Consider the following 115,343-nt stretch of genomic DNA (forward strand, 5'->3'; position numbering starts at 1 on the left):
ACATTTAGAGCAACAAGCTAACGAGCATAAGCCTAAATTAATTATTGCAGGTGCTTCTGCGTATTCTCGTGATATAGACTTTAAGAAATTTAGAGAAATTGCTGATAGCGTTGGTGCTATTTTAATGGCTGATATTTCTCACCCAGCAGGATTAATTGCAAAAGGAATTTTATCAGATCCGTTACCACACTGTCATATAGTTACTACTACAACTCATAAAACGTTACGTGGACCTCGTGGTGGTATGATTATGATTGGAAAAGATTTTGAGAATCCATTCGGAGAAAAATTAAAATCAGGAAAATTAAAGAAAATGTCAACTTTGATTAATTCTGCAGTTTTCCCAGGAAATCAAGGGGGACCATTAGAGCACGTTATTGCTGCTAAAGCAGTTGCTTTTGGTGAAGCGTTAACAGATGAGTTCTTAGATTATCAAATCCAAGTAAAAGAAAATGCACAAGCAATGGCGAAAGCATTTGTAGCAAAAGGATATGAGATTATCTCAGGAGGTACAGATAACCACTGTATGTTAATTGATTTACGAAATAAAAACATTACAGGAAAAGCTGCTGAAGAAGCATTAGGTAAAGCTGAAATTACGGTAAACAAAAACATGGTTCCGTTTGATACTGAATCACCATTTGTTACTTCAGGTATTCGTGTAGGTACTGCTGCAGTTACCACTCGTGGTTTAAAAGAAGCAGATATGGAAGTAGTTGTTGACTTGATTGATGAAGCTTTAATGAATGCTGATAACGAAGAGGTATTAGAAGCAGTAGGTGAGAAGGTATACGACTTAATGCACCACAGACGTTTGTTTATTATGTAGAAGGCAATGCCTTCTAATAAGGTATAAATAAAAAGGTCGCTCTAAAATATTTAGAGCGACCTTTTTTTATTCGTCATTGTCTTGAGCTCGTTCAAGAATTTTTTCAGGAAGTGCTTTTTTAGCTTTGGCCCCCATTTTTTTCAGTTTTTCAACACTCGTAATTAAGTTCCCACGACCTTCAACTAATTTATTCATGGCAGCTGAATAATCGGCTTTGGTACCATCTATTTTCTTACCAATATTTACCAAGTCGGTTAGTAAGCCTTGAAACTTATCATATAAAGCACCAGCTTGTCTTGCAATTTCTAACGCGTTACGTTGTTGTTTTTCATTATTCCACATGGTATCAATAGTACGTAATGTAGCTAATAAAGTAGTAGGGGTAACGATAACTATATTTCTTTCAAATGCTTTATTATAAAGGGTGTTGTCTTCGTTTAAAGCTACTGCAAAAGCAGGTTCAATTGGTACAAAAAGCAGTACAAAATCAGGAGATTCTATTTTGTAGATATCTTCATATTTCTTTTCTGATAGTTGCTCTACATGACGTTTTAATGAGTTTACATGTTCCTTTAAAAAACGTTCTTTTTCTAGATCATCTTCAGTATTTATAAATTGCTCATATGCAGTTAGTGATACTTTTGAATCGACAATCATTTTTTTGTTGTCGGGTAAGTGAATGACCACATCGGGCATAATACGTTTACCTTCTTCATTCGTAAAAGATTGTTGTACAAAATACTCACGATCTTTTTCTAAGCCTGACTTTTCTAACACACGCTCTAAAACCAATTCTCCCCAGTTTCCTTGAGTTTTACTATCACCTTTTAGGGCTTTAGTTAAGTTGATGGTTTCTTTACTCATCTGAGCATTTAGTTCTTTTAAACCTAACAATTGCTCTTTTAAAGCAGAGTGCATTGAAATACTCTCTTTTTGAGTATCCTCAACCTTCTTTTCAAAAGTTTGTATTTTTTCTTGAAGCGGAATTAAAATATCCTTTATATTTTTCTTGTTCTGTTCCGTAAACTTATTCGATTTCTCGTCTAAAATTTTATTAGCTAAATTTTCAAACTCTTTGGTGAATTTTTCCTGTAAGTTTTCTACTTCCTCTTTATTTTCGTTTAGTTTTAATTGTAGGTTTTTTAGCTCTTCATTTTTTCTAGCCAATTCAATAGAAGAAAAATCCTTTTCACGACGTAATTCATTACTTTCTTTCGTTTTTTCGTCTAAACGTTTTAAAAAATCTTCTTTTTGCTGAGAAAAAAACTGTTCTTTTTCTCTTTTTTGAGCCTCAAAACTGGTTTGATTGTTTTGTAACGAAGCAATTTCTTTTTCTAAATCGGTAGTTTGTTGTTTAAACTTTAATTTAGAGAGTAGGTTTCCAATAATAAATCCAATAACAAGGGTACTAATAGCAATTAAAATAAGTAAAAGAGTGGTATTCATCAGGATATTTAAAAGTTTATTGAATGAACAAATATAGGACAAGATAGGTTAAAATTATTTGATTTTTATAAGGAAAACCGTATCATTGACCCTTATAACTGTTAGAATGATATCTAAATTTATATTTCACAAAGTTTTAGGCTGGAAGTTGGTAGGAGATTTTCCCAGAGATTTAAAAAAGTATGTGGTTATTGGAGCACCGCATACGAGTTGGAAAGATTTTCCTATAGCTATTTTAGCAAGAAACACTTATGGTGTTAAAATCAATTTTATAGGTAAGGCTTCGTTATTCAAACCTCCATTCGGATTTATTTTTAGAGCCCTAGGAGGTTCTCCTGTTGATAGAAGTAAGAGTACAAACAAGGTAGAAGCTATTGTAAATTTATTTAATCAGCATGATGAATTTCGCTTAGCGTTATCTCCTGAAGGAACTCGAGCGAAAATAACAGAATGGAAAACAGGGTTTTATTATATAGCTAAAGGAGCTAATGTACCAGTAGTAATGTTTGCTTTCGATTTTGAAAACAAACAAATTATAGTAGCACCACCGTATTATTTAACAGATAATATGAATGAGGATATGAATCATATCTATGATTTTTACAGAGATATAAAAGGTGCAAAACCAGAATTGTTTTACGTGCCTCCAAAGCAAAAATGATATTAGGATAATTAATATTTAAAGGTCAGAAGTTAATTTCTGACCTTTTTTACATTATAAATAAACTTTTTAGAGTAATTATTGACCTTTTAGGAGTAGTACTTATCAAATTAAGAAACTTATTATTGCATAGTATAAAGTTATAGTAGAATAATAAATGAAGTCTCCCCCGGAAAGTTCATTTATAGTAAAGGAGGTTTGTTTTGAGAACCTCCTTTATTTTTTTAATTTCTAAATAGTTAAAATAACTTCTTCTCTTGAAAAACTCATTAGATTTGAGTATCTTGTATAGGTTTTAAAATCAGTATAATATGAAAAGGTATAGCATTTTAGTAGGAGTAATTTTTATACTGTTTAGTTGCGCCTCTTCAAGAAAAGCAACTCAAGCAGAAATAGATAATTTAAAAGTTCTTATTGAAAGTAAAACTTTTGAGATAGAATCTGAATGGGCAGAACCTCAAGCTACGTTTGCGATGACACAAATAGCTAATGCGGGTATGTTACCTAGCGGAAGTAGCGCTGGAAATATAAATTTAATAGGAAATGCTAATTTCTTTAAAATGAAAAAAGATACTGTTTCAGCGTATTTACCCTATTATGGAGAACGTCAATCAGGTGGATCTTACGGAGGTACAGACATTGGAATTGTGTTCGAAGGTGTACCTAAAAATTTAACTATTAACAAAGCAAAAGAGAATAGTTATAGAATTAATTTCCAAATAAACGATAAAAATAACACTACCGAAAATTACAATGTAATCGTTAGAATATATCCTAGTTTATCTACTTCTATTTACGTTATGAGTAATCAGAAAAGATCTATAAATTATCGTGGTAGGATAGTTAACAAAACTCCAAAAGAATAAACAAAGTTGTGTAAATATTCTTGATAGTATATCTTAGATGTATGAAGTTACCCAACTTAAAAAAACATTTTATTGAAAAGGGAGGATTATCTGAACAAGATTATGCTTTAATAGAACCACTTATTCAAACAAAAAAGGTTTCTAAAAATGACTTCTTATTAAAGCAAGGAGCAATTTGTTCACATTTCTTTTTTGTAGAACAAGGTTTGTTACGCATGTATGCGCTAAATGAAGAGGGTAAAGAAAATATTTTGCAATTTGCTACAGAAGGATGGATTGTAAGTGACAGAGGAAGTGTCTTTTTTCAAGAACCTTCTACCTATTATATAGATGCAGTAGAAGATACTTTAGTTGTAATGTTCGACGAGCACTTTATAAATGAAGTATCGAAAATAAATACTGATTTTAGAGAAAAAAACGAGCAGTTATTACAAAATCATATTCGACATTTATATAAGCGCATAAGTCAGTTATTGGGAGTGTCAGCAAAAAGTCGCTACTTAGATTTTGTGAGTATGTATCCTGATATTATGCTTCGTGTTCCCCAATGGATGATTGCTTCGTATTTAGGTATAACACCAGAAAGTTTGAGTCGTGTTCGTAAAGCTCTTGCAGAAGAAAACTTCAAACCATATAAATAACACTTCTTACCATAGGTCAATGCATATCCTTTTTTGTTGCTGTAATTTTACAGTAAAATAAAAGGATTTATTATGAGACATTTAAAAACATTAGTTGTAACAAAAAATACAACAATGCCTAAAATTTTAAACTGGCAAGTTTCAACTGTTAGTAATGTCGAAACAGCCATTGAAAAATTATATCAACAATCATATAGTGTATTAGCTATCTCAGAAGGTATAAATGAAATAGATAGAAATAAATTAAAGAAGATAATTACAGTACTATTTCCTGAAGCGATTGTAGTGGTTTATAAGAATGAAACTACACTTTCAGAAAATGTAAAAAAAGCTTATTGGTCAAAAAATAAACCAGGAGCACAACGTAATTATTTAGATAATTCATTTGAAATAAAGCTAGCCTATAGTTTAAATTAATAAAAAGGATAGAAGGATGAAAACAAGAAATATAGAAAGAGTAGTAAAACCAGGAACTCCACATTTTGTAGGAGACGGATTTAGAGTACATAATTTTATTCCAGGAAGTTCAAGTATGCAACGAATGGATCCGTTTATTATGTTAGATTATAACTCTAAGTATAACTTTCCACCTACAGATAAACCTAAAGGTGTGGGAGTACATCCTCATAGAGGTTTTGAAACCGTAACTATTGCCTATAAAGGACGTGTTGAGCATGGAGATAGTGCAGGAGGTGGAGGAATTATTGGTGAAGGAGACGTACAATGGATGACAGCTGCTTCAGGAGTTTTACACAAAGAGTTTCACGAAACTGAATGGAGCAAAAAAGGAGGAGAGTTTCAAATGGTACAATTGTGGGTAAATCTTCCTGCAAAGGATAAAATGAGTCCGCCAAAATATCAAGCAATTGAAAATGCTAAAATGGCTAAAGTTCAGTTACCAAATAATGAAGGAGAAATAGAGGTAATTGCAGGAGAATATAAAGGAAATAAGGGGCCTGCATCTACATTTTCGCCCGTTAATATGTTTAATGTACGATTGAAAAAAGGAGCGAAAACTCAATTGACATTTCTTGAGCATTATACTACTTCAATTTTAGCTATAGAAGGTAGTGTAAAGATAAATGAAGCGGAAAATGTTTTACAAGATCACTTTGCTTTATTAGCAAATGATGGAGATACATTTACACTCGAGGCTCTGGAGGATACAGTAGTTTTAGTATTAAGTGGAGAACCACTAAATGAACCTATTGCTGCTTATGGTCCGTTTGTAATGAATACTCAAGAGGAGTTAGTAGAAGCATTTAAGGACTTCAATACAGGAAAGTTTGGATATTTAGAAGATTAACTCTAACTTTAAAAAGCAACTCAAAATCAATGAGTTGCTTTTTTTATCAAAAAATAAAAGAGGTCTACTAAGAAATTTTAATCGATCTTTAAAAAACTATTTATAAAAATGAAAGAAGAATTTCTAAACATACCACTTGTAAAAAACGAAAAAGAACATCGTTTTGAGATAGTAGTAGAAGGAAGCATTGCTTTTATAGATTATAAAGAAACACATAACCAAATAGCTTTGATACATACAGAAGTACCAAAAGAAATAGGAGGTAAAGGTGTTGCTGCAGTTTTGGTAGAAAAAACGTTGAATTATCTTGAAAAACACCATAATTCAGTGTTGCCATTTTGCCCTTATGTATTCGCTTATATAAAAAAACATCCTGAATGGAAGCGTATCGTAGATAAAAGCTTTAAAGGTTATGATAAATTATAAATTATGTCGAACACTAAGTTAATTATTGAAGAACGAGCGGCAAATATTGGAAGCTTTTTAGTAGGCCGTTTATTACCTTTTCGCCAGAAACGTATGGTAGGGCCTTTTATTTTTATTGATCATATGGGGCCTGTGTGTTTGAGTGATCAAGATAATTTAGATGTAGCTATGCATCCTCACATAGGTTTATCTACACTTACTTTCCTGTTTGAAGGAGCGATTGTACATCGCGACAGTTTAGGAACAGAAATAGAAATTACTCCAGGGGCAGTGAATTGGATGACTGCCGGTAAAGGAGTGGTTCACACGGAAAGAACACCAGATCGTTTGCGACATTCTCAAAAACAACTTCATGGATTGCAAATATGGGTAGCATTGCCAAAAGAAGAGGAACAATGCGAACCAACATTTGCACATTTTGAGGCCGATGAAATACCAAGTTGGAATGAAGACGGAGTAGAATTTAAACTTATCGCAGGAAAAGCCTTTGGAAAGCAATCACCTGTTCCAGTTTATAGTCCATTGTATTTTATTGAAATTAAATCTGAAATAACGAAAACGGTTACTATAGGAGAACATTTGTTTGGAGAAAGTGCATTGTATATTTTGGAAGGAAGCATTACCAGTGATAAAAACACTTATAAAGAGAAACAATTATTGGTAGCGAATGATAGTACCTTATGTTCTTTTGAAATTAAAGCAAATTCTACTATTTATATTTTTGGAGGAGATGCTTTTTCAGAAGAACGTTTTATAGAGTGGAATTTTGTAGCCTCAGATAAAAAATTGATAGAAAGAGCAAAAGAAGACTGGAAAAACAACAGGTTTCCAACAGTACCAAACGAAACTATTAAAATTCCATTACCAGAACCATCACGTTTTGGAGGATAAAAAATCAACAAAAAATCAAACAATATGAAAACAGGTAGATTAGAAGCTTTTAGCGATGGTGTTTTAGCTATAGTAATTACCATTATGGTGTTAGAAATGAAAGCACCAGAAGACACTACATTGCAAGGGTTGTTAGCTGTAACACCTGTGTTTATTAGTTATTTGTTAAGTTTTATTTATTTAGGTATTTATTGGAATAATCACCATCATTTAATGCAAGTAACTCAAAAAGTAAATGGAAAAATACTTTGGGCTAATTTACATTTATTGTTTTGGTTGTCTCTTATACCTTTTGTTACAAGCTGGGTAGGAGAACACGGACATTATTATGAAGCATTGCCTATTGCAGTGTATGGATTTGTTTTGTTAATGAGTGCTATAGCCTATTTTATACTTGAAAAAGTATTAATTACATACCATGGTGATAATTATGCGCTGTCTAAGTTATGTACCAATGGTACAAAAGAATATACTTCTTTATGTATATATCTTTTAGCTGTTCCGTTAGCTTATATAAATACTTGGATTTCTATTGGGCTTTATATTATAGTAGCTTTTATCTGGTTAATGCCCGATCGTAAATTAGAGGAATTAATGAGTGAAATAGAAGAACATTAAAATATAAGGTTATACCATACAAAAAGTAAGGATTTTTTTGAATACGTATTTTATAATAAAACTATTTTGGTTTCTTTATTAACTAACTTTAAAACAAGTATTATGAAAAAATCAATTTTAGATTTAACAGGCTCACAAGAATTAACAAAAATTACTTTGCAAAAAATTAAAGGAGGAATTAGAATACCTGTTCCTACTGAATGTGGAGGAGATGGTTCTTATATCTATCAAAATGGAGTAAAAGTTTGTTGTTACAGACCTGCTACTGATGATTACATCTGTTAATCTGTAAAATTTTATATAAAGTAGATATTTCAATATCTACTTTTTTTTAGTTGGTAATACTTCCTCTGGAAAAGGAAATAGTATGGTTGAGTTTTTCTCTGCTGCTATATTTGATAATGTTTGATATAAACGTAGTTTAATAGCCGAAGGAGACTGGTCTATAAGTTTACCCGCTTCTAAAAGTTTAGACGCAGCCTGTTCTTCCGCTAAGGCAAGAATAATACGCGCTCTCCTAGAACGTTCTGCTTCAGCTTGATTTGCCATCATACGGCGCATGTTTTCAGGTAATTGAATATCTTTTATTTTAACATCGTTTATTTCAATACCCCATTCTTTGGTTTCCAATTCAACAATCTCCTTAATGTTTTTTCCCATTTCTTCTCGCTTAGAAAGTATGGTGTCTAGTTCAACTTTACCACAAACATCTCTAAGTGCTGCTTGTGCTAATTGAGTAATGGCAAATTTATATTCTTCTACTTCTAAAACTGCACGTTCAGGATCGTTAATTTTAAAGAAAACAACGCCATCAATACTACAAGGTACGTTATCTTCAGTCATTACTTCCTGAGAATCTATATTAAAAGTAATCACTCGAATATCAACTATTTGAATGGTTTCAATAAATGGGATAATCCATCTAAATCCAGGATTTAAAGTTTTAATGTATTTACCAAACCTAAATTTGATAGCTCTTTTATATTCAAAAATTATACGGATTCCGGCAAGGAAGATTATGGCTAAAATGCCAAAAAGTATTGTAAATCTATTCATGACTCTTGGATATTTATTTTAATAATAAAGCTAATGAAACCAAGAGAGGTAGGTTTAGGTTGGTCTTTAATAATTGCATTAGTGAAAACACAATGAGTACTTCCTTATAAATTTACGAATTTTTAAGAAAGGATAAAGAAATAAAAGAAAAAAGATTGAATAGAGAAGAAGCAAGGTTTTTAGAAAAAAAACACAAACATTTTTATTAATTGAAGTTTCTTAGATTTCATATGTTTGATAATTATAAAAAAAAAGACATTATAAAACTTTTGAAATTCATGTGTTTAAACTTTATTTTACATAATATTAAGTAGTCTTAATGCAAAGAAGTCGATTTTCAAATATTTAAGTATTTTCTAGGTATTGTAATGAAAATGAATTTACATTGTTTATAAAATCTTAATCAGTGAGAATCACGTATTGTAAATTTTAATGACCCAAGTACTGAATATTAAAAAGAATTACAGCAGTTTCTGGATATTTTACATAGTATAGAATTATAGCTTACGAATGAATGTGGAATAAATATATAATCGTAAATTGGTTTTTACATAATTGTTGCCCATATAGACCTAAATACGCTATATGGGCAATTATGTTAAATACACAGTATTCGCCATTTTACTCAATATAGTATATTTGCACTATAATTAATATTTTGCACTATAATTAATATTATGTTAAATAGGTGTTTTGAAAATACTCCTCTATCTATTATTTGTCTATTAATTGTTCCTCACTTGTCTATTAAGAATAAATGCTTTCAATTAAGCATACCACTATTTTTGTAATAGAACTCCTCACATAAATGAATTAACCAAAAATTAAATATTATGAGGAAAACACAATTAAGTATTAACAAAATAAAATTTATAAAAGTAATTTTCATTATAGTTACTTTAAGTTTTATAGCTGCATGTACAACTGACAGTACAATTGAAAATTTTCAAGAAACTGAAAACTTTGCATCAAAAAAATCAAGTTCTAATAAAATAGATATATGTCATTATGATGTAGAAACTGATTCCTGTAAAATTTTAAATGTGAATGTAAACTCTTGGGAAGAACATTCTACACATGGCGATGTTCGATTAGATGATCAAGATAAAGACGGAACTGTACCAAACAATGAATGCAATTATGGAGTTATGGGAGATTGTGACGATATGAACCCTGCTGTAAGTCCCCTACTTTCCGAAATTTTATATAATGGTATAGATGATGATTGCAATCCGTTAACACCTGATACGGTAGATGCTGATAACGACGGTGTTACTTCAGACCTTGATTGTGATGATAATGACCCAAATAGATTCCCAGGAAACCCTGAGATACCAAATAATGGTATAGATGATGACTGTAACCAAGCTACACCTGATACTGTTATTTATCCAGATGCAGATGCTGATGGCTATACTGCTGATGTTGATTGTAATGATTTTGATTTTACAATATATCCAGGAGCACCAGAAATATGTGGGGATAACATTGACCAAAACTGTGATGGATATGATAAAGATTGTTCTGGTGGCGGTCCAATAGTTATAAAATAAGCGCTTTACTTAATAATTACAACCAATATAAAAGTATATAAAAATACTCCATAATTTGGAGTATTTTTATATATAACTCTAAAAAAAACAAAAGAGGTGATAATTTTTTAACAAAAAAAGTAGGGTATTTTTGACGAAGTCTGTTATATGTTATATAAGATGTATTTATAATATTAGACGCTGTTAAGGAAGAAAGACCCTTCAACTTTTTAATTTTTTTGTTTCACTACAATTTATTCCTTGCAGCGTCAAATTATTTAGACTTTGAAAGTCGTGATATTGTTTGTTTAAAGGCTGTATTTTAACAGCCTTTTTTTATAAATTTTAACCTCTAACCAAAACAAAGGCACTACTTTTGCCCAATGCAAGAAAATAATCAATCAAAGTTAGAGTTCATTGCTCTAATGGCGTCACTAATGTCGCTTGTAGCACTTTCAATAGATGCCTTACTTCCTGCTTTAGAACACATAGGTATTAGTATTAATGTTCAAGAATCTTCTAACGATAGTCAGTTATTAGTAACAATGATTTTTTTAGGATTAGGGTTTGGGCAGTTAATTTCAGGACCAATTTCTGATGCCTTAGGAAGAAAACCAATTATTTATGGAGGTTTTTTGCTTTTTGTAATAGCTAGCTTTATTTGTGTTAGCTCAACAAGCTTAGAAATGATGGTTGTAGGAAGAATTTTACAAGGAATAGGTCTTTCTGCGCCAAGAACTATAAGTATAGCTATGGTTCGAGACAGTTTTAGTGGTAATTATATGGCTAAAATTATGTCATTCATTGTAGTCATATTTATTTTAGTTCCTGTAGTGGCTCCTGCTCTAGGAAAAATTATGCTCGATGCTTACGGATGGAAATCTATTTTTTATAGTCAGTTAATTTTTGGAGTTTTAGTAATGTTTTGGTTATGGAAACGTCAACCAGAAACGTTAAAAGAAGAAAATAGAATTAAGTTTTCTTTTGGTTTGTTTTATGACGGTTTAAAAGAGTTTATAAAATACAAACAAGCAACTGTTTTTACTTTGGTTTCAGGTTTTATAACTGGGTCTTTTATGGTTTATTTAAGTGCTTCTCAACAAATTTTTCAAGAGCAGTATTTATTAGTCGATGAGTTTCCGTTCATTTTTGCTGGATTGGCAATTTCTGTTGGGTTTGCTACTTTTTTAAATGGTTCATTTGTAATGAAATTCGGAATGCATAAATTGGTATCATTCTTTTTAATTGTATTTACCTTAGTTCCTTTAATTTATGTAACATTATTTTACCAAAAAGAGAATCCAAGCATAACAATTTTATTGGTGTTCTTTGCGTTACAATTTTTTTCTATCGGATTTTTATTCGGAAACTTACGTGCTTTAGCAATGCAACCTGTAGGTCATATTGCTGGAATTGGAGCAGCTATTAACGGATTTGTATCAACGATTATGGCAGTGCCAATTGCAACTGTTATTGGCAGATTTGTTAGTACAACTACTCTCCCACTTTTTATCGGATTTTTTATTTGTGGAGCTTTATCTTTAGCGCTTGTAAACCTAACAAAACTTAAACAGGTAAATTAATATTATGAATGTACCAATTCTTTTTGAAGACGATTATATAGTATGTGCATCAAAACCTAATAATGTAGTTGTACACCATGCGCATCACTCTAGAAATGTAGCAGATGAAGCTTCATTATTACAGCTATTACAAGAGCAATGTGGTGAAAAAATGTACCCTATACATCGTCTTGATAGAAAAACCTCAGGAATCATATTGTTGGCTAAAAAAAGTGAGTATGTTGCTAAATTTCAAGAGTTGTTTATGAATAACCAAATTCAAAAAACATACTACGGAATTGTAAGAGGACATGCTCCTGAAACAAAAATTATCGATTCTCCTGTAAAAGGAAGAGATGCTAATGTACATAAAGAAGCAGAAACATATTTAGCTACAGAAAAAACGGTTACCATTAACATTCCTGTAAAACCGTATGATACTTCAAGATATAGTTTGGTAAAATTAACGCCTAAAACTGGTAGATTACATCAGTTGCGTATTCATATGAACAAAATTAGTCACCCGTTAATTGGTGATCCTAAATACGGAGATAAAAATCACAATATGATGTTTCTAGAAAACTTTAATTGTGAAAATTTGTTTTTGCATGCGCATTCGTTAGAGTTTATACACCCTTATTCGAATAAAAAACTAGAAGTCATAGCTGATTTCCCTCAAGATTGGAATACTGTTTTTGAAAAGTTTGGATGGTAATAAATAAAACAACAAAAAGGGTTACGAATTTCGTAACCCTTTTTGATAAAATATGATGATAGAATTATATATCTTGGAAAATAGCGTGCATTAAACGCTTTTTATCATTGATACTTTCTTCAAGAGCAATCATAGTTTCAGTTCTATTTACTCCGTGAATATCGTCTATCTTATAAATAATATCTTTAGCGTCTGCAGTATTTTTAGCGCGAACTTTACAGAAAATATTATACTTTCCTGCTGTTACATAAGCAACTGTAACGTTAGATATTAAACGTAAATTGTCTAGTACATGTTGAGTCATAGATGTTTTATCTAAAAAAACTCCTACATGAGCAATAAACGAGTATCCCATTTTTTCATAGTTCAAGGTTAATGTTGACCCTTGAATAATACCTTCGTCTTCCATTTTTTTTACACGCACGTGAATAGTACCGGCAGATACTAATAACTTCTTTGCAATGTCTGTAAAAGGTGTACGGGCGTTTTCAATTAAAATGTCTAAAATTTGATGATCGATCTCATCTAGTATGAACTTCTTCATTTTTTTGTTTTCTTCAAGTAATATTGCTAAAATATAGTTTTTTTGTAAAAAATGTAAGTTTTGTTTAAGGAAATATAAATTTTTAACTATTTTTTATGAATTCTTTATGAGCTAAATATGAAGATAAATTTCCTTCTTTTTCTTTCGTTAAAACCAGTGCAAATTTACCATTTTCTATAGTTTCTACATACTGAAAAGCAACATCTTTTTCATTATTTTTTGAGCGATAAATAATGTCGTAGAAGTTCTTGATATTGTTTGGAATAGCTAAATAATCTTGATAAGAGGTGAAGTCATTGTTTATTGAAATATGATAAATTCCTTGTAATAATGCATAAAAATTATACTTTCTTACCTCTTCCCTATCATAATCATCAGAAAAATGCCCTGCTTCAATTAAGATAGTATTATGTCCCATTTTTTGAAAATTATCTCCTGTAGCGGTTGGATAAAATTCATCTGTATAACGACCAATATGATCAGGTATAATTTCTTGTAACAATTTATTCATTGCTACAATAACATTCATAGTCTCTTTTCTACCTTCTGTAATTTTTCTAGATTCTTCTTCTGATGGAGCTAAAAATGATATGGTAGCAGTATTCGTAGTACCTTCAACTCCAAAAATAGTTCTTTGGTCGTGTAAATTAAAGCAAAACTGCGGATTTACCTCTTCTAAAATTTTACGTAATAACTTACTTTCTTTAGCTTGTAATTCAACAGCATCTCTATTTAAATCGATATTATTAGCATTAACACGTGTATAGGCTTGTGCTCCATCAGGATTTAGCATGGGAACAATGGTAATACTACAATTAGTCACAATTGCTTGAGTAATTTTATGATTAGGAAAACGTTGAATAAAGTTTAAAAAATCGAAAACAGCTTTAGTTCCTGTACTTTCATTACCATGCATTTGGCTCCAAATAAGAATTCTTTTCTCTCCTGTTCCAAATTTTAATTGGTAAATAGCTCTCTCCTGCTCTGATTCACCAATTATTTTTGTTTCTATTTTAGAATTTTGTAATTCAAAATATAAAGGCTCTATATCTGTCAGTGTAATCCACCTTCCAGATATAGAGTCTTCTTTGATTTTTAAATAGTTTTCTTCTAAAAAAGAGCTACTAATGTGTATCATATTATAACGAAAACCAATCAGCTACTAGCTGTTTTTCAATAGGTTCAACTGTTTTGTGTACATAATCATTTTTGGTCATGTCATATTCATAATCTTTTGACCATTCTGCTATATTTTCAGCTAACGATTTTAACGAATCACAAATAAATTGTACTTCTTCATTTGTAATAGTTGGATGAACTGATAAGCGTACCCAACCTGGTTTTTCTGTACTGCAGCCTCCTAAAATTTGTCCTTTTATTTCATTTGATCTTGTTTGATCTACATTTAATAAAAAGTGTCCGTATGTTCCAGCACATGAGCAACCTCCTCTGGTTTGAATACCGAAACGATCGTTTAATAATTTAACAACTAAATTAAAATGGTATTTTTCAAAATAAAAAGAAAATATACTTAGGCGATCTTTATGGTTAGGAGCTAAAATTTGAACTCCCTCTAAATTTTCTAAGCAATTAAAAATGATTGGATTAATTTCATCCTCACGTTCTTTAATTTTATCAGTACCCATTTGATCTTTTACTTGAATACACAATGCTATTTTTATGGTTTGTAAAAAAGCAGGAGTACCCCCATCTTCACGAGTTTCAACATCATCAAAATAATCATGTTGACCCCATGGATTTGTATAACTAACAGTTCCTCCACCTGGGTTGTCAGGAACCATGTTTTTATATAATTTTTTATTGAAAATTAATACTCCAGAACTACCAGGACCTCCTAAAAACTTGTGTGGAGAAAAGAAAATAGCATCTAAATACTCATCTTCATTTTCTGGATGCATATCAATATCAACGTAAGGTGCAGAACAAGCAAAATCTACAAAGCATAACCCACCATATCTATGAATTAAAGAAGCCACTTTATGATAATCTGTTTTTATACCTGTTACATTAGACCCTGCTACTATTGAAGCTATTTTTATTGGTCTATCTAAGTATTTTTTTATGGTTTCTTCAAACTTATCTAAGCATACTAGACCTTCTTCATTACAAGGAACAACTACAACATCTGCAATAGTCTCAATCCAAGAAGTTTGATTCGAATGGTGCTCCATATGACTAACAAAAACAATAGGTCGCTTTTCATCAGGAACTTGTGTGTTTTCTTTAAGATTTTCAGATACTTTGAGTCCTAAAATACGTTGGAATTTATTTACAACTCCCGTCATACCAGAACCTTCAGTAATTAACACATCATCAGCAGAAGCATTTACATGACGTTTTATAATATTACGAGCTTCGTGATATGCAAGTGTCATAGCTGCCCCTGATGTAGAAGTTTCTGTATGTGTATTTGCTACGAAAGGACCGAATTTATACAAAAGTTGCTCTTCGATAGGTCTGTATAATCTACCACTAGCAGTCCAATCAGTGTATACCATTTTCTTTTCACCATAAGGAGTTTGAAAAGTTTGGTCTATTCCTACAATATTTCTTCTGAACTTATCAAAATACTGTTCTAAATCCATAATTATAATCTGTGTTGTTTGTTGAGTGATAAAATTACTAGTATGCTACTAGGTAGCCTAAAATAATTATAATATTAACGTATTTATAACATTTTGTTAGAGACTCGAAATTATGCTATAATTTCTTTTATTTCAGTGATAAATCTTTCCGCTAAAGTATCTGCTTTCTCTTGACTTGTACTTTCTGTGTAAATTCTGATGATTGGTTCAGTATTAGATTTACGTAAGTGTACCCATTCATCAGCAAAATCAATTTTTACACCATCAATTGTGTTTACATCTTCGTTTTTATAGTTACTTGCCATGGTTTCTAAAATCTTGTCAACATCAATTTGTGGTGTTAACTGGATCTTATTTTTACTCATAAAGTAGCTAGGATAAGAATCTCTTAGTTCTTTACAAGACATTTTTTTATGGGCTAAATGTGATAAGAATAGTGCAACCCCAACTAGAGAATCACGTCCATAGTGAGATTCTGGATAGATAATTCCTCCGTTACCTTCTCCTCCAATTACAGTGTTGGTATCTTTCATCATTTGAACTACGTTCACCTCTCCTACTGCACTTGCTGTATAAGTTCCTCCGTGCTTTTCAGTAACATCACGTAACGCTCTTGAAGATGATAAGTTAGAAACAGTATTACCACCACCTAATTGACCTAAAACATAATCAGCACAAGCAACTAAAGTATATTCTTCTCCAAACATAGAACCATCTTCAGAAATTAATGCTAAACGATCTACATCTGGATCGACAACAATACCCAAATCAGCTTTTTTCTTTACAACTAATTCAGAAATATCTGTTAAGTGTTCTTTTAAAGGTTCTGGATTGTGAGGGAAATGTCCGTTAGGTTCACAATATAACTCAATACATTTTACACCTAACTCCTCTAGTAAAGCAGGAATAGCAATTCCTCCAGTAGAGTTAACACCATCAACTACTACTTTAAATTTTGCTTTTTTAATAGCTTTTGTATCAACTAAATTAAGCTTTAAAACTTCTTTGATATGTTTCTTAATGTAATTTTTCTTTTTTCTGTACGAACCTAAATCGTCTACTTCAGCAAACTCAATAGTTGCATCGTTTTCAGCAATTTTTAAAATTTCCGCTCCGTCTTCCCCATTTAAAAATTCTCCCTTTTCATTTAAAAGCTTAAGTGCATTCCATTGCTTTGGATTGTGAGAGGCTGTTAAAATAATACCTCCATCAGCTTTTTCTAAAGGAACTGCTACTTCTACCGTAGGTGTAGTTGATAAGCCGAGATCGATTACGTCAATTCCTAATCCAACTAAAGTATTGGCTACTAAATTGCTTATCATTTTACCCGAAATACGGGCATCTCTTCCTATAATGATTGTTATTTTTTCTTTTTCAGCGTTTTTCTTTTTAATAAATGTTCCGTAAGATGCTGCAAACTTTACTGCATCAATCGGAGTTAAATTATCACCTGTATTTCCGCCTATGGTACCTCTAATACCTGATATAGATTTAATAAGTGTCATATTCATTTTTATTAGATAACAAATATAAAGTTATTTAAGAAAAGAGCCTTAAAACTAAGAAGCTTTAACTGGTAACATTTGTTATATGAAAAAATAAAAAAACCGTTAAACTTTACAGCTTAACGGTTTATCATTTTTAAGAAGTAGGTTGGATTATTTTCCTTCCATTTTCTTCTTTAATTCAGCTAATCCACCGATGTCTCCTAAAGTAGTTTTTTCTACTTCTTGAGCTTTAGCAGCAGCAGCTTTAATGTTCTTTTGTTCTTCTTCTCTAAAGATAGAAGTATGAGAAACAACGATTCTACGGTACTCTTTACTGAATTCAGTTACTTGGAATTGAGCAACATCACCTTTAGCTAATTTACTACCGTCTTCTTTTTCTAAGAAACGAGTTGGAGCGAAAGCTTCAATTCCGTCAGCAAATACTACAGTTGCACCTTTATCATTTTTCTCTTTGATAGTACCTTCGTGCATAGATCCGATAGCATAAGTAGCTTCATGAGCATCCCAAGGGTTATCTTGAGTTTGCTTGTGACCTAAGTTTAACTTACGGTTTTCTACGTCTAATTCTAATACTTGTACTTCTAATTTATCACCTACAGTTACGAAATCTGATGGGTGCTTAATTTTCTTAGTCCAAGATAAATCAGAGATATATACTAATCCGTCGATACCTTCTTCTAACTCTACGAATACACCAAAGTTAGTGTAGTTACGTACAGTACCAGTATGTGTAGAACCTACAGGATACTTAGTAGTAATATCAGTCCAAGGATCTGGGTGTAATTGCTTCATACCTAAAGACATTTTACGCTCTTCGCGGTCTAATGTTAAGATTTGAGCTTCTACTTCATCACCAACTTTTACGAAATCTTGCGCAGAACGTAAGTGAGTTGACCATGACATTTCAGAAACGTGGATTAATCCTTCTACTCCTTCTTCAACCTCTACAAATGCACCATAATCAGCTAAAACAACTACTTTACCTTTTACTTTATCACCAACTTTTAAGTCAGAGTTTAAAGCTTCCCATGGGTGAGCAGATAATTGTTTTAATCCTAATTGAATTCTAGACTTGTTATCATCAAAGTCTAAGATTACAACGTTTAATTTTTGATCTAATTCAACAACTTCATTCGGGTGGTTGATACGAGACCAAGATAAATCAGTAATGTGAATTAATCCGTCAACACCTCCTAAGTCAACAAATACACCGTAAGAAGTTACGTTTTTAACAACTCCTTCTAATACTTGTCCTTTTTCTAATTGACCGATAATTTCACGTTTTTGATCTTCTAAATCAGCTTCGATTAACGCTTTGTGAGATACTACTACGTTCTTAAATTCGTGGTTGATTTTAACAACTTTGAATTCCATAGTTTTTTCTACGTATTGATCGTAGTCACGGATAGGCTTCACATCGATTTGAGAACCTGGTAAGAAAGCTTCAATACCAAATACATCAACGATCATACCTCCACGAGTTCTACACTTAACAAAACCGTTAACGATTTCACCAGTTTCGTGTGCGTTGTTAACACGATCCCAAGCTTTGATTACACGTGCTTTTTTGTGAGATAATACTAATTGACCAGATGAATCTTCTCTTTTGTCAACTAATACTTCTACTTTGTCACCCACTGCTAAATTTGGGTTATAACGGAACTCGTTTAACGAAATTACTCCTTCTGATTTAGAGTTGATGTCGATAATAGCATCACGATCAGTAATACGTACTACTTCACCTTCAATTACGTCACGCTCGTTAACGAAACCTACAGTTCCTTCTAACGCAGTTTCAAATTCTTTTAATTTAGCCTCATCTACAGCTTCAATACCTTGTTCGTACTTGTGCCAATCAAAGTCAGCTAAAAATTCTTGTGGGTTTACTTTTGTTTCAGACATTCTGAAAATTATTTGTATCTTTTTGTTAACCAGATTTTTAACGATACTAACGCCAAGAGAAATTAAACTTAATAAATATAATTTTAAACCTTTTTTAAATCTGTACTCGTAAAAAGGCGTGCAAATTTACGAATAATTCTTGAAGTAACCTAAAATGTTTTGGTTTTTAGCGAGTTATGAAGATGTTTTGCTATTGGTTTAGCTATGAAAAGTAAGGGAGTAAACTAGCGTTTGCTTACCGTCACGCATATAGCGAAATCTTTTTGTTTTGATTTATTTTTACCTGTCCAGAGCAAAATCCAAAAGATTTTGCGGACTCAATAAAAATAGGTAAACCATTCGTTTAAGCCCGAAGCCTGTATTGTTTATAGGTTTTGTCGCCATTAGTTTTATTCAACTAGAGTAAACGTATCCACCATTTTACCATCAAATTCTACTTGTAATTGTCGACATAATTTATTTGCAGGATTTTCAACCATAGAGACCTCCTCTAATTCAGCCTCATGAATTTCTCTAACGCATAATTCACCTGAATACATTCTACCTTTCATATGGTTGCATTCTTCATATTCCAACCCACATATATTGCATCTTGTTTTTTTAATTATTGCTCCTGTACTTGCGAACATCATTCTAGGGAAAAATAATTTTTCAAATAAGTTCAATTTAGAACTAAAGCCATTTAAGTACTCTCCATCGGAAAAAGGGTGATTTCGGGCAACAACAGAAACCAAAGTTTGAGCTTCTACTAAATGTCCCCAAGCAAAGTTCATTTCGTTGTTTTTTAAGCAGACTATCATTGAGATTTCCAATCTCAGTGCATTAGCACTAAGTAATAAACATAATACTAGGTTTAGCTCATCTTCTGAGTACTTGTCTTTATTTGTATTTTTTAGTTTATCTGCCTTTTCGCTAAAATTTTCTAATTTTTCAATCTCTTCTTTTTGAAGACCTATATCCCTCGTAAAAATTGCAATATTCTCAGCTCTTTTTACAATTAAATTAAACTCATCGAGCAGATTCTTAACTTCTGGATTTTGTATAATCATTTTTTTAAATTTTTGATTACATCTTTTAATTCCTTTACACCTTCGGCATTACCTTCGTATGATATTTTTTTAAAAGATTTTTTCTTCTCGTTTCCGATTACGATATCGAACTTCACTTTTTTATTCCCGCTTGTTCCTTTGAACAAGTCGTATAAATAACTAGAAAGTAGACTCATTGAAATATCTACTAAATGAGGATTTTCAACTAAAATCGTGTACCCTATGAAAATAGTTGGTCCAAACCAATCGGCACTTTTTCTTGAACGCAATAGAGGTTTGTCATTAGTCAGATAATTTATTTTCTGGCTTTCATTTTTTAAAGCCTTGTTAAGGTCTGTCGTTGTTTCGGAGTAAATAAAGTTTTTTGTGTTTTCGGTATCAAATAAATTTTCTGGTAAGAAGCAAAGTAACCCATCAGATTTAATATTGAATTTATTTAATGATTCTTGCAATTCCGAATAGTCTTTTATTTCGTAGTTCAATGTTTCTATAAATTAATGATAATGGTTAAGATATCCGTCATTTTAATGATGAGATATCGCCCAATAGCGAAGTTATCGTTTTAAAGGTTAAGAATGTTAATAATCATCTTCTTCATCCTCAAAATCATCAGTATCTGGCTTTAATAAAAAGTTTAGCACCGTTTTTTCGTCTAACTTCATAAAGTCGTTATAAAGAATTTCTATAACTTCGTCTCGAGATTTTTTAGCTTTTAATAAATCGTATGCTTTAGCAGGAGCATCTTTAATTACTTCTTTTACCAATTCTTTACCCATTTGTAAAACCTCTGATTTAGGAATACCATTTTCTAAAAAAGGTTTTACATTCGCTACTACACTAATAGCTGCACCTCTGCATATATTCTCTTTTGTTACTTCAGCTTGTGCTTGCGAAAAAAGTTGAAAAGACATAAATAGGCATATAACGAAGGCTAGTTTTTTCATTTTCATATTTTTTAAGTTAAATCTGAGATAAAAGTAATTTTAATTTACTTAAAATCAAACTGTAAAATGCGTTTACTTAAAAAATAGACTACTCCACTTCCTTAATTTCTACTTTAAACAAGTTATCAAAAACCTCAAAAATACTTTCAGCTTCTTTTTTACGAACAGAAATAGTGTATTCGCAGTCCAACTCAAGTTTTTGATTGATGATATCTAGGTTTCGTTCTTTAATAATACGCTGTACTTTGTTCATCATATCATATCCAAACTTTAGCTTATAATGAATATCGATCGTTTTTTCTATAATATCTGAAGCTTCTAAAGCTAGTTGCGCAGAGCTTCGATAGGCATTTATCAAACCTCCTACTCCTAGTTTGGTTCCTCCGAAATAACGAACCGAAACAATTAAAATGTTGGTAACATCAAATGCTTGAATTTGTCCGTAAATTGGCTGACCCGCAGAGTTGCTTGGTTCACCATCGTCATTGGCACGAAAACGAATATTTTCGGTTCCCAATTGCCACGCATAACAATGATGACGAGCTGTATGGTGTTGTTTACGAAGTTCTTCTAATCGTTCTTTAATATCCTCTTCAGAAAAAACAGGAAACGCATACCCGAAAAACTTGCTATTTCGGTCTTTAAACAAGGTTTCTTCTGAAGGTTTGGTTATGGTTTTATAGGTGTCTTTTATTTCTTCATTCATTACGCCGAAACTACTAATAAAATACTAATTATGGCAAGCCCAATACCAATCCAATTCTTTTTAACGAGTTTTTCTTTAAAAAACAATAAGGCAAACATGGTTGTTAAAACTACTACCGAAACATTATTAATGGTGAAAATTGTAGCGCTTTCGAGTCCTTCTGTTTGTAATGCTTTTAGTAAAAATTCCATCGAATAATAGTTAGGAACTCCTAAGGCAATCCCTCCAATAAGTGTTTTCCATTCTAACTTTACTTTTTTACTGAAAAACTGTAGTAAAGTAAAGAAAACACCAAAAAGTAAGGCACAACCAAAAATGGTGGATAAAAACATAGGTACAGCCCCTTTAGAAACATAAGTGTCTTCTGTGTATTTCAATAAAGTATCAATACTCCCAGAACCTAGAAAAAGTAATAAAGGAAAGAGTAAGTTTTTGAATTCAACAGGAGCAGTATCACTTTTAGCAGAAGATAAATAAACAGCTATCAAAGCTAGGATTATCCCAATAATTTTTACAAAACCAATACTTTCATTATAAAGAAAAACACCTAAGACAACAGGGATGACTACTGACATTTTTCCTGCTACAGAAGCAACTGATAACCCGTTTTTTTGTGCTGTAATTCCCATTACAAGGAATACAGTAATAAATAAAAAACCTAGTATGGTTGCTCCTAAAAACCAAGGTTGTTGTGGAATTTCTGCTACAGAAAGTGAAATTTCTGAATGCACAAACCCGAAACACAATGCTACTGCATAGTTTAAAACAATGGCTTGAAATGTATTTACTTTGTAAACATCAAATAATTTAAAGATTACAAAGAGTAAACTTGTTATAAAAACACTGAAAATTAAGAATATCACGCTATAAACTCCTTTCTTTTTAATAAATCTACAACATCTTCTGTTTTAGGACAATTATTCCATACATGAATACCCAATTCTTGTGCAGCATTGGTGTTTTCTTGGGTGTCATCTATAAAAATAGTTTCAGAAGCCTGTAAATTATTTTCGCTTAAAACAAACTCAAAAATGTTAGTATTTGGTTTTCTTAGATTGATTTCATGCGATAAGTAAAACTGTTCAAAATAACTTTTAAATTCATTATAAAGTTCTTCTCCCCAATCGTTTTGAATCCAAGAAATATGCATATCGTTGGTGTTACTCAATAAAAACAATCGATAATCATTCGTTGCTGCAAGTTTCTTCAAAAAATCTAAGCGATGCTTCGGGAAATCTAACAAAATGGCATTCCATGAATAGATTAGTTTTTCTTTAGGAATATTGAATTTATTGTAGAAAAAATCAATAAAATCATCCGTAGAAATTAAACCCATTTCGTACTGATAGTATTGCTGCATCATATCTTCAGAGATTTCTGTAACCCCTAATTTTGCAAGCTCCTTATATGTTGCTTCTTTGTCTAAATTGATGAATACATCACCAAAATCAAAAATGATGTTTTTAATCATTCTTATATATTCTTAATATGTCGTTATCTATTTTTTCTTCGGAAAAAAGTTTCGCGTTGAAAACAGGATGCTTCACTCCTTCTCCAAAGTTTACATCGCCGATAAATACTCTAGCTTCATCCCATAAATTTGCATCTACAAATGTTTGTAAGGTTTGTGCCCCTCCTTCAATAATTACCGATTGTATTTGATGTTTATGTAGTGCCTCACAAATTTGTTCTGCTACTCGAGAAGAAAAATTGATTTGTTCGTAAATGAATACATGAGATTTCTCACTATCGTTCGAAATGACATCTGTCTCTTTCTCTACTTCTGTAACAACTATTGTTTGAATATCTCCATCAAAAACAGTTGCTCCTGTAGAAATTCTTAAAGTTTTATCAATAATAATTCTTACAGGATGATTTCCTGACCAACTACGAACTGTTAATGATGGATTATCAGAAATTACGGTATTTGTACCAACTAAAATAGCATGTTCTTCGCTACGCCATTTATGAACTAACTGTTGAGAGTATGGATTGGAAATCCACACAGGCTTTTGTTCATCTTTGGTTAATGGAGCAATAAATCCGTCTTTAGTTTCTGCCCATTTTAAAATGATAAAAGGTCTCTTTTTATTTTGAACCGTAAAAAAACGTTTATGGTGGTCTTTACAAGCTTCTTCACAAACACCTACAGTTACATTTCTACCTGCTTTTTTTAGACGTTCAATACCTTTACCAGCTACCAAACTATTTGTATCTACACTACCGATTACTATATTCGGAATTCCTTTTTCTATTATTAAATCGGCACATGGTGGTGTTTTTCCATAATGAGAACAAGGTTCTAGTGTAACATAAATAGTAGCTTCTTTTAATAGCTCTTGATTATGAACAGAACGAATAGCGTTTACTTCAGCATGAGAATCACCATAAGGAGAAGTAAATCCTTCACCTATAATTTTATTATTATGAACTATTACAGCTCCAACTGATGGATTCGGGCGTGTTGTTCCTATTCCATTTTTAGCCAATTGCAAGCAGCGTTGTATGTATATTTCGCGATTCAAAATTGTTATAATTTTATTTTTACATCTTCAATTTGATCAATTGGGTACACATGTGAAAAACCTAATACTTTATATTTTAAATCTCCTTTAAACTGAACTTTTAAACTTTGATTTAATAAAGAAGAAAGAATTCCACCTAAAACTCCATTTTTATTATTTTCAAAAACTCTTTTAGCAGGAATAACTACTTTTAAAGGAATAGAAAACTCTTTACGAGCAGGAACTTTAAATTCTTCTGAAGACACTTGAGCAACTTGTACCTGATTAACCAAGACTTTAATTTCATCTGTAGCTATTTTACCACCTATATCATTCGGATTTTTAAAATAAGCGTTGGCTCCTACTCTAATAGTATCGGTAGTAGCTGAAAGCAGCTTAATATCATCTACTTTTAAGAAGATAGGTTTTTGTTTTACAGAGCAACTTACTATAAAAAGTAAAAAAGGTAAAAAATATATGATTTTCTTCATGAAAACTCGTGTTTTTTTGGGTACTTTGCTTTAGCAAAAGTACTATATTCTTATGATACCTTCTGATTTTATTATTAGAGAAGTAAAACCGCACGATAACGCAGAATTAGCTGCTGTTATACGTGGTGTGCTGATCGAATTTGGAGTTCCTAAAATAGGAACAGCCTATGAAGACAAGGCTACCGATGAAATGTTTGAAACCTACCAAAAAGACAAGGCAGGTTATTTTGTAGTTGAGCATCAAGGAAAAGTTGTTGGCGGTGCTGGTTTTGCCCCTTTAGACAATTTTGAAGGTAACGTATGTGAATTCCAAAAAATGTACTTCTTACCCATTGCTAGAGGAAAAGGCTTGGGAAGTAAATTGATTGATTATTGCTTAGATAAGGCTAAACAACAAGGTTTTGAACAATGTTATTTAGAAACAATGCCTTATATGGAAGCTGCGAGAGCTTTATATGCCAAAAATGGATTTATAAATCTTGATAAACCAATGGGAAACACAGGCCATTATTCATGTAATGTATGGATGCTAAAAGATTTATAAAATAAGTTTAGAGTCAATGCAGTTAAAAGATTATAGAATACATTTTACCAAAGAACTAGAAAGTATATACCCTAAAAGAGAAATAGACACCTTCTTTTTTTTGTTGATAGAGGAATATTTAGAGCTTCAACGAATAGACCTTACTTTACAACCAGCTTTAGAAATCCCTTCAGAAAAGTACGGTCTTTTAAACACAGCTCTTGCTAGATTAAAAAAAGAAGAACCAATTCAATATATATTAGGAAAAACAGAGTTTTACGGATACCCTTTTAAAGTAAATGAAAACACACTGATTCCGAGGCCAGAAACTGAAGAACTAGTTGAATGGATTCTTAATGAAGTAAAAGAATTAGATTTAGAAAATAATAAACAAAAGTTATCCATTTTGGATATAGGAACTGGTACAGGTTGTATTCCTATTAGCTTAAAAAAAGAGCTTCCAAACGCAAAAGTAAGCGCCATTGATGTATCTGAAGAAGCTTTAAAAATAGCTAACGAAAATGCCTTATTAAACGAAGCTGAAATTACTTTTATACATCAAGATATATTAAAAACTGAGAGTTTACCTAAACAATACGATGTAATAGTATCTAATCCTCCTTATGTACGTGAGTTAGAAAAAATAGAGATTAAAAACAATGTTTTAGAAAACGAACCACATTTAGCTTTATTTGTTGATAATGATAATCCTTTGATTTTCTATAAAAAAATAGCCGATTTAGCCATTAAGTCGTTAACTAAAAATGGAGTACTTTTTTTTGAGATTAATCAGTATTTAGGTTCTGAAACTATAGAAATGTTAAAGCGTAAAGGTTTTACTAAAGTTGAACTTCGAAAAGATTTGTTTGGCAACAATCGGATGATTAAAGCAACTTGTTAAACATAAAACCTTTACAGGGGGATATTGATATTAAGTATTATTCTATTCCAAAGAATCTTTTAAAGAAAGACCCTTTTTTCTTTTCACTAGTTCCTCCAACTTCCTGAGGAGTGCTACTTTCTGAAAGACTCCCTAAATTATCGGTAATCAATTTTTCTACATAAGTGTCATAATCAGTGTTTTTAGAATCTAAAAACCCTTTTAAGAATTTTTCTGAAGCTTCGATTCCATTAAGATCTTCAATTTCTCTTAATCGCTTATATAAAGGAATGATTTCTTGTATAGCTTTTCTAGGTGCTGGTTTTCGTAGTGCTTTATAGTTTGTAACTTGTCCTTTTTCATTTTCTTTTACAACAAAATCAGTCATTACCCAGTAATATCTACCTGTTTTAGCCATGTTTTTCACAAAAGCAATTATGTTTTGTTTCTTTTGAATTCGTTCCCACATTAATTTGAAAATTACTCTTGGCATATCTGGATGTCTTACAACATTATGACCAGATCCTACTAATTCGTACTCTTCATAGCCAGAAGATTCAACAAAATCTTCGTTACAATATTCAATTACACCTCTGGTATCTGTAATACTTAGAAGAATAGCATTTTCATCTAGTATAATTTCACGATCTACAGGGGTTGGAGTTGGTAGTTTTGGATTTCTTTTTAAAGTATCCCACTTTTTCTCAGAGTTAGTTGTCATATAATTAAATTGATTTGATTTATGTTTTCATAATTATAAAATGTGTTTTGTTTACGTTTTAGATTATCGGGGGATAAAACAACTGAGAAAAAATATCATTTTTCATGAAGTATTCTTAACACAGCTGCCACAAACCTAAAGATCATTTTTTTTTTTAAACATGACAAAAATCATACTCTATTAATTAAAATAGTTTATAAAATTAAGTTAGAGTTAACTTAAAGTTAAAACCGAATATTTAAATTATACAATTACCGCTTAATTAGATGTTTAGTTTTGTTGATATTATTTTTTTAATAAAAAATTTACATTATTTATAACAAAACAAACATTTTTCTTTTTTTTCAATAATAAAAAACTTTATATTAGTGAAAAAGTTATAAAGAAATTGGACTTACAAAAACTACTTTTAGAAACAAAAACAAAAGCAATTTATTTAATTGATAATGAAGGTAAAATAATTGATTTTTACCCACAAGATAATGAGTTGCCAGAAATTAAAGATAAAATTGCTGCATTTGATGCTGTCATATTTAATATGTCTAGCAGCTTTTTTAGTTTATTTTTTAACACAGAACTTAATGAAATGATTCTTAAATCTGATAAAGAAGCATTGTTCCTTTTTAAGTACAAAGAATATGTACTATGCTTCTTAGCAGACAAGAACACTAATGTTGGTCTTCTGAACCTTATGTTTAAAAAAGAAACTAACACTCTTAACCTTAACTAAATATAATTAACTATTAACATTAAAACCCTCGTAACTATGGAGAAAATCTTAACCACTCTAGTTCAAAATGTAAAAGAAAATATCCCTGGATATATAGCAATTAGTGTTGCTGAAATTGCTTCAGGTGAATCGTTAGCCTCAGATTCAGCCGATACAAGTTTTGATCCTGCTTTAGCATGTGCTTATAACGTTGAAATTATCAATGCCAAACGTAAAGCAATTGATATTTTAGGATTAAAAGAAAACATTAATGACATTCACTTCAAGTTAGATAATCATATACATATTGTTGATATGTCTCCTAGTGGAGAGTATTTTATTTATCTAGCTGTTGATTCTAACAAGGCTAATTTGGCTCTTACCAGAACTATGCTAAAGAAATACAAACAAGAATTAAATGAAGTCTTATAAAGCTATTGATATACAGAATATAACAATTGATAGTGAATTTAAAAACTTTATAAACTTCTTTCAAAATGAATTTCAAAATAAAGTTTTATCGAATAATTCAGTTGTTAATGAAAATGAAACCTTAAAATCTATAAACAGTGTAAACGATTTAAAAGAAGCTGTTTACGATTTCTTTTTTGAACCTAGGTTTGAAAACATTTTTGACTTAGTAAAGTTTAAAAACAAACAAAAACCACAAAGTGATTAATACTCACATAAAAAGACTAGATTAAAAAAAATCTAGTCTTTTTTTATTTCCTTTTAAATAATTCTTTTTTTGTTAAAGAAGTCACAAAAAACATTGAACAAAATTATTTTACTAAAATAAAGACTTATTTTTGTGACCCTTTTTAAAATAAGTGGGTCTAAAAAGGAGTAAAGGAAACAAATTTTGGCATTAACAATGTTTTAATGCTTACTGTTAAACATTATATGGGGGAAATAAACTTACAAATGTTAGTCGAAGAATCGGAGGCTAACAAAGGACTTGTATTCGATTCTGAAGGAAATGTTATAGATTCTTACAATATAACTAATGAGCATAATGTAGCTGCTATGTTGGCTGTTGTAGTTACAATGTCTCATGAGTTTTTCGAGGATGTTCTAGAATCTAACAACCTTAATCAATTAGTATTAAACTCAAATGACGAATTAGTAGTAGTAAACAAATATAGTGATGACCATATTATTTGTTTAATAGCTGATGACGTATCTAAGGTAGCTATGATAAAGCTTACCTTAAAAAAGTTAGTGCTATAACTTTTACATAGAGAAATCTATTAATCTTACAATAAAAATTAATCACACACAAAATGAAGGAAATTTTAAACGATTTTATCGAAAATTTAAGAACTAATGTTCCAGGATTTATTGCAGTATCTATAACAGATGTAGGTTCAGGGGAAGCTTACGAATCTTTTACAGTAGATCCTAATTTCGATCCTACACTTGCTTCTGCTTATAATTTAGGAGTGGTAAAAGCTAAATTAAAAGCTATAGATGCTTTAAAATTAAACGAAGAGATACAGGATATCACAATTACTTTATCTAGCCAAGTACATATTATAAACATCGCCCCTAGTGGTACTTACTTTATTTATTTAGCTGTAGATTCTAAAGAAGCTAACTTAGGAATTACTAAAGCTTTATTAAATAAATACAAAGTAGATTTAAATAACGCTTTATAAAAAATATACTTGTGAAAAACACAGATCATTTACCTATAAAGAAAGGTTTAAAAAAAGACCTAAATAAAAAATTAAATACCTTTAGAGAGTATAGATTTTCTGAAGGAATAATTGAATCTCAAGACAAAAAAAGTAAAGATTTCTTTGGTTTTTTATTTAAAGAGTACGATAGTATGAATGATTTAGTAAAAGATATCTTTTAATAAAAAAACGCTTTTTAAAAGCGTTTTTTGTTTTTTAATGACATTAAGGTATTTTTGAGTCTTTCTACTAACAACATTATTTCTTCTTCATTATAACTAGCAAAACCAATTCTTATAGCATTGTGTTTTTTATTCGCTAAATCATAACGTTGCCACTCCCCTATTTCTAACTGGTGTTTTTTTGCTTCTACTGCAATTTCCTTCCAATTATATTTTTGATCTAATTGTAACCAAATAGCCATTCCTCCTTCAGGTATTTTAAATTGAAAAAAAAACTAACTTTCAATAAAGTATTACAATAAGCATAAATAAGCATAAATAAGCATTTTATAACAGTTAAAATTACTGTACATTGCCCGTATAAAACCAAAGTAATTTAATATCAAATGAAAAGATATGATGTAATTATCTTAACAGATAAAAGGTATGTAAATCCAACTGAAACAAACACATACATAAAAAACGTACTTGATGAAGATAATTATGTAAAATTAGCACTTGAAAATCAAGGTTTAAATGTAGATCGTCTTTCTTGGGATGATGTTAGCTTTGATTGGTCAACAACTCGTTATATTTTATTCAGAACTACATGGGATTATTTTGATCGATTTTCTGAATTTTCTGAATGGTTAAACAATGTAAGTCAGCAAACTATTTTATTAAATTCAGAAAAAATTATTCGTTGGAATATTGACAAACACTACTTACAAGATTTACAACGAAACGGAATACATATTTGTGAATCATATTTTATAGAACAAGGTACTACTCAAACACTAAAAGAACTCTCAAATGAATTTGATTTAAAAGAGTTTGTTTTAAAACCATGTGTTTCAGGAGCAGCAAGACATACTTATAAAATCAATTCTGAAAATATAGAGTCATTTGAAGTTATTTTTTCTGAATTGATAACTGAAGAAGCAATGATTCTTCAACCTTTTCAGTATAATATTGTGAAAAAAGGGGAAATATCATTAATGGTAATGAATGGTAAGTTTACACATGCGGTATTAAAAATAGCAAAATCTGGAGATTTTAGAGTACAAGATGATTTTGGCGGCTCTGTTCATAACTATTCTCCTACACAAGAGGAAATCGATTTTGCCGAGAACGCCGTAAAAGCTTGTATCGACTTGCCTATTTACGCTAGAGTAGATATTTTTACTGATAATAACGATAAATTAGCTATCGCTGAACTAGAATTAATAGAACCAGAATTGTGGTTTAGAAAACATCCAGCGGCAGCTGATGAATTAGCTAAAGGAATTAAACAATTAATCAATAAAAATGAAAAAGTTATTTAGAATATTAGGTGGTTTACTTTTAATAGGAGCGGTAGTATTAGCTGTTTTCTACTATAAAAACAACGAAAGTATTCCTACAGGAAAAAAAGGACCTGAAGCGGATGAGTTAGCTACTAAAATGCTAAAAGCATTAAATTACGAGGCCTATAAAAATACACGGTTTATAGAATGGAGTTTTAGAGGAAAACGTTTTTACAAATGGGATAAACAAGAAAATATAGTTGAAGTATCCTGGGATGAAAATAAGGTAACATTACACACAAAAGAACCAGGAAAAAGTGTTGTTTTGATTAATGGAAAAGAAATTGATGACAAAGAAACTCTTCAAAAATCAATTGATTATTTTAATAATGATAGTTTTTGGTTAGTTGCTCCATACAAAGTTTTTGATGACGGTATAGAAAGAAAACTTGTAAATTATGAAGGGAAAGACGCTTTATTAGTTACTTACACCACGGGCGGTTCTACACCAGGTGATTCGTATTTGTGGATTTTAGATGAAAACGGTAAGCCTACAAGCTATAAAATGTGGGTTTCTATAATTCCTACGGGCGGAACAGAAGCTAGCTGGAATGATTGGATAACCACAGAATCTGGAGCAATACTACCTACAAAGCACGAAATGGCTGTAGGAATATTAGATTTAGGAGATGTTAAAGGGTATAATTAATTTAATGACAAACTATTAAAATAAAAGAGCAGCAAATATTTGCTGCTCTTTTATTTTGTATTTCAAGAATATTATTTTCCGAAACTATAAGATATTCCGAAGTTTATACCAAAAGAAGAGTATGGTACTTTTTCAGATAATTGCTTACGAGCATAAGGATTTGCTTGTGCTTCTTGGTACTCAGCAAGAGTTAAGTCATCTACATATAAAATCTCTTTAGAATAACCTGCAGGTAAATTATTAATAGTAGCTACTGTAGTTCTATTTCCATCTGGAGTAACAATTTCTGAGTTAAACTCTTTAAAAATAGCTTTATCTCTAGTAACACTAATTCCCATATACTCTAATTCAGCAAATAAAGAAACATTATTAGAAAGCTCATACTTATAACCAATAGCACCTATAAAACCTAAAGGTAAACGACCTTTGTAATCTTGAACAAAAGTAGTTTCATTATATGTTCCATCAGGGAAATTACCTCCATTTGGAGCTGGTTGACCAGACATATCTTGTTTAATATATCCTTTAGCTTCAGTTTCACCTCCTACTTTAATTAACGCTCCAAAACGCCCATAAACATTATTTGTAAACTTATACACTAAAGAAGCAGAAGCTCCATAAGCTCTAGCTCTAGCAACTACATCAACATCATTTCCAGGAATAGTTACTTTTCTAATAGTTTGATCAGCTCCATGTAAGTATCCGAAGGCTGCTTCAACACCAAAAGTATCGTTAAAAAAATACCCTCCTCTTAATTGAGTATGCATTCCTTCTCCATAACTCCCATAGGTATTCTCTACTCCAGCCATAGTTGTTTCTGTTCCAAACTTAGTACCTGCGCTTCCTATTGAATAACCTCCACTAGCAGAAACATAAAATTGAGCACTTGCACTTGCTGTAATAAAAATCATAGCAAGTATTAAAATACTTTTTTTCATAATAAATTATTTGTTAACTTTAAATTGATAATAAGTAAACAAACGTAGTAAAAATCTATGATTGCAGGCGTTTAATTACTGTTAAAATATTAGTAATATTGCGGCTTACAGCACTTTTAAAATCAATCTTTTTTGAATAAAAATATTTTACATACTGAGGTTCAGAATTATATTAACGAAAACTTACATGTTAATATTGAAGAATTAATTTTTAAAGGAAGTCCTTTTAAAGACATTACCATACAAGAATTAGCAAATCAACTAGTCGCAAAACAGAAATCAGAGAAAAAATTACCTACTTGGTTTATTTCACAAAATATTTATTATCCCGCTAAAATTAGTATAGAACAGACTTCTTCAGAAATTACAGCTAATTATAAGTCTAATTTGTTGCTAGGAAACTCTATTATTGATATTACTGGAGGTTTTGGAGTTGATTGTTTAGCTTTTTCTAAAAACTTTAAAGAAGTTATTCATTGTGAAATTAATAATGATTTATCTGAAATTGTTGCTCATAATTACAAAGAATTAGGTATTTCAAATATTCAGACTATAGCTACTGATGGTTTAGAGTATTTAAAAAACACTTCTCAAAAATTTGATTGTATTTATATTGACCCATCTCGAAGAAGTGATATAAAAGGAAAGGTCTTTTTGTTAAAAGACTGCCTACCTAATGTGCCAGAAAATTTAGATTTTTTATTCGAAAAATCAGACACTATTTTAATTAAGAACTCTCCTATTCTAGACATAACTTCAACAATAAATGAATTAAAATTTGTTAAAGAAATTCATATAGTAGCTGTTAACAACGAGGTGAAAGAATTACTTTTTTTACTAAAAAAAGAATTTGAAGATTTGGTTAAGGTGAAAACATTTAACTTATTGAAAAACAGAAAACAATCTTTTTCTTTTTATTTAAAAAGTGACATTGATTTTGAGTATTCATTACCTCAGAAGTATTTATACGAACCTAATGCAGCAATTTTAAAATCTGGAGGATTTAATGAAGTTGCAAGCCAATTAAAAATCTATAAGTTACATCAACATTCTCATTTATATACATCTGATGAATTAATTGAAGATTTCCCAGGAAGAATTTTTGAGATTATTTCTGTTTTTTCTTATAACAAAAAGAAATTAAAAAGAGAAATAATAGTAGACAAAGCTAATATCACAACTCGTAATTTCCCTAAAACTGTAGCACAAATAAGAAAAGAAACAAAATTAAAAGACGGAGGTGATACATTTCTTTTTTTCTCTACAAACTTAAAAAATGAGTTAATCGTTATTAATTGTGTAAAAACAAACACTCAATAGTATTTCGTAAAAATTAAAATTGCTAAATTAACATAACTTCCTTATATTCAAGAAATGTTTTTGTTATTAGGGGAAGCAAAACATTTTAAAAGTCTTGATACTTAAATCAAGACTTTTTTTTAATTACCTTTTATATAAATTTGTTTTATGACAAAACAATCTAGCACATACCAATCTGTTAAGCTATCTGAAAATGCTTCAATAAAAATAGAAGACAATCTAGTTATTGAAGCTCCTTTACAAATTAATATAAATAATGAGCCCTATACTGTTGTTATGCGTACTCCTGGAAGTGATGAAGCCTTGATAAAAGGATTATTATATGCAGAAGATATTTGTAAGAAAAATGAAGATTTTAAATTAAGTGTAGTAAAAAATGAAGAAAATTATTCTACCATAATAAACGTAGATATAAAGAAAGAAAGATTAGGTAAAGGCTACCTAAATAAACGTACTCTTTTATCTATTTCTTCTTGCGGAATTTGTGGAAAAAAAGAATTAAAAGACTTAGAAGTAACAGGAAACACGTTAAAAAATAAAGACACCACTTATCTTAAATCGTTTGTTCACACTACAAAACATATGTTTTTGAAAATAAATAGCTTACAAAAAACATTTAAAATAACTGGTGGAAGTCATGCTTGCTCTATATTCAATAAAAACCAAGAACTATTAACCATACAAGAAGATATTGGTCGCCATAATGCTGTTGATAAATGCATAGGAGATTTAATTAGTAATTCGAATCTTAAAGAAGCAAAATACATGCTAGTAAGTGGTAGAGTTTCTTACGAAATTGTATCAAAGGCCTTTTTAGCTAAAATACCATTTATAATAGCCGTATCTGCCTGTTCTTCTTTAGCGGTAGATTTTGCTAAAGAATTTGGCATTTGTCTGATTGGTTTTAGTCGAGATGATAAAATGACAGTTTACGCTAACCCTCAATTTTTAGTATAGATTTACCTCTTTACAATACTATTTATCACCAGAATTAAACGATAAAAAAAAGATTTGTATTTTAGTGCACAGAATATTAACTAATCAACCCATATACTTATGCCTTTTATAGAAGAAGAAAAGTTTAAGTTAATACAAGAAGACTTAGACAATTCAAAATTACAAAGAGAGGAAGCTGAAAATGAATTAGCCAGTACTCAAGAAGAATTCTCTTCATTTAAAAAAAGTTCAAGAAGTCTATCAATCTTTTTAGGACTTTTATTCGGAATAGCTTCAGGAGCAGCTTATTATTTTTATGCTTATGGTGGTAACAGTGCTATCAACAATGTAGATATAGAAGCAGTAAAAAAACAAGAGGCATACAGAGTACTAGATAGTATTAGTAGAGCCAACGCTAGAGCTGCAAGAAATGGAGATACAGAAACATCTACCATAGATATTGAAGCAGCTACAAACGAAATAGCAGAAGGCACAAGAGGTGAAACCATATATTCAGTTCAAATAGGTGTACTGTCTAACAACCAATATCCGTTATTATCCTCTGAAGTTATTCCTTCAATAGTAGCTAATACAGATGGTTATTTTAAATATTCATTAGGTTTATTTTTAACTTTAGATGAAGCAAGAGAACTAAAAAAAGAACTGGTTAAATTAGGATTTGAAGACGCTTTTATAGCTTCATACATAAATGGAGAACGTCAGCAAATACACAACTAAATAAATTAAAATGTTAAACATTTTTCTAAAAAGAGCACTCATAGTAGTTTTACTAATGAGTGTTCATTTTTTTTATGCCCAAACGAGCACAATTCCAGAACAGAAAACACAATTAGGTTTCGGACAAATAGACTTTTTATCTATTAAAATGCCTGATGGAGAAGAAAATATGGATTACACAGGGCTCCATTACAACCTAAAGTTGAATAATTGGAGTTATGCAGGAGTTGGGTTATATGGTGCTGTAGGTGGTATTCGTGGTGGTTTCTTTACTTTAGGCGTAAATGCCGGAATTCAACAAAAAATAACAGATAAACTATTTGTAGATACTGGACTTCATTTTGGTGGAGGTGGTGGTGCATCAGCTCCAGACGGTGGAGGCGCTTTTATTTTACCACATCTTAACTTAGGATATGATTTTAAACACTTTTCAGCTACAGCTGGATATAGTTATGTTGACTTTTTTGATGGAGGAACAATAAACAGTAGCCAATTTAATGTTGCTGTACAGATTCCTTTATCTTTCAAAATAGCTGATTTTAAAGAACGAGAAAATTCTTTTTCTATTGATGATTTAAAAACCTCCTCATGGAATGCTTTAAGTAATCGAATTTCACTATTAATGCATTTAAATAATGCTTATGTAACCAAAGGATCTTATGAAGGAAATACAATACGTTTAGCAGGATTTGAATTAAATTCATATATAACTGATGATATTTTCTTTTTCGTAAGAGCTGATGGAGCATATCATGGTATCAAAGCTGGATATATGGATGTCCTCTTAGGAGGAGGATATCATTTATCAATGAATAAAAATCGCACGAATATTTTAGCTAAATTTGGTGTAGGCGCTGGCGGTGGCGGTGGTGTTGATACTAAAGGAGGTTTTTTAATATATCCTGATCTTTCTATAGAGCAAAAGTTATTCGGAAATGTATACGCTTCTGTTAACAAGGGATATATGATGAGTCCTAATTCTCATTTTGTTTCCTCTACTTATGGTTTAGGATTAAAATATTATGTTGATAGAGATGGAATTTTTTCAGAAAGAGAAGATTTAGAATTTTCTGAAGGAAAGTTTAAAGGGTTTGAAACAATTATTAAGCAAGATTTATACTTAAATGCTGCAAGAGACGGTGGATTTAATCAAAATATGCATCAAATATCATTACAGTTAAACTTCTTTTTAAATAAATATTTATACGCAGCAGGTCAAACTTCATTTGCTAATTTTGGTGGTGCGGGTGCCTATGCTGAAGGAATTGTTGGACTAGGAGCTCAATCAAATGAGTTTTTTAACGAAAAAACCTCTATTTTTGTACAAGTTCTTGGTGGTGCAGCAGGTGGTGGAGGTATTAGTACTGGACAAGGATTAATTGTTAAACCTAGTATTGGAGTTAATCAAAAACTTACTAATAAATTAAGTTTAAGATTAGGAGCGGGTTATGTAAAAGCAAAAGGAGGGAATTTAAGTAATACTCAATTAAATTTGGGTATTTCATATCGTTTTACCTTCTTGAGTGTTAAAAATCTTTAAAAATTTAACTTTTCGTTAAAGTTTGATGAATTATCTTCGCTTTCTAAAACAAAAAAATAATATCCTTACTTTTTATCTCTCAAAAAGTAAGCTACAATCTATATATAAATATGAGTAAAAAGAGAATAATATCTCCATTTCAAAATTTTTTAAAAACTGAAAGCGCTAGTGGTATTTTATTGTTAGGTGCAACTTTATTAGCTCTTATTTGGGCAAATTCCCCTTTTAGAGATAGTTATAACGCTTTATGGGAATATAAAATAGGTTTTAAGTCCGAGCACCTTGAGCTATATAAACCATTAATACTTTGGATTAATGATGGTTTAATGGCTGTGTTCTTCTTTTTAATTGGTTTAGAAATTAAAAGAGAATTCTTAATCGGTGAGTTAAACTCTACAAAAAAACTAGCATTTCCTCTTTTTGGAGCAGTTGGTGGAATGTTATTTCCTGTTTTATTTTTTATTTTATTTAATAAAAATCCAGAAACAGCCCACGGATGGGGTGTTCCAATGGCTACAGATATTGCCTTTTCTCTAGCTGTTTTAAATACTTTAGGAAGAAGGGTGCCTCTTAGTTTAAAAGTATTTTTAACTGCTTTTGCTATTGTAGATGATATCGGAGCTGTTTTAGTTATTGCATTATTTTACAGTGCTAGTATAGATATCACTTTAATATCTGCTGCCATAGCTTTATTAGCTTTTCTTTATTTTATTGCTTACAGAGGTTTTTATTCTAAATATATAACCTTTATGTTTGGTACTGTTATTTGGGTTTTATTTTTAAAAGCAGGAATACACCCAACAGTTGCAGGTATCTTAATGGCTTTTGCCGTGCCTATTAGACAAAAAGCACATACTCCTGAGTTTTTAGCTAATTTATCTCAAATAATGGATAATATTAAAAAAGCTAAAGTTTCTCCTAAACCAATATTATCAAAAGAACAAATTGCTGAAATAGATAACCTAGATCACTGGATAGAAGACTATCAATCTCCTCTTCAACTTTTAGAGCATAAACTACATGGTATAGTTGCATATGCTATTATTCCTATTTTCGCCTTGGCTAATGCAGGAGTTTTAATAGATGGAGATGCTAATTTAGACACTTCCTTAATTATAAATATAGCTTTATGTTTAATTTTAGGAAACAGTATAGGTATTACTGCTATTATTACTACAGTTAAAAAACTTAAAATAATAGAAGTTCCTAAAGATATAAACAGTCAGCATATTATTGGAGTTTCCTTCTTGGCAGGAATTGGATTTACTATGGCAATATTCATAGCTAGTTTAGCATTTGCTAGTACTCCTGAGTTTTTAGGATCTGCAAAAATTGGTGTTTTATTAGGATCTTTAGTTTCTGCTATAATTGGATATCTAATATTAAGATTCAATAAAAGTGATAATACAGATAGTGAAGAAGAATTAAGTACTAACTAGTAGTACTTAATTCTAACTTATATTACTCCAAATTCCACTTGTTTTTCTAAGCTTTTCATAAGCTTTCAGCAAGCTGGAATTTTTTGTTTCTGATAAATTGGGATCTTCTTGAAGTAAATTTATAGCAGCTTTACGAGCTATATGTAATATAGGGCTGTCCTTAACAACATCCGCTATTTTAAGATTTAAAACACCACTTTGTTGTGTTCCCATAATATTTCCAGGACCACGAAGTTTTAAATCTACTTCAGCGATTTTAAAACCATCTGTGGTTTCTACCATGGTTTGTAAACGAGTTTTTCCGTCAGAAGATAATTTATAACTCGATAATAAAATACAGTAGCTCTGTTCTGCACCACGCCCTACTCTACCTCGTAATTGATGTAACTGACTTAACCCAAAACGTTCTGCACTCTCTATAACCATTACAGAAGCATTAGGTACGTTTACCCCTACTTCAATTACAGTAGTTGCCACCATAATTTGAGTATCTCCTTTGGCGAAACGTTCCATCTCGTAGTCTTTATCAGCAGGTTTCATTTGCCCATGAACAATGCTTATTTGGTATTTGGGAGAAGGGAACTCACGAGAAATGCTCTCATAACCATCCATTAAGTCTTTGTAATCCATTGCTTCAGACTCTTGAATTAATGGATATACTACATATGCTTGTCTTCCTTTAGCTATTTCATCTTTCAAAAACTTAAATACCCCTAAACGATTACTATCATAGCGATGTACCGTTTTTATTTCTTTACGTCCAGGAGGCAGTTCATCAATTACAGAAATATCTAAATCACCATAAACGGACATTGCCAATGTTCTTGGTATAGGTGTTGCAGTCATAACTAAAATATGTGGAGGAATAGCCCTTCCATCAGAAGGACTTTTTTCCCATAACTTTCTTCTCTGTGCAACTCCAAAACGATGTTGCTCATCAATAATAGCAATACCTAGGTTTTTAAATTGTACTTTATCTTCTAAAATAGCATGTGTTCCTATCAGGATATGTAGCGAACCATCTTCTAAACTTTCATGAATTTCTCTACGCTTTTTTGTTTTGGTAGATCCTGTTAATAATTCAACTTTAATATCAGTTTTCTCTAATAATTCTGTTATCCCATTATAATGCTGTGTTGCAAGAATTTCGGTAGGAGCCATAATGGTGGCTTGATAGCCATTATCAATAGCCAACAACATAGTCAATAATGCTACAATCGTTTTTCCAGAACCTACATCTCCCTGCAATAATCGGTTCATGTGCGCTCCAGAGCCAACATCTTTACGAATCTCTTTCAATACTCGTTTTTGAGCCCCTGTTAAGTCGAAGGGCAAGTGATTGTTATAAAAATTGGTAAACTCCTCTCCTACCTGTTCAAAAACGAATCCTTTTAGTTTTGATTTTCGGATGAGTTTTCTCTGTAGTAATTGTAATTGAATAAAGAATAACTCTTCAAACTTTAATCGATATTGAGCCTTTGCTAGTAGTTCTTGATTCTTAGGAAAGTGAATATTTAAAAGTGATTCTTTTTTACCTAAAAATTGATGTTCTTCAATAAAATAAGCTGGAAAAGTTTCTTCGATATCATTATAAGCTTGCTGAAACAAGTTTTGAATCATCGTACGCATGACCTTGTTACTTATTCCTTTAGTGCTTAGTTTTTCAGTAGAAGGATATACTGGTTGCATAGCCATTTGTAGCTTGCTTTTGTATTCTTTTACTGTTTCCATTTCTGGATGTGGCATATTAGGAGTACCATTATACCAATTTAATTTTCCATAAATAACATATGGAACATTTACTTTTAAACTATCTTTAATCCATTTAGCCCCTTTAAACCAAACCAATTCCATGGTACCTGTAGTGTCAGAAAAAGTAGCCACTAACCTACTACCTCTTTTTTGTTTTACGGTTTTTACGCCTGTAATCTTACCTACTATTTGTACTTCAGCAGAGTTTTGTTGCAACTGATTAATCGTATAAAACTGTGTTTTATCGATATATCTAAACGGAAAAAGGTGCAATAAATCGTTACAAGTTTTAATACCTAACTCGGTAAATAACAACTCTGCTCTAGCAACACTAATTCCTTTTATATATGTTACGGGGTTATTTAAATTCATTAAGAACGAAAATACAAAAAGCCATTAAAATCAACTATCTTTGCACTCTTAAATTCATCAAATGAGATTACATAGAAATTTAGTTTTCGCGGTTATTGATAGCTTACGCGATATTTTTAATGAAGATGTATATGCAGATAAAGCTGTTGAAAAAGCTTTGAAGAGAGATAAACGTTGGGGAGCACGTGACAGAAAGTTTGTTGCTGAAACTATTTATGATATTGTTCGTTGGAAACGATTGTATTCTGAAATAGCTAATGTAAAAGCGCCATATTCTCGTCCTGATTTATGGAGATTGTTTGCTGTTTGGTGTGTACTAAAAGGAATTCAATTACCTGATTGGAATCAGATTGAACCTACTCCTACCCGAAGAATTAAAGGGAAGTTTGATGAATTGTTAAAAATTAGAAAGTTTAGAGAATCTATTCCTGATTGGATTGATGAAGTAGGAGTTCAAGAATTAGGAGAAGAAGTTTGGACAAAAGAAATAGCGGCTTTAAACAAGCAAGCAGAAGTTATTTTACGTACAAATACTTTAAATATAACTAAAGAAAAGCTTCAGAAAATGTTAGCTTCTGAAGGGATTGAAACAGTATTTATCAAAGGGTATGATGATGCTTTAAAATTGGTTGAAAGAGCTAATGTTTTTAAAACAGAAGCCTTTAAAAAAGGTTTCTTTGAAGTACAAGATGCTTCTTCTCAATTAGTAGCAGCTTATTTAGATGTGGAACCAGGTATGAAAGTGGTAGATACTTGTGCTGGTGCTGGCGGAAAAACATTACATATAGCTTCGTTGATGAAAAACAAAGGGCAGATTATAGCTATGGATATTTATGAGAGTAAATTGAAAAAGCTAAAAGTTCGTGCTCGTAGAAATGGTGCTCACAATATAGATACTCGTGTAATCGATTCTACAAAAGTAATAAAGAAACTACAAGGAAAAGCAGATAGAGTTTTAATAGATGCTCCTTGTTCTGGTTTAGGGGTTATTCGTAGAAATCCTGATAGTAAATGGAAATTACAACCTGAATTTTTAGATCAAATTCGTGGTACGCAACAAGAAGTTTTACAACAATACTCTAAAATGGTAAAACCAGGTGGAAAAATGGTCTATGCTACTTGTTCGGTACTACCTTCTGAAAATCAACAACAAGTTGAGTTCTTTTTAGCTTCTGATGCAGGAAAAGATTTTAAGTTTGTAAAAGACGAAAAAGTACTATCGCACAAATCTGGTTATGATGGATTTTACATGGCGCTTTTAGAAAGAAAATAAAAGTTTTAGACACCAATTAAATATAAAAAAGGCTCGGGATAATATCTCGAGCCTTTTTCAATCAACTATTAAAAACTAACTAATCACTAAACATTACTTGTTAAGTAATTATATACTCATAAGACGTTTGTTTTTACGACTCGTTACATAAGTTTATTAGCTTTAACATTATTTTAAGACCACATTGAAAAACTTATTTTGTTAAACACTGATTTACAGTTTGTTTTGTTTTTTGAGTTATTTATAAGTACATTTAACTACAACTAACTTTAAACCTAATTTTATGACAAACTCAAACAAACCTACTACATTGTTTTGGATTATTGCTGTTGCTGCACTTATTTGGAATTGTTTAGGTGTTATGTCTTACATCGGACAAGCCTTTATGACAGATGAAGTAAAAGCCGCCTTACCTGAAGCTGAAAGAGCTTTATATGAAAACATTCCTACTTGGGTAACAGCCGCATTTGCTATAGCTGTTTTTGCTGGGTTACTTGGTAGCATTTTCTTATTAGCTAGAAAAAAAGCAGCCAGATTCGTGTTTTTAATTTCTTTAATAGCAATTCTAGCACAAATGTCTTACAATTTATTTATGAGTAGAGCAGCTGAAGTATATGGTCCTGGTGGAGTTGTTATGCCTGTAATGGTTATTCTTATAGGAGTCTTTTTGTTAATGTACTCTAAAAAAACTATTGAAAAAGGTTGGATGTCTTAACCTAAAATACAAATAATAAAAAAGCTGCTTTTTATAGCAGCTTTTTTTATTCGAATAGTACAAAGATAAACTCAGCAACACAGGCAGGTTTTTCTTGTCCTTTTATTTCTATTGTACAGTCAAATGTGAGTTTTTTTCCTTTTTTAAAATTTTCTAATTGCTTTAAAGAACTTATTAGTCGTAATTCACTGTTTACAGGAACTGGATTTGGAAAACGTACTTTATTCAGTCCATAATTTAACCCCATTTTTATACTTTTAACCTCAAACTGTTTCGAAATTAGTTCAGAAAGCATAGAAACAGACATAAATCCGTGAGCTATCGTTGCTCCTGTAGGAGAATATTTAGCTGCTTTATTTTCATCTATATGAATCCATTGCTTATCCAGTGTAGCATTGGCAAAATCGTTAATCATTTGCTGTGTAACAGTATACCACTCTCCTATTGGCAACTGTTTTCCTTCTATACTAGAAAGTTCTTCTAAATTTTCAAAAATTAGTTTTTTCATAGTCCATATTATTTTCCAAAAACATCTTTCTTAATTCTAGGTAATTCTAATTTATATTGTACAGCAATAGTTCTAACAGTAACAATTATTGCCGCAGAAATTACAAAAAGAAAATCTTCATTTATATTAAAAGAATGTAAAAGTAAGTATACCATACCTCCAGCTAAACAGGCAGATGCATAAATTTCTCTATGAAAAATTAACGGAATTTCATTCGTTAACACATCTCTAATAACTCCTCCCATTACAGCAGAAGACATTCCCATAACTAACGCCACAAACGGATGCAAATCAAAACTCAATCCTTTTTGAACACCTATTAAAGTAAATACACTAATACCAATCGTATCGAACAAAAACATCGTTTTTCTTAGTGGAGCTATTTTACTTCTAAATAAAAAAGTAACTACTACTGCTGTGAGTATTGTCCAAATATAATTGATATCACCAATCCAATTTATGGGATGCGCATTAATAAGTACATCTCTAGTCATACCACCACCTACAGCCGTAACAAAAGCAATAATTAGCACTCCAAAAACATCAAATTTTTTTCGAATAGCTACTAATGCTCCACTAATGGCAAATGCGAATGTTCCTGCGATGTCTATGGCGTAGATAATACTCATTTATATAGATATTTCTGAAAATTGTATTTGTAATTCCTTTTCTACTTCAGCAATACGATTTCTTTCATTTTGAAGAATTAAAGCTAAAGACACCCCTCTTTTACCTGCTCTGGCTGTTCTACCACTTCTGTGTGTATAATATTCTAACTTTTCTGGTAATTGATGATGTAGAACAAAACCTAGGTTTTGAACATCAATTCCCCTAGCAGCAACATCTGTAGAAACTAATATTTGAAGACTCTCATTTTTAAAAGCACGCATTACTTTATCGCGCTCCTTCTGTTGCATATCACCTTCTAACGCTTCAACTGAAAATCCTTCTTCTTTTAGTTCTTTAGTTAATTTTTGAGCTCCTGCTTTGGTTCTTGTAAATATTATACCTCTTTCAGCATGTCGTTTTTCTAAAAAAGAAACTATCTTATCAGTTTTTTCTTGAATTGTTGTTTGTACAAACTGATGTGTAATATTAGCATTCACCAACGAGTTCTTGTTTACCTCTACTTGTTTTGCTGAAGAACTCATATATTTTTTAATGATACTTCGTATTTCATCTGGCATGGTAGCTGAAAATAACCATGTTTTGCGAGTACCTGAAGTGGTATACTTTAAAATACGGTTTAATTCTAATTTAAATCCCATACTTAGCATTTCATCAGCTTCATCAAGTACAAGAGTTTTAATGTTTTTTAAATCGACTTCACCTCTTTCAATCAAATCAATTAAACGCCCAGGTGTAGCTACAACAATATGGGTAGTTCTCTTTAAATTATTAATTTGACGATCAATTTTTTCACCTCCAAAAACAGCTTCTACAAAAATTCGTTCATCTACATATTTAGTAAACTTAAATAATTGCTTTTTTATTTGTTGCGCCAATTCTCTTGTAGGAGCTAAAATCAATGCTTGAATATGGTCTTTAGAAGAGTTAATCTTATGTAAGATAGGTAATCCGTATGCTGCTGTTTTTCCTGTTCCTGTTTGCGCTAAGCCAATAAAATCTGAATTATTTTCAAGTAAGTAAGGTATCGCTTCTTCTTGCACTTCAGTAGGAGTTGTTATTCCTAACTCTTTCAATCCTTTTACATATTCTTTTCGTACTCCTAATGCGGTAAATGTTGTCATTGTATAAATTTATAAGTGCAAAGATATTGTTCTTTTTTACGGTAATAATAAGTTTGTTACTTCTTTCGTAATTCTTTTAGGCTTTTTAGTAACAGCATCTAATAAACAGAATGTGGTTTGTGATTTTACTAATAAAGTTTCATCTCTATATATTTCAAAATGACGAATAGATTTTATTCCTTCAGTTTTACCAACCCAAGTTCTAAGCGTTACTTCATCTCCTAACACAGCTTGATTTTTATAATCAACCTCATGACGAATAACAAACCAAACATAATCAATATTTGTCGCTTTTTTTGATAGTTCTTTCCAATGAGAATCAGAAATATTTTGCATCCATTGCACGTACACTACATTGTTTACATGGTTATACTCATCTATTTCATTAGCTGTTACAATATGTTTTTGTTCAAATATATTCATAAAACAAACTTACAGGTTTGATGTTAATTATTACTTAAATATAACGTAGATTTTAAATTAGAACGATTTTTCGTGTTAATTTAGGCAACATGAATAGAATCGCTGACGACTTAGGCACAAAAAGTATTAGTCAACTTCTTTTAAAACAAGCTATTCCTGCATCTATAGGTATTTTGGTGATGTCAATTAACATGATAGTAGACACTATTTTTGTTGGAAGATGGATTGGAGTGTTGGCTATTGCAGCTATCACTGTAGTATTGCCAATTGCTTTTTTAATCTCATCTATAGGAATGGGAGTTGGAATTGGAGGAAGCTCTATAATTTCCAGAGCATTAGGTGCTAATAAAGCTGATAAGGCTTTTGAAGTTTTTGGAAACCAAATATCATTAACTATTGTACTTTCAGTAATGTTTGTGCTTTTAGGAACCTTTTTTAGTACGCCTATTTTACACCTTTTTGGTGCTAATGGAGATATTATTGTACCTGCAACCGAATATTTTAACGTAATTGTTTGGGGTGTTCCTTTTTTAGCTTTTGCTATGATGGGAAACCCTGTTATTAGAGCAGTAGGAAAACCTAATTATGCTATGCTTACTATGCTGTTTCCTGCAGTTGCTAACATATTCTTAGATGTTGTTTTTATAAAATTTATGAATTTAGGAATGTTTGGTGCAGGATTAGCAACTTCTATTTCATATGTAGTAAGTGGATTATTCATTTTATGGTTTTTTATTTCAAAAAGAACTGAATTAAAAATTATTCCAAAGTATTTTAAATTAAATTTTTCTATTGTAAAAGAGATTATTTCTTTAGGAGGAATAACTGTAGTAAGACAAGGAACAATAAGTATTTTGACCATTATTTTAAATTATTCTCTTTTTAAATACGGAGGTGAAATTTCAATTGCAATCTATGGTATTATTAATAGAGTTATGTTATTTGCTTTGTTTCCTGTTTTAGGAGTAACACAAGGCTTTTTACCTATTGCTGGATACAATTATGGAGCTAACAATACAAAGAGAGTTAAGGAAGCCATAAAAACATCCATACTTTATGGTACTGGTATTGCTGTTTTAATTTTTATCATGATAATGTTATTTCCTAATGAGTTGGTTGGTGTCTTTACAGAAGACGAAAAGTTATTAAACCTTACTCCTAATGCATTAATTATAGCTTTTTTAGCAACTCCTGTAATTACTACTCAATTAATTGGATCTGCATACTTTCAAGCGGCAGGCAAAGCTTTACCTGCGCTATTGTTAACACTCTTAAAACAAGGAATCTTTTTAATTCCTTTAGTGTATATACTTCCTAAATTTTATGGTGTAAATGGTGTTTGGATGTCTTTTCCTATAGCTGATGTTTTATCTACTGTACTTACCTATGCTTATTTAAAAAGAGAAGTTAGATTACACCTGAATTAATCTAAAATACTTTCTCCATTTAAGTTTGTGGTTAACACATCACTCATGTAATTAAAAAACGGACGCAAAGCTTTAAAAGCATCATCTACCTTTGTTAAAAAGTCTGGTGCTAACACTTCTTTATCAGAAAAACGCTGAATAGCTATATAACCTTTTTTACGAATCAAATCGATATCTGGATGCTGTTTATCAAATCCTTTAGGAGCAGTTTTAAGCTCATCTCCTTCAAGTTTCCCATCAAAATACTTTGTATAGTTTTTCTCTTGTAAAATTTCCCTTATTTCAGAAGCGTCCATTTCAAACTCTTTACGAATACGAAGTAAATCCTCTTTGTTGGGTTCCCAAAATCCACCTGCTAAAAAACTATCTCCAGGACAAATATGTAAATAATACCCACCTCTTAACTCAGGCTTTTTTCTATGAAAAGAACCTCCAAAATGTGTTTTATAAGGTGTTTTATCTTTTGAAAAACGAACATCTCTATAAATCCTAAATAATTTATGTTTATCAACTTCATCGTGTTTATTCAAATTTTCCTGAATGGTTTTGTATACCTCTTTTGCATTGTTTTGAGCGTAGGTAAAATCCTTTTTATGTTCAGTAAACCAATCACGATTGTTGTTCTCTTTTAAGTCTTTTAAAAACTGAAATGTTTGTTTTTTGAGTTGCATTATTGTGAGTGAATTTGGAATTCTAAGGTACAAAAAAACTCCACTATCATCTAGTGGAGTTTGTATTTTATATTTGGATAAACTTACACGTTAAATCTAAAGTGCATTACATCACCGTCTTTAACAATGTATTCCTTCCCTTCTACTCTCATTTTACCAGCTTCTTTTACTTTAGCTTCACTACCATAAGTAACAAAATCATCATATCCAATAGTTTCAGCACGGATAAACCCTTTTTCAAAATCGGTATGAATTACCCCAGCAGCTTGTGGTGCTGTTGATCCTACAGGAATAGTCCAAGCTCTTACTTCTTTAACACCCGCAGTAAAATAAGTTTGTAAGTTTAATAATTTATATGCTGAACGAATTAAACGAGAAACTCCTGCCTCTTCTAATCCGATATCAGCTAAAAACATTTGACGTTCTTCGTAGTCTTCCAACTCTGTAATATCAGCTTCTGTACCTACAGCTAATACAATTACCTCTGCATTTTCATCAGCTACAGCTTCTTTTACCTTATCAACATAAGCATTTCCTGAAACTGCTGAACCTTCATCAACATTACAAACATATAACACAGGTTTAGCTGTAATGAATTGCAATGGTTTTACAAATTCATCTTCTTTTTCAGTAAACTCGATTGAACGTATAGATTTCCCTTCTAATAAAGTAGCCTCAACTTTCAATAAAATTTCTAATTCTACCTGAGCTTCTTTATTTCCTGTTTTAGCAGTTCTTTTCACACGCTCTAAACGTTTTTGAACTGTTTCTAAATCTTTTAATTGAAGTTCTATATCAATTGTTTCTTTATCACGTATAGGGTCTACAGATCCATCAACGTGTACAATATTATCATTATCAAAACAACGTAATACGTGTAAGATAGCATCAGTTTCTCGAATATTTGCTAAGAATTGATTTCCTAAACCTTCACCTTTACTTGCTCCTTTTACCAATCCTGCAATATCTACAATCTCTACAGTTGCAGGCAATACTCTTTCAGGATTTACTAATTCCTCTAATTTTTCTAAACGAGTATCTGGTACATTTACCACTCCTAAATTTGGTTCAATTGTACAAAACGGAAAGTTAGCACTTTGTGCCTTCGCGTTTGATAAACAGTTAAAAAGGGTTGATTTCCCTACGTTTGGTAATCCTACAATTCCAGCTTTCATTCTATGTCTTTATTGAAATTTTGCGAGTGCAAATATAATGCTTTGCTTTCTAAAAACACTATTTATTTAAAACTCATTAACTACATCTATATATTGGTGTTTAATTAAAAAATTAACATTAATTTAAGATTTTAGTTGATTTTAACTATTTTTAGATATTAATAAACTAAAAGCTTTTCTTATGTCTAAACAAAAACTTTTTGTCATTTGCTTTTTATTTCTTGGATTACAAGTAATACATGCTCAAATACAAATAAAAGGAACGGTAAAGGATGTCAATAATGAACCTTTACCAGGAGCTAACATTCTAGAAAAAGGAACTACTAATGGAACTGCTACAGATTTTAATGGGGAGTTCTCCTTAAAAGTAGCTAATGATGGAATACTTATTGTGAGTTTTTCGGGATTTGAAACTCAAGAAATTCCTATCAATGGAAAAACTAGCTTCGATATTATATTACAAGAAGGGTTACAACTAGAAGAAGTTGTTATTGTAGGGTCTAGAAATGTAAGAAGAACAGCAATAGACACTCCTGTTCCAGTTGATGTTATTGACGTAGGTGACTTGGCTACCAAAAATGGTAAAGTAGAAGTCAATGATATTTTACAATATGCAGCCCCATCCTTTAATGCTACAAAACAATCTGGTTCTGATGGTGCTGATCATATAGTGCCTGCTTCTTTACGTGGCTTAGGACCTGATCAAACATTGGTATTGATTAATGGAAAAAGACGTCATCAATCATCATTGGTTAACATTTTTGGGACACGTGGGCGTGGAAATTCAGGAACCGATTTAAATGCAATTCCTTCCGCTGCAATTAAAAGAATTGAAGTTTTAAGAGACGGAGCTTCTGCTCAATATGGTTCTGATGCTATTGCAGGTGTTATTAATATTGTTTTAAAAGATAATACCGATGGGGTTTCAGGAAGTTTAGGTTATGGTGCTTTTAGTACTGCAATTGGAGATGGATGGGCTGAAGCTACTGGTGAAACTTTATACAATGTGGAAGGAAAGAATAGATTGGATGGAGAGGACAAAAGTTTTGATGGAGGAACTTTTAAGTTAGACTTAAATTACGGGGCAAAACTGAATGATAAAGGAGGCTTTGTAAACTTTACTACCGAACTATTATCTAAGGAAAGAACCTTAAGACCAGGGTTTTCTTGGCGTAAAGGATATGGTAGCGCCGCTATTGACGGGTTTAACTTTATGGTAAATGCTAGTTTACCTATTAATGATAACACCGAAGTATATGCTTTTGGAGGAAGAAATTATAGAGATACCGATGCTTATGCTTTTTCAAGAGATAGTTATGCAGATGGTGATAATCGAAGTGTTCCAAGCATACATCCAAATGGTTTTACTCCAAGAATTACTTCAAATATCACTGATATTTCAGTTTCTGCAGGAATTAAATATAAATTAGAAAATGGTTGGGAAGTTGATTTTAATAATACCTACGGAGAAAACAAGTTTCATTACTTTATAAAAGACTCTAATAATGCTTCGATGAAAGACGCTTCTCCTACTGATTTTAATGCTGGAGGGCATAGTTTATCACAAAATACTACAGGATTAGATTTTACCAAATATCTAGAAGATTTAATGAGTGGAGTTAACTTAGCTTTTGGACTAGAATACAGAACAGAAAACTTTATCATTTTTTCTGGAGAAGAAGCTTCATATGGGTTATATGATGATAATGGAGTTTTAATGACAAATCCTGCTGTTCAACCTGTTGCTGTTGATGGTAATGGGGAGGAACTACCTGGAGGGTCTCAAGGATTCCCTGGTTACGGGCCAGATAATGAAGTGGACCGTTCTAGAAGTAATGTAGGTCTTTATTTTGATTCTGAATTTAATTTTACCGAGAAATTTTTAGTAGGTGCAGCTCTTCGCTTTGAAGATTATAGTGACTTTGGAAGTACTTTTAATTTTAAGTTAGCCTCAAGATTTAAAGCGAGTGACAATTTAACATTGAGAGGGTCTATTTCTTCAGGATTTAGAGCTCCTTCATTGGCTCAATTATATTATAATTTAAAATTTACCAATATTGTAAATGGAGAATCTCTTCCTTCATTGCTATCTGCTAACAACAGTACCGTAACTAAAGCTTTTGGTATAGAGCAGCTAAAAGAAGAAACTGCTTTTAATGCTAGTTTAGGTTTTACCTATAAAATAGGCGGATTTACCGCAACAATTGATGCCTATTCAATTACTGTTGATGATCGTATTATTTTAACGGATAACTTTGATGCATCAGGATTAAATTTAGGAGTTGATGCAGCTCAGTTCTTTGCAAATGGTGTCGACACCAAAACTCAAGGGATAGATATTGTTTTAAACTATAAAAAAACCTTTGATGAACACAGAGTTAATGTAGGTTTAGTAGGGAATTTTAATGACACTGAAATTGAAAAAATAAATAATGGTAATTTAAATAGATTTACATTTTTCAGCCCTTTTTCTGAAGCGTATTTAAAAGCTGCAGCTCCAGACCATAAATTTGGATTAAATCTAGGGTATGGTTACAAAAAGCTTGATGTATCTTTAAACTTCACTAAATTTAGCGAAGTGCAATTACAAGATTTTCAATGGGTTGAATCACCTGCAACTACTCAAGCAGAAGCAGACGCTTTATATTCTGTAGCTACTGACATTTATGAAAGTAAAATTACAACTGACTTAAGTTTAAGTTATGCTTTTACTAATAAAATAACCTTTACTATTGGAGGAAATAACATTTTTAACGTGTACCCTACTCCACAATTTGATGGATGGACTGATCAAGGAGGATTAGCTGATTCTGTACAAATGGGATCAGATGGAGCTTATTTCTTTACTAGATTAGGTTTTAAACTTTAAAAAGTTAGTCACGTAAAACAAAAAAATCCCGAGAATATTCTCGGGATTTTTTGTTCTATTTAAAAGTAGAATTACTTTCTATTCGTTATGCATAAAACGTTGTTTCGCTAATAACTCCTCTTCTGTTTCTACATTATCTTCATCAGGAACACAACAATCTACAGGGCAAACTGCAGCACATTGTGGTTCTTCATGAAAACCTTTACATTCAGTACATTTATCAGCAACGATGTAATAAATTTCATCCGAAATAGGCTCTTGATCTTCGTCTGCATTGGCAGATTTACCGTTTGGTAAAACAATATTTCCTGTTAAATCAGTACCGTCTGCATATTTCCAATCATCAGCTCCTTCGTAAATAGCTGTGTTTGGACATTCAGGTTCACAAGCCCCACAATTTATACATTCATCTGTTATTATAATTGCCATAATTAATCTCTTTCAGTTTTGTAACTTTGCACACGCAAAAATAGTTCCAATTTAATTTAGAACCAAATAAATGGATAGTATAAAAAGTAGAATTAACGCTTTTCATAAACTAGGAGAATTTTTAAGCCAGTTTTCTCAAGAAAAAATCGAGAAAAAAGAGCATATAGAACATAATGAGTTATTTTTTGACGGATTTAAACATCAGCTTAAAATAGCAGAAGAAAATAATACATGGTTTACAAGAGAAAACTTACTGTTTTCAATTGAAAACTGGACAAAGGCATTGACTTCTGATAATTTAACAGAATGGACTTCTAAAGAAAATTTAGGAGGAAATAATGCTAAGTTAGTTGCCGTTATTATGGCTGGAAATATTCCTTTAGTTGGATTTCACGATTTTTTATCGGTATTAATTTCTGGACATTCTGTTTTAGTTAAACAATCGTCAAACGATAAACATTTATTACCTTTTTTAGCTAAGTATTTGGAGTATGTTGAACCTGAATTGAAAGGTAAAATATCATTTACTGAAGAAAAACTGACTGGTTTTGATGCAGTGATTGCTACGGGAAGTAATAATACCGCTCGTTATTTCGAATATTATTTTAAAGGTAAGCCTAGTATTATCCGAAAGAATAGGAATTCTGTTGCGGTATTAACTGGTGACGAATCTGAAAAACAAATGCAAAATTTAAGTGAAGATGTTTTTCGTTATTTCGGATTAGGATGTCGTTCGGTTTCAAAAATATTCATTCCAAAAGACTATAATTTTGATGCTTTTTTTAATGGAATGTACCAACAGCATGAAATAATCAACAATGTTAAATACGCTAACAATTACGATTATAACAAAGCGGTGTATTTAATGAGTGAATTTGATATTTTAGAGAATGGTTTTTTAATGATTAAAGAAGATGAAAGTTACGCCTCTCCTATTGCTTCTGTTTTTTATGAGTATTATGACAATGCAGATGATTTAAAAATTAAGTTGTGGGAAGATAGAGAGCAAATTCAATGTGTGGTAGCTAACAATTTTATCGAAAATGAAATTGAGTTCGGACAAACACAATATCCTAAGCTGTGGGATTATGCTGATGGGGTAAATACACTAGAATTTTTATCAAAAATTTAAAAGAGAGTCTCTGTATAAATTTGCACCTTTGTGTAACAAAACACAACTGACAAATGAAAAAACACAACTTTAGCGCTGGACCTTGTATATTACCTGAGGAAGTGCTTCAAAAAGCTTCTGAAGCGGTTATTAATTTTAATAATGATAACTTATCTCTAATTGAAATTTCTCACAGAAGTCAACCTTTTGTAGAGGTAATTGAGAAAGCAAGAAGTTTAGCTTTAGAGTTATTAGGATTAGAAAACAAAGGCTATAAAGCATTGTTTTTACAAGGTGGTGCAAGTATGCAATTTTTAATGGTTGCATACAATTTATTAAATAAAAAAGCAGCGTATTTAAATACCGGAACTTGGAGTAGCAATGCAATTAAAGAAGCAAGACTATTTGGTGAATTGGTAGAAGTAGCTTCTTCTAAAGATCAAAATTTCAAATATATACCGAAAGGATATCAAATTCCAACGGATGTAGATTACTTCCATTGTACTAGTAATAATACCATTTACGGAACACAAATGAAGAGTTTTCCTGAAACTTCGGTTCCTGTGGTATGTGATATGAGTTCTGATATTTTTTCTCGTCAATTAGATTTTTCAAAGTTTGATTTAATCTATGCTGGAGCTCAAAAAAATATGGGACCCGCTGGTACCACCCTTGTTGTAATAAAAGAAGACATTTTAGGTAAAGTTGAACGTCAAATTCCTTCAATGTTAAACTATCAAGTGTTTATCGATAAAGATAGCATGTTTAATACACCTCCTGTATTTCCAGTATATACTTCAATGCTAACTTTAGAATGGTTAAAAGATTTAGGTGGAATTGAATTTATTGAAAAAGTAAACGAGAAAAAATCAGCTTTGCTATATAATGAGATAGATAGAAATCCATTATTTAAAGGTATTGCAGCAATAGAAGATCGTAGTCATATGAATGCAACTTTCACTTTAACCGATGAAAGCTTACAAGCTAAGTTTGATAAAATGTGGCAAGAAGCCAATATCAATGGATTAAGTGGTCATAGAAGTGTTGGTGGTTACCGTGCAAGCATGTACAACGCCTTACCTTTATACAGTGTTCAGGCCTTAGTAGATGTAATGCAAGAATTAGAAAGAATAAGTTAGATACAACGTCATTTTTTATAATGGCATTTTTAATATAAAGAACGATGAAGATATTAGTGACCGATGGAATTTCCGCTAGTGGAATACAAGCTTTAGAAGACAAAGGCTTTGAAGTAATAAACACTAAAGTTGCACAAGAGCAATTAGAAAACTATATAAACGACCATACTATTGATGCTATTACAGTAGGTAATACTACACAAGTACGACAAGAGTTAATCGATGCTTGCCCAAGCATTAAACTTATTGCTTGTTTAGGAACCGAAATGGATAATATTGATGTTGATTATGCTATTGATAATGGAGTTCATGTAATTAATACTCAAGAAGCCTCTGCTCTATCAGTAGCTGAATTGGTATTCGCACATTTATTCGGAATGGTTCGCTTTTTACACCAATCCAATCGTGAGATGCCTTTAGAAGGCGACCTGAGTTTCAATTTATTAAAAAGGCAATTTTCTCAAGGAATTGAATTGAGAGGTAAAACTTTAGGTATTGTAGGTTTTGGTCATATCGGACAAGAGGTAGCTAAAATGGCTTTAGGATTGGGTATGAAAATAGTAGCGACTGATACTGAAGTTGAGAATGCAACTATTACAATTCCTTTTTTCGATGGACAATCAGTTAATTTTTCTGTAAAAACACAATCGTTAAATGATGTTTTATCAAAATCTGATTTTGTAACCTTGCATTTACCAGCACAAGAAGAGTATGTTATAGAAGCTGCCCAGTTAGATAAAATGAAAGATGGGGTTGGAATTATTAATACTTCAAGAGGAAGTGTTTTAAATGAAGTTGATTTAGTAAATGCTATTGAAAGTGGCAAAGTTAAATATGCTGGATTAGATGTTTTTGAAAATCAACCAACTCCTGAAATTCAATTATTAATGAATCCTGAAATTTCTATGACTCCTCATATTGGAGCGTCTACTATAGAAGCGCAAGAAAGAATTGGAGTTGAGTTAGCCAATAAAATTATAAAATTGTTAAGCGAATAATTCATGGCGATTGTAAAACCTTTTAAAGCGGTAAGAGCTACTCGTGATAAAGTAGCATTAGTATCTTCAAAATCGTATGAAATTTATACTCCTGCGGAAATTGGAGCAAAGTTAGACTTTAATCCGTATACATTTTTACATGTAATTAATCCTGGGTATAAATATCATAAACAAGATGTAACGGGGGAACAACGCTTTAAATTGGTGCATAATCGTTATTTGGAGTTTAAAGAGAACGAAGTTTTTAAACAAGATGAAACTCCCGCTTTTTATGTATATCAAAAAATAACTCCTTCCGATAATTTCTGTGGAATTATAGCTGCAACTTCTGTTGAAGATTACCATAGCAATGTTATAAAAAAACATGAAGACACTTTAAGAGAACGTGAGTTATTGTTTGAAAACTATTTAAAAAATACAGGTTTTAATGCAGAACCGGTTTTACTTACTTACCCTGATAATGAGGTAATAAATTCAATCATACAAAAATATCAGGAACAACGACCAGAATACGAATTTTCTACTTCCGATAGAGATTTACATTTTTTGTGGGTCGTTAATGATAGCAAGGATGTAGCTCAAATTTCTGAAGCATTTCAACAAGTAAATACTTTATATATTGCTGACGGACATCATCGCTCTACTTCTTCTTGTTTATTAGCTCAAAACTTAGCTGAAAACAATCCAGAGCATACAGGTAAAGAGGACTATAATTATTTTATGAGCTATTTATTACCTGAAAGTCAGTTGAAAATTTACGAGTTCAATAGATTTATTAAAGATTTGAACGGATTAACTCCTGAAGAATTACTGATTGAATTAGACACGCACTTCAGAATAGAAAATCGTGGACAAGAATTGTATAAACCTAAAGAAAAACATCATTTTAGCATGTATTTAAATGGTGAATTTTATGCCTTGTATTTGCGTAAATCACTCTATAATTTCACAGATTGCCTAAGCGAGTTAGATGCGTACATTTTATATACAACGGTATTACAACCTATTTTAGGAATAGATGATATTAGAAACGCTTCTAAAATTGTGTATTCTCAAAATAAATCAGACGGATTGGAATTAAAAACCAAGGTTGATAGTGGGGAGTTTAAAGTTTCGTTTGGAATGTTACCTACCAACATCGCAGAATTAAAAACTATTGTAGATGCAGGCTTAATGATGCCTCCTAAAACTACATACATAGAGCCTAAATTACGCAGTGCTTTAACTATTTACGAATTTTAGTACTGTTTCCAGTACACACAGTTATTATTATGACAGGAATTAAAGAAAATCTTCAAAAAATAAAATCAAGTTTACCAGAACATGTAACTTTAGTAGCAGTTTCAAAAACGAAACCTGTTTCCGATTTGCAGGAAGCTTACGATGCAGGTCAACGTATATTTGGAGAAAATAAGATTCAAGAAATGGTTACCAAATATGATGAACTTCCAAAGGATATTCAATGGCACATGATTGGACACTTACAACGCAATAAAGTTAAATACATGGCACATTTTGTGCATTTAGTTCATGGTGTAGACAGCTTTAAAACCTTACAAGAAATTGACAAACAAGCTAAAAAACACAATAGAGTTATTAATTGTTTATTACAAGCTCGTATAGCCAAAGAAGATACCAAATTCGGATTACCTTTTAACGAAATAGAAGAAATTTTAGCATCGGATGAATTAAAAGAGTTAAAGAACATCAAAATCGTTGGGTTGATGGGAATGGCAACGTTTACTGATAATCAAGAGCAATTACAAGATGAATTTTCATCCTTAGCGAGCTTCTTCAATAAAAATCAAGAAAAATATTCGAATCTAACTACTCTATCTATGGGAATGAGTGGAGATTATGAATTAGCCATTGAAAACGGAAGTAATATGGTACGAATAGGAAGCTCTATTTTTGGAGTTAGAAATTATATTGCTTAGATTTACATAAATCTGCTAAAAAAAGAGAGAATTGTACGCTATTTTAGACATAGAGACTACTGGAGGAAAGTATAACGAAGAAGGAATTACTGAAATTGCTATTTATAAATTTGATGGACATCAAGTCGTAGATCAATTTATTAGTTTAGTGAATCCGGAAAGAGAAATCCAAGAATTTGTTGTTAAACTAACAGGAATTAACAATAAAATGCTCCGTAATGCTCCTAAATTTTATGAAATAGCAAAACGAATCGTTGAAATTACAGAAGGTTGCTTTGTTGTTGCTCACAATGCCAATTTTGATTATCGAATTTTACGAACAGAATTCAACCGTCTTGGTTATGATTATAAGCGTAATACGTTGTGCACTGTTACCCTTAGCAAAAAACTGATTCCTGAAGCTCCTTCACATAGTTTAGGTAAGTTATGTAGGTTTATCGGTATTCCAATGTCTGACCGTCATAGAGCTACAGGTGATGCATTAGCCACCATACAATTATTTAAATTACTATTAGAAAAAGACACCGAAAAAGAGATTATCCAACAATCCATCAAGTATTTTGATAATAGACACGAAAAATTTCGAGTTCAAAAAATATTAGACGGTCTACCAGAAAAACAAGGGGTATACTACATTCACAATAAAGAAGGCAGTATTATTTACATTGGTAGAGGAAACAATATGAAACATGAAGTAAATAAGCTTTTTTTAACAGAAACCAGAAAAGGTTTAAAAATAGCAAAAAGAGCTTCGGAAGTTACTTTTAATGAAACTGGTAATTTACTTTTTACACGTCTTAAATATCATTTAGAACTAGAAAAATTAAGACCTAAATACAATATTATCAGAAGAAAAAAAATTGCAGATAAAAACTTTAATCATGATCACATGATGATTATTGATAAAGGTCGTATTCCAGAAGAACACGCTGTGATTTTAATAGAAAGTAATGAAGTAATAGGTTACACATATACAAACTTAGCTTTTCAAGAAAATCAATTATCTATCTTAAAATCAATGCTGACTCCTATTGAAAACAAAGAGCTAGCAAAAACGATAATTAAAAACTACTTGTTAAAGAACAAAGTGTCTAAAATTGTACGATTACAAGTTGAAAATAATTTGTAATATTGTTGTAAACCACTCAATAATTTACTGTTTTGGAAGAAAAATCACTTAATTGGAGGGATAAATTACACGAAATAATTTATGAAGCAGATACTCCTGCTGGAAGGTTATTTGATATCGTGTTGTTATTTGCTATTTTAGCAAGTATCATACTGGTAATGCTAGAAAGTGTAGATAGTTTTGATAAAAAGCACCATACTTTTTTATATATATCAGAGTGGATTATTACAATTCTTTTTTCAATAGAATACATTCTAAGAATTATATCTATCAATAAACCAACTAAATATATTTTTAGTTTTTATGGAATTATAGATTTCTTATCAACAGTTCCTATGTATTTTACCTTCTTCTTTGTAGGCTCACATAGTAGCTTAATAGCTTTAAGAGCTTTACGTTTATTAAGAGTTTTTAGAATCCTTAAAGTATCAAGGTATATAGGTGAGTCTAATCAACTTATTAAGGCATTAAATGCCAGTAAAGCTAAAATTGGTGTATTCCTTTATTTTGTATTGATCATCTGTATCATTTTAGGTTCTATTATGTATTTTATTGAAGGTGCAGAAAATGGTTTTACCAGTATTCCTAGAAGTATTTATTGGTCCATCGTAACCCTTACTACAGTTGGTTACGGTGACATTGCACCACAAACTGCTTTAGGACAATTTATAGCGAGTATAACCGTAATTATTGGTTATGCTATTATTGCTATTCCTACAGGAATTGTGAGTTCTGAAATGACAAAAAAGAAAGTAGATTTAAATACTCAATCTTGCTCAAATTGCTCGTACGAAGGTCATAAAGATGATGCAGAATTTTGCTATCATTGCGGAACAAAACTGAACTAAATGCCACAAACAAATACCTTAATTACAATTGTAGGAGCTACGGCTATAGGAAAAACAGCACTTAGTATTAAACTAGCTCAAAATTTTAACTGTGATATTATTTCGTGTGATTCTCGTCAGTTTTATAAAGAAATGACTATAGGAACAGCGGTTCCTGATCCAGATGAACTAGCTGATGCCCCACACCACTTCATTCAAAATCGTAGTATTTTTGAAGATTATTCAGTAGGCCAGTTTGAAAAAGATGCTTTAGCTAAATTAGATGAGTTATTTGTTAAAAATTCAGTCCAAATTATGGTAGGCGGTAGTGGATTATATGTAGATGCTGTATTGAAAGGTCTTGATGAATTCCCTGATGTAGCCCCTCAAATTAGGATTGATTTAACTACTGAACTTGAAAATAAAGGAATTGAACATCTTCAACAGCTATTAAAAGAATTAGATATTGAAACCTACAATACAATTGCTATTGACAATCCACATCGATTAATTCGTGCCTTGGAAATTTGTATTGGAACAGGAGAAACATATAGCTCTTTTAAAAACAAACCAAAAGCTCCCCGCAATTTTCAAACTATAAAAATTGGTTTAAAAGCAGATAGAGAAATTATGTACGATCGTATCAACCATCGAGTAGATATTATGGTTGAAAATGATCTAATTGAAGAAGCTAAACAATTACACCAACATAAAGAGTTAAACGCATTACAAACAGTTGGATATAGAGAATTATTTGAATATTTTGAAGGTAACTTTACTAAAGAGTTTGCTATTGAAGAAATAAAGAAAAATTCTCGAAGGTTTGCCAAACGTCAAGGAACTTGGTTTCGTAAAGATCCTGAAATTATTTGGTTTGATTTTAAGGAAGATGTAAATAACATTATTACAACCATTGAGAGTAAAAAATAAAATTTAACGAATTTTAAGGTTCGTACATTAACCACTTTTTTATATTTGTCACAAAACACAGAAATTTATGAAATTAAAAATCACATTTATACTAGCTTTATTTTTTATCGGATTTACAAATGCACAAACGAAAGTTGGTACTGTAGATAGCGAATTAATTATTAGTAAAATGCCACAAATGAAAGGTGTTTTGCAACGTGTAGAAAACTATGGTAAACAATTAGATTCTAGTTTTCAAATTAAAGCAACAGAGTATAAATCTAAAATTGATTCTTTTAAGGCTGAAGAAAAAATAATGACGGATGATGATAAGAAGACTCGAGTTCAAGAAATACAAGTACTAGAACAAGAAATGGCTAAATTTCGTCAAAACGGAACAGCAATGATGCAAATTCAACGAGAACAAAGCTTACGTCCGTTATATAAAAAAGTAAGTGAAGTAATTGCTGAAGTAGCCAAAGAAAATGGATACACTCAAATTTTGACGACTACAGGAAATGAATTTGGATACCTTGATGAACGTTTTGACATCACAAAATTAGTGTTAGATAAACTAGGAATTAAAGAGTAATTCTTTATGTACCAAAAACAAAAAGATTTACAATTACAATACGAAGGATTTTTACAAACACCTTTTCTATGGCATGGAAAAGGTGTTTTTGATTTAGAACAATTTTGTGTTTCAAAAGTTAAAACAGCCTCATTTTCCGAGGAAATTATACAAAAATTACGTTTAGGTAAATTAGTAGAGCGTTTTGTTTCATTTGAATTAAATCATGATACTTCTCTATCAATCCTCGCTGAGAACATTCAAATTCAAAAAGAAAAAATTACTCTAGGTGAATTAGATTGTTTATTGTTGAAAAATAAGAAACCAATTCATTTAGAAATTATATATAAGTTCTACTTATATGATGCTTCTGTTGGTAATTCTGAAGTTGAACATTGGATTGGACCAAATCAACGAGATTCTCTTATTCAAAAGCTAACAAAGCTTCAAGAAAAACAATTACCACTACTCTACTCCAATCATACTAAAACTTATTTAGATGAATTAAAATTGAGTGTAGATGAAATAATACAACAAGTATATTTTAAAGCACAATTATTTGTTCCTTTAAAAGACTTCGGAAAAAACTTTAAACAACTAAATAATGAGTGTATTTATGGATTTTATATCTACCCGAAAGAGTTACCACAATTTTCCGATTGTAAATTCTATATTCCAACTAAACATAACTGGTTAGTAAACCCACATTCAAATATTAACTGGTTAACTTTTGAAATCTTTCAAAATAAAATTCAACAGTTTTTAAATGAAGAAAACTCCCCTCTTTGTTGGTTGAAAAAACCAAATGGAGAACTTCTTAAATTTTTTGTGGTTTGGTGGTAACTTTCAATTTTGATATTCGTTTTCTTGAAGTAATAAAATAAACTCCTGATAATAATACAATAGATGCTATTACCGATTGTGTTGTTAAGGTTTCATCTAAAAAATACCACCCTAAAAATAAGGCTACTACAGGATTAACATACGCTGATGTTGATACTTTTTCCGTTGGAACAATTTTTAATAAATAATTAAAAGATGTAAATGCAACAATACTTCCGAAAACAATTAACAAAAACATAGCTCCTTGCGCTTTAAAAGACCAGTCCAAAGGGGAAGACCAAGTTTCTTTTAATAAAACAGAACCTATAAAGAGAAAAAATCCTGCAAAAAGCATTTGATAACCTGTACTTACAAAGAAGTTTTTAGGAAGCTTAGCTTTGGCTACAAAAACACTACCATAACTCCAACTTAACACACATGAAAAAATCATAAAGATCCCTATTAGCATATCTTTTGAAGTCGTAATTTCATTTTGACTTACTAATAAGTACATTCCTATAATTCCTAAAACAACTCCAATAATAGATTGTCTTTGCATTTTCTTTCCATCAATTAAACGTAATAGTAATAACACAAATAAAGGCTGTGTTGCCGCTAATAAAGCACCAAAACCACTATCTACAAATTTTAATGCCCATACAAACATCCCATTTCCATACACTAAAAAAAGAAAACCAGCTATCGCAGAATTTAAAAGTTGTTTTTTAGTCACTTTTATTTCTCTTTTTAAAAGTTTAGCTATAAGCATGATTAGCGCTCCCGATATAGAAAAACGAATTGCTGCTAATAACAGTGGAGAAACCTCAGTAACAACAATTTTATTTAGCAAATAGGTTGATCCCCAAATAACATAAATAGCTATAAAAGCAGCTATAACAAGCGGTTTAGATTCTTTCATTTTATCTATATTCTAATGCGCTAAAAGTACGATAAAACCTTTTTGCTTGTTCTTGAAAAAGAAAAAATCGTTTGAAAATATTTTCAAACGATTTTTTTCTTAAACACTCACTATTTAATAGTTATAATTTTGCAAATAATTTTTCTGCGACTAATTCTGATGATGCTGGATTTTGTCCGGTAATTAAGTTTCCGTCTTCAATCACATACTCTTGCCAGTCTCCTGCTTTGCTATAAATACCTCCATTATTTTTTAGTTCATCTTCTACTAAAAACGGTACAATTGAAGTTAATTGCACTGCATCTTCTTCTGTATTAGAAAAGCCTGTTACTTTTTTATCTTTAACTAAAGGATCTCCATTTACTTTAGCGCCTTTTAATACAATAGGTGCATGGCAAACAGCTCCTACTGGTTTATTGTTTGTATAAAAAGTTTCTATTAAAGCTACAGAGTCTTTATTTTCAGCTAAATCCCATAAAGGTCCATGTCCTCCAGGGTAAAAAATTGCATCATAATCACCTTCTTTAACTTCACTCAATTTCATTGTATTTGCCAATACAGCTTGAAGTTCTTCATCTTTATTAAAACGATGTGTAGCTGGTGTTTGAAAATCTGGTTCGTTACTTTTTGGATCAATTGGTGGTTGTCCTCCTTTTGGAGATGCCAAAGTTACTTCTACTCCTTTATCTTTTAATAAATAATAAGGTGCTGCAAATTCTTCAATCCAAAATCCTGTTTTTTCTCCTGTATTTCCTAATTCTTCATGACTAGTAAGTACAAATACTACTTTTTTCATATTATTTCTATTTTTAAGTTACCTCAAAATTAGTATATGAAAGTTGAAAAAAAATTGATGTATGGTAATAAAAACCTTTATAAAGTTTCTTTTCGTATTCTACTTAAACTTTCTGTTGTTATTCCTAGGTAAGATGCTAAATGATAATTTTTAATTTGCTGCTCTATATTTGGGTAGTTTTGTAAAAATAGATGATATCTTTCTTTGGCTGATAACACTAAATTATTTAAAATTCTTTTTTGAAATCTTACCGTTGAACGTTCTAACTTTTTTCTAAAAAAATGTTCTATTTTGGGTACTTTTTCATAGATATTATCCAAATCCCTCTTTGCTACTTTTAACACAGTAGCATCTGTAATACACTCAATAGAAAGTACAGATTCTGATTCAGAAAAATAACCTATATAATCACTTATCCACCAATCGTTAATAGCAAATTGTATCGTATGCTCTTTTCCGTTAGCATCCATAAAAAACGTTCGTAAACAACCTTTTATCACATAATATTGGTAGTATACTTTTTCATTCGTTTGTAATATGGTATCGCCTTTTTTATACGTTACCTCCGAAAAAATACTCTCAACTACTTTTAACTCTTCATTTTCTAGCTGAAGATTTTTAAATACATTACTAACAGATGTACTCATTATAAAAATATTATAGCAATCCCTCTAAATAGTGTTGCTCAATTTGATAAGCTTCTTTTAAATCTGAAATTTTAGCTTCAATACGTTTTTCATCTACTTTTTTAGATGATTTAGCACCAATTAGCATTACATTTTTACGCGTGTGCTCATTGCTTATAAACTCAAAAACCTTGGTAGTATAATTGTTTTTCTCTAAAATTAAAGCACGAATAGTGTCAGTAACCATTTCAAACTGACGTTCTTTAAAAATTCCATATTTTAATAAAGGGCTCTCCTGCTCTTTTCCTTTCACTTGCTGACGGATTTGTTTATGACAGCACGGAGCACAAACAATCAATTCTGCTTTGGAAACCAAACCTTTGTAAATAGCATCATCGGTCGCCGTATCACATGCGTGTAAAGCGATTAAAATATCTATTTTATTGTTATCGTATTCCTGAATTGGTTGTGCTACAAAAAGTAATCCTTTAAAATCACACTTTTTGGCAATATCATTACAATAATCAACTAAACTCTGGCGTAACTCAATACCTGTTACACTGGCTGTATATCCTTTTTGATTGACCAAGTAATCGTACAATGCAAAAGTTAAATAGCCTTTTCCTGAGCCCATATCTACAATATTGATATGCTTAGGTAATTTAACTGATTGTATTTGCGCTTCTATAATTTCTAAATACTTATTGATCTGACGGTATTTATCTGCCATTTTAGGAATTACTTTTCCTTCTTTATCCGTTACCCCCAAATGATATAAATATTCGCTGTTTTCAGCTCTTTTTTCTTTAGGCTTATCATGAGTTTCTGGTAACTTGTTTTTAAAACTAGGCTGTGTAGTTTTATAACTTACTTTTTTCTTTTTAGAAATAAAGACTAGCAAATCGTTTTCTAACGTAAATAATGTCGCTGCTCTAAACTTTTCTAAAAGTAAATGAGTTAGTTCTTCAATACTTTCTTCAAACGAATAGTTTTTTGTTTGATCATTTGTTTTATATCGATATAAAAATTGAAAACAAATGTCTCCTTTCAACATTATTTGACGAATGTATACATTCGATAATTCATCACTTTTACGAATTGGTTTACTTAAAGTTAATTTTACAAAATCATTTTTTTGTATGCTGTTTTGAAACTCAGTAAACAGTTGATGTAAGGCTTCTTTCATATTACAAAAATAGACAATCAAATTTGTTTAGTAACAAATAAAAAGTGCGATCATTTCCATTAAAACTGTAACGCTAAATAAAAGTTATCGTTTCTATTAAAACAAATAATGAAATACTATGAAAAAATTAATCACACTTTCTTCCCTTTTACTATTGTTTTTTAGTTTTTCTTGCTCTAACCAAAAGAAAGAAAACAATACTGCTACCATTAAAAATGAAATTGACTCTTATTTAACAAAAGCCATGGAGCTACATAATATTCCTGGATTAGCTTTAGCAGTAATTAAAGATGATGAAATAGTTTATAAAAATTATTTTGGCGAATCATCTTTAGAAAATAACAAACCGGTTGATGAAAATACATTATTCAGAGTTTTTTCAGCGACAAAGCTTATAACTTCAACAGGAATATTTCAGCTTATACAAGACAAACAGCTAAGTTTAGAAGATAAAATTTCAAAATACATAAATGATTTACCACAACAATGGCAAGAGATAAAAATTGAAAATTTACTAAGTCATTCTTCTGGTTTACCTGATATTATAAGATATAAAAGTACATTAACTGACGAGGAATTAATGGAAAAACTATTTAATGACAGAATGAATTTTGCTATTGGAAATCAGTTTCAATACAATCAAACAAACTATTGGTTACTCGCTCAAATTATAGAGAAAGTTACAAAAATGTCTTTTGATGATTATATTCTTAAAAATCAGTTTGATAATTCTACAAATGGAGTTTTATTTTCTTCTAACTCACAAGAAACTATTCCAAATCGTGCTACAAGATATTTTTATAATAAAAAGACAAAAGAATTTGAAAAAGACACAAATAATAGTGGTGTAAGAGGACATTCAGGAAACGGACTAAATATTACTCTTAAAAAGTTTATTGAATGGAACAAAAAATTGGACGACGATATCTTGTTAAGTGATAAGGTGAAAACAGAAATGTGGGAACCTTTCAGTTTCACGAATAAAAAAGACCATTTTTTACATGGTTGGAATAGTATTCAAGTAAACGGAATGGATTCTTATGGATTTTCGGGAGGAAATTTAGCTGCATTTAGGAAATTCATAGATAATAAAACAACGATTATTTTATTGTCTAACGGTTATAAAATACCTGCTTACGACATTATTATTAATGATATAGCTAGAATTTCAATCCCTGAACTTAAAGTAAAAAAGTTAACAAAAGAGGAAGATGTTATGAGTTTTGTTATTCGTCATCAACTTAACGAAGCTATTCAATCATTCAAAAAGTTAAAAGAAGAAAATCCAAATTCAGACTTTGATAACTTAAAATGGAATATTAACAGTATAGGTAATTCTTATGTTTATAGTAAAAATAACATTGAAAATGCTATTGATGTATTTAAGTTTAACGCCGAAGTTAATACTAATTGGTGGGTGTCAAAAGCGAGTTTAGCTGAAGCTTATGAAATGAAAAATGATAGTCTTAAGGCAATTAAAAACTATAAAAAAGCAATTCTACTCAATGAAGACAATGAATGGAATTATAATGAGCAAATGAAAAACAAAATTGCAGAATTAAAAAATAAATAACATAATAAACATATAAGTAAATCAGTGGCTGAATTTAGTATTTAAAAATTCAGTCATTTTTTTAAATATTGGTTTCTTGTAACATTTTTTATTCTAAGACGTCTACAAGAAAACTAAACTGCATGAAATATCTAAAAATTAGTAATTTATTATTACTCCTAACAGTATCATTTTTATTACTTAACTGTACAAAAAACAACAAAACTAAAATTGAAAAAGAAAACAATACCTACGTTATAAAAAATGTCAATGTAATACCAATGACAGAAAATAATAATGTTATTGAAAATGCTACAGTGGTAATTCACAATAACAAAATAGAGTCTATAAATGATTCTGTCCCTTCTAAAGCAACAATTATTGATGGAAAAGATAAATGGCTTATTCCTGGACTAATTGATATGCACGTACATACGCTGAGCAATGGTAGTTTTTCTCAAGGATATGCAACTAGAGGTTCTACAGTAAACTTTGACACTCAAAACTTAATGACTCCATACATAGCAAACGGAGTTACTACAATATTTGAGTTAAGTGGAAGGCTTGGACACTTTTCACAAAGAGATAAAATAATGGAAAAAAGTGTTATTGGACCTCGTATGGCAATAGCTGCTGTAATTGATGGAGAAGGCAATGAAATAAAAGCTACGACTCCTATAGAAGGAAGACAATCGGTTAGAAATGCTAAGGGTTTAGGTTATAGATTCATAAAGGTTTATACATGGTTAAACGAAGAAACCTTTAAAGCTGTTATTGATGAAGCTGAAAAACAAAATATGAAAGTTGTTGGACACATTCCTACAGCCTTTGAAAATAAACCTGCTGAAGATTTATTTGTACCTCATTTCGGACTCATAGCACATGCCGAAGAATTATCTAAACAAACGAATGATTTTAGTTATGAAAAAGCACAAGAGTTTGCTCGTTTAGCTAAAGAAAATGATACTTGGTTAATTCCGAATTTATCTAACATGGTTTGGATTTTAAATCAGGCTAAATCACCAGAAAGTATTCAAAGCCTACCAAGTTTAAAGTATGTACACCCATTAATGCAGAGTAAATGGTTAAACTCCAATCGTTTTTCTGGATCTTCTCCTAAATTAATTGAATTCTTTAACAAACAAAAAGATTTTCATAAACAGATTGTAAAAGCTTTTAAAGAAGCAGGTGTACCTATGCTTTCAGGAACAGATGCTGGTATTTCTGGAATTGTTTGGGGATTTTCTCTTCATGATGAATTGGAACTATTAGTAGAAGCTGGATTAACAACTAAAGAAGCCTTAGCTTCTGCAACTAGGTTACCTGCTGAATGGTTAGAAATTGGTGATAAGATAGGGACTGTTGAAACAGGGAAGTTTGCTGATTTAATTTTACTAGATAAAAATCCACTAGAAAATATTAATAACACACGTACAATATCTGGTGTATTTGTTGATGGAAAATGGCTCGATAAAACTAAAATCGATATTATGCTTGAAAAAGTAGCTAAATGGAATGATGCTAATAAAGAAAAATTTCAATGGAAAAATAGGAAGAGTTTGTAATTCTTAGCTAATTATAATTTGTAAAATATATTTATGCGCTCAATATTTACCTTATTTTTTACTGTTTTACACTTAATTTCTACAGCCCAAACTACTGAAAAGGATAGTTTAATTATCGTAGAAAAAAATCCTAAAAAGGGTTTTTATAGTGATTATATTCTCTTTATTCCAAAAGGAACTCCACAAAATAAAGAGATATTCCTTCTTGTAGAACCTAACAATACAGGAAGAACATCTGATAGCATAGAAGTTCATAAAAAATACGCCATAAGTTTAGCATCAGTAAGTTCTGTAGGAAACAACATTTCTACAATGTTAAAAATACCCTTACTTGTTCCTATATTTCCTAGATCTACATCAAAGGAATTGACCTATACACATGCTTTAGATAGAGATGTAATGCTAGAAGAAACACCAGAACTTAAACGTTTAGATTTGCAACTATTAGAAATGATAAATGATGCTAAATCTAGATTGAATACTTTAAGGATTAAGGTGTCTCCTAAATTTTTTATGAATGGTTTTTCTGCATCTGCAACATTTACAAATAGATTTTCATTTATACATCCTGATAAAATAAAAGCATTAACTATAGGTGGATTTAATGGTAAGCTTTTATTACCTCAAAAAGAAATCAACGACATAGAATTAGATTACCCAATCGGAATAAATGATTTTGAAGAACTATTTAATCATGAATTTGATTTGGAAACTTATAAAGCCATCCCTCAATTTATTTATATGGGTAAGTTAGATGAAAATGATGCAGTACAATTTGATGATGCATACAGTAACGCTGAACGACAAATAATTAACGACAATATGGGAAGGAATGTTTATGAAAGATATCTTGAATGCCAAAGAATCTATCATAAAAATAATATAAACCCAATGTTTAAAGCTTATGAAAATATTGGACATTGGACAACATCAGATGTAAATTTTGAAGTCATTAAATTCTTTTTTAAGCAAATGCAACAGTAAATTTTTTCATCTGATGAGTCCTTTATAAAAAGCCCAATATCATTTACAACTTTAATTGCGCCTTTTCAATACATTTTCTATGTCAACTAAGGTAAAACCTTTGGCTTTTAATAAAATTAAATAGTGATATAGTAAATCGGCAGCTTCGTTTTTAAATAATTCATCATTATTATCTTTCGCTTCAATAACTACTTCTACAGCCTCCTCTCCTACTTTTTGAGCTACTTTATTAATTCCTCTTCTGAAGAGTTTATTAGTATATGATGTTTCTATATTATTGTCTATTCTATCAGAAATAATACTTTCTAGCGAGTAAACAAAACCTTTAGAGGTTTCTTCTGCAAAACATGAAGTTGTTCCTTTATGGCAAGTAGGTCCTTCGGGAGTGGCTTTAATCAACAAAGTATCATTATCACAATCTACCTGAATATCTTTGACCCATAAAAAATTCCCTGATTCTTCACCTTTTGTCCAAAGTCTGTTTTTACTTCTACTATAAAAAGTAACTTTCCCTTCACTCTTTGTTTTAGACAATGCTTCTTCGTTCATATACCCTAACATCAGTACTTGTAAGGTGGTATTATTTTGTATTACTACTGGAACCAATCCATTTCCTTTTGAAAAATCTATATTCATCGTATAGCTATGTTTTGCTTTTTTAATTCGTTTTTTAGTATTGGTACTGGTATTTCACCAAAGTGAAAAATACTAGCAGCCAATCCTGCACTAGCTTCTGTTTTTGTAAAAACTTCTGTAAAATGTTCAACCTTTCCTGCTCCTCCAGAAGCTATTACAGGAATATTTACCGTTTTACTCACTGCATTGGTAACTTCAATGTCAAATCCGTTTTTGGTACCATCACTATTCATAGAAGTTAATAGAATTTCACCAGCACCTAACTTTTCAACCTCTTTAGCCCAACTCACAGTTTCTAATTCAGTTTCAAAAGTGCCTCCTTTAGTGAATACTTTCCATTCTCCGTTTACATTTTTAGTATCAATGGCAACCACAACAAACTGACTTCCGAATCGATTTTTTAAATCAGTAATTAATTGCGGATTTTTAACTGCGGAAGAATTGATACTTACTTTATCTGCTCCGGCTTGTATTAAGGCTATAGCATCTTCTACAGTGCTGATTCCTCCACCAACAGTAAATGGAATATTAATCTCTTGCGCAATTGTTTTTACCAATTCAACCAAGGTTTTTCTATTTTCTAGTGTAGCTGTAATATCTAAAAACACTAATTCATCTGCTCCTTGTTTTACATACTGTTTTGCTAATTCTACAGGATCTCCAGCATCCTTAATATCAATAAAATTAACTCCCTTTACAGTTCGTCCGTTTTTTATATCCAAACATGGAATAATTCTTTTCTTTAACATGTCTTAGCTTATAAACTCTTGTAATTCTTTTAAACTTATGTTTCCTTCGTAAATAGCTTTACCTACAATGGTTCCTTCACAGCCAATTTCTTTTAATCGATGTAAATCATTCATATTGGCTACTCCTCCACTTGCTATTAAGTTGATAGAAGTTCTACTCAAAATATCTAAATATAAATCTACAGAGGCACCTTGTAACATCCCATCTTTAGCTACATCAGTACAAATACAGTTTATTACTGATTTTTTTTCATATTGTTTAATAAAATCAATAACATCAATCTCTGTCGTTTCTAACCAACCGTGAGTAGCTATCTTTCTATCTTTACAATCAGCTCCAAGGATAATTTTATTACTTCCATATTGAGTAATCCAGTCTATAAATACCTCTGGGTTCTTAACAGCAATACTCCCTCCAGTTATTTGATTAGCCCCATTTTCAAAAGCAATGCGTGCATCATCTTTTGATTTTAAACCGCCACCAAAATCGATTTTCAAATTGGTTTTTGTTGCTATTTGTTCTAATACTTTATGATTTATAATACGATTTGATTTTGCACCATCCAAATCAACTAAATGCAAGTATTGTATTCCGTTAGCTTCAAACTCTTTTGCTACTTCTAGCGGATTTTCATTGTATATTTTTTGTGTTGCATAGTCTCCTTTAGTTAACCGAACACATTTTCCTTCTATAATATCTATTGCGGGTATAATTCTCATTTTTTCAATCTTTAATTTACTTATAGTTCTAAGAAGTTCTTTAACAGTTGCTCCCCTACAGCTGCAGATTTCTCAGGATGAAATTGCATCGCATAAAAATTATCTTTCTGCATAACTGTACTGAATGGAAGAATATAATCACAGGTTGCCAGTGTGTTTCTAGACACTTCAGCATAATATCCGTGAACATAGTATACATCGTCTTCAAGAGTTATGTTTGCAAACAGTTCAGATGATTTTAATTCAGAAAAATTATTCCATCCCATGTGTGGAACTTTTTCTTTTGGAGGAAATTGTTTCGTACTCGCATCAAAAATGCCCAAACATTTGGTATCTCCTTCTTCTGAATATGTACACATTAGTTGTAGTCCTAGACAAATTCCTAATACCGGCTGTTTTAGGGAAACAATTAATTCATCAAGTTTTCTTTCTTTTAAGTATTGCATTGCTGAACTAGCTTCTCCAACCCCTGGAAATATGACTTTATCTGCCAATTGTATTTCTTCTGGATTATCTGTGATAATGCTTTCGTACCCCAAGCGAGTTAGAGCATTTTGTACCGATCGTATATTTCCTGCATTATATTTTATAATAGCTATCATATTTTAATTATGAATGATGAATTTTTAATTACAAATTATTTTCTCATACTATTGAGTAATTCATAATTTTTAATTCGTAATTGATTACAGAACTCCTTTTGTTGATGGTAAAATCATCTTTTCTACATCTCTTTTTACCGCTACTTTTATAGCTTTTGCAAAAGCTTTGAAAATAGCTTCTATTTTATGGTGTTCATTTGTTCCTTCTGCTTTGATATTCAAATTACATTTAGCACCATCTGTAAACGATTTAAAGAAGTGATAAAACATTTCCGTAGGCATTTTACCTATCATTTCTCGTTTAAAATCTACTTCCCATACCAACCAGTTTCTTCCGCCAAAATCAATGGCTACTTGAGCTAAGCAATCATCCATTGGTAAACAGAACCCGTAACGTTCAATCCCTAGTTTATTTCCCAATGCTTTGTAAAATACTTCTCCTAATGCTATCGCAGTATCTTCAATAGTGTGGTGTTCATCTACCTCTAAATCACCTTTTACTTGTATATTCAGGTCCATTTGACCATGACGTGCTATTTGATCTAACATATGATCGAAAAAAGCAATACCTGTATCAATCGTACTTTTTCCTGTTCCATCTAAATTTACTTCTATTTTTATTTGAGTTTCATTGGTGTTTCTCTCAATAGAAGCAGAACGTTCTTCCAACTTTAAAAACTCATAAATAGCATTCCAATCATTACTTTCAAGAGCTATAAAATTATCTAGTTCCTCTCTTTTTACAGTAATTTCATCAGTTCCTAAATTCGTTTCATCATTGATATAGATAGCTTTGCTTCCTAGATTTTTAGCGAGTTCTACATCAGTTAAACGATCTCCAATAACAAAGGAATTTTTCAAATCATACTCTTTAGAAAAGTATTTTGTAAGTAACCCCGTATTGGGTTTTCTTGTCGGTTGATTGTCTTTAGCAAAAGTTCTATCAATAATTTCTTCTGAAAATACAATTCCCTCATCTTTAAGTGTTTTCATAACAAAATTGTGTACAGGCCAAAACGTGTTTTCTGGATACACTTCTGTTCCTAGTCCATCTTGATTGGTTACTAACACTAATTCAAAGTCTAATTCTTTGGCTATTTTACTCAATCCTTGAAAAACTTTCGGGTAAAATTGTAATTTCTCAAATGAATCTGTTTGTTCATCTGCTGGTTCTTTGATTAGGGTTCCGTCTCTATCTATAAATAATACTTTTTTCATTTTTTAATTTTTAAAAGAACTCTCAACATTGCTCGAAGCAACATCTATAAATTGCATAGCTCTTAACAATCTTTTATTCTCTATTTCATTACCTACTGTAATTCGCAAACAATTGTTTACTAAGTTACTTCTATTTCTTGTGATAATTTTTTGGTTTACAAGTTGATTATAGACTTCATTTGCATTTGAAACTTCAATTAAAAGGAAATTCGCTTCAGAAGGATATACCTTTTTTACTAGCTCAATTTCTTGTAATTGTTTTTCTAGTTTTTCTTTTTGATTGATAATGATGTTTTTTTCTATTTCAAACTGAGCTAAATTATCTAGCTTATTAAGCACAGCTTCTTGATTTAAAGCACTAATATTATAAGGAGGTTTTACCTTATTATAGAGGTCTATAATATCCGAATTAGCATACGCTACTCCAACTCTAACACCTGCTAATCCCCATGCTTTACTGAAGGTTTGGCTAATAATTAGATTTGGATAATAGCTTAACTGAGTGATATATGATTCTTTAGTACTGAAATCTATATAAGCTTCGTCAATAATTACAATTCCTTTAAACTCCTTAAGAATGTATTGTATAGTTTCATCTTCAAAACAATTTCCTGTTGGGTTATTTGGTGAGCAAATGAATATTAATTTTAAATTTTCATCTTCTAAATAACGTTCTAAAACATCTGTATTTATCTGAAAATCTTTATTTAGGGCTAATTCAATCAATTCAATATCATTAATGGCTGCGGAAACATTATACATTCCATAAGAGGGTGTAAAAGTTAGTGCTTTGTCTTTCCCTGGATTACAAAATATTCTAAATGCTAAATCGATTACTTCATCACTTCCATTTCCTATAAAGATTTGATTCTCATTTGCATCTTTAATTTCAGACAATCGTTTTTTAATTGTTATTTGTTGTGGGTCTGGGTAGCGATTCAAGGTACCAAATGGATTCTCATTGGCGTCTAAATACACTTCAGCAACTCCTTTGAATTCATCTCTAGCAGAAGAATAGGCTTTTAATTGCTGAATGTTTCGACGTACTATATTTTTTAAGTCTAGTTTTTTCATTATTTACTTGTTTAAGATTTCTCACATACGTTCTAAATGACACCTAGCTATTTAATTCTTGTAATCTTACAGTAATGGCATTTTTATGTGCTTGTAAACCTTCAGCTTCTGCCATCAATTCTATAGCTTCACCTAGGTTATCTATACCTTCTTTAGTTACTTCTTGAAAGGTTATTTTCTTTACAAAACTATCTAACGAAACACCACTGTAGTTTTTTGCATAACCGTTTGTAGGCAATGTGTGATTGGTTCCACTAGCATAATCTCCAGCGCTTTCACAACTGTAATTTCCTAAAAATACTGAACCTGCATTCATAATTCCATCAATATATTCAGAAGCTTTCTCAGAAGCAATAATTAAATGCTCTGGAGCATACTCATTACTAAATTGGATACATTCATCAGATGAATTTAAAACCACAGCAAAACTGTTTTCTATTGCTTTTTTAGCTAAAACCTTTCTAGGTAACTCTTCTATTTGTTTATTAATTTCTGTAACCACATTTTGCGCAATTTTTTCTGAAGTTGTCACTAAAATTGCCTGACTATCAGCTCCGTGTTCTGCTTGCGATAATAAATCTGCCGCAACAAAAACAGGATTACTAGTTTCATCTGCTATAACCAATACTTCACTAGGACCCGCTGGCATATCAATTGCAACACCTTGTTGCTGTACTAATTCTTTAGCTTTGGTTACAAATTGATTTCCAGGACCTAAAATTTTATATACTTGAGGAATTGTTTCTGTTCCGTATGCCATGGCTCCAATTGCCTGTGCACCACCTACTTTAAAAATTTTAGTTACTCCTACTAAAGATGCAGTATATAAAATAGCTGCATTCACTTTACCTTCCTTATTCGTTGGTGTGCATAATACTATTTCTTTACAACCTGCTATTTTTGCTGGAACTCCCAACATTAGAATTGAAGAAAATAAAGGGGCTGACCCTCCTGGAATATATAAACCTACTTTTTCGATAGCAACGTTCTTCCTCCAACAAGTAACTCCTTTTGTTGTTGTTACCTTTTTAGTTTCTTCTTTTTGAGAAGTGTGAAATTTTTCAATATTAGATTTTGCTAATTGTATAGCAGATTTTAACTCGTCTGAAACTAGTTTTTCTGCCTCTTCCAGCTCTTTTTCAGATACTTTTAAAGAGTTTAGAGAGACTCCATCAAATAATTGAGTATACTTTTTTAAGGCTTTATCTTTATTTAGTTTTACATCATTAAGTATGGTTTTCACAGTTTCTTGCAAGCTGTTTTCATTTATCGTAGCTCTTTTGCAAAGTGAACTCCAAGTTTGTGCTATTGGATTTTTTATAATTTTCATCTGTTTATTTTTATTGTTTTTAACTGTCATACCTCGACTGTAGTTCGTATAAGTACGAGGAATTAAATCCTTGTCTATCTCCCTGCGATTAAACAACCATTTTTTCTATTGGACACACCAAAATTCCTTCTGCTCCATTGTTTTTTAACTCATCTATAATTTCCCAAAACTGATTTTTATTTAATACAGAATGTACAGAGCTCCAACCTTCTTGTGCTAATGGTAATACAGTTGGACTGCGCATTCCTGGTAAAATTTTGATAATCGTTTCTAATTTATCATTAGGAGCATTTAGCAAAACATATCTTGATTGTCTTGCTTTTAATACTGATTGAAGCCTAAATTGTAATTTGTTAAGTATTGCTTGTTGTTTTTCTTGAATCTTAGGTGAAACTGCCAATACAGCTTCCGATTTTAATAGAACTTCTACTTCTTTTAAGTTGTTTTTAAATAAAGTTGAACCACTAGATACAATATCACATATTCCGTCTGCTAAACCTATATTTGGAGCTATTTCTACAGAACCGTTAATGATATGTAATTGTGATTTTATGTTCTTCTTTTCTAGAAATTTTAAAACTGTGTTTGGATATGAAGTTGCTATTTTTTTATTCTGAAAGTAGCTTATTCCTGTATATTCCTCATTTTTAGGAATTGCTAAGGACACTTTACATTTTGAAAAACCTAGTTTTTCTATGAATTGAATTCCTTCTCCTTTTTCTATTAACAAGTTTTCTCCGATAATAGCTATGTCAACTACTCCATCTTTTAAATACTGTGGAATATCTCCATTTCTTAAATAGAATATCTCTAATGAGAAGTTACTTGCTGAAGCTTTTAATTGATCTTTACCGTTATCAATAGAAACTCCACAATCTTTTAAAATTTGTAGGGAGTCTTGATTAAGTCTTCCTGATTTTTGTATGGCTATTTTTAATTTACTCATTTCTGGTTTTGAATAGGTTTGAGTAAATCGTTTTGAGAAGATTGTTTCCTGGCGCCTTGGAAATAAAAAACCCGTTTGATTTACTCAAACGGGTTTAAAATATATCTTGATTTTATTCAATACATTTTCAGCTCGCCTGAGTGCAAGTATGAAAATGATGATGATGTAATTGAATAAAATTCATTTCTTTGTTTTTGTTGTTACAAATATTTTAAATAATTTTTGAAATATCCAAATATTTTTTAAAAACTATATCCTAAACCAAACTTAAAAGTAGAGATATTAGTGTTAAAAGATGTTTTATTTATCTCTGGCAATAGGCTTCCTTGAGTTTTAATAAATCCATAGTTTATTAGTGAATATATATTATCTGTTAAAAAATATGAAGCATTTAAATTAATACTAAAACCATCATCCTCTATCGTATAATCTTTAATATTCACATCACCTGTACTCACATTATACCATGCAAAACTATAACCTAATCCAGTACTAAATTTCAGCTTTTTTAAACTAGGGATTGTATAAGTAACTCTTATTTTGGGTTCAGCAAAAATAGTATTGATAATTGGTGATTCAAATGATGTCGGTGTTAATAAAGCACCTGTATATTTCTTTTTATAATACGAACCTCTAACTTCTATTCCTAAATCAAAATCACCTTTTTTCAAGAAGTTATATCCCATTCCTAAATCTACATATCCTTTGTAATTTCCTTTAGCAAAAAAATTGTCTCCTATAGCAATTGGATATGATAATTCTACATTAATCTTTTTATCTTGAGAAAAACTATTTACTGCTATTAAGTAAACAAAAATTAAAACTATTCTTTTCATAACATTTTTAAATAAACAAATCCCTATGTAAGTAGGGACTTGTTATTATAATTATTTGGACAAATTATTTTACGAAATCAATTTTACGCATACGTAAACTCTCTGGAGTAACTTCTAAGTACTCATCAGCTCTAATATACTCCATACATTCTTCTAAAGAAAAATCGATTTTTGGAGCAATTTTAACACTATCATCGTTACCTGAAGAACGTACGTTAGTTAATTTTTTTCCTTTAATTAGGTTTACAGCCATATCATCTGCTTTTGCGTTTTCTCCAACAACCTGACCTTTGTAAATTTCTTGGTTAGGATCAATAAAGAAACGCCCTCTATCTTGTAAACGGTCAATTGCATAAGCGGTTGCTTTTCCAGTTTCAGAAGAAACAATAGCACCTTTTAACTCTTCAGCAAATTCTCCTTTATATGGTCCGTATTCACTAAATCTGTGGTTTATAATTGCTTGACCAGCTGTTGCTGTCAATATTTTATTACGTAAACCAATTAATCCTCTTGATGGAATTGTAAACTCTAAGTGTTGTAAATCACCTTTTGGCTCCATTACTAATAAGTCTCCTTTACGTAAAGAAACTAAGTTAATCGCTTTAGAAGCAACATCTTCAGGAACATCAATAGATAATGTTTCGTATGGTTCACTCTTAACTCCGTCAATATCTTTTAAAATTACTTGAGGACGACCTACTTGTAACTCATACCCTTCACGACGCATTGTTTCTATCAATACTGATAAGTGTAATACTCCACGTCCGAAAACGTTGAATTTATCTTCAGTATCCGTTTCATCAACACGTAACGCTAAGTTTTTCTCCATCTCTTTAAATAAACGATCACGTAAGTGACGAGAAGTTACAAACTTACCTTCTTTACCAAAGAATGGAGAGTTGTTAATAGTAAATAACATACTCATAGTAGGTTGATCTACTTCAATTCTTGGTAATGCTTCTGGGTTATCTACATCTGCAATGGTATCACCAATTTCAAAATCATCTAAACCTGTTACTGCACAAATATCTCCACTACGAACTTTATCTGCTTCAGCTTTACCCATTCCTTCAAAAACGTGTAATTCTTTAATACGGACTTTTTTAGTAGTTCCATCTGCTTTACAAAGCATGTAATCTTTATTCTTTTCTAAATCTCCACGATATACACGTCCAATAGCTATTCTTCCTTTAAATGAAGAATAATCTAATGATGTAATTTGCATTTGTGGTGATCCTTCGCGATAAGGTGCTTCAGGAATTGTCTCGATAACAGCATCTAATAAATCGATAATATCTTCTTTTGGCTCTTGCCAATCAGTACTCATCCATCCATTTTTAGCTGAACCGTAAATAGTAGTAAAGTCTAACTGTTCTTCTGTTGCTTCTAAAGCAAACATTAAGTCGAATACTTTTTCGTGTACTAAATCAGGAGTACAGTTTTCTTTATCAACTTTGTTTACTACAACGATAGGAGTCAATCCTAATTCGATTGCTTTTCCTAATACGAAACGTGTTTGAGGCATTGGGCCTTCAAAAGCATCAACCAATAATAAAACACCGTCAGCCATTTTTAATACACGTTCTACTTCTCCACCAAAGTCGGCGTGACCAGGAGTATCTATTACATTGATTTTAACATCTTTGTAATTTACTGATACGTTTTTAGAAAGAATAGTAATTCCTCTTTCACGCTCTAGGTCGTTGTTATCTAGCAATAAATCTGTACGCTCTTTACGTTCGTCTAAAATTTTAGCTTGATCTATAATTTTATCAACCAAGGTAGTCTTTCCGTGGTCAACGTGTGCTATAATAGCAATGTTTCTTATTGATTGCATTCGTGCTTATTTTGAAGCTGCAAAAGTAGTGTTTTATTGTTTATGAATTACGAAATTTTATTTATGAATTCGTAATATTCAATTTAAAGCTTTATAAAAAGTACTTTTTTATAACAATTCCACATACTTTTTCCTTTCTTTTAAAGGGTTTTGGTAGTTTTAATTAATTGCTTTATTTCTAGAGTTAAAAAGAAATAAACACTCGACTTTTAGTTATTTAGGGCTATGCTACTCTAGTTTTGTATCTTCTAACTCTTCATCATCTGCTCTAAAAGCACTGGGAAGTATGTCGGGTATTAATTTGATAAGTAAAGGCAAAAGTAATGCTCCACCAGGAAGCATAAACACAGTAAAAGCAGGAATTGCTTTGCAAATATCAAGTGTTTGTTCCTTTACTTTTGCCTTTTCTTCATCGGTTAACGATGTAGTCAATGATTTTCTAATAAGAAAGACTAGCTCTTTGCTTTCTCTAAGCTCTTTAGCCAATCTTTTCTTATTTTTATAGATAGCCTCTTTTATTTCATCAACTGTATTCATTACAGCTTACGACGGGCTTTTTCAGTTTTCAGTAAATTTAACTCTCTTGAAGTTTGTCCTGCTACTGAAGTATTTTCTTCTGCTCTACGAATTAAATATGGCATTACATCACGAACAGGTCCAAAAGGAACATATTTAGCTACGTTATAACCTTCTTTTGCCAAGTTAAAACTAATATGATCACTCATTCCATATAATTGACCGAACCACATACGCTTATCGTCGGCAGCAATGTTGTGTTCTTTAGCTAATTCCATTAATAAGTATGAACTTTCTTCGTTATGAGTCCCAGCAAAAATCGCCATATTTTTATGATCCATCATATAACGAACAGCTTCGTTATAATTATCATCTGTAGCTTGCTTATCTACACAAATTGGAGATTCATATCCTTTCTCATTAGCTCTCTCACGCTCTTTCTCCATATATGCACCACGAACTACTTTCATACCAATATGATATCCTTTTTGATGAGCTCTTTGGTGTAAGTCTCTCAAATAATCCATACGATCGTGACGGTACATTTGTAACGTATTAAAAACGATAGCTTTTTCTTTGTTGTAAATTTCCATCAATTCTTCAATCAAATCATCCGCAGCACCTTGCATCCAACTTTCCTCTGCATCTATCAATAAAGGTACATCTTTAGCTACTGCTGCCTTACATACCGTATGAAAACGTTCTACTACTCTATTCCACTCTATTTTTTCTTCAGAAGTCAACTCTTTTCCTTCTGTCAATTTTTGATATAAAGCAAAACGACCAAAACCTGTAGGTTTAAAAACAGCATACGGTATTGCTGCTTTTTCTTCAGCAAAATTGATTGTTTTTAAGGTCATTTTTAAAGCATCATCAAACTGAGCTTCGTCTTCTTTTCCTTCAACAGAATAATCTAAAATACTATGAACGTTTCCTTTTTCATACATCTTTTCGATGTTAGGTAAACAATCATCTTCTGTAACTCCTCCACAAAAATGGTCGAAAACTGTTGAGCGGATTAAACCCTCAACTGGTAAATGAGCTTTCAAAGCAAAGTTAGTTACCGCAGTACCAATACGTACCATTGGTTGGCTTTGAATCATTTTAAATAAAAAATAGGCACGCTCTAGCTCTGAATCAGATTTTAATTTAAAAGCAGTTTCTGTGTTGTCAAAAAGTCTCATTATCGAGGTAATATTAATGTCTTATATTTAAAGACAAATATAAATGAGTAGAGTGATATATTTTAATTTTTTCTATTTAATTTCGCTGTATATTTTTAATAACAATGACTACAATTAACGCAGCGACATACCCTATTCATTTTGATGAAAAAGCTTATAACGAATTAACCTCTTTAGTTTCTAAAAAAAATTACTCATCAATATTTATTCTAGTTGACGATAATACCTTAGAACACTGTTATCCTCGATTTATGCAATTATTTGCTACGGACAAACCTATTGAAGTCATTCAAATTGATGCTGGCGAAATTCACAAAAACATTGAAACTTGCATGGGGGTTTGGAATGTTATGACAGAATTAGGTGCTGATAGGAAAAGCTTACTTATTACTTTAGGAGGTGGTGTTATCACCGATTTAGGTGGTTTTGTTGCTTCAACGTTTAAGCGTGGAATTGATTTTGTTAATATTCCTACTACATTATTATGTATGGTAGATGCTTCTGTCGGAGGGAAAACTGGAGTTGATTTGGGAGTATTAAAAAACCAAATTGGTGTTTTTGCAAACCCTGAAATGATTGTGATTGATGCTGAATACTTACATACAGTTTCTACTCGTGAAATTCGTTCTGGTACTGCTGAAATTATTAAGTATGGAATGACTCATGACATTCGATTGTTTAATGAAATCAAGGACAACGATCAGGTAAATATTGTGGATTTAATCCACCGTTCAATTGAAATAAAGAATGAAGTTGTTTTAGAAGATCCGAAAGAACAAGATGTTCGTAAAGTATTGAATTGGGGACATACCATTGGACACGGTGTAGAATCGTATTTTTTAGAGAATCCTGAAAAAGAAGCTCTAACTCATGGAGAGGCCATTGCTATCGGAATGGTATGTGAAGCTTATTTATCATCTGAAATTTTAGGTTTTCCAGAGGAAAAAGTATCAGAAATAAAAGAAGCTATTATTAATATTTATGGTAAAACAGCTATTGAAAAAAACGATTTCAAAGCTATTCTTGAGTTAATGAAACACGACAAAAAGAATGTAGCTGGCGAAATTAATTTTGTACTTCTAAAAGATTATGAAGACTTCAAAATAAACTGCAAAGCTTCCGAAGAATTAATTAAAAAGAGTTTAGCATTTTATAACGCATAAAAAAGAGCAACTTAAAGTTGCTCTTTTTGTTTGTTTTATTTTAGTTTTTCTTCTATATACTTTTTAGCTGTATCGTAAATAGCATCTACTTCTTTAGGACTAAAACCACTAAATTCACCTAATGGAAAACAAACTGTAGCATAAGTATTGAAAAATTTGTGTTCTTCAGAAGATAACATCAAAAGTTTAGAGGTATGCGCTAAAACTTTTAGAGTTGTATTTAATTCTTCATTTGTTTTTTCAGAAGGATACACAACATAACTTCCAATTATTGGATATTCGGAATCTTTAAAAGGTGTTGTTGGAAAATTATCTATAATTCCTCCATCCGAATATAGCATATCTTCTATCCTAATAGGATTAAATAAACCAGGAATAGCACATGATGCTAATACAGGTTTTAACAAATCTCCTTCATAAAAATACTGTGTAGTTCCTTTATTTAAATTCGTTGTTGATACCGTTAAAGGAATGTTTAATTCTTCAAATGTAGGTTTAATTTTATCTTCAATGAGTCTAGCATAGTTAGAAGAGTTGAAAATTCCAGGTTTCGCAATTGTAATCCATGAAAACTGAAATATTTCGGTTGTTTTAAAGAATTTTAAAATTTCTTGTGGTCTCATACCAGAAGCATACATAGAACCAACTAATGAACCTGAACTACAAGCCGAAATTGCGTTAATTTTAATATTCAGTTCTTCTAGCTTTTCTAATAAAGCAATATGAGCCACTCCCTTTTCTGCACCTCCACTAAGCACTAGGTTTACAGGTACATTCGGATCTAAATGTTTTAATTTTTCAAGAGCGCATTGGTATTTTTCTTTAATCATCTTTTTTTTTTATTTTTTAACTTACATAACACTTTTTATAAAGCCTTTCATAGGCTGGCAGAATATTATCTAATGAAAATAATTTAATATGTTCTTTGGCATTTTCTTTAAATTGATTCAAAACAACTTCATCTTTTAAAAGAAAAATGGCATTATTAGCCATATCATTTACATCGCCTAACTCGCTTAAAAAACCAGTTACCCCATTAATGTTTACTTCTGGTAAACCTCCTGTATTAGTTGAAACTACTGGAGTACTTGCTGCCATAGCTTCTAAAGCTGCTAACCCAAAACTCTCGGTTTCTGAAGGCAATAAAAATACATCTGTATAACATAAAATCTTAGCTACTTCTGTACTGTTTCCCATAAATAATATCTTATCTTCTATCTGCAGCTCTTTAGCTAAGTTTTCTGCTTTTAAACGTTCAGGCCCGTCACCTACCATTAATAATTTAGAAGGAATTTCTTTTTGAACCTTATTAAAAATTCGAATTACATCATCAGTACGTTTTACAGGACGAAAATTACTGATATGTGTTAAAATTCGTTCATGTGGTTTAGCCAATGCTTCTCTTTTACATTCACCTTCATGCGCTTTATCATACTTTTCACCATCTATAAAATTATAAACTACTTTAATATCTTTTTCAATATTAAATAAGCGTAACGTATCTTCTTTTAAACTGTTAGAAACTGCTGTAACTTCGTCAGACTTATTGATACTAAACTCAACCGCAGTTTTATACGTTGGATGACTTCCTACCAAAGTAATGTCTGTTCCGTGTAATGTCGTTACCACCTTTACATCAATACCTTTATCTTCTAACATTTTCTTTGCCATGTAAGCCGCATAAGCATGTGGAATAGCATAATGCACATGCAAAACTTCTAACTCATACTTTGCTACTACTTCTACCATTTTACTTGATAAAGCCAATTCATAAGGTTGGTATTGAAATAGTGGATATTCTTCTAAAACAACTTCATGAAAGTGTAAACGGTGTGAAAAAAAATCTAATCGAACAGGTTGATTGTAAGTTATAAAATGTACTTCGTGTCCCTTATCTGCTAATGCCATTCCTAATTCAGTTGCTACAACTCCACTTCCACCAAAGGTTGGATAACATACAATTCCTATTTTCATGTTTACTGTTTGATTATTTTTAGATTTAGAATATAGTTAATGACGTAAATTTACGGTATTACTTACGTTTATTTGTAAAGAATTTCATAAAATAAAACGCCATTACGGGGTTCGTAATGGCGTTTATAATCTATAAATTATGTGTAATTTAATAATCTCCTAACGTTTCTGGGTTTTGCGCTAAAGCTAATTCTAATTGTTCATCATTTGGTGCTTTACCGTGCCACGCGTGAGTATGCATCATATAGTCTACACCATTACCCATTTCTGTATGCAATAAAACACAAACTGGCCTTCCTTTTCCTGTGCGAGATTTTGCTTCAGCCATTCCTTTTAAAATATCTTCAACATTATTTCCTTCTTTAATCTCTACTACATCCCATCCAAAAGCTTCAAACTTAGCTTTTAAACTTCCCATAGGTAATACTTCATCAGTAGAACCGTCAATTTGTTTCTCGTTTAAATCAACTGTAGAAATTAAATTATCAACTTTTTTAGCCGAAGCATACATAGCAGCTTCCCAAATTTGACCTTCTTGTAACTCTCCATCACCATGTAATGAATATACAATTTTATCGTCTCCGTTTAACTTTTTTGCTTCAGCAGCACCGATAGCAACACTCATTCCTTGTCCTAAAGATCCTGAGGCAATACGAATACCTGGTAAGTCTTCATGCGTAGTTGGGTGACCTTGTAAACGAGAATCTAACTTTCTAAAAGTTGCCAACTCAGCTACAGGGAAAAATCCGCTATGAGCTAGTACACTATAATATACTGGTGAAATATGTCCGTTTGACAAGAAAAATAAATCTTCATTTTTACCGTCCATGGTAAAATCAGTAGAATAATCCATAATTTCTTGATACAAACAAGTGAAAAATTCAGCACATCCTAAAGAACCTCCTGGGTGACCTGAATTTACAGCATGTACCATTCGTACAATATCTCTACGAACTTGTTGTGTAAAATCTTGTAATTGTTGTGTTGTTGGCATTATTGTTTTGTTTTATGCCCACAAATGTAACTGATTATGTAAAAATGAGCAATTACTTTTATTACGTTTTTTGCTTTTTCTTCTTTGCAGCAGGAAACAGTACATTGTTTAAAATTAAACGGTATCCTGGTGAAGTTGGATGTAAATCTAATTCTGTTTTTGGATCTCCTACTCTATGCTGATAATCTTCAGGATCGTGACCTCCGTAAAAAGTAAACATTCCTTTTCCTTTAGTTCCATGAATGTATCTACCTTCTTTGTTGGTTTTGTTTTCTCCCAAAACAACAATAGTCGATTTTATAGTATTCGGATCAAATGAAGTGGTTTGTCCCATAAAACCTTTTACTAGCATTGTGTGATTTTGTGTTAACATCGTTGGAACTTGATCCCATTTAGCAGAAAATTCCTTCAACGTAAAATAATCTACCTCTTTATTAATTCTCCTTTTTCGAGTCATATCGATTGTAGAAAATTCATAAGTGGTTGGATTACGAATCAGCTCAAAATTTTTAAAAGCAAAAGTTTTATTAAAATCTATTTTAGATTGATAATTAGGCTCGGAAGCATCACCATCAAACATGGCTTCACAAATATCTACTCCATCTGCTGCTAAAGCAATGTCAAAGCTATCGGTTGCTGAACACATTGCAAACATGAATCCACCACCAACTACGTAATCACGTATTTTTTTAGCTACAGCACCTTTTTCTTCTGACACTTTGCCAAAGCCTAGTTTCTTTGCTAGAGCTTCTGCATCTTTTTTTTGTTGAATATACCAAGGTGCGGTTCTAAAAGCACCATAAAATCGTCCATACTGTCCTGTAAAGTCTTCATGATGTAAGTGTAGCCATTCGTACAATAACAATTTATCATTCAATACTTCTTCATCATATACTACATCAAACGGAATTTCAGCATAGGTTAACACCATAGTCACTGCATCATCCCAAGGCATTTTATCTTTAGGAGAATAAACAGCTATTTTTGGGGCTTTTTCTAAAGTTACCGCTTCTTGATTTTTAGATGGTGATGAAATTTCTTCTAAAATCAACGCTGACTTAGCATCTGAAATGATTTGATAAGATACACCTCGTATTTTGCATTCTTTTTCTATCGATTCGTTATTTTCTATTAAAAAAGCCCCGCCATCATAATTTAACAACCATTTTGCCTTTAACTCATTTTGAAGAGCATAATACACAATTCCATACGCTTTTAAATGATTTTTCTGGTTTTCGTTACTCATTGGCAAATAAATAAAGGAAGCCCATATAGTGTTAGAAAACAATACGAAATAGATTATGTATAGTGTTTTTTTCATTAAATACCTTTTATTTTGAATAATACCTCTTCGGGTTTTAAAGGTTTTTCTGTTTTATTTTTAAAAGAAATCTCACCTAAGTAAAAACTTTCAAATTCAGCTACATACTTCTCATTTTCCACCTCGCATATTATATCGCTATAATCAACAATATTTCCTTCTTCAAAATTCCATTTTTTCACTTTAAATCCATTAAAGTTTTCTGGAACTACAACTACAATTTCTTCTCCTTTTTTTAATCTAACTGTGTTTAAAACCTTATCATTTACAAGTCCTTTCAATCCTATATTTAAAAGTAAATCATTTTTTCTAAATCCATCTTTTCCAAAAAGAATTCTTATTTTTTCTATCATATCAAAAACTAAAATACACAATTACTTTTTAGCAATTGTGTATTCAGGTATATTTTAAGGTTTATTTAAAGATTAAAACGGAACATCGTCATCGCTTGGTCCGAAAGCATCTTCTGGCGAAGCAAAGTTATTTGAGGCTACTTCATCATTAAATCCTGAGTTCATACTCGACTGGAACTCACTGCTAAATCCTTCTTCTAAATCTGAAAATTTTGCTAAGTGTCCTGTAAATTTCAAACGAATGTTATCCAATCCACCGTTACGGTGCTTTGCTACAATAAACTCTCCCTGTCCTTCACATGGTGAGTGATCATCATCATCCCATTCTGTCATTCCATAGTATTCAGGACGATAAATAAACGATACAATATCGGCATCCTGCTCAATCGCTCCCGATTCACGAAGATCGGATAGTAACGGACGTTTACTTCCTCCACGGGTTTCAACCGCACGAGATAACTGAGAAAGTGCAATTACTGGTACATTTAATTCTTTACCTAATGCTTTTAAGTTACGCGAAATCGTCGAAATTTCTTGTTCACGGTTACCTCCTGCTCCTCCTGCTGTCATTAACTGTAAGTAATCAATAATTAAGATTTTAACTCCGTGCTGTGACACCAAACGACGTGCTTTTGCACGTAAATCGAAAATAGATAAAGCTGGAGTATCATCAATAAAAATAGGTGCTTCTGCAAGGTTTTTAACCTTCACGTTTAGTTGCTCCCATTCGTGTGGTTCAAGGTTTCCTTTACGTAGCTTTTCAGAAGTTAATCCTGTTTCCGAAGAAATCATACGTGTAATTAGCTGTACTGATGACATCTCTAGAGAGAATAATGCTACAGGATGTCCGAAATCAATCGCCATATTTTTCGCCATCGAAATTACAAATGCCGTTTTACCCATACCTGGACGTGCTGCAATAATAATTAAATCGGTAGGCTGCCAACCAGAAGTAAGTGCGTCTAATTTGGTAAAACCTGTAGCCAAACCACTCATTCCTTCTTTGGTAGAAATCTCTTGGATTTTATTAATGGATTGTTGCACTAATGAATCGGCTCTTTCGGCTCCTTTTTTAAGGTTACCTTGAGTAACCTCGAATAATTTTCCTTCGGCATCATCTAACAAATCAAAAACATCCATGGTTTCATCATAAGCATTTTCAATAATTTCTGAAGAAATACTTATTAATCTTCGTTGAATATATTTTTCAAGAATAATTCTCGAGTGAAACTCAATGTGTGCAGAAGAGGCTACTTTTTGTGTTAGTCCAATTAGGTAAAAATCTCCTCCTGCTATATCTAACTTTCCGTTCTTTTTTAATTGATTAGAAACTGAAAGTAAATCGATTGGTTCTGAATTTTGAAATAATGCATAGATTGCATCATAAATTTCTTGGTGTCTTTTATCATAGAAAGCCTCAGGATGTAAGATATCAATTACTTCATCAATTCCCTTTTTATCAATCATCATAGCTCCTAAAACGGCTTCTTCTAATTCTAAGGCTTGTGGTGGTAATTTTCCTTTTTCTAAGCTAATTATTCTAGCTTTATCAATTTTTGTTCCTTTGAGAGATTGGGTTCTTTCCATAACAGCAAATGTATATTTTTAAGATGATATTTGTAGGTGAGTTCTTTAAATTTCTTTTTACACAAGTTTTGTAAACAAAACTGTTATTAACTTGTTGATAACGTATCAACTTTTTTATTTTTGGGCTTATGAAGCTTCAAAAAAAACATCTTTATATAGTGTTGACACTTCCAATTCAAATTGTTTTGGTACAATTTTTAAGTCAAAAACCGCTGTGGATTGAGCAATATTATAGTAATGGTATTTACCCTTACCTTTCTGTTTTTTTTCGTGCTATTTTGGGATGGATTCCTTTTTCTTTTGGTGACGCATTAGGTTTATTTTTAATTGTTTTTTTTATTAAGGCTTTATACAGTTTGATAAAAAACCGATTTAAAAATTCGCTTTCTAAATTACTAAATTTTATCATTACTTTATCAATAATATATTTTTGTTTTTATGCCTTTTGGGGATTAAATTATTTTAGAGAGCCTTTAGCAAAAAACTTAGGGCTACAACAATCTAACTACACTACCGAAGAATTAATTTCTACAACAGAACATATAATAAAAGAATTAAACGCTATTCACTTACAAATTACCAATAACGATTCTGTTAAAGTAATAGTTCCTTATTCTCAAAAAGAAATATATGAGTTAGCTCCTAATGGTTTTAGATTACTATCTACTACTTATCCACAACTAAACTATCAAAGTTCATCAATAAAAAATTCTTTGGTTAGTTTATTTCAATCATACAATGGAACTTCAGGGTACCTTAATCCCCTAACAGGTGAAGCTCAGGTAAATGATATGATTCCTAAAACAAGCTATCCAGCTACAACCTGTCATGAAATAGCTCATCAAATTGGTTGGGCAGCAGAAAATGATGCTAATTTCGTAGGGTTTTTAGCATCGATAACTAACGATGATCTCTACTTTAAATACTCCGGTTACCGTATGGCTTATAACTACTGTATTCGTCAAGTATATAAAAGAGATGAAGAATTAGGGAAAGAACTGGCTAAAACAGTAAATAAAGGGGTTTATAAAGATTACAAAGCTAGTTATGTACATTGGCAGCAATTTAAAAATCCAATAGAACCTTATTTAAAGAAAGGATACAATTCTTATTTAAAAGCAAACAATCAATCAAAAGGAATACAATCGTATAGCTACGTTGTCGATTTATTGATTGCTTATTTTAAAAATGAATATTAACATAAATTCATCTTATTTCGCTTCTCTAAATACATTTGAAATAGCTATTTTTGATGCTTTAAAAATACTACGATGAACAAACAACATATAATCGACCGATTTATAAAGTATGTAACTATTGATACTGAAAGTGATCCTAATAATCCAGCATTTCCTAGTACTGAAAAACAATGGGATTTAGCCAAAGTTCTTGAAAAAGAATTAAAGGAAATAGGAATGGAAGATGTTGAACTAGATGAGAATTGTTATTTAATGGCAACGTTACCTAGTAATTTAGATTATGAAGTACCAACTATTGGTTTTGTTGCTCATATTGATACTAGTCCAGACTTTACTGGAGCTAATGTAAAGCCTCAAATTCATGAGAATTACGACGGAAAAGACATCTTATTAAACAAAGAAGAGAACATCGTTTTATCTCCTGATTATTTTGAAGATTTATTACAGTATAAAGGTCAAACTATCATTACTACTGACGGTACTACTTTATTAGGAGCAGATGATAAAGCTGGTGTTACTGAGATTGTTTCTGCAATGGAGTACTTAATCCAACACCCAGAAATTAAGCATGGTAAAATCCGTATTTGCTTTACTCCTGATGAAGAAGTTGGTAAAGGAGCTCACATGTTTGATGTTGAAAAATTTGGAGCAGAATGGGCTTACACTATGGACGGAAGTCAAATTGGAGAATTAGAGTATGAAAACTTTAATGCTGCTGGTGCTACAGTTACTATTCAAGGTAAAATTGTACACCCTGGATATGCAAAAGGTAAAATGATTAACTCTATGCTTATTGCTAGTGAGTTTATAAATGCTTTACCTGAAGACGAAGTACCAGAAAAAACTACAGGTTACGAAGGTTTCTTCCACTTACATCACATGCAAGGTGAAGTTGAAAAAACAACTTTACACTACATTATTAGAGATCACGACATGAATCAATTCAACAATCGTAAGCAAGCTATGTTAGATTTAGCTGAAGTGTTGAATGCTAAACGTGGACAAAAATTAGTTTCTGTTGAAATTAAAGATCAATATTTTAACATGAAAGAAAAGGTTACTCCTGTAATGCATATTGTTGATATTGCTGAAGAGGTAATGAAAGATATGGGAATTACTCCGTTAATTAAACCTATTCGTGGAGGTACAGATGGTTCTCAATTATCATACAAAGGATTACCTTGTCCTAATATTTTTGCTGGAGGACATAATTTCCACGGACGTTATGAATATGTTCCTGCTGAAAGTATTGTAAAAGCAAGTGAAGTAATTGTTGGAATTGCTCAAAAAGTAGCTGTAAAATTTAATTAATTTTACATACCGTATTTATAAAATCAAAAACTCTAGCTGCAGCTAGAGTTTTTTTATGATATTTTTACCCCTTTAAAAAATATCATTTTGTTTGAAATAAATCCCCTTAATTTTATTTCACCGCAAATATGTACCTTTTTAAAAAGTTTAGAAACAGGAAAATTCCCTTTTACCTATCTTAAAAACCCCTTATTTCACAAAAAAACACAAATTTGTATATTTCTTTTATTTAATTTTTTGCCTAATACCTCCTATCTATTTTTGCGGCAAATAATTATTAAATGAATAGACGAGACCTTTTAAAGTTGACAGATAAGTATCAGTCTCCTTTGTATGTTTACGACACTGAAAAAATCATTTCTCAATACAAGAAAATTACTTCTGCATTTTCTAAAGTGAAGAATGTAAAAATTAATTATGCAGTAAAAGCGTTATCTAACATTAATATATTAAAGGTATTTAATAAGCTTAATAGTGGATTAGATACAGTTTCTATTCAAGAAGTTAAATTAGGTTTATTAGCTGGATTTGAACCTCATGAAATTATTTATACTCCTAACGGGGTTTCTCTTCAAGAAATAGAAGATGTAGCTAAGTTAGGTGTTCAAATTAACATTGATAATTTATCTATTTTAGAATTATTCGGACAAAAACATCCAACAATACCTGTGTGTATTCGTATCAACCCCCATGTTATGGCTGGTGGAAATAGTAAAATATCTGTTGGACATATCGATTCTAAGTTTGGTATTTCAATTCATCAAGTACCTCATATAAAAAGAGTTGTTAAAAATACAGGAATGCATATTAATGGAATACATATGCATACTGGTTCTGATATTTTAGATATTGATACTTTTTTACGTGCTTCTGAGATTTTATTTGACGTAGCTAAGCAATTCGAAGATATAGACTTCGTAGATTTTGGTAGTGGTTTTAAAGTTCCTTACAAAAAAGATGATATTTCTACTAATATAGAAGAGTTAGGAGAAAAATTATCTACAAGGTTTAATCAATTTTGTAAAGATTATGGTAAGGATGTTACCTTAATGTTTGAGCCTGGAAAGTTTCTGGTAAGTGAAGCTGGTTATTTCTTAGCGAAAGTAAATGTTATTAAACAGACTACTTCTACTGTATTTGCTGGTATCGACAGTGGTTTAAATCATTTAATTCGTCCAATGTTTTATAACTCATACCATCAAATAGAAAACATTTCTAATCCAAAAGGAAGAGAACGTTTTTATAGTGTGGTAGGTTATATTTGTGAAACTGATACTTTTGGTTCAAACCGAAGGATTAATGAAATTTCAGAAGGAGATATTTTATGTTTTCATAATGCCGGAGCTTATTGCTTTTCTATGGCATCTAACTACAATTCTAGATACAAACCTGCTGAAGTAATGATTTATAAAGGAAAAGATTACTTAATAAGAAAGAGGGAAACTATTGAAGATATTCTTAGAAATCAAGAAAACATTACGTTATAATAAAAATTAAAAGCTCTGACCTTTTTTGGATCAGAGCTTTTTTAAAATATAATCAACCCCTCAAAGACTATATTTTAAAACGTTGTAATTAAAGTCCCCTATCTTTATTTACACTACAAATATCATTGAAATATTTTATAATTATCATAGGAAAATCCCCTTTTCTATAAAAATAACCCCCTAAAATCACAAAACAGCCTTTAATTTTAAAAGCTGCTTCATGGTTAAATTAAATTATTTATAAGTTTTTATTTAGAAAATATATCGTAAACCTAACTGCATTTGCCAACGAGATAATAAACTTGAATCATATCCAAACGTTTTATTAGAATTAGGTGTAAATGAATATGTAGGTGCTTTAGAATAGTCTGGTACATAACTAGCTGGGTCTGTATTAGCAGGGTCAACATCTGGAAACCTAATTCCTAAAGGCTGTAAATTATTTGGCTGTTGAACAACTCCCCAATCAGAATTTATTAAGTTTCCTACATTTAAAATATCAAGACTTAATTGTATTGTATTTTGTTTTTTATCTGATACATTAAAATTAAAGTCTTGCAATATTTTTAAATCCCACTTTCCTCTCCATGGGGCTAAAGCTCCATAGCGTTCTACATACTTCCCTCTTCTATCGTTTAAATAATCATCTTGTTGAATATAAGCCTCAAAAGCATCAGCTTGTGCGGCATCACTAAATTGCATTTGATTGATTTCAGAACTTGTAGGCACATATAATAAATCGTTTACTGCAGAACCGTCGTTATTAATATCTCCTCCGTAAGTGTAATTAAAACGTCCGCCTTGTGCATATTCAAAGAAAGTAGAAATTGTTGTAGCAAACTTCTCACCTCCATATGTAAACTTTTTAGATAGCACTCCTATAAACCTATGTGTATCACCATATTTAGAGTATGATAACACATCGTTATTAGCATTTCCTACTACCGGATTAAAAGCAAAAGCATCACCTGTAATTTCTGCTTCAATAGAATTTACATCTTTAGCGTTTAAATAATTATATGCCACACTAGTATATAATCCGTTATCAAAAGTTTTTTGAAGTTTAAAAGAAGCATTCCAAACACGACCTTTATCGGAGTTTGTAAACACATAGGCATTGTTTCCTTTATCACTTCCATTATATATTTCTCTATTATCAAATGATGTATTTAAAGTAGCACTAGGCTCTCTTAACCCCCAATTTTGTACATGTGCCCCATTAATATCTTTTGTATAAGAAATATCTGTGGTTGCTATAATTCCATTTTCAAACTTCCAATCCAAACCTAAGTTTGTTCTCCATACTTGTGGGAACTTAAAATCTGGATCAACTAATTGAAAGAAACCATCGTCAGCTCCACTTACTTGATTTCCAATCCATACAAAAGGTAAACGTCCTGTAAACACCCCAGAACCACCACGAAGTTGCATTGTATTGTCTCCTTGAATATCCCAATTAAAGCCTACTCTTGGTGAAATCAACCATTGATTCGTTGGCATTTTAGTTGAAAGTAGTTGCTGTTCTTCTCCTGTATTAGGATTGTAATATAATACTGAATTATTTCTTGTTGCTCCATTATCAGTATCTATATACTTTTGAATTAAACTAGAGGTATCAAAGTATAATGGTTTATCAAATCGAATTCCGTATGTTAATTTAAAATTGTCATTTACCTCCCATTCATCTTGTACATAAAAGGCGAGCTGACCTACATTTAATTCAGAAAGCTTCCAACCACCGTCAACTCCTACTCCAGCTGCATTTAATGCATCATACCTGCTTTGTGCATACGCTAAATTTGTTGCTAAAATACCATTTGGATCAGCTGCATCGTTTAAAAAATTAGCTACACTAGGATATGGTCCTCCAAATCCAGGTATATTAAACGTTCCTCTATAAGGAAATGTTCCAAAGTTATCATAAGCAGCTAAATTAAATGAGTTTTTAAATTCAAATTTTTCAAATGAAAAACCAACTGTGTATGTATGATCTCCTTTAAAAAAGTTCATATTATTAGTCAATTGAAAAACTCGTTGATCTAATGTATTGTGAATAGAAAATGGCTCATGACCAGCTATTATATAATTACTACCGCTACCATCCTCAATTGAAATTACTGGTGCTGGTGCTGATAACGGGTTTCTAAAATCATCAAAATGAGTATATCCTATTTGTAATTTATTGGTTGTTGTTTCCGATAAATTTGAATTTAACTCTAATTGAAATGAATTTAAGTTATTATTAATTTCATATCCAGAGTTTTCAAATTGTAATGTAGAAAAACTTGGACCTCTATTTCCTAAAGCTGTAGGATGCGCAGGGGTTTCTTTAGAAGCTCTTAAAAAATTATAAATTAAGGCTAACCTATTTTTATCATTTATATTCCAATCTAACTTAAAAATTCCTTTGGTAGATTCAGAACCATAGGTAAACCCTTCATAAGCACCTGTATTATATCCTAAAGCAGACAGAGCATTTTTAACCGCCATTAAATCTGACTCTGATACTCTTGATTCATTAATAGCTCCATTTCCAGTGTTTGGCACCCAACCTGCTGTACCTAAATCTTCACGATCATCTTTTTCAAAATTAGCAAAAAAGAATAATTTATCTTTTACTATAGGTCCTCCTAAACTAGCTCCATATTGACTTTGACTCAACTTAGGTTTTACAACATCTTGCCCTTTTATTTTACCACCTGTCATATCTTGATTTCTAAAGAAACCATATACTGTACCTGTAAATTCATTGGTTCCACTTTTAGTAACCGCATCAACTGAAGCGCCTGTAAAACCTGATAATGTTACATCATAAGGTGCTGTAGATACTGATATTTGCTCAATAGCATCTAGTGATATTGGTTGAGATCCTGTTTGTCCTCCTGGTGTTGGAGAATCTAACCCAAATGGGTTGTTAAAAATAGAACCGTCTAAAGAGAAGTTATTAAACTGGTCATTTCTCCCTCCGAAGGAATTTCCACTAGCAGTTGGTTCTAAACGAGTAAAATCTGCTGCTGAACGTGAAATAGTTGGTAAGGTTTTTAGTTGAATAGCACTCACACTAGTTTGAGCTCCTGTTCTATCATTATTAAAAACTGTACTTCTGGTTGATGATATAACAACCTCTTCTAACTGTTCTCCATCTTCAGCCAGTATACCATCTATATTGGTGGTCTTACCCAGCGTTAAGTAAACGTTAGTTACCTCTTGAGATTCAAACCCAATATAACTAAATGTTACTTTATAAGGTCCTCCTACTCTTAAATTAGGAATGGTGTACCTACCATTTTCTTGAGCAACAGCTCCTGATATAGTACCCGTAGGTTCATGCAAAACTACAATGTTAGCACCAAACAATGGTTCTCCTTGACTGTCTGTTACAATTCCTTTTATTTTTGATGTAGTTATCTGGGAAAAGATGGATAAACTCAAAAAAACAAAAGAGAATACTAATAATTTTTTCATAATAGTACTGATTTTGTTTATGTTACATCTCAAATTTAAGAAATAAAAAAATCCGCTCGACTGAGCGGATTTATACTTTATTAACAGGTATTTAACAATTTAGTTACTATTCAGCAACTACTTCAAATACGATGTCAGCTACAACTGTTCTGTGTAAACGTACAGCAGCGTTGTATTTCCCTAATCTTTTTACGTTACCTCCAGTAACTTTGATAAATTTCTTATCGATTTCAGTACCTGCTTTTACTAAAGCTTCTGCAACATCAATGTTGTTAACTGAACCAAATAATTTATCTCCTGAACCTACTTTAGAAGCTATTTTGATTTCATACCCTTTAATAGTTTCAGCTACTTTGTTAGCGTCTTCTATTAATTTAGCTTCTTTATAAGCACGTTGCTTTAAGTTTTCTGCTAATACTTTTTTAGCTGAAGAAGTAGCTAAAATTGCATATCCTTGAGGTATTAGGTAGTTACGTCCGTAACCATTCTTAACAGTTACGATATCGTCTTTAAAACCTAAGTTTTCTACGTCTTGTTTTAATATCAATTCCATGTTTCTACTTCTTTATTATTTTAACATATCTCCAACGTATGGCATTAAAGCTAAGTGACGAGCTCTTTTGATAGCTTGAGCCACTTTACGTTGATATTTTAATGATGTTCCTGTTAAACGTCTTGGTAAAATTTTACCTTGCTCGTTTACTAAATACATTAAGAAGTCTGCATCTTTGTAATCGATGTATTTAATACCGTTTTTCTTGAAACGACAGTATTTAGCTTCTTTCTTAGTTTCGATATCAAGCGGAGTTAAGTAACGTACTTCCCCTTGCTTATTTCCTTTTGCTTGTTGTTCTATAGATGCCATTTCTTACTTTTTTGCAGATTTAACACGTTCTCTTCTCTTTTCAGCCCAAGCTGCAGCATGCTTGTCTAACTTTACAGTTAAATAACGCATAACGCTATCGTCACGTCTAAACTCTAATTCAAACGGAGCAATTGCTTCACCTGCTACTTTGTACTCAAATAAGTGGTAAAATCCACTTTTTTTCTTCTCGATTGGATATGCTAACTTCTTTAAGCCCCAATCTTCTTTAGAAATCATTTCTGCACCTTTAGAAAGTAAGTAGTCCTCAAACTTCTTTACTGCTTCCTTTATCTGAGTTTCAGATAAAACGGGATTCAAAATGAAAACAGTTTCGTAATGATTCATAATTAAATTATTTAAAATTTATTTTTAAGCTTGCAAATATACTGCTTTTTACTGCATAAACAAACTCTTAACTTATAAAAAATTTCATGATTTTATGTATGTTTGTAACTAAACGACCTTATACTATGCAAATTCCTGAAATCCCTAACCTAATTCACTATGCTATTCCTTTCTTTATTTTAACAGTAATTATTGAAGTTATTTTAACTGTTAAAGTAAAATTAGAAGATTACGAATTTAAAGATGCTGCGACTTCAATTACTATGGGATTGGGTAATGTTTTTATAGGATTGCTTACTAAAGGAATTATTTTAGGGATATTTCTGTTTTTATATCAATATCGTTTATTCACCATTCCATTTGCCTGGTGGTCGTGGATTATCTTATTATTTGCTGAAGATTTTGCATACTATTGGAATCACAGAATAGCACACGAAAGTCGTTTGTTTTGGGCTAGCCATGTGGTACATCATTCTTCAACAAAATATAATTTAAGCACCGCTTTACGACAAACTTGGTCAGGAAGTTTTTATACATTCATATTTTGGGCTCCATTGGCTATTATAGGGTTTCATCCATTAATGATTTTAACTCAGATGAGTATTAGTTTACTATATCAATACTGGATTCATACCGAACTTATTAACAAAATGCCTAAATGGTTTGAAGCTATTTTTAATACACCAAGTCATCATCGAGTGCATCATGCTACCAATCCTCAATATTTAGACAGAAATCATGCTGGAATTTTTATTATTTGGGATAAACTCTTTGGTACTTTTGAACCTGAAGTTGAAAAACCTGTGTATGGTTTGGTAACAAATATCAATACGCATAATCCTATAAAAGTTGCTTTTATTGAATGGTATAATATGTTTACCGATGTATTTAAAAGTAAGACTTCTGTTGGAAAAAGGCTTTTATATTTTATAAAACCTCCTGGATGGAAACATGATGGAACAGGAAAACTTTCTACCGATTTACGTAAAGAATGGGAAGAAAATAAAAAAGGAGAAATTTAAATTCCTCCCCTTCTTTATTTAATTAATATCAAATCGAACTCCTAATGAAATATTTCTTGTACCTGTATCTTTAAATAATGGATTTAAATCATATTTAGCATATAATCCATAACCTTTGTATGCTACAAAAGCACTTAATCCGTAATTGATTGTATTCATATTAAAGTTATCTTTTTGAACCTCTTCAATCATAACTCCTTGGGCATTTCTATATTCTAAATACTGACGAGTTCCTAATTTAAATCCGAAGAAACCTCCTACTCCTAAACGAAAAGCTTTATGAGTTCTATCTACTACTTCGCCATCAGAATACTTTTTATTTTTAGAGAAATCAAACTCCAAATGCATAGGAAATGTCATCTGTACATGACGTAATCTACTTTCTGAAAGTTGATCAGGGTGAATACTCAAATTTGTTTCATCTCCATTTACTACATGATATTGATTGTTTTCTGCTCTTAAGTTATTCCACAAAAAAGAAACCCCATATTTAAAATACGTTTTAGATGGTTCTTTAGTAAAACGTGTTTTAAATGTAAATCCTAATTCGTAAAAATGTGATTGCCAAAATTTGTACTCAGAATCATTTAACGAACTAAACTCATTATTCGTTAATACGTTATTTACTCCTAGCGCAAACACTATTTGTGAGGTTGTTCTTTTTTTTCTTCTTCTTTTTTCTTTTTCAACTTCATCTTTAGAAAGATCTAATTTAAACTCTGCTCCTGCAATTCTAAAAGTACCAACATTGGTATCTTCTTCACTACTTAATACTTTTCCATCAATTTTATCTTGTACTAATTGTTGTAGGTTTTGTTCTTGAACAGAAACTTCTCTTTCAATTTGTTCTGCATGATATTGAGCTGCTTCCTTTTTCAACTTCACAGCTTCATCAAGCGTTATTTTATTACTTTCTAATTGAGCGTTAATATCTTTAACTTTCAACTTTAACGAGTCTTTGTGTTGTTGTGTGATTTTATCAATAGTATTTGATATTTTTTTTACTTCTTTTTCAAATACTTTTTCTTGAGAATGGGCAATAGTTGTTACAAACAACACTAATAATAGTATTCTTTTCATTTTTGTAATTTTAAATTAAACTGATAATAATTTTGGTGATTTAATTATCGATAATTGGTAAGCGCTTTATTTATTTCTATCAACAATTGCTACCGCAATGTCTGATATTTTTAGTTTTAGTTTCTGCATGAAGTCTCCGTTATACTCTTCATCATCAATTGTTCTTTCTACCTCTGCTAAAATCGTATTAGGATTAATTTTAAAATCAGATCTTTTCAATTCATCCTCTATCGTTTTTAACACATCTTCACGTTTCACTTTATGTCTTGCATAATATTCTTTAATTTCTTCCGAATTATGAGTTACAGCAAACAATAAATCGTCACTATTTACTTTTATTCTTGAAGTAACATTCTTCTTTTTTTCTATTGAAGAATTCTCATCTATCAAAGCTATTACATCCTCTTTTGGTAAACTTTTTTCTTGAAATGGTTTAAACGCTAATTCTTCTTTAGATTGACTAATAACAACTTCAGTTTTATTATTCTTATTTAGAATTTGGCTTTCTTTCTTCGGAAAAATTTCTTCCTTTTTTTCTTCAATCTGTACAATAGCTTCCTCAGTACCATTTATCAACTCTTCTATTTTAACATCATTCATTTTTAAGGTATCTATAGAAGTTTCAACAATTGTTTCTATTGATTTTTCAGTATCAGAATTTAGAAAAAAAGAAAATCCTACACTCAACAACAAAGTGATACTTGCCGCATAACCAACATATAAAAACCAATTTCTTTTCTTTTGATTTTGATGTTCGTCTAGTTGAGAATTCAAACGTTCCCAAGCTGATGATGAAGGTGACAACTCTCTATTTTTGAGTTTATCAGCAATTTGTTTATCTATTTTATTTGTTGACATCTTTAATTTGATTCATTTTACAATAATTCGTTTGCAACCATTTACGAGCTTTAAACAACTGCGACTTTGAAGTACTTTCAGAAATTTGCAGCTTTTTGGCTATTTCTGAATGTTTATAACCTTCAATAGCATATAAATTAAATACTAACTTATAGCCTTCTGGAAGTGTATCTATGAGTTTTTGAATATCTTCTACCGAAGTATTCTCTAAACTTTCGGTAGCAGCATCGTTAAAAACGAATTCCTCATCAGATAGTTGAATAAGATTCTTTTTTTGTAAATAACTTACACAAGTATTTACCATAATTTTACGAATCCACCCTTCAAAACTTCCTTCTCCTTTAAATTTTTGTAAGTTGGTAAAAACCTTAAAAAAACCCTGTAACATCAAATCTTCTGCATGATGTAAATCTTTTACATATTGTCTACAAACTCCTAACATTTTGGGTGAGTACTGTTCAAACAATTGCTGTTGAGCTTCTCTGTTCTGCTCAGTTGCCTTTTTTATAAGCTTTGCTTGTTTGTTATGCAGTGAAATAATTTTCAATTTCTTTTTATAGTTTTTATTGCCTTACAAATATATAGACTACTAAAATTGAAAAAAGGTTGCCTGAAGAAAAAAACCTCCAGCTTTTTTTAAATGCTGGAGGTTCGAATATCATCTTTAAATGATATTTCAGGGGGGGACTTGTCTTTTAAAGTCAGCTCCTCTGAATTATATCACAAATTTATAGTATCTCTGTAAATATTTTTACAGGAAAAAACCTAGATGTTTATAATTTTAAGATTATTTTAATAATAAATGGTTTTACCAGCTTACACCTGCTCCACCACCACCTGAACTTCCTCCTCCAAAACTTGATGACGATGAGGGTGATGACCATGATGATCCTCCTGAACTAGAAGAAGAACTATTAGATCTTTCTAATCTTGGGATTATAATAGTTTTGCTTTCTTGATAGTTACAATTCTTACATAAATAATCTTCTCGTTTTTCACCACTAGAATCATAAGTAGCCTTATGTATAATCTTTGTACTTATTCTTCCAAAGGTTTTATACCTACACTGTTTGCATTTTGTATATTTTCTACTAGAACCTTCATATTCTAAAATTAAAATATCACTTTTATCTTCTGTTACCCAAACATCATATTCTTTCGATTTAATTTTCTCTTCGAGAATTTGCGCTTTTTCTAAAAAATCGTTTTCAGCCCATTCACTTTTTAAATAAAATTGTTTTCCGTTCTTTTTACTGAAACGAGGAGAAAAACGATACAATTTAAGCTTAGACTTTACATATCTATTAATAAAATACAAGGGCAAAGGAAATAGAAAAAGTAAACATCCTAAACCTAGTTTACTCATATCTTGATACTTGTCATACAAATCTTCTTTTGACACATCTATTGACCTTGCTTTAACAACAAACCAACCTCCTATAAACAAGCTAACTATCAAATAAAAAAACAGGTATATGAAAAATGGATTCTTAAAAAAATTAATTTCTTTTTCATTGTAATAATTAATATTCTGAGCATAAATTTCATCAATAACATCAGGATTATCTAATATTTCCTCTATTCTAGAAACAGCCGCTAACATTCCTTTCCCAAATTCACCTTGTTTAAAATAAGGAACAACTTCATCAGTTCCTATTCTATGACAAACGATATCCGTTAAAATAGGCTCTAAACCATATCCTACTTCAAACTCTGTTCTTCGTTGATCTATCACAGTTAAAATTAACAAACCATTATCTACCTCTTTATCTCCTATACCCCACTCCTCAAATAATTTTACAGCAAAATTTTTAGGCACTTCTTGTCCTATGCTTTTAACAATTACTATGACTATTTGAGCTGTTGTTTTTTGTTCTAACACCCATAGTTTTAAGTTCAACTCATGTTCTTCAAGAGCATTAATATAATTATTAGGGTCAGATATAAATCCGTTAGCACCATTCTTTTTCGGATTAGGAACCTCTTTAATAGAAAAAACTTCTTTTTGTTTGTATGTTGGTGGAATAAAACTTTTTGGAAGACTAAGTTGCTCTTGTTTTTCTTCTTTTGTTATTTCTTGTAACGGCTTTACAACCTCCTCTCCCTTAATAACCTCCTGAAAGCTATACATTTGAAAAGTTAGTAGTAATACTATAAAATTTAGAACGTACTTTTTCATCTCTTATCCTTTAATATATTTTTCTATTTCCTTTGTTTTTGGGCTTATAAAAGTAATAAGTTTACTATAAACATTTACTCTTAAAACTTGCTCAATATAAATCTTTGCACTACTTTTATTTTAGATCATAATAAAACAAACAAGAGCTTTTAGTGTATGAGTTATAATGTAACGATAGAAGAAGAGAACAAAGAGATAGCTAGTAGGTATAAAAACTTATTAAAGGGTACGTATCAAACTTTATCTGAAGACGATAAAAAACTGATTCGTAAAGCTTTTGATATTGCTGTAGAAGCACATTCTAAACAGCGTAGAAAAACAGGAGAGCCATATATTTATCATCCTATTGCCGTTGCTAAAATTGTTGCTGATGAAATAGGCCTAGGTGCTACTTCTATTGCTGCAGCTTTACTTCATGATGTTGTTGAGGATACACCTTACACTATTGACGACATGGAACGTTTGTTTGGAGAAAACATTGCCCGTATTGTTAGTGGTTTAACTAAAATATCTAACTTAAAACAAGAGCAAGATTACTCCATACAAGCAGAGAATTTCAGGAAAATGTTACTCACTTTGCATGATGATGTCCGTGTAATTCTTATCAAAATTGCTGATAGATTACACAACATGCAAACTATGGATTCGATGCCTCCTCATAAGCAGGTAAAAATAGCATCTGAAACCTTATACATTTATGCTCCTCTTGCGCATCGTTTAGGTTTATATAATATTAAAACTGAATTAGAAGATTTAGGCTTAAAGTATACTGAACCAGATGTTTACCAAGACATTTTAACTAAAATTAAAGAGAGCAAAGAAGACCAGCAAAAGTATATTGATAGCTTTACAGGTATTTTAAAAGAAGCTTTAGATAAAGAAGGTTTTAAATACGAAATAAAAGGACGTTTTAAGTCTATTTTCTCTATTCGTAGAAAAATGCGCAAGCAAAACGTAACTTTTGATGAAGTGTACGATAAGTTTGCTATTAGAATTATCTACCATCCTTCTTCCGGAGATGAAAAGTTTGATGCTTGGAAAATATACTCGATTGTAACAGACTTTTTCAAACCTAACCCTGCTCGTTTACGCGATTGGATTTCTCAACCAAAATCTACCGGATACGAAGCCTTGCATATTACTGTAATAGGTCCACAAGCAAAATGGGTGGAAGTACAAATTCGTTCAGATAGAATGGATGAGATTGCTGAAAAAGGATACGCAGCTCATTTTAAATACAAACAAGGCAGCGTTAAAGAAAATGGTTTAGAAGGTTGGTTAAACCGTTTAAAAGAAAGCTTAGAGAATCAAAGTTTAGATGCTGTAGATTTTGTTGAAGATTTTAAACTTAATCTCTACGCTAAAGAAATTTATGTATTCACTCCTAAAGGAGACTTAAAATCACTTCCTAAAGGAGCTTCTGCATTAGATTTTGCATTTTCTGTACATACCGATGTAGGTTTAAAATGTCGTGGTGCAAAAGTAAATGGAAAATTAGTTCCATTAAGTCATGAATTAAAAAGTGGCGACCAAGTTGAAGTTCTTACTGCATCTAATAACAAACCAAATGTACGTTGGTTAGATTTTGTAATAACTGCCAGAGCTCGTGCTAAAATTAAATCTGCCTTAAAAGCAGAAGAAAAGAAAATAGCTGAAGAAGGAAAAGCTATTTTACAACGAAAATTACGTCACTTGAAGATTAATGCTACTGAGAAGGTTATTCATGAACTAGCCAGTTATTTTGGATTAAAAACTAGCTTCGATTTATTTTACCGTGTTGGTAATGGTGCTATAGATAATACTCAACTTAAACAGTTTGTTGCTCAGAGAAGTAGTAGTTTTATGGGCTTTATCAAAAGTACTTTCCGTCGTACTCCTTCTAAAGAAATTTTAGAAAAAGAAGAAGTAACAAACAAATACGACGCTTTAGTTTTTGGTAAGGAAGAACAAACGTTAGATTATACATTAGCAAAATGTTGTTCTCCAATTCCTGGTGATAAAGTTTTTGGTTTCGTTACTATTAATGAAGGAATTAAAGTTCATAAAAACGATTGCCCGAATGCAATTTCTTTACAGTCAAATTATGCATACAGAATTATGCCAGCAAAATGGATTGATTCTACCAAGCAAGAATTTACTGCTATTTTACACCTTTCAGGTATTGATAATAAAGGAATTGTTAATAACATTACCAAGATAATTTCTAACAGTATGGATGTTTTTATCCATAGTATTAACATCTCTGGAGATAATGGCGTTTTTGACGGAAAACTATCGTTAAGTGTAAAAAATAAAAACCAATTAGAGAAGCTAATAGGTAACATGAAAAAAGTTGATGGTGTACAAAAAGTTGAACGTGTTAATACTTTGTAAACATCATTTTAATATCGTTGTTTTTTTATCAAGAAATAAACGTAAATTTGCCCTTTAATTCAAATCGCAAATAAGCGTAAGTGATTTTTATTAAAGATACATTTTAATAAGTACAAATATTTGAATCGTATATCTCACCTAGTGAGTAAAATTTTAAAATAAATGAGTAATTCAGCAGAAAATCAAGAAATTGTAAAAAAAGTGTTTACTTCTTTTCTAGAAGAAAACAAGCATCGTAAAACACCAGAACGTTATGCTATTTTACAAGAGATTTACGATGCTGATGAGCATTTTGATATTGAATCTTTGTATATTAAAATGAAAAACAAAAACTATCGTGTAAGTAGAGCTACGCTATACAATACGATGGATTTGTTATTAGATTGTGGGTTGGTTCGTAAACATCAGTTTGATGGACAATCTATGGCGCGTTACGAAAAAAGTTACTTCGATAAAAACCATGATCATGTAATTCTTACAGACACTGGTGAAGTAAAAGAATTTTGCGATCCTCGAATTCAAATTATCAAAAAAACAATTGAAGATGTTTTTGATATTGATATTCACAATCACTCATTATACTTCTACGGAACAAAAAGAAACAACAAATAAAACACACACTTAACAACACACTAAATGGCAGTAGATTTATTACTTGGTTTACAATGGGGAGACGAAGGTAAAGGTAAAATTGTAGACGTTTTAACAAAAAACTACGATATTATTGCTCGTTTTCAAGGAGGCCCTAACGCAGGTCATACCTTAATTTTTGATGGAAACAAGCATGTATTACACACAATTCCTTCAGGAATTTTTCATAAAACAGCTTTAAACGTGGTAGGTAACGGAGTAGTTATCGATCCTGTTATCTTTCAAAGAGAATTAGAAAATTTAGATAAGCATAACATTGATTACACTTCTAAATTATTAATTTCTCGCAAAGCACACTTAATTTTACCAACACACCGATTATTAGACGCTGCGTCTGAAACTTCAAAAGGAAAAGCAAAAATCGGTTCTACACTAAAAGGAATTGGTCCTACTTACATGGACAAAACTGGTAGAAACGGAATGCGTGTTGGAGATTTAGAATTAGACAACTGGAAAGATAAGTATAGAGCTTTAACTGAAAAGCATTTAAGTATGTTAGCATACTTTGATGTACAAATTGATTACGATTTAGATGAGTTAGAAGCTGAGTTTTCTAGAGGAATTGAAAAATTAAAAACATTACAATTTATCGATTCTGAAGAGTTTTTAAACAAGGCTATTAAAGAAGGAAAAACTATTTTAGCTGAAGGTGCTCAAGGATCGTTATTAGATATTGATTTTGGAACCTATCCATTCGTAACTTCATCTAACACCACTGCTGCTGGTGCTTGTACTGGTTTAGGAGTTGCTCCTAACAGAATTGGTGAGGTTTTCGGTATTTTTAAAGCTTATACTACTCGTGTAGGTTCAGGACCTTTCCCAACTGAGCTATTTGATGAAGATGGTGCTACAATGGCTAAAGTTGGTCATGAATTTGGAGCTACTACAGGTCGTCCTCGTCGTTGTGGATGGTTAGATTTAGTTGCTTTAAAGTACGCTGTTGATGTAAATGGAGTAACACAGTTAATGATGATGAAAGGTGATGTGTTATCTGGCTTCGATACTTTAAAAGTATGTACTTCATACAATTATAAAGGAGAAGAAATTTCTCACTTTCCATACAATATCGAACCTGAAAATGTATCTGTAAACTACACTGAGTTTAAAGGTTGGAAGGATGATTTAACAAAAATGTCTTCTGCTGATCAGTTACCTCAAAACTTATTAGATTACATTGCGTTTATCGAAAAGGAAACAGGTGTACCTGTAAAGATAGTTTCAGTTGGACCAGACAGAAAACAGACAATTAACAGATAAATTCTGAAGGAGTTCGAAAGAGCTCCTTTTTTTATGATGGTACAAGAATATTTAGATAATATCACAGCACAGTTTAAATCGTACAAAGAAGTAGCTGATAAAACGATTGCTCAACTAGAAGAAAAAGATTTACATTGGAAATATAATGAAGAAAGCAATAGCATTGCTTCTATCATGATTCATATGTCTGAAAACATGCTATCTCGTTGGACTGATTTTTTCACTTCTGATGGAGAAAAAGATTGGAGAGATAGAGATGCCGAATTTGAAACTCATGACTTATCCAAAAAAGAATTGATTAATCAATGGGAAAAAGGCTGGAATTGTCTTTTTTCTGCTTTAGACTCATTAAATGAAGAAAATTTCAATCAACCTATTCTTATCCGAAATAAGCAAGTTAAGTTGATTGAAAGTATTACAAGACAAATAGCTCATTTTCCATATCATATTGGTCAAATAGCTTATGTAGGTAAAATGATTCTAAACAGTAAATGGCAAACGGCATCAATTGCAAAAAGGAAAATCAAAAGAGTTTATGCAAGCTCAATTTGAAAAAAACTCAAATTAAAAAGGGAAGTTAATCAACTTCCCTTTTATTTTATTTCTTGCCATTTAAAATTTCTTCTCCAAATTGATGACACAGCTCTAAAGTTTTTTTAATATCATCCATCGTAGTTTTCGGATTTATTAAACACATTCTTAATACTACTTGCTTATTAAGTATTGTAGTAACTAATAATGCTTCTCTAGATTCCATTATCTTTTGAGATATTTTCTGATTTAACTCATCTAATTCTTTTTCTGATAAGTTTAACCCGATAGGATTATATCTAAAATTGATAACTGCCAACGTAGCTGGTGAAATAATTTCCCAATTTCTACTTTTACGCAGCATCTTCTCTACATCATCTGCTAATTGAATATTATAACTTACCGCCTCTTTAAAAGTATTTAATCCGTAGGTTTTAATAGACATATAAAACTTTAACGCCCTAAAACGTCTTGTTAATTGAATTCCATAATCATAAAAATTAATTTCTGATTCATTTCCTTCAATATCTCTTAAATACTCAGGTTTTTCACTAAACGTATTGCTTAACCAAGAAGAATCTTTTACTAATAAACATCCTATTTCATAAGGTTGATAAAACCATTTATGTGGATCTACCGTTAACGAATCTGCTCGTTCTATACCTCGTAAAGCTTTAGCTCCTTTTTCAGATAAGATTGCTGCTCCACCATAAGCTCCATCAATATGAAACCAAAGATTTTCTTCTTCACAAATATCTGCAATATCATTTAAAGGATCTACAGTACCCGTATTGGTTGTTCCTGCAGAAGCGATATAACAAAACGGTTGTAATCCTTCTAATCTGTCTTTTGCTATGGCATTTTTTAACTTGTTGATACTAATTCTGAATTCAATATCAGTAGGTAAAATTCGAATTTGTTCTTTCTTAAATCCTAAAACGCGAATTGCTTTAATATTTGAAGAGTGTGCTTGATCTGACAAATAAATAACTGCCTTAGAAAAATCATCTCCACACTTTAAACGTCTTGCTGTAGCCAAAGCGGTTAAGTTTGCCATAGAACCACCACTAGTAAAAATTCCTCCTCCTTTTTCTACAGGGAAATTGTACATTTTTAGTAACCAGTTCATTGTTACAATTTCTAACTCAGCTGCTGCTGGAGAAACCATCCATCCACCAGAAAAAATATTGAATCCTGTAGCTAAACTATCAGCCATAGTACTAATAAAATTGCTAGGTCCTGGTACAAATGAAAAAGCTTTAGGGTGCGAAACGACTGTACTATTAGGCATTACGTTATCCATCACAAAGTCTAACACTTTTTCAGCAGGCATACCTTCTGCAGGTGCTTCTTGTAAAAAAATGCTATCCATTTCTTTTCTGGTAGCACTTGCAACAGGTTTTTGTTGGTCTAAAGTATCCCAATGTTCAGCAATTATATCAACTATTTTATATCCGTAAGATTTCATCTCTTCTTTTGATAAATCAAAATGAGCACTCATATCTTTATATTTTTTTAATTTACTACAAAATTAACCATTTACTAAAAGACAGCCTTTTATTTATCTTGATAATTTTATTTCTTTATTAAGGTTTTTGGCATGTTCTTTTCATTATTTTTGTGCATTAAATCGTATTATTTTGAAAAAACTATTTCTACTAGCTTTTATATTATTCTCTGTTGTAAGTTTTTCTCAAACAAAAAAAATCAAAATCCTTTCTACCGAATTAAGTACTGCTGATGAAAGCAAGTATCCTGGAGCTACACTGTTAATTGGTAAGGTAAAAATGTCGCACGAAGGCGCTACGTTAGATTGCCAAAGAGCCTTATTGTATAAGGACAAAAACTTATTTAAAGCCATTGGTGAAGTTGTAATTGAGCAAGGAGACACCATTATTCAATATAGCGATTTTGCTACGTATGACGGAAATACGAAAAAAGCAAAATCTTGGGGAAATGTAGAAATTAATGATAAAGAAATGACCCTAAAAACGGATACGCTTCATTTTGATAGAATCAACCAAGTATTATATTATCCTAACGGAGGAACAATCCGCGACACAAAAAACACCCTGAAAAGTGTAAAAGGAACCTATCTTTTAAGAGATAAAAAATTCACTGCGCAATCTAAAGTAACAGTTGTAAATCCAGAAAATCACCTAGAATCTGACCATTTAGATTATTATACAAACACACAACTAGCCTACTTATATGGGCCAAGTACCATTACCAATTTAAAAGACAGTACCAAAGTATATTCTGAAAGAGGTTTTTACGACACAAATACCGATATTTCTTACTTCGTAAAAAATGCCAAGTTATTTTTAAAAGAACGTACAGTCTCTGCCGATAGTTTATACTATGACAAACGTAACGGATTTGCTTCTGCGACCAACAATATAAAGGTGGTAGATACTGTTCAGAACATGGTTGCTAAAGGAAACTATGCTGAGTTATACGAACAAAAAGATTCTTTATTCATTATTGATAGAGCCGTTGCTATTTCTGTTTTTGAAAAAGATTCGATGCACGTTGCTGGTGATAAAATTTTACTTACAGGAAAACCTGAAAAACGAATTGCCCGTATTTTTAACAACGTAAAAATATTTAAATCTGACTTACAAGGAAAGTGCGATTCTATTCATACCAGCCAAGAAACAGGATTGACAAGAATGTTTAAAAGACCTATTTTATGGTCTAAAAATAGCCAAATTACAGGAGATAGCATTCAATTATTAACCAATAAAGAAACCAATAAGTTAGACTCCTTAAAAGTGCTTCAAAATGCTTTTATGATTCAGCAAGATTCAATTCACAAAGAAAACTTCAACCAAATAAAAGGGCGAAATATCTATGGAAAGTTTGAAAATGATGAGCTACGCACGATGATGGTTATTGGTAATGCCGAATCGTTATATTTCAACAATAACGATGAAACACATAAACTTGAAACCATTACTAAAGAAATAGCGAGTGATATTGAATTTATTTTAGAAGACGGACAAATAGCGCAAACTAAATACTTTAAAAAGTCGGAAGGAACTACCTATCCCCCTTCTGAATTCCCTTCAGAAGAACATAAATTTAAAGGTTTTTTATGGCGTGGTGATGAACAACCCTTAACTGTAGAAGACATTTTTGTAAAAGACACCACTAGTGCTCCTCCTACAAGAGAAAAAAAGGAATTAGATGTTGTAAAAGAAGCCAAAGAAAACTTTTTAAAAGAATCTTCTAAAAAAGAGACTAAAAAACGAAAAAAACTAAATCTTAAAGAATTAAAATAATTCCTGTGAAAGACGATTTTTTAAAATACCAAGGTCAAACCACTCCTCACCCATTAGCTATTGAAATTTCACATGCTAACGGTAGTTATATTTATGACAGCAACGGAAAAGCAATGTTAGACTTCGTAGCTGGAGTTTCTGCCAATAGTTTAGGTCATAATCATTCAAAGGTTAATGAAGCTATAAAAAATCAGTTAGCGCAGTATACACACGTAATGGTGTATGGTGAGTTCATTCAAAAACCACAGTTAGAATTATGTAAAGCTTTAGCAGCAACCTTACCTCCTAACCTTTCGTCTGTTTATTTGGTAAACTCTGGTACTGAAGCTACCGAAGGCGCTTTAAAGTTAGCTAAACGCTTTACCGGTAGAAGCGAAATTATTGCCGCTAAAAATGCTTATCACGGAAATACCCAAGGAGCAATGAGCGTTTGTGGTGCAGAACAACAAAACCGTGCATTTCGTCCGTTAATTCCTGGAAGTAGATTCATCGAATATAATAATGAACTAGATTTAGAAAAAATTACTTCAAAAACTGCCGGAGTCATTTTAGAAACCATTCAAGGAGGTGCTGGATTTATCGAGCCTAAAAATAATTATTTAGCAAAAGTAAAACAACGCTGTGAAGAAGTTGGAGCCTTATTAATTTTAGATGAAATCCAGTCAGGTATTGGACGCACAGGAACATTTTGGGGTTTTGAAAATTACAACGTTATCCCAGATATTATTATCACTGGTAAAGGTTTAGGTGGCGGAATGCCAATCGGAGCTTTTATTGCTTCTTTTGAAGTGATGGATTGCTTAAAAGAACACCCGAAATTAGGACATATTACTACGTTTGGTGGACATCCAGTAATTGCAAGTGCTGGTTTAGCTACGGTACAAGAGATTACTTCCTCTAACTTAATGGAAGAAAGTTTACGAAAAGAAACGTTAATCCGTAATAAATTTAAAAATCACCCAAAAGTTAAAGAAATTAGAGGAAAGGGTTTGATGCTTGCTTTATTAGTAGATACTCCTGAAGAAGCTTCACAAGTAATTTTAAACTGTTTAGACAAAGGGTTGATTTTATTCTGGTTACTTTTTGAAGGAAGAGCCATTCGTATTACGCCTCCACTCACCATTTCAGATGAAGAACTAAAAAAAGGGTGTGATCTTATTGTAAGTGAATTAGATAAGTTGTAATGAAAATATATCCAATTACAGTTTTACATCTTAGGTTAGCTATTTTTTATGTTTCATGTTGTCCAACTTTAATCACTTTTTCGTTTTCAAAGTAAATATCTAAAACATCAGGGTCAATATTGAATAGCCCAGGAACAAACCCAAGTCCATATGCGATATGATTTTCAGTATAAGAGTAATAATCATTACCGAGTAGTTTAACTATTTCCTTTTTTGTTTTTCCAATTAATATTTTACTGTCGATTATGTTTTCTGACATTTTATATCTCTCTTGTGGATTCGATTCCCACTCTTGTTTGTTAAAATCTTTTGTTGGGTAATAAGAAACCGAAAAAAACCACAAATAAATTAATCCAACATATAATATTGGACTAAAAATTACAGCTGGAATTATCGCTAAATATTTTCTGTTTTTATCATTTCCAAAGTTCCTCTTTTTTAAAATCCATTTGGATAAAAAATAGATAGGGATAGAAAGAATCAAAATTATTAATATGACCATTTATTCTTCTATTTAATTGGCTACAACGTGTTTGTTTATGGCTCGTTGCGGAAAATCAGCTATGATTTTCCGCCATAACCGAAAGATAGCAAATTGCAATGAATTCCGATTAGGAATTCAGCCGCAATGAGCTATACACGGTGTTGTAGGTAGTTATTTTTATCAAAAGGTTTTATTGTTCTAAATATTCCGTCATTGGAACAAAAATTTAATTTTCCATCATTGCTCACTATAAAATACTCACCATGAATATTTGGTTCGCAATCATCGTATCTATAATCACCATTTAGTTTTGTAGATGTGACTTTAGTAGAAGACTTACTCCCATCATGATAAATAGTCTCGAAAAATAAATCTTTATTTTCCTCTACAAGAATAATTCCACTGCTAACATATGGTGTTTCATCAATCCACTTTCCCAAGCTTTTTCTTTTATCATTAGTCAAGATATTTACAAGAGACTTTTCTTGCTCAAGAGTAAGTCCGTTTATTTTAGATTCTAATTTGTCTTTTTCATAAGTACTCATAGCCCAATATCCTTCTCCTTTTGAACCGTCCTTTATTGTATATGAAACAAATAGTCTTTCAACTTTCCTGAATATATCCTTTTTTAGTAGTTGAGCAATCCAATCCAATTGTTTTCTATTCACTTTGGACTCTAACTCTATTTCTACCATTCCCTTTATATCTCTAATATAGAGCTTACTATTAATAACGAAATTGATTGGTTTGCCTTTAGTTATTTCTTCAGGTATTTCCTTTAGGTATGTATATTTTTCTTTAGTTAAATCATTTATTTTAACCGCATCAAATTCATAAGAATTATGTTTTTGGATTATTTGATAAAATTGGACATTCCTACCTTTTAATCTATCAATCATTAATTCTTTTTCCTTTTCGTTCATATTTAAACCAAAATATATTGACTTCAAACAACTTGGTTCATAAGGGTGTTCTCCGTAAAAGCCAGTAACAATTCTATGTTCTTGTTCGTATTGCCACCTTTTAGATTTGTAGCCAGCTAATTTCTGTACGATTTGTTCTGATTTAGTGTTATTTATATCTCGTATTCCGTATTCTGGCGGTTTCTTATTATAGATAACAGGAAATGAAAAGGTTTCAAAAGATTTGTAACTGTTTGCTAATAATTCCAAATCATATTCGATACAAAAACCTCTATGACTATCTGCGTAATGTGCCCAAAGTAATTCGTCTTTAAAAGTTTTAGACAAAGAGTATATTCCTATTCCTTTTTTTTTGACATCAAATAGATTGTGAAGAGCTTTTTCTACTTCTGAAAACTGTTCCGATTTTTCTTTGCCAAATAGTTTAGCAAAGGTTCTAGATTGAACTTTGAAAGGGTCAGTATTTATTAAAGTTTCAAAAGGGTCATTTAAATCATCAAATTTAGGTGCCCAATAATAGTTTCTTTCAAGAGAGTCTAAATCTCGTTCAAAATTTCCTCCTCTGTATTTAAAGACTCTCATTTTCTATAATTACCTACTACGTGTTATAAGAGAACAAAAACTACTATTATCCATTTAATATTTTGGGATAAAACAAGTTTTAGTAATTTTTATTATTCTTATTTTTTTAGCAATATAGTTGTATTTTGTGTACTATACAAAGAGGTTTTTCGTAAAAAAAGAACATATGTACTTGTTTTTTAAAAATAATTTATAATTTTACACTAATGTTTAACAACAAAAGAAATATCATCTCTATTCCAGCTGTAAGTATTACGGCTTCTTTTGTTGGCACAACAACTACAATTACTACTACAACCCTTTAGGGGTTATTTCTATACATATCATCATTCCGTATATATTTATTTTTTCAAAAGACTTGAAAACAGATAAATAGCTTAAAAAACCTTATTTTTAATTTATTATCCTTTTTAAAATGAACGTTTTAAAATTTGGTGGTTCGTCAGTAGCCAACCCTCAAAACATAGAAAAAGTAGTACAAATCATCGCCAATGCTTCAGCAAACAACCAACTAATTGTGGTGGTTTCTGCATTTGGAAAAACAACTAATAAACTCATTGCATCGGCTGAACAAGCTGCTCAAAACAACACTAATTACCTCAAAAACTTTAACGAAGTTGAATTAGTACATTTTGAAGTAATTAATAAATTGGTTCCTGAAAATCAGCAAGAAGAAGTTAAAAATCACATTAACTCATTATTTAAACAGCTAAAAACCTTGTTAGAAGGTTGTTTTTTACTAAATGAAATTACCCCTAAAACACTAGCTACCATTAGCGGTTTTGGGGAGTTACTATCTTCTTATATTATTGCAAACATCGCTAGTAAAGAACTCGATGTTGTGTATAAAGATAGTAGAGAGTTAATTAGTACTTCTAATGATTTTGATAAAGCACAAGTTGACTTTAAACTAACCAACTCCAATTGTCAAGAGTTTTTTGCAACTAATAAACACCAAATAACACTCTTACCTGGATTTATAGCTAAAACGAAAGAAGGAAAGTCAACTACCTTAGGTCGTGGTGGTTCTGATTACTCTGCCGCTATTTATGCTGCTGCTATAAATGCTGAAGAATTACAAATTTGGACAGATGTTAGTGGTATGTACACTGCAAACCCGCATCTAGTAAAGCAAGCATTTCCTATTCCACATATTTCGTATCAAGAAGCCATGGAATTGTCGCATTTTGGTGCAAAAGTTATCTACCCTCCTACGATTCAACCTGTGTTGGAAAAAGAGATTCCTATTCGAATAAAAAACACTTTTGACCCTGAAAATTCGGGAACACTCATTTCAAAAATTACAGAAAATGGAAAGCCTGTAAAAGGTATTTCTCATATTGAGAATATTACCTTATTAACTCTAGAAGGAAGCGGCATGGTAGGTGTTTCTGGCATTTCTAAGCGATTGTTTGAAACTTTATCGCTACACAATATCAATGTGGTACTCATTACACAAGCTTCTTCAGAGCACTCTATTTGTGTGGGAATTTATGATGAAGATGCTGAAAAAGCAGCTTTAAAAATTAATGAAGCTTTCGCTGTAGAAATAGAACGTCATAAAATAGATCCAATTATTGTAGAACAAGGATTAGCCATTATTGCTTTGGTAGGCGATAAAATGAGAAACCATCAAGGTTTAAGCGGACAAATGTTTAGTTCCTTAGGCAAAAACAACGTAAATATTCGTGCCATAGCCCAAGGTGCTTCAGAGAAGAACATTTCTGCAGTTATTAACAGTTCAGATGCAAAAAAAGCGTTGAATACCTTACACGAACAGTTTTTTGAAGAAAAAGTTAAACAGTTGAATCTATTCGTTACAGGTGTTGGAAATGTGGGTGAACGCTTTTTAGCACAAATTCACCAACAAAAAAAATACTTAAAAGAACAGCTAAAACTGAATGTACGTGTTGTAGGTATTTCTAATTCTAAACAAATGCTTTTTGATGAAGGTGGTATCAGTTTAAAATCTTGGAAAGAACAATTACAAAACGGAGAAGCAAGTTCTTTAGATCGTTTTTTTCAAAGAACAAAAGCGTTTAACCTTCGTAATTCTGTTTTTATCGACAATACTGCCAATCAGCAAGTTTCTGAAATATATGAACATTATTTAGCCAACAATATTGGGGTGGTTACATGTAATAAAATTGCCTGTGCTTCTGAACTAAACAATTATAAAAAATTAAAGTATATCTCTCGTAAATACAATGTCCCTTTTTTGTTTGAAACCAATGTGGGTGCAGGTTTACCAATTATTGACACACTTAAAAACTTAATTGCTTCTGGTGACCGAGTACATAAAATACAAGCAGTTTTATCAGGGTCTTTAAACTTTGTTTTCAATAATTTTAACGAAAATATTTCATTTCACGATGTCGTAAAACAAGCACAAGAACAAGGATATA

116 protein-coding genes (2 of these 116 only partly in view) are annotated in these 115,343 nt (G+C 31.2%); 57 read left to right on the forward strand and 59 right to left on the reverse strand.

The genetic code is table 11. The features are described from left to right. Positions 1–829 carry the 3' portion of a serine hydroxymethyltransferase gene (gene glyA, locus N534_RS0107810; RefSeq protein WP_028891952.1) on the forward strand. Its footprint begins 446 nt before the window's first position, so the window shows 829 of its 1,275 coding nt (coding positions 447–1,275); its start codon lies off the left edge, out of view; its stop codon occupies positions 827–829. 66 nt (positions 830–895) lie between these two features. On the opposite strand, the gene rmuC is transcribed toward glyA, so the two are convergent. Then, on the reverse strand, positions 896–2,275 hold the full coding sequence (gene rmuC, locus N534_RS0107815; RefSeq protein WP_028891953.1) for a DNA recombination protein RmuC: 1,380 nt from the start codon (positions 2,273–2,275) through the stop codon (positions 896–898). A gap of 106 nt (positions 2,276–2,381) precedes the next feature. Here rmuC and N534_RS0107820 point away from each other — a divergent pair, with 106 nt between their 5' ends. The 9 genes from N534_RS0107820 to N534_RS0107860 all read left to right on the forward strand — a co-directional run bounded on the left by N534_RS0107820 (position 2,382) and on the right by N534_RS0107860 (position 7,969). Beyond that, positions 2,382–2,936, forward strand: a complete 555-nt coding sequence (locus N534_RS0107820) for a lysophospholipid acyltransferase family protein (RefSeq protein ID WP_038005761.1) — start codon at positions 2,382–2,384, stop codon at positions 2,934–2,936. Between the two features lie 311 nt (positions 2,937–3,247). Beyond that, positions 3,248–3,802 (forward strand): DUF4251 domain-containing protein, encoded by a 555-nt coding sequence (locus N534_RS0107825; protein ID WP_028891955.1) that lies wholly within the window; start codon positions 3,248–3,250, stop codon positions 3,800–3,802. A gap of 41 nt (positions 3,803–3,843) precedes the next feature. Beyond that, positions 3,844–4,443 (forward strand): Crp/Fnr family transcriptional regulator, encoded by a 600-nt coding sequence (locus tag N534_RS0107830; protein ID WP_028891956.1) that lies wholly within the window; start codon positions 3,844–3,846, stop codon positions 4,441–4,443. A gap of 72 nt (positions 4,444–4,515) precedes the next feature. Further along, on the forward strand, positions 4,516–4,860 hold the full coding sequence (locus N534_RS0107835; protein WP_028891957.1) for a hypothetical protein: 345 nt from the start codon (positions 4,516–4,518) through the stop codon (positions 4,858–4,860). A 16-nt stretch (positions 4,861–4,876) separates the two neighbouring features. Further along, a complete protein-coding gene (locus N534_RS0107840) occupies positions 4,877–5,749 on the forward strand; it encodes a pirin family protein (RefSeq protein WP_028891958.1) in 873 nt (290 codons plus the stop codon). 108 nt (positions 5,750–5,857) lie between these two features. Further along, positions 5,858–6,175 carry a GNAT family N-acetyltransferase gene (locus N534_RS0107845; protein ID WP_028891959.1) on the forward strand — a complete coding sequence of 106 codons (318 nt, stop codon included), beginning with the start codon at positions 5,858–5,860 and terminating at the stop codon, positions 6,173–6,175. A 3-nt stretch (positions 6,176–6,178) separates the two neighbouring features. Further along, positions 6,179–7,066, forward strand: a complete 888-nt coding sequence (locus tag N534_RS0107850; protein WP_028891960.1) for a pirin family protein — start codon at positions 6,179–6,181, stop codon at positions 7,064–7,066. 24 nt (positions 7,067–7,090) lie between these two features. Beyond that, positions 7,091–7,684 (forward strand): TMEM175 family protein, encoded by a 594-nt coding sequence (locus tag N534_RS0107855; RefSeq protein WP_028891961.1) that lies wholly within the window; start codon positions 7,091–7,093, stop codon positions 7,682–7,684. A gap of 102 nt (positions 7,685–7,786) precedes the next feature. Next, positions 7,787–7,969, forward strand: a complete 183-nt coding sequence (locus tag N534_RS0107860) for a hypothetical protein (RefSeq protein ID WP_147418491.1) — start codon at positions 7,787–7,789, stop codon at positions 7,967–7,969. Between the two features lie 36 nt (positions 7,970–8,005). Here the strand turns inward: N534_RS0107860 and N534_RS0107865 are convergent, their stop codons facing one another. Further along, positions 8,006–8,740 (reverse strand): slipin family protein, encoded by a 735-nt coding sequence (locus tag N534_RS0107865; protein ID WP_028891963.1) that lies wholly within the window; start codon positions 8,738–8,740, stop codon positions 8,006–8,008. 833 nt (positions 8,741–9,573) lie between these two features. On the opposite strand from N534_RS0107865, the gene N534_RS0107870 reads away from it, so the two are divergent. From N534_RS0107870 to N534_RS0107880, 3 genes are all read left to right on the forward strand, one after another. Continuing rightward, positions 9,574–10,293 carry a putative metal-binding motif-containing protein gene (locus tag N534_RS0107870; protein ID WP_028891964.1) on the forward strand — a complete coding sequence of 240 codons (720 nt, stop codon included), beginning with the start codon at positions 9,574–9,576 and terminating at the stop codon, positions 10,291–10,293. A gap of 362 nt (positions 10,294–10,655) precedes the next feature. Further along, positions 10,656–11,855, forward strand: a complete 1,200-nt coding sequence (locus tag N534_RS0107875; protein ID WP_028891965.1) for a multidrug effflux MFS transporter — start codon at positions 10,656–10,658, stop codon at positions 11,853–11,855. Between the two features lie 4 nt (positions 11,856–11,859). Then, positions 11,860–12,549: a pseudouridine synthase gene (locus tag N534_RS0107880; RefSeq protein WP_028891966.1), complete on the forward strand. Its 690-nt coding sequence runs from the start codon at positions 11,860–11,862 to the stop codon at positions 12,547–12,549. Positions 12,550–12,613: 64 nt separating this feature from the next. On the opposite strand, the gene N534_RS0107885 is transcribed toward N534_RS0107880, so the two are convergent. From N534_RS0107885 to N534_RS0107945, 13 genes are all read right to left on the reverse strand, one after another. Then, positions 12,614–13,093: an Lrp/AsnC family transcriptional regulator gene (locus N534_RS0107885; RefSeq protein ID WP_028891967.1), complete on the reverse strand. Its 480-nt coding sequence runs from the start codon at positions 13,091–13,093 to the stop codon at positions 12,614–12,616. An 82-nt stretch (positions 13,094–13,175) separates the two neighbouring features. Then, positions 13,176–14,231 (reverse strand): M14 family zinc carboxypeptidase, encoded by a 1,056-nt coding sequence (locus N534_RS0107890; RefSeq protein WP_028891968.1) that lies wholly within the window; start codon positions 14,229–14,231, stop codon positions 13,176–13,178. 1 nt (position 14,232) lies between these two features. Beyond that, the gene (locus N534_RS0107895) at positions 14,233–15,699 is read right to left on the reverse strand and encodes an aminotransferase class V-fold PLP-dependent enzyme (RefSeq protein WP_038005764.1); all 1,467 of its coding nucleotides are present in this window, start codon (positions 15,697–15,699) and stop codon (positions 14,233–14,235) included. Between the two features lie 110 nt (positions 15,700–15,809). Then, the gene (gene glmM / locus N534_RS0107900; protein ID WP_028891970.1) at positions 15,810–17,204 is read right to left on the reverse strand and encodes a phosphoglucosamine mutase; all 1,395 of its coding nucleotides are present in this window, start codon (positions 17,202–17,204) and stop codon (positions 15,810–15,812) included. Between the two features lie 153 nt (positions 17,205–17,357). Next, positions 17,358–19,109, reverse strand: coding sequence for a 30S ribosomal protein S1 (rpsA, locus tag N534_RS0107905; RefSeq protein ID WP_028891971.1), 1,752 nt, complete (start codon positions 19,107–19,109; stop codon positions 17,358–17,360). A gap of 389 nt (positions 19,110–19,498) precedes the next feature. Further along, positions 19,499–20,158: a hypothetical protein gene (locus tag N534_RS0107910; protein WP_028891972.1), complete on the reverse strand. Its 660-nt coding sequence runs from the start codon at positions 20,156–20,158 to the stop codon at positions 19,499–19,501. Then, positions 20,155–20,640, reverse strand: coding sequence for a hypothetical protein (locus N534_RS0107915; RefSeq protein ID WP_028891973.1), 486 nt, complete (start codon positions 20,638–20,640; stop codon positions 20,155–20,157). Before N534_RS0107915 ends, N534_RS0107910 begins: the two co-directional genes overlap by 4 nt. Before the next feature lie 96 nt (positions 20,641–20,736). Continuing rightward, positions 20,737–21,102: a hypothetical protein gene (locus N534_RS0107920; RefSeq protein ID WP_147418490.1), complete on the reverse strand. Its 366-nt coding sequence runs from the start codon at positions 21,100–21,102 to the stop codon at positions 20,737–20,739. Between the two features lie 88 nt (positions 21,103–21,190). Next, positions 21,191–21,808, reverse strand: coding sequence for a YigZ family protein (locus N534_RS0107925; protein WP_156025579.1), 618 nt, complete (start codon positions 21,806–21,808; stop codon positions 21,191–21,193). Then, entirely contained in the window at positions 21,808–22,671 is an 864-nt protein-coding gene (locus N534_RS0107930; protein ID WP_028891976.1) for an EamA family transporter, read from the reverse strand. The genes N534_RS0107925 and N534_RS0107930 overlap by 1 nt, the downstream gene beginning before the upstream one ends. Continuing rightward, a complete protein-coding gene (locus N534_RS0107935) occupies positions 22,668–23,279 on the reverse strand; it encodes an HAD-IA family hydrolase (protein ID WP_028891977.1) in 612 nt (203 codons plus the stop codon). Before N534_RS0107935 ends, N534_RS0107930 begins: the two co-directional genes overlap by 4 nt. Then, the gene (gene ribD, locus N534_RS0107940) at positions 23,272–24,336 is read right to left on the reverse strand and encodes a bifunctional diaminohydroxyphosphoribosylaminopyrimidine deaminase/5-amino-6-(5-phosphoribosylamino)uracil reductase RibD (protein ID WP_028891978.1); all 1,065 of its coding nucleotides are present in this window, start codon (positions 24,334–24,336) and stop codon (positions 23,272–23,274) included. Before ribD ends, N534_RS0107935 begins: the two co-directional genes overlap by 8 nt. Positions 24,337–24,338: 2 nt before the next feature. After that, positions 24,339–24,803, reverse strand: a complete 465-nt coding sequence (locus tag N534_RS0107945) for an LEA type 2 family protein (RefSeq protein WP_028891979.1) — start codon at positions 24,801–24,803, stop codon at positions 24,339–24,341. A gap of 52 nt (positions 24,804–24,855) precedes the next feature. Between N534_RS0107945 and N534_RS0107950 the strand changes: the two genes are divergently transcribed. Together N534_RS0107950 and prmC are read left to right on the forward strand one after the other, a co-directional pair. Then, positions 24,856–25,347 carry a GNAT family N-acetyltransferase gene (locus N534_RS0107950; RefSeq protein ID WP_028891980.1) on the forward strand — a complete coding sequence of 164 codons (492 nt, stop codon included), beginning with the start codon at positions 24,856–24,858 and terminating at the stop codon, positions 25,345–25,347. A 16-nt stretch (positions 25,348–25,363) separates the two neighbouring features. Further along, positions 25,364–26,227, forward strand: coding sequence for a peptide chain release factor N(5)-glutamine methyltransferase (gene prmC / locus N534_RS0107955; protein ID WP_028891981.1), 864 nt, complete (start codon positions 25,364–25,366; stop codon positions 26,225–26,227). Between the two features lie 37 nt (positions 26,228–26,264). Here the strand turns inward: prmC and N534_RS14580 are convergent, their stop codons facing one another. Then, on the reverse strand, positions 26,265–26,927 hold the full coding sequence (locus tag N534_RS14580) for a PAS domain-containing protein (protein ID WP_038005766.1): 663 nt from the start codon (positions 26,925–26,927) through the stop codon (positions 26,265–26,267). Positions 26,928–27,315: 388 nt separating this feature from the next. Between N534_RS14580 and N534_RS0107965 the strand changes: the two genes are divergently transcribed. The 6 genes from N534_RS0107965 (at position 27,316) to N534_RS0107990 (ending at position 29,497) form a co-directional block, all read left to right on the forward strand. Next, positions 27,316–27,657 carry a hypothetical protein gene (locus N534_RS0107965; RefSeq protein WP_028891982.1) on the forward strand — a complete coding sequence of 114 codons (342 nt, stop codon included), beginning with the start codon at positions 27,316–27,318 and terminating at the stop codon, positions 27,655–27,657. 36 nt (positions 27,658–27,693) lie between these two features. Beyond that, the gene (locus N534_RS0107970) at positions 27,694–28,068 is read left to right on the forward strand and encodes a hypothetical protein (RefSeq protein WP_028891983.1); all 375 of its coding nucleotides are present in this window, start codon (positions 27,694–27,696) and stop codon (positions 28,066–28,068) included. Beyond that, positions 28,055–28,315, forward strand: a complete 261-nt coding sequence (locus N534_RS0107975; protein WP_028891984.1) for a hypothetical protein — start codon at positions 28,055–28,057, stop codon at positions 28,313–28,315. The genes N534_RS0107970 and N534_RS0107975 overlap by 14 nt, the downstream gene beginning before the upstream one ends. Before the next feature lie 203 nt (positions 28,316–28,518). Beyond that, on the forward strand, positions 28,519–28,866 hold the full coding sequence (locus N534_RS0107980) for a hypothetical protein (protein WP_038005769.1): 348 nt from the start codon (positions 28,519–28,521) through the stop codon (positions 28,864–28,866). A gap of 53 nt (positions 28,867–28,919) precedes the next feature. After that, a complete protein-coding gene (locus N534_RS0107985) occupies positions 28,920–29,294 on the forward strand; it encodes a hypothetical protein (RefSeq protein WP_028891986.1) in 375 nt (124 codons plus the stop codon). An 11-nt stretch (positions 29,295–29,305) separates the two neighbouring features. Then, positions 29,306–29,497, forward strand: a complete 192-nt coding sequence (locus N534_RS0107990) for a hypothetical protein (RefSeq protein WP_028891987.1) — start codon at positions 29,306–29,308, stop codon at positions 29,495–29,497. Between the two features lie 14 nt (positions 29,498–29,511). On the opposite strand, the gene N534_RS0107995 is transcribed toward N534_RS0107990, so the two are convergent. Further along, positions 29,512–29,739, reverse strand: a complete 228-nt coding sequence (locus N534_RS0107995; protein ID WP_028891988.1) for a hypothetical protein — start codon at positions 29,737–29,739, stop codon at positions 29,512–29,514. Positions 29,740–29,883: 144 nt separating this feature from the next. On the opposite strand from N534_RS0107995, the gene N534_RS0108000 reads away from it, so the two are divergent. Both N534_RS0108000 and N534_RS0108005 read left to right on the forward strand, forming a co-directional pair. Further along, the gene (locus N534_RS0108000) at positions 29,884–30,801 is read left to right on the forward strand and encodes a RimK family alpha-L-glutamate ligase (RefSeq protein ID WP_028891989.1); all 918 of its coding nucleotides are present in this window, start codon (positions 29,884–29,886) and stop codon (positions 30,799–30,801) included. Continuing rightward, a complete protein-coding gene (locus N534_RS0108005) occupies positions 30,785–31,471 on the forward strand; it encodes a hypothetical protein (RefSeq protein ID WP_028891990.1) in 687 nt (228 codons plus the stop codon). The genes N534_RS0108000 and N534_RS0108005 overlap by 17 nt, the downstream gene beginning before the upstream one ends. A gap of 71 nt (positions 31,472–31,542) precedes the next feature. Here N534_RS0108005 and N534_RS0108010 read toward each other — a convergent pair whose 3' ends face one another. After that, the gene (locus N534_RS0108010; RefSeq protein ID WP_028891991.1) at positions 31,543–32,409 is read right to left on the reverse strand and encodes an outer membrane beta-barrel protein; all 867 of its coding nucleotides are present in this window, start codon (positions 32,407–32,409) and stop codon (positions 31,543–31,545) included. A gap of 132 nt (positions 32,410–32,541) precedes the next feature. Between N534_RS0108010 and N534_RS0108015 the strand changes: the two genes are divergently transcribed. The 5 genes from N534_RS0108015 to nhaA all read left to right on the forward strand — a co-directional run bounded on the left by N534_RS0108015 (position 32,542) and on the right by nhaA (position 38,382). Next, the gene (locus N534_RS0108015; RefSeq protein ID WP_028891992.1) at positions 32,542–33,729 is read left to right on the forward strand and encodes a class I SAM-dependent methyltransferase; all 1,188 of its coding nucleotides are present in this window, start codon (positions 32,542–32,544) and stop codon (positions 33,727–33,729) included. 147 nt (positions 33,730–33,876) lie between these two features. Next, positions 33,877–34,686, forward strand: coding sequence for a formate dehydrogenase accessory sulfurtransferase FdhD (fdhD, locus tag N534_RS0108020; RefSeq protein WP_038005772.1), 810 nt, complete (start codon positions 33,877–33,879; stop codon positions 34,684–34,686). A gap of 99 nt (positions 34,687–34,785) precedes the next feature. Further along, on the forward strand, positions 34,786–35,403 hold the full coding sequence (locus N534_RS15070) for an SPOR domain-containing protein (RefSeq protein ID WP_028891994.1): 618 nt from the start codon (positions 34,786–34,788) through the stop codon (positions 35,401–35,403). Positions 35,404–35,458: 55 nt separating this feature from the next. Then, positions 35,459–36,943, forward strand: coding sequence for a hypothetical protein (locus N534_RS0108030; protein WP_231517311.1), 1,485 nt, complete (start codon positions 35,459–35,461; stop codon positions 36,941–36,943). Positions 36,944–37,053: 110 nt separating this feature from the next. Further along, on the forward strand, positions 37,054–38,382 hold the full coding sequence (gene nhaA, locus N534_RS0108035; RefSeq protein WP_028891996.1) for a Na+/H+ antiporter NhaA: 1,329 nt from the start codon (positions 37,054–37,056) through the stop codon (positions 38,380–38,382). Between the two features lie 12 nt (positions 38,383–38,394). On the opposite strand, the gene recG is transcribed toward nhaA, so the two are convergent. Further along, a complete protein-coding gene (recG, locus tag N534_RS0108040; RefSeq protein WP_028891997.1) occupies positions 38,395–40,506 on the reverse strand; it encodes an ATP-dependent DNA helicase RecG in 2,112 nt (703 codons plus the stop codon). Between the two features lie 61 nt (positions 40,507–40,567). Between recG and N534_RS0108045 the strand changes: the two genes are divergently transcribed. Together N534_RS0108045 and N534_RS0108050 are read left to right on the forward strand one after the other, a co-directional pair. Beyond that, positions 40,568–41,779 carry an RsmB/NOP family class I SAM-dependent RNA methyltransferase gene (locus tag N534_RS0108045; protein WP_028891998.1) on the forward strand — a complete coding sequence of 404 codons (1,212 nt, stop codon included), beginning with the start codon at positions 40,568–40,570 and terminating at the stop codon, positions 41,777–41,779. 283 nt (positions 41,780–42,062) lie between these two features. Further along, the gene (locus N534_RS0108050; RefSeq protein ID WP_028891999.1) at positions 42,063–42,494 is read left to right on the forward strand and encodes a hypothetical protein; all 432 of its coding nucleotides are present in this window, start codon (positions 42,063–42,065) and stop codon (positions 42,492–42,494) included. A 46-nt stretch (positions 42,495–42,540) separates the two neighbouring features. On the opposite strand, the gene N534_RS0108055 is transcribed toward N534_RS0108050, so the two are convergent. The 4 genes from N534_RS0108055 to N534_RS0108070 are packed head-to-tail and all read right to left on the reverse strand — an operon-like array spanning position 42,541 to position 45,176. Continuing rightward, positions 42,541–43,002, reverse strand: coding sequence for a MaoC family dehydratase (locus tag N534_RS0108055; RefSeq protein ID WP_038005774.1), 462 nt, complete (start codon positions 43,000–43,002; stop codon positions 42,541–42,543). Between the two features lie 8 nt (positions 43,003–43,010). After that, a complete protein-coding gene (locus tag N534_RS0108060) occupies positions 43,011–43,631 on the reverse strand; it encodes a trimeric intracellular cation channel family protein (RefSeq protein ID WP_028892001.1) in 621 nt (206 codons plus the stop codon). Continuing rightward, positions 43,632–44,753 (reverse strand): DEAD/DEAH box helicase, encoded by a 1,122-nt coding sequence (locus N534_RS0108065; protein WP_028892002.1) that lies wholly within the window; start codon positions 44,751–44,753, stop codon positions 43,632–43,634. Between the two features lie 36 nt (positions 44,754–44,789). Then, the gene (locus tag N534_RS0108070; RefSeq protein WP_028892003.1) at positions 44,790–45,176 is read right to left on the reverse strand and encodes a thioesterase family protein; all 387 of its coding nucleotides are present in this window, start codon (positions 45,174–45,176) and stop codon (positions 44,790–44,792) included. 89 nt (positions 45,177–45,265) lie between these two features. Here N534_RS0108070 and N534_RS0108075 point away from each other — a divergent pair, with 89 nt between their 5' ends. Continuing rightward, positions 45,266–46,603, forward strand: a complete 1,338-nt coding sequence (locus N534_RS0108075; protein WP_028892004.1) for an MATE family efflux transporter — start codon at positions 45,266–45,268, stop codon at positions 46,601–46,603. Here the strand turns inward: N534_RS0108075 and N534_RS0108080 are convergent. Together N534_RS0108080 and ychF are read right to left on the reverse strand one after the other, a co-directional pair. Beyond that, the gene (locus N534_RS0108080) at positions 46,600–47,274 is read right to left on the reverse strand and encodes a DUF2461 domain-containing protein (protein WP_028892005.1); all 675 of its coding nucleotides are present in this window, start codon (positions 47,272–47,274) and stop codon (positions 46,600–46,602) included. The two genes, N534_RS0108075 and N534_RS0108080, sit on opposite strands and share 4 nt — an antisense overlap. 83 nt (positions 47,275–47,357) lie before the next feature. Next, positions 47,358–48,449 (reverse strand): redox-regulated ATPase YchF, encoded by a 1,092-nt coding sequence (gene ychF / locus N534_RS0108085; RefSeq protein ID WP_028892006.1) that lies wholly within the window; start codon positions 48,447–48,449, stop codon positions 47,358–47,360. A gap of 181 nt (positions 48,450–48,630) precedes the next feature. On the opposite strand from ychF, the gene N534_RS0108090 reads away from it, so the two are divergent. Beyond that, positions 48,631–51,318 carry a TonB-dependent receptor gene (locus N534_RS0108090; protein WP_028892007.1) on the forward strand — a complete coding sequence of 896 codons (2,688 nt, stop codon included), beginning with the start codon at positions 48,631–48,633 and terminating at the stop codon, positions 51,316–51,318. Positions 51,319–51,396: 78 nt separating this feature from the next. Here N534_RS0108090 and N534_RS0108095 read toward each other — a convergent pair whose 3' ends face one another. Beyond that, a complete protein-coding gene (locus tag N534_RS0108095) occupies positions 51,397–51,747 on the reverse strand; it encodes a 4Fe-4S dicluster domain-containing protein (protein ID WP_028892008.1) in 351 nt (116 codons plus the stop codon). A gap of 70 nt (positions 51,748–51,817) precedes the next feature. Between N534_RS0108095 and N534_RS0108100 the strand changes: the two genes are divergently transcribed. The 10 genes from N534_RS0108100 to N534_RS0108145 all read left to right on the forward strand — a co-directional run bounded on the left by N534_RS0108100 (position 51,818) and on the right by N534_RS0108145 (position 61,211). Next, entirely contained in the window at positions 51,818–52,879 is a 1,062-nt protein-coding gene (locus N534_RS0108100; RefSeq protein ID WP_028892009.1) for an acyl-CoA reductase, read from the forward strand. A gap of 53 nt (positions 52,880–52,932) precedes the next feature. Continuing rightward, a complete protein-coding gene (gene serC, locus N534_RS0108105) occupies positions 52,933–53,997 on the forward strand; it encodes a 3-phosphoserine/phosphohydroxythreonine transaminase (protein WP_028892010.1) in 1,065 nt (354 codons plus the stop codon). Positions 53,998–54,041: 44 nt separating this feature from the next. Next, complete coding sequence (locus tag N534_RS0108110) at positions 54,042–54,995, forward strand: D-2-hydroxyacid dehydrogenase (protein ID WP_028892011.1); 954 nt, start codon at positions 54,042–54,044, stop codon at positions 54,993–54,995. A 3-nt stretch (positions 54,996–54,998) separates the two neighbouring features. Then, positions 54,999–56,237, forward strand: coding sequence for a DUF1015 domain-containing protein (locus tag N534_RS0108115; RefSeq protein ID WP_028892012.1), 1,239 nt, complete (start codon positions 54,999–55,001; stop codon positions 56,235–56,237). Positions 56,238–56,266: 29 nt separating this feature from the next. Beyond that, the gene (locus N534_RS0108120) at positions 56,267–56,932 is read left to right on the forward strand and encodes a YggS family pyridoxal phosphate-dependent enzyme (protein WP_028892013.1); all 666 of its coding nucleotides are present in this window, start codon (positions 56,267–56,269) and stop codon (positions 56,930–56,932) included. Positions 56,933–56,963: 31 nt separating this feature from the next. Then, entirely contained in the window at positions 56,964–58,061 is a 1,098-nt protein-coding gene (locus N534_RS0108125; RefSeq protein ID WP_028892014.1) for an exonuclease domain-containing protein, read from the forward strand. A 32-nt stretch (positions 58,062–58,093) separates the two neighbouring features. Further along, positions 58,094–58,909, forward strand: a complete 816-nt coding sequence (locus tag N534_RS0108130; protein ID WP_028892015.1) for an ion transporter — start codon at positions 58,094–58,096, stop codon at positions 58,907–58,909. Continuing rightward, a complete protein-coding gene (miaA, locus tag N534_RS0108135) occupies positions 58,910–59,818 on the forward strand; it encodes a tRNA (adenosine(37)-N6)-dimethylallyltransferase MiaA (RefSeq protein ID WP_028892016.1) in 909 nt (302 codons plus the stop codon). Positions 59,819–59,885: 67 nt separating this feature from the next. Then, positions 59,886–60,389 carry an OmpH family outer membrane protein gene (locus N534_RS0108140; protein WP_028892017.1) on the forward strand — a complete coding sequence of 168 codons (504 nt, stop codon included), beginning with the start codon at positions 59,886–59,888 and terminating at the stop codon, positions 60,387–60,389. 6 nt (positions 60,390–60,395) lie between these two features. After that, positions 60,396–61,211, forward strand: a complete 816-nt coding sequence (locus N534_RS0108145; protein WP_028892018.1) for a DUF1853 family protein — start codon at positions 60,396–60,398, stop codon at positions 61,209–61,211. Here the strand turns inward: N534_RS0108145 and N534_RS0108150 are convergent. From N534_RS0108150 to N534_RS0108165, 4 genes are all read right to left on the reverse strand, one after another. Further along, on the reverse strand, positions 61,186–62,109 hold the full coding sequence (locus tag N534_RS0108150; protein WP_028892019.1) for an EamA family transporter: 924 nt from the start codon (positions 62,107–62,109) through the stop codon (positions 61,186–61,188). The two genes, N534_RS0108145 and N534_RS0108150, sit on opposite strands and share 26 nt — an antisense overlap. Before the next feature lie 121 nt (positions 62,110–62,230). After that, a complete protein-coding gene (locus tag N534_RS0108155; RefSeq protein WP_028892020.1) occupies positions 62,231–62,905 on the reverse strand; it encodes a type 1 glutamine amidotransferase domain-containing protein in 675 nt (224 codons plus the stop codon). Positions 62,906–62,982: 77 nt separating this feature from the next. Further along, entirely contained in the window at positions 62,983–63,552 is a 570-nt protein-coding gene (locus N534_RS0108160; RefSeq protein ID WP_038005778.1) for a Crp/Fnr family transcriptional regulator, read from the reverse strand. A gap of 10 nt (positions 63,553–63,562) precedes the next feature. Continuing rightward, positions 63,563–64,717 carry an SAM-dependent methyltransferase gene (locus N534_RS0108165; RefSeq protein WP_028892022.1) on the reverse strand — a complete coding sequence of 385 codons (1,155 nt, stop codon included), beginning with the start codon at positions 64,715–64,717 and terminating at the stop codon, positions 63,563–63,565. A 118-nt stretch (positions 64,718–64,835) separates the two neighbouring features. Here N534_RS0108165 and N534_RS0108170 point away from each other — a divergent pair, with 118 nt between their 5' ends. From N534_RS0108170 to N534_RS0108180, 3 genes are all read left to right on the forward strand, one after another. Then, a complete protein-coding gene (locus N534_RS0108170) occupies positions 64,836–66,290 on the forward strand; it encodes a serine hydrolase domain-containing protein (RefSeq protein ID WP_028892023.1) in 1,455 nt (484 codons plus the stop codon). Between the two features lie 122 nt (positions 66,291–66,412). Continuing rightward, the gene (locus N534_RS0108175; RefSeq protein WP_028892024.1) at positions 66,413–67,834 is read left to right on the forward strand and encodes an amidohydrolase family protein; all 1,422 of its coding nucleotides are present in this window, start codon (positions 66,413–66,415) and stop codon (positions 67,832–67,834) included. 33 nt (positions 67,835–67,867) lie between these two features. Beyond that, entirely contained in the window at positions 67,868–68,818 is a 951-nt protein-coding gene (locus tag N534_RS0108180) for a hypothetical protein (protein WP_028892025.1), read from the forward strand. 51 nt (positions 68,819–68,869) lie between these two features. On the opposite strand, the gene hisIE is transcribed toward N534_RS0108180, so the two are convergent. From hisIE to N534_RS0108240, 12 genes are all read right to left on the reverse strand, one after another. Next, positions 68,870–69,454: a bifunctional phosphoribosyl-AMP cyclohydrolase/phosphoribosyl-ATP diphosphatase HisIE gene (gene hisIE, locus N534_RS0108185; protein WP_028892026.1), complete on the reverse strand. Its 585-nt coding sequence runs from the start codon at positions 69,452–69,454 to the stop codon at positions 68,870–68,872. After that, positions 69,451–70,203: an imidazole glycerol phosphate synthase subunit HisF gene (hisF, locus tag N534_RS0108190; RefSeq protein ID WP_028892027.1), complete on the reverse strand. Its 753-nt coding sequence runs from the start codon at positions 70,201–70,203 to the stop codon at positions 69,451–69,453. The genes hisIE and hisF overlap by 4 nt, the downstream gene beginning before the upstream one ends. 3 nt (positions 70,204–70,206) lie before the next feature. Continuing rightward, entirely contained in the window at positions 70,207–70,923 is a 717-nt protein-coding gene (hisA, locus tag N534_RS0108195) for a 1-(5-phosphoribosyl)-5-[(5-phosphoribosylamino)methylideneamino]imidazole-4-carboxamide isomerase (protein ID WP_028892028.1), read from the reverse strand. A 20-nt stretch (positions 70,924–70,943) separates the two neighbouring features. Then, the gene (hisH, locus tag N534_RS0108200) at positions 70,944–71,525 is read right to left on the reverse strand and encodes an imidazole glycerol phosphate synthase subunit HisH (protein WP_028892029.1); all 582 of its coding nucleotides are present in this window, start codon (positions 71,523–71,525) and stop codon (positions 70,944–70,946) included. 84 nt (positions 71,526–71,609) lie between these two features. Next, positions 71,610–72,743 (reverse strand): bifunctional histidinol-phosphatase/imidazoleglycerol-phosphate dehydratase HisB, encoded by a 1,134-nt coding sequence (gene hisB, locus N534_RS0108205; RefSeq protein WP_028892030.1) that lies wholly within the window; start codon positions 72,741–72,743, stop codon positions 71,610–71,612. Between the two features lie 3 nt (positions 72,744–72,746). After that, positions 72,747–73,817: a histidinol-phosphate transaminase gene (gene hisC / locus N534_RS14590; RefSeq protein WP_051435875.1), complete on the reverse strand. Its 1,071-nt coding sequence runs from the start codon at positions 73,815–73,817 to the stop codon at positions 72,747–72,749. Between the two features lie 43 nt (positions 73,818–73,860). Further along, entirely contained in the window at positions 73,861–75,147 is a 1,287-nt protein-coding gene (gene hisD / locus N534_RS0108215; RefSeq protein ID WP_028892031.1) for a histidinol dehydrogenase, read from the reverse strand. An 88-nt stretch (positions 75,148–75,235) separates the two neighbouring features. Continuing rightward, positions 75,236–76,093 carry an ATP phosphoribosyltransferase gene (hisG, locus tag N534_RS0108220; protein ID WP_028892032.1) on the reverse strand — a complete coding sequence of 286 codons (858 nt, stop codon included), beginning with the start codon at positions 76,091–76,093 and terminating at the stop codon, positions 75,236–75,238. Between the two features lie 242 nt (positions 76,094–76,335). Beyond that, on the reverse strand, positions 76,336–76,929 hold the full coding sequence (locus N534_RS0108225) for an outer membrane protein (protein WP_028892033.1): 594 nt from the start codon (positions 76,927–76,929) through the stop codon (positions 76,336–76,338). Positions 76,930–76,993: 64 nt separating this feature from the next. Next, on the reverse strand, positions 76,994–78,766 hold the full coding sequence (typA, locus tag N534_RS0108230) for a translational GTPase TypA (RefSeq protein ID WP_028892034.1): 1,773 nt from the start codon (positions 78,764–78,766) through the stop codon (positions 76,994–76,996). Between the two features lie 228 nt (positions 78,767–78,994). Further along, on the reverse strand, positions 78,995–79,303 hold the full coding sequence (locus N534_RS0108235; protein ID WP_028892035.1) for an LETM1 domain-containing protein: 309 nt from the start codon (positions 79,301–79,303) through the stop codon (positions 78,995–78,997). Then, positions 79,303–80,466, reverse strand: coding sequence for a proline dehydrogenase family protein (locus N534_RS0108240; RefSeq protein WP_038005781.1), 1,164 nt, complete (start codon positions 80,464–80,466; stop codon positions 79,303–79,305). The genes N534_RS0108235 and N534_RS0108240 overlap by 1 nt, the downstream gene beginning before the upstream one ends. A gap of 104 nt (positions 80,467–80,570) precedes the next feature. Between N534_RS0108240 and aroB the strand changes: the two genes are divergently transcribed. Beyond that, entirely contained in the window at positions 80,571–81,629 is a 1,059-nt protein-coding gene (gene aroB / locus N534_RS0108245) for a 3-dehydroquinate synthase (protein ID WP_028892037.1), read from the forward strand. 35 nt (positions 81,630–81,664) lie between these two features. On the opposite strand, the gene N534_RS14595 is transcribed toward aroB, so the two are convergent. The 6 genes from N534_RS14595 to dnaB all read right to left on the reverse strand — a co-directional run bounded on the left by N534_RS14595 (position 81,665) and on the right by dnaB (position 87,858). Continuing rightward, positions 81,665–82,459: a patatin-like phospholipase family protein gene (locus N534_RS14595; protein WP_051435876.1), complete on the reverse strand. Its 795-nt coding sequence runs from the start codon at positions 82,457–82,459 to the stop codon at positions 81,665–81,667. Positions 82,460–82,475: 16 nt separating this feature from the next. Continuing rightward, a complete protein-coding gene (bshA, locus tag N534_RS0108255) occupies positions 82,476–83,603 on the reverse strand; it encodes an N-acetyl-alpha-D-glucosaminyl L-malate synthase BshA (RefSeq protein ID WP_028892038.1) in 1,128 nt (375 codons plus the stop codon). A 148-nt stretch (positions 83,604–83,751) separates the two neighbouring features. Then, a complete protein-coding gene (locus tag N534_RS0108260; RefSeq protein ID WP_028892039.1) occupies positions 83,752–84,597 on the reverse strand; it encodes a transketolase in 846 nt (281 codons plus the stop codon). A gap of 61 nt (positions 84,598–84,658) precedes the next feature. Then, complete coding sequence (locus N534_RS0108265; protein WP_028892040.1) at positions 84,659–85,843, reverse strand: hypothetical protein; 1,185 nt, start codon at positions 85,841–85,843, stop codon at positions 84,659–84,661. 74 nt (positions 85,844–85,917) lie between these two features. Beyond that, the gene (locus N534_RS0108270) at positions 85,918–86,271 is read right to left on the reverse strand and encodes a hypothetical protein (RefSeq protein ID WP_028892041.1); all 354 of its coding nucleotides are present in this window, start codon (positions 86,269–86,271) and stop codon (positions 85,918–85,920) included. 72 nt (positions 86,272–86,343) lie between these two features. Next, the gene (gene dnaB, locus N534_RS0108275; protein WP_028892042.1) at positions 86,344–87,858 is read right to left on the reverse strand and encodes a replicative DNA helicase; all 1,515 of its coding nucleotides are present in this window, start codon (positions 87,856–87,858) and stop codon (positions 86,344–86,346) included. Between the two features lie 128 nt (positions 87,859–87,986). Here dnaB and N534_RS0108280 point away from each other — a divergent pair, with 128 nt between their 5' ends. From N534_RS0108280 to lysA, 3 genes are all read left to right on the forward strand, one after another. Beyond that, a complete protein-coding gene (locus N534_RS0108280) occupies positions 87,987–89,057 on the forward strand; it encodes a DUF3810 domain-containing protein (protein ID WP_028892043.1) in 1,071 nt (356 codons plus the stop codon). A 72-nt stretch (positions 89,058–89,129) separates the two neighbouring features. Further along, a complete protein-coding gene (gene pepT, locus N534_RS0108285; RefSeq protein ID WP_028892044.1) occupies positions 89,130–90,368 on the forward strand; it encodes a peptidase T in 1,239 nt (412 codons plus the stop codon). 281 nt (positions 90,369–90,649) lie between these two features. Then, positions 90,650–91,855, forward strand: a complete 1,206-nt coding sequence (lysA, locus tag N534_RS0108290; RefSeq protein ID WP_028892045.1) for a diaminopimelate decarboxylase — start codon at positions 90,650–90,652, stop codon at positions 91,853–91,855. A 252-nt stretch (positions 91,856–92,107) separates the two neighbouring features. On the opposite strand, the gene N534_RS0108295 is transcribed toward lysA, so the two are convergent. The 4 genes from N534_RS0108295 to rpsF form a co-directional block, all read right to left on the reverse strand. Beyond that, positions 92,108–95,320, reverse strand: coding sequence for a carboxypeptidase regulatory-like domain-containing protein (locus N534_RS0108295; RefSeq protein ID WP_028892046.1), 3,213 nt, complete (start codon positions 95,318–95,320; stop codon positions 92,108–92,110). Between the two features lie 106 nt (positions 95,321–95,426). Continuing rightward, positions 95,427–95,873 carry a 50S ribosomal protein L9 gene (gene rplI / locus N534_RS0108300; RefSeq protein ID WP_028892047.1) on the reverse strand — a complete coding sequence of 149 codons (447 nt, stop codon included), beginning with the start codon at positions 95,871–95,873 and terminating at the stop codon, positions 95,427–95,429. A 15-nt stretch (positions 95,874–95,888) separates the two neighbouring features. After that, the gene (rpsR, locus tag N534_RS0108305; RefSeq protein WP_028892048.1) at positions 95,889–96,185 is read right to left on the reverse strand and encodes a 30S ribosomal protein S18; all 297 of its coding nucleotides are present in this window, start codon (positions 96,183–96,185) and stop codon (positions 95,889–95,891) included. A 3-nt stretch (positions 96,186–96,188) separates the two neighbouring features. Then, positions 96,189–96,530, reverse strand: a complete 342-nt coding sequence (gene rpsF / locus N534_RS0108310) for a 30S ribosomal protein S6 (RefSeq protein ID WP_028892049.1) — start codon at positions 96,528–96,530, stop codon at positions 96,189–96,191. Between the two features lie 125 nt (positions 96,531–96,655). Between rpsF and N534_RS0108315 the strand changes: the two genes are divergently transcribed. After that, positions 96,656–97,552, forward strand: coding sequence for a sterol desaturase family protein (locus N534_RS0108315; protein WP_028892050.1), 897 nt, complete (start codon positions 96,656–96,658; stop codon positions 97,550–97,552). A gap of 18 nt (positions 97,553–97,570) precedes the next feature. Here N534_RS0108315 and N534_RS0108320 read toward each other — a convergent pair whose 3' ends face one another. The 4 genes from N534_RS0108320 to N534_RS0108335 form a co-directional block, all read right to left on the reverse strand. Next, positions 97,571–98,632: a hypothetical protein gene (locus tag N534_RS0108320; protein WP_028892051.1), complete on the reverse strand. Its 1,062-nt coding sequence runs from the start codon at positions 98,630–98,632 to the stop codon at positions 97,571–97,573. Positions 98,633–98,698: 66 nt separating this feature from the next. Then, a complete protein-coding gene (locus tag N534_RS0108325; RefSeq protein WP_028892052.1) occupies positions 98,699–99,490 on the reverse strand; it encodes a hypothetical protein in 792 nt (263 codons plus the stop codon). Beyond that, on the reverse strand, positions 99,477–100,037 hold the full coding sequence (locus tag N534_RS0108330) for an RNA polymerase sigma factor (RefSeq protein WP_028892053.1): 561 nt from the start codon (positions 100,035–100,037) through the stop codon (positions 99,477–99,479). The genes N534_RS0108325 and N534_RS0108330 overlap by 14 nt, the downstream gene beginning before the upstream one ends. Before the next feature lie 261 nt (positions 100,038–100,298). Continuing rightward, entirely contained in the window at positions 100,299–101,669 is a 1,371-nt protein-coding gene (locus tag N534_RS0108335) for a YgcG family protein (RefSeq protein WP_081728302.1), read from the reverse strand. A 156-nt stretch (positions 101,670–101,825) separates the two neighbouring features. On the opposite strand from N534_RS0108335, the gene N534_RS0108340 reads away from it, so the two are divergent. The 4 genes from N534_RS0108340 (at position 101,826) to N534_RS14600 (ending at position 106,502) form a co-directional block, all read left to right on the forward strand. Continuing rightward, the gene (locus tag N534_RS0108340; protein WP_028892055.1) at positions 101,826–104,042 is read left to right on the forward strand and encodes a bifunctional (p)ppGpp synthetase/guanosine-3',5'-bis(diphosphate) 3'-pyrophosphohydrolase; all 2,217 of its coding nucleotides are present in this window, start codon (positions 101,826–101,828) and stop codon (positions 104,040–104,042) included. Positions 104,043–104,204: 162 nt separating this feature from the next. Next, positions 104,205–104,654 (forward strand): Fur family transcriptional regulator, encoded by a 450-nt coding sequence (locus tag N534_RS0108345; protein ID WP_028892056.1) that lies wholly within the window; start codon positions 104,205–104,207, stop codon positions 104,652–104,654. Between the two features lie 24 nt (positions 104,655–104,678). Further along, positions 104,679–105,950, forward strand: a complete 1,272-nt coding sequence (locus N534_RS0108350) for an adenylosuccinate synthase (protein WP_028892057.1) — start codon at positions 104,679–104,681, stop codon at positions 105,948–105,950. Between the two features lie 33 nt (positions 105,951–105,983). Beyond that, positions 105,984–106,502 (forward strand): DUF1572 family protein, encoded by a 519-nt coding sequence (locus N534_RS14600; protein WP_231517312.1) that lies wholly within the window; start codon positions 105,984–105,986, stop codon positions 106,500–106,502. A 46-nt stretch (positions 106,503–106,548) separates the two neighbouring features. On the opposite strand, the gene N534_RS0108360 is transcribed toward N534_RS14600, so the two are convergent. Then, positions 106,549–107,982 carry an aspartate aminotransferase family protein gene (locus tag N534_RS0108360; RefSeq protein ID WP_028892058.1) on the reverse strand — a complete coding sequence of 478 codons (1,434 nt, stop codon included), beginning with the start codon at positions 107,980–107,982 and terminating at the stop codon, positions 106,549–106,551. 139 nt (positions 107,983–108,121) lie between these two features. Between N534_RS0108360 and N534_RS0108365 the strand changes: the two genes are divergently transcribed. Together N534_RS0108365 and N534_RS0108370 are read left to right on the forward strand one after the other, a co-directional pair. Next, the gene (locus N534_RS0108365) at positions 108,122–109,765 is read left to right on the forward strand and encodes an OstA-like protein (RefSeq protein ID WP_028892059.1); all 1,644 of its coding nucleotides are present in this window, start codon (positions 108,122–108,124) and stop codon (positions 109,763–109,765) included. A gap of 5 nt (positions 109,766–109,770) precedes the next feature. After that, positions 109,771–110,949: an aspartate aminotransferase family protein gene (locus tag N534_RS0108370; RefSeq protein ID WP_028892060.1), complete on the forward strand. Its 1,179-nt coding sequence runs from the start codon at positions 109,771–109,773 to the stop codon at positions 110,947–110,949. A 46-nt stretch (positions 110,950–110,995) separates the two neighbouring features. Here the strand turns inward: N534_RS0108370 and N534_RS0108375 are convergent, their stop codons facing one another. After that, on the reverse strand, positions 110,996–111,451 hold the full coding sequence (locus tag N534_RS0108375) for a hypothetical protein (RefSeq protein WP_028892061.1): 456 nt from the start codon (positions 111,449–111,451) through the stop codon (positions 110,996–110,998). 131 nt (positions 111,452–111,582) lie between these two features. Then, positions 111,583–112,938: a DUF2971 domain-containing protein gene (locus N534_RS15075; protein ID WP_051435877.1), complete on the reverse strand. Its 1,356-nt coding sequence runs from the start codon at positions 112,936–112,938 to the stop codon at positions 111,583–111,585. 415 nt (positions 112,939–113,353) lie between these two features. Between N534_RS15075 and thrA the strand changes: the two genes are divergently transcribed. Then, positions 113,354–115,343, forward strand: partial view of a bifunctional aspartate kinase/homoserine dehydrogenase I gene (thrA, locus tag N534_RS0108385; protein WP_028892062.1) — the 5' portion only. The gene runs 452 nt beyond the window's last position; the window shows 1,990 of its 2,442 coding nt (coding positions 1–1,990); it begins with the start codon at positions 113,354–113,356; its stop codon lies beyond the right edge, outside the window.

Origin of the sequence: Tenacibaculum sp. 47A_GOM-205m (assembly GCF_000518405.1) — a bacterium.
In the GTDB taxonomy this organism is placed as follows: Bacteria; Bacteroidota; Bacteroidia; order Flavobacteriales; family Flavobacteriaceae; genus Polaribacter; species Polaribacter lutimaris.

Bases quoted from the DNA above. Each gene is read 5' to 3' on its own strand.
- N534_RS0108295 (WP_028892046.1), bottom strand. From the start codon at position 95,320: ATGAAAAAATTATTAGTATTCTCTTTTGTTTTTTTGAGTTTATCCATC.
- N534_RS0108375 (WP_028892061.1), bottom strand. From the start codon at position 111,451: ATGGTCATATTAATAATTTTGATTCTTTCTATCCCTATCTATTTTTTA.
- N534_RS0108280 (WP_028892043.1), top strand. From the start codon at position 87,987: ATGAAGCTTCAAAAAAAACATCTTTATATAGTGTTGACACTTCCAATT.
- N534_RS0108055 (WP_038005774.1), bottom strand. From the start codon at position 43,002: ATGAAAAAACTAATTTTTGAAAATTTAGAAGAACTTTCTAGTATAGAA.
- N534_RS0108170 (WP_028892023.1), top strand. From the start codon at position 64,836: ATGAAAAAATTAATCACACTTTCTTCCCTTTTACTATTGTTTTTTAGT.
- N534_RS0107945 (WP_028891979.1), bottom strand. From the start codon at position 24,803: ATGAAGAAAATCATATATTTTTTACCTTTTTTACTTTTTATAGTAAGT.
- N534_RS0108050 (WP_028891999.1), top strand. From the start codon at position 42,063: ATGACAAACTCAAACAAACCTACTACATTGTTTTGGATTATTGCTGTT.
- N534_RS0108270 (WP_028892041.1), bottom strand. From the start codon at position 86,271: ATGATAGAAAAAATAAGAATTCTTTTTGGAAAAGATGGATTTAGAAAA.
- N534_RS0108090 (WP_028892007.1), top strand. From the start codon at position 48,631: ATGTCTAAACAAAAACTTTTTGTCATTTGCTTTTTATTTCTTGGATTA.
- N534_RS0108070 (WP_028892003.1), bottom strand. From the start codon at position 45,176: ATGAATATATTTGAACAAAAACATATTGTAACAGCTAATGAAATAGAT.
- N534_RS0107875 (WP_028891965.1), top strand. From the start codon at position 10,656: ATGCAAGAAAATAATCAATCAAAGTTAGAGTTCATTGCTCTAATGGCG.
- lysA (WP_028892045.1), top strand. From the start codon at position 90,650: ATGAATAGACGAGACCTTTTAAAGTTGACAGATAAGTATCAGTCTCCT.
- N534_RS0108010 (WP_028891991.1), bottom strand. From the start codon at position 32,409: ATGAAAAAAAGTATTTTAATACTTGCTATGATTTTTATTACAGCAAGT.
- N534_RS0107925 (WP_156025579.1), bottom strand. From the start codon at position 21,808: ATGAATGAAGAAATAAAAGACACCTATAAAACCATAACCAAACCTTCA.
- ychF (WP_028892006.1), bottom strand. From the start codon at position 48,449: ATGAAAGCTGGAATTGTAGGATTACCAAACGTAGGGAAATCAACCCTT.
- N534_RS0108240 (WP_038005781.1), bottom strand. From the start codon at position 80,466: ATGAGACTTTTTGACAACACAGAAACTGCTTTTAAATTAAAATCTGAT.
- N534_RS0108165 (WP_028892022.1), bottom strand. From the start codon at position 64,717: ATGAAAGAAGCCTTACATCAACTGTTTACTGAGTTTCAAAACAGCATA.
- N534_RS0108235 (WP_028892035.1), bottom strand. From the start codon at position 79,303: ATGAATACAGTTGATGAAATAAAAGAGGCTATCTATAAAAATAAGAAA.
- N534_RS0107920 (WP_147418490.1), bottom strand. From the start codon at position 21,102: ATGAAAAAACTAGCCTTCGTTATATGCCTATTTATGTCTTTTCAACTT.
- N534_RS0107870 (WP_028891964.1), top strand. From the start codon at position 9,574: ATGAGGAAAACACAATTAAGTATTAACAAAATAAAATTTATAAAAGTA.
- bshA (WP_028892038.1), bottom strand. From the start codon at position 83,603: ATGAAAATAGGAATTGTATGTTATCCAACCTTTGGTGGAAGTGGAGTT.
- N534_RS0108140 (WP_028892017.1), top strand. From the start codon at position 59,886: ATGAAATTAAAAATCACATTTATACTAGCTTTATTTTTTATCGGATTT.
- N534_RS0107845 (WP_028891959.1), top strand. From the start codon at position 5,858: ATGAAAGAAGAATTTCTAAACATACCACTTGTAAAAAACGAAAAAGAA.
- rmuC (WP_028891953.1), bottom strand. From the start codon at position 2,275: ATGAATACCACTCTTTTACTTATTTTAATTGCTATTAGTACCCTTGTT.
- N534_RS0107840 (WP_028891958.1), top strand. From the start codon at position 4,877: ATGAAAACAAGAAATATAGAAAGAGTAGTAAAACCAGGAACTCCACAT.
- N534_RS0107950 (WP_028891980.1), top strand. From the start codon at position 24,856: ATGATACCTTCTGATTTTATTATTAGAGAAGTAAAACCGCACGATAAC.
- N534_RS0108350 (WP_028892057.1), top strand. From the start codon at position 104,679: ATGGCAGTAGATTTATTACTTGGTTTACAATGGGGAGACGAAGGTAAA.
- N534_RS0107910 (WP_028891972.1), bottom strand. From the start codon at position 20,158: ATGATTATACAAAATCCAGAAGTTAAGAATCTGCTCGATGAGTTTAAT.
- N534_RS0108320 (WP_028892051.1), bottom strand. From the start codon at position 98,632: ATGAAAAGAATACTATTATTAGTGTTGTTTGTAACAACTATTGCCCAT.
- N534_RS0108260 (WP_028892039.1), bottom strand. From the start codon at position 84,597: ATGCCAACAACACAACAATTACAAGATTTTACACAACAAGTTCGTAGA.
- N534_RS0107975 (WP_028891984.1), top strand. From the start codon at position 28,055: ATGAAGTCTTATAAAGCTATTGATATACAGAATATAACAATTGATAGT.
- N534_RS0107890 (WP_028891968.1), bottom strand. From the start codon at position 14,231: ATGATACACATTAGTAGCTCTTTTTTAGAAGAAAACTATTTAAAAATC.
- N534_RS14580 (WP_038005766.1), bottom strand. From the start codon at position 26,927: ATGACAACTAACTCTGAGAAAAAGTGGGATACTTTAAAAAGAAATCCA.
- N534_RS0108155 (WP_028892020.1), bottom strand. From the start codon at position 62,905: ATGAAAAAAGTAGTATTTGTACTTACTAGTCATGAAGAATTAGGAAAT.
- N534_RS0108340 (WP_028892055.1), top strand. From the start codon at position 101,826: ATGAGTTATAATGTAACGATAGAAGAAGAGAACAAAGAGATAGCTAGT.
- hisH (WP_028892029.1), bottom strand. From the start codon at position 71,525: ATGATAGCTATTATAAAATATAATGCAGGAAATATACGATCGGTACAA.
- N534_RS0108345 (WP_028892056.1), top strand. From the start codon at position 104,205: ATGAGTAATTCAGCAGAAAATCAAGAAATTGTAAAAAAAGTGTTTACT.
- hisA (WP_028892028.1), bottom strand. From the start codon at position 70,923: ATGAGAATTATACCCGCAATAGATATTATAGAAGGAAAATGTGTTCGG.
- serC (WP_028892010.1), top strand. From the start codon at position 52,933: ATGAAAAAACACAACTTTAGCGCTGGACCTTGTATATTACCTGAGGAA.
- N534_RS15070 (WP_028891994.1), top strand. From the start codon at position 34,786: ATGCCTTTTATAGAAGAAGAAAAGTTTAAGTTAATACAAGAAGACTTA.
- N534_RS0107820 (WP_038005761.1), top strand. From the start codon at position 2,382: ATGATATCTAAATTTATATTTCACAAAGTTTTAGGCTGGAAGTTGGTA.
- N534_RS0108150 (WP_028892019.1), bottom strand. From the start codon at position 62,109: ATGAAAGAATCTAAACCGCTTGTTATAGCTGCTTTTATAGCTATTTAT.
- N534_RS0107825 (WP_028891955.1), top strand. From the start codon at position 3,248: ATGAAAAGGTATAGCATTTTAGTAGGAGTAATTTTTATACTGTTTAGT.
- N534_RS0107850 (WP_028891960.1), top strand. From the start codon at position 6,179: ATGTCGAACACTAAGTTAATTATTGAAGAACGAGCGGCAAATATTGGA.
- N534_RS0107865 (WP_028891963.1), bottom strand. From the start codon at position 8,740: ATGAATAGATTTACAATACTTTTTGGCATTTTAGCCATAATCTTCCTT.
- N534_RS0108030 (WP_231517311.1), top strand. From the start codon at position 35,459: ATGAGTGTTCATTTTTTTTATGCCCAAACGAGCACAATTCCAGAACAG.
- dnaB (WP_028892042.1), bottom strand. From the start codon at position 87,858: ATGGAAAGAACCCAATCTCTCAAAGGAACAAAAATTGATAAAGCTAGA.
- N534_RS0108160 (WP_038005778.1), bottom strand. From the start codon at position 63,552: ATGAGTACATCTGTTAGTAATGTATTTAAAAATCTTCAGCTAGAAAAT.
- rpsR (WP_028892048.1), bottom strand. From the start codon at position 96,185: ATGGCATCTATAGAACAACAAGCAAAAGGAAATAAGCAAGGGGAAGTA.
- N534_RS0108335 (WP_081728302.1), bottom strand. From the start codon at position 101,669: ATGAAAAAGTACGTTCTAAATTTTATAGTATTACTACTAACTTTTCAA.
- N534_RS0107855 (WP_028891961.1), top strand. From the start codon at position 7,091: ATGAAAACAGGTAGATTAGAAGCTTTTAGCGATGGTGTTTTAGCTATA.
- N534_RS0108110 (WP_028892011.1), top strand. From the start codon at position 54,042: ATGAAGATATTAGTGACCGATGGAATTTCCGCTAGTGGAATACAAGCT.
- N534_RS0108325 (WP_028892052.1), bottom strand. From the start codon at position 99,490: ATGTCAACAAATAAAATAGATAAACAAATTGCTGATAAACTCAAAAAT.
- hisIE (WP_028892026.1), bottom strand. From the start codon at position 69,454: ATGAATATAGATTTTTCAAAAGGAAATGGATTGGTTCCAGTAGTAATA.
- recG (WP_028891997.1), bottom strand. From the start codon at position 40,506: ATGAATTTAAATAACCCCGTAACATATATAAAAGGAATTAGTGTTGCT.
- N534_RS0107935 (WP_028891977.1), bottom strand. From the start codon at position 23,279: ATGATTAAAAACATCATTTTTGATTTTGGTGATGTATTCATCAATTTA.
- N534_RS0107830 (WP_028891956.1), top strand. From the start codon at position 3,844: ATGAAGTTACCCAACTTAAAAAAACATTTTATTGAAAAGGGAGGATTA.
- N534_RS0108145 (WP_028892018.1), top strand. From the start codon at position 60,396: ATGTACCAAAAACAAAAAGATTTACAATTACAATACGAAGGATTTTTA.
- N534_RS0108000 (WP_028891989.1), top strand. From the start codon at position 29,884: ATGAAAAGATATGATGTAATTATCTTAACAGATAAAAGGTATGTAAAT.
- typA (WP_028892034.1), bottom strand. From the start codon at position 78,766: ATGCAATCAATAAGAAACATTGCTATTATAGCACACGTTGACCACGGA.
- hisF (WP_028892027.1), bottom strand. From the start codon at position 70,203: ATGTTAAAGAAAAGAATTATTCCATGTTTGGATATAAAAAACGGACGA.
- N534_RS0107980 (WP_038005769.1), top strand. From the start codon at position 28,519: ATGCTTACTGTTAAACATTATATGGGGGAAATAAACTTACAAATGTTA.
- N534_RS0108180 (WP_028892025.1), top strand. From the start codon at position 67,868: ATGCGCTCAATATTTACCTTATTTTTTACTGTTTTACACTTAATTTCT.
- hisC (WP_051435875.1), bottom strand. From the start codon at position 73,817: ATGAAAAAACTAGACTTAAAAAATATAGTACGTCGAAACATTCAGCAA.
- aroB (WP_028892037.1), top strand. From the start codon at position 80,571: ATGACTACAATTAACGCAGCGACATACCCTATTCATTTTGATGAAAAA.
- glmM (WP_028891970.1), bottom strand. From the start codon at position 17,204: ATGACACTTATTAAATCTATATCAGGTATTAGAGGTACCATAGGCGGA.
- N534_RS0108115 (WP_028892012.1), top strand. From the start codon at position 54,999: ATGGCGATTGTAAAACCTTTTAAAGCGGTAAGAGCTACTCGTGATAAA.
- N534_RS0108360 (WP_028892058.1), bottom strand. From the start codon at position 107,982: ATGAGTGCTCATTTTGATTTATCAAAAGAAGAGATGAAATCTTACGGA.
- miaA (WP_028892016.1), top strand. From the start codon at position 58,910: ATGCCACAAACAAATACCTTAATTACAATTGTAGGAGCTACGGCTATA.
- N534_RS0107970 (WP_028891983.1), top strand. From the start codon at position 27,694: ATGGAGAAAATCTTAACCACTCTAGTTCAAAATGTAAAAGAAAATATC.
- N534_RS0108005 (WP_028891990.1), top strand. From the start codon at position 30,785: ATGAAAAAGTTATTTAGAATATTAGGTGGTTTACTTTTAATAGGAGCG.
- N534_RS0108175 (WP_028892024.1), top strand. From the start codon at position 66,413: ATGAAATATCTAAAAATTAGTAATTTATTATTACTCCTAACAGTATCA.
- N534_RS0108045 (WP_028891998.1), top strand. From the start codon at position 40,568: ATGAGATTACATAGAAATTTAGTTTTCGCGGTTATTGATAGCTTACGC.
- hisG (WP_028892032.1), bottom strand. From the start codon at position 76,093: ATGAGTAAATTAAAAATAGCCATACAAAAATCAGGAAGACTTAATCAA.
- nhaA (WP_028891996.1), top strand. From the start codon at position 37,054: ATGAGTAAAAAGAGAATAATATCTCCATTTCAAAATTTTTTAAAAACT.
- N534_RS0108100 (WP_028892009.1), top strand. From the start codon at position 51,818: ATGGATAGTATAAAAAGTAGAATTAACGCTTTTCATAAACTAGGAGAA.
- N534_RS0107885 (WP_028891967.1), bottom strand. From the start codon at position 13,093: ATGAAGAAGTTCATACTAGATGAGATCGATCATCAAATTTTAGACATT.
- hisB (WP_028892030.1), bottom strand. From the start codon at position 72,743: ATGAAAAAAGTATTATTTATAGATAGAGACGGAACCCTAATCAAAGAA.
- N534_RS14595 (WP_051435876.1), bottom strand. From the start codon at position 82,459: ATGATTAAAGAAAAATACCAATGCGCTCTTGAAAAATTAAAACATTTA.
- N534_RS0107895 (WP_038005764.1), bottom strand. From the start codon at position 15,699: ATGGATTTAGAACAGTATTTTGATAAGTTCAGAAGAAATATTGTAGGA.
- N534_RS15075 (WP_051435877.1), bottom strand. From the start codon at position 112,938: ATGAGAGTCTTTAAATACAGAGGAGGAAATTTTGAACGAGATTTAGAC.
- prmC (WP_028891981.1), top strand. From the start codon at position 25,364: ATGCAGTTAAAAGATTATAGAATACATTTTACCAAAGAACTAGAAAGT.
- fdhD (WP_038005772.1), top strand. From the start codon at position 33,877: ATGACAAAACAATCTAGCACATACCAATCTGTTAAGCTATCTGAAAAT.
- rpsA (WP_028891971.1), bottom strand. From the start codon at position 19,109: ATGTCTGAAACAAAAGTAAACCCACAAGAATTTTTAGCTGACTTTGAT.
- N534_RS0107835 (WP_028891957.1), top strand. From the start codon at position 4,516: ATGAGACATTTAAAAACATTAGTTGTAACAAAAAATACAACAATGCCT.
- rpsF (WP_028892049.1), bottom strand. From the start codon at position 96,530: ATGAATCATTACGAAACTGTTTTCATTTTGAATCCCGTTTTATCTGAA.
- rplI (WP_028892047.1), bottom strand. From the start codon at position 95,873: ATGGAATTGATATTAAAACAAGACGTAGAAAACTTAGGTTTTAAAGAC.
- N534_RS0107880 (WP_028891966.1), top strand. From the start codon at position 11,860: ATGAATGTACCAATTCTTTTTGAAGACGATTATATAGTATGTGCATCA.
- N534_RS0108060 (WP_028892001.1), bottom strand. From the start codon at position 43,631: ATGAGTATTATCTACGCCATAGACATCGCAGGAACATTCGCATTTGCC.
- pepT (WP_028892044.1), top strand. From the start codon at position 89,130: ATGAACAAACAACATATAATCGACCGATTTATAAAGTATGTAACTATT.
- N534_RS0108225 (WP_028892033.1), bottom strand. From the start codon at position 76,929: ATGAAAAGAATAGTTTTAATTTTTGTTTACTTAATAGCAGTAAATAGT.
- N534_RS14600 (WP_231517312.1), top strand. From the start codon at position 105,984: ATGATGGTACAAGAATATTTAGATAATATCACAGCACAGTTTAAATCG.
- N534_RS0108265 (WP_028892040.1), bottom strand. From the start codon at position 85,843: ATGAGTAACGAAAACCAGAAAAATCATTTAAAAGCGTATGGAATTGTG.
- N534_RS0108120 (WP_028892013.1), top strand. From the start codon at position 56,267: ATGACAGGAATTAAAGAAAATCTTCAAAAAATAAAATCAAGTTTACCA.
- N534_RS0108095 (WP_028892008.1), bottom strand. From the start codon at position 51,747: ATGGCAATTATAATAACAGATGAATGTATAAATTGTGGGGCTTGTGAA.
- N534_RS0107860 (WP_147418491.1), top strand. From the start codon at position 7,787: ATGAAAAAATCAATTTTAGATTTAACAGGCTCACAAGAATTAACAAAA.
- hisD (WP_028892031.1), bottom strand. From the start codon at position 75,147: ATGAAAATTATAAAAAATCCAATAGCACAAACTTGGAGTTCACTTTGC.
- N534_RS0108075 (WP_028892004.1), top strand. From the start codon at position 45,266: ATGAATAGAATCGCTGACGACTTAGGCACAAAAAGTATTAGTCAACTT.
- N534_RS0107985 (WP_028891986.1), top strand. From the start codon at position 28,920: ATGAAGGAAATTTTAAACGATTTTATCGAAAATTTAAGAACTAATGTT.
- N534_RS0108065 (WP_028892002.1), bottom strand. From the start codon at position 44,753: ATGACAACATTTACCGCATTAGGAGTACGAAAAGAATATGTAAAAGGA.
- N534_RS0108080 (WP_028892005.1), bottom strand. From the start codon at position 47,274: ATGCAACTCAAAAAACAAACATTTCAGTTTTTAAAAGACTTAAAAGAG.
- N534_RS0108315 (WP_028892050.1), top strand. From the start codon at position 96,656: ATGCAAATTCCTGAAATCCCTAACCTAATTCACTATGCTATTCCTTTC.
- N534_RS0107995 (WP_028891988.1), bottom strand. From the start codon at position 29,739: ATGGCTATTTGGTTACAATTAGATCAAAAATATAATTGGAAGGAAATT.